Here is a 115,343-nt window from a genome sequence, read left to right as displayed (position 1 = left end):
GCCCATTTACCTTGACTTAAGTCCTTAATATTAAGTGTATCTGAAAAGGGTCTTATACATAGGTTTATCAGTTTCTTTACATGTTCGATGATCAATGGCTCATATAAGGTTTTTTTACTCAAAATATCTTGTAGCTCTAATTTCAACGCAATACTTATAAGATTTTTTTATTCCTCAGTTATAAGAGGATTCGCATCGGAACCAGAATTAAGTAGAGCATCTCCTTTACCTTTGGTGGAAGAAGCAAATGCATCCAAGTTAGCATGTTTCTGCTCATCTATTACAGTAATATTAATGTTTTTTTCTTCTTCATTTTTACTCTTAGAAATAGCCTCTATAGTTGTAGAAAGATTTGCATCGGAAGCAGAATTAGATAGAGCATCTTCTTTATCTTTGAAAGAAGCAAATATATCAAAGATTTTACGTTTCTGTTCATCTATGAGAGCAATATTAGCATTTTTTTCTTCCACAGTTTTATAATCAGCAACAGAAATTATATAAGATAAAGCATTTTCTAGTTCATTTTTAATTTCAGGTGTTAACTTACCTTTACTACCTCTAAAAATATTAGTGAATTGTTTATATGTAGAATCCACAATATCATTTGCACTATTATCTCTAATTACAACTGAAAATCTAACTTTTTCGGCTAATTCTAATATTTGCCAGTAAATATATGAATTAAGGATTGTTTGAATAGAACCTATCTCTTTACTATAAACCCCTAGACATTCTATAATATTAATGCCACCTTCATCATCAGATATAAAAAAATTATTAACAAGCTTATTACCGTTCTTTATGCCTGGTCTTTCCAGTTCATAAAAATTTATAAGAGGTTGCAAATTTTTATTTTCGATTTCATCCTCGATGTTTTGAGCTTTTGTTTTCTTTAAATATGCATTTACAAAATTTTCATTAAAAATATCTATTTCAGAAATGAGCCGAAATTCTGAATTATCATTAAAATTAGGAGAGATTTTTAATTCTGTTAGCTTATGTTGATTATTATGTTTTATCTCTAATAAAGTTTTTATTCCGATATTAGTTATTGCTTTATTACTTACTAAAGAAAGTTTAGTTATTGTTTTGTTAAGCCTAAACACACCTCAGCTAAAATTTTTATTTGCTCATCATTTATACCGCAATTGTTCAAAAATACTTGCTCTATAGTCTTATTATTCCTTAAATAATTTGCTATATATTGTATATCTTCCGTTATAAAGGGGGTAGTTACTAAAATCCAAAGCGGTTACATGGATAAACTCCACAAGCCCGCTATTTGGTTTTATTAATGTTTCATTAAATATAGAACGAGTGTTATTAGAGAGCCAAGCTATAATATCTTTATATTCATACTTAGATATGAAGCTTGTGTTTGGAGTTAATATATCCTTAATATTACGTAATTTCATTAATATATTACATTCTTCAAGAACAGTTAAGTTTGGAGTGTTTTTTTGTTCCAAAATATTATTAAAATACTCTGTCAAAAAATCATTTATATTTTTTAAACCTTGTTCCTGCTTGGGTACCAAACAGTACATTACCAATCGCATTTACCATCTTTCTCATAACATTACACCTATAAATTATTTATCTTTCCACAAATCAAAATATTTTTGATCTATAAGTTGAATAAATAAATATTAATACTATTTAAAAAATTTTCTGAATAAGTAAATTTATAACAAGGATTTAAAGGTGAATTGGTAAAATTCTGAGGATAAGAAACTTCTATTTTTTATGTTGTAAAAAATTATTACTTCTATTTTAAAATTGAATTAATAGGGGATATTTATATATATTTTGATAGGTAAAATTTGAGGTTATTTTTCTTTTGTAATTTTATCATATTTTTTTAGTTTGATAAGAATGGACTCTAGATTATCCAACTTAATCATACATGGGCCGTCACTTGGAGCGTTATTGGGGTCTTGATGTACTTCCATGTACATACCAGCAATACCTACAGAAGTTGCTGCCTTTGCAAGTAGCTCTACATATTTTCTTTCCCCTCCGGTACTACCTCCTAGCCCTCCAGGCTGCTGAACGGAATGCGTCGCATCAAAAACTACAGGTACATTTAACTCCGCTATTATTGCAAGACTACGCATATCAGATATCAAATTATTATAACCAAAACATGCACCACGCTCTGTAAATAATATATCCTTTACTCCAAAAGCTTCTAGTTTTGTTTGTACATTTTTCATATCCCACGGAGCTAGAAACTGTCCTTTTTTTACTTTTACTATTTTACCTGTTTTTGCTGCAGCTTGCAGCAAGTCGGTTTGTCTACATAAAAATGCCGGAATTTGTAAAATATCTGCTACTTCGGCTGTTTCGGTACATTGACTCTCTGAATGGACATCAGTAACAATAGGGCAATCGAATTCAGATTTTACTTTTGATAAAATTTCTAAACCTTTCTCAATACCAAGTCCTCTAATCCCATTTATGGAAGTTCTATTAGCTTTATCAAAAGAAGATTTATAAATAAATGGAATCTTAAGCTTGCTAGTTAATTTAACAAGTTTTTCTGCCATAAACAACGCATGATCTTTTCCTTCAATCTGACAAGGCCCTGCAATTAGGACAAACGGTAAATCATTTCCTATTTTGATATTGTTAAGTTTTACTACTTTTTGCATAATTCTTAGATTTAATTATTGAGTGAGGCATGGATTAGTATTTCTCTGTTATATCAGGTGCTGATTCATTTTCTATTAAGTCATTGTTAATTATTAGCGTATAATATTTTTCTTTTATTGTCGTTAAATCATAATTACCATGATAATAACCTTCTAGGTTAATAATTTTTTTTAAATAAAAATTTACCTGCTCTGTTTCTAACGGTTCATCTATATTTTTTATAATAGATGACTTAATATTAATTAAATACGCTTTTATTTTTTTAAATTCTTTAATAATTATAAAAATATCATGCGGTTTTGTTATCAAGATTCCTACAAATAAAATTAATAATATTTGCATTAAAGACATATTTATATTAATTTCTTATGTTTATATTTTGGATTAAAAATACTTTCCCCGTTAGTATTCAGCATATATTCATGATAATCTTGATAATTTCCTTCAAACCATGTAGCATTATTTTCTTTATCATATGATATAATGTGAGTGGCTATTCTATCTAAAAACCACCTATCATGACTAATCACTAATACACAACCTGCAAAATCTAAAATAGCATCTTCAAGTGCTCTTAACGTATCAATATCTAAATCATTAGACGGCTCATCTAATAATATAACATTTGCTCCTTCTTTTAGTAATTTTGCCAAATGCACTCTATTACGTTCTCCACCTGAAAGTTGTCCAACTTTTTTTTGTTGACCACTGCCTCTAAAATTAAAAGCTGCACAATAAGCTCTACTTTTAATTATTCTATTACCAAGTTGTAATTCATCTAGACCTTCTGAAATTTCTTCCCATATAGTCTTATTATCATCTAAATGATCCCGTGATTGATCAACATAACCTAATTTTACCGTTTGACCAATTTTAATAGAACCACTATCCGGCGTTATTTTACCTGTAATAATATTAAATAAAGTAGACTTACCTGCTCCATTCGGTCCAATAATTCCTACAATAGCTCCACGTGGAACTTTAAAACTAAAATCTGATAATAATATTTTATTATTAAATTTTTTAGCTATATGTTTTGCTTCAATAACAAGATCACCTAAACGAGGTCCGTTAGGTATAATTATTTGAGTAGGATCGGTTTTTTGTTCTTGTTGTTTATTTAATAACTCTTGATATGCTGTAATACGTGCTTTATTTTTTGATTGTCTAGCTTTTGGAGTTTGACGAATCCATTCCAGTTCACGATTCAATTGTTTTTTTCTATCATCGTCTTCTTTACTTTCTAAAGCTAATTTTTTTTGCTTCTGCTCAAGCCAAGAACTATAATTTGATTCCCACGGTATACAATTTCCACGATCTATTTCTAATATCCATTCTGTAACATTATCTAAAAAATAACGATCATGGGTAATTACTATTACAGTACCTTCATAATGCTTTAAATAATCTTCAAGCCAAGAAACTGATTCTGCATCCAAATGATTTGTAGGTTCATCAAGTAACAACATATCAGGTTTCTCTAAAAGCAATTTACATAAAGCCACTCTTCTTTTTTCTCCACCGGAAATTTTTGTAATATCTGCTTCTTTTGGCGGGCAACGTAAAGCAAGCATTGCGATTTCTATTTCACGTTCTAGATTCCATCCATCACAATTGTCTATTTTTTCTTGTAATTCTGCTTGTTTATCAAAAAGCTTTTGCATTTCTTCATCAGTGATTTCAGCAGCAAATTTATTACTTATATAATTAAATTCATCAACAAGTTTTTTCTTTTCATGAAGGCCTTCTATGATATTATTAAAAACATTTTTACTAGCATCAAGATACGGTTCTTGAGGTAAATATCCTACTTTTATACCAATTTTAGCTGTTGCTTTACCTTCAAACTCTTTATCAATACCTGCCATTATTTTTAATAAAGTCGATTTACCTGCTCCATTTGGGCCTATTATACCGATTTTAGCTTTTGGTAAAAATGATAAATTTGTTTCTTTTAAAATTCGTTTACCATTTATAATTTTGCTTAAACCAACCATTTCATAAACATATTGATATGACATAAATTACTTATTTCCTTATATTATTATTTTACACCGATAAATATATTTACTACTGCATTGTATGAATTATATTGCTCTATGATCATATAATTCAAAATCAGATATTGTAATTTCTATTATTGTTTTTCTCATTTAGATATTTAATTTGCACAATCTTAAGAAATAAAATGCTGTATATATACTTTAATTTTAATAGCTTGAGATTTGTATGTACTTTTATACTTACAATTTATTTCGTTCAAGCTTATTGATAATTTTTTCATATGTATTTTAATTTAATTTTAATAATATCAAGTCTAATTCTTCTAAATCTTTATAATGAAATATTAATTTTCCGCCTAATGGATAATTTTCTATTGTTATTTTTATACCAAATTTTTCTGATAAAGCTTTCACTAATAATGCTAGATCATTATCAGTAGCGTTGTCCTTTAAACAACGCTTTCCTACTTTGTTATTATTGTTAGGAGATTTTGTATACTCATTTTTATACCATTGTCTTACTAGTTCTTCTGTTTGACGTACATTTAAATCATTATTTATAATATGATCGGCTATTACTTCTGCATGTTCATGATTTATTAAACATCGAGCTTGACCCATACTTAGTATATTTTCATTTACTTTATCTTGAATAGACTGCGGCAAATTATTAAGCCTTAACAAATTAGCTATATGACTACGACTTTTACCAAGCCTCTCAGCTAATTTTTCTGCCGTATAATTAAAATTTTCTACTAAATATTTAAAGCCACGAGCTTCTTCCATAACTGTTAAATCAGTTCTTTGTATGTTCTCAATTAACGCTATTTCCATACTCTCTCTAGCATCTAAATTTTTTATAATTACTGGTATCTCTAAAACTTTTGCTAATTTACATGCACGCCAGCGTCGCTCTCCTGCTATAATTTGGAAATTATTATCAACAATAATAGGCTGTAATAAACCATTATTCAATATAGAATCTGCTAATTCTTTTATTTTATCATATTCAAAGTTTTTTCTAGGCTGATTCTCATTTGGTCTTATTTTATCAATATTTATTATTTGTATTATTTCTGATTCTATAGAAATAACTTCTTCTCCAAGTAATGAAGATAATCCTCTTCCTAGTCCTTTATTTTTCGCCATATCTTTCTAAGATTTCTTTTGTAAGTTCTATATATGCAACTGCTCCCGAACATTTATAATCATATATAATAGCCGGTTTTCCATATGAAGGAGCTTCAGATAGTTTAATATTTCTTGGAATAACGGTTTTAAATACTAATTCTCCTAAGCATTTTCTAACATCCTCTTCTACTTGCTCAGTTAAACGATTACGCTTATCATACATTGTAAATAATATACCTGCAATCTTTATCTTAGGATTTAATTTTTTCTCTACAATTTCAATTGTTTTTAGCAAGTGACTTAATCCTTCTAACGAATAAAAATCACATTGCATTGGAATCAGCACTTCATCGCTTGCAACTAAAGCGTTTACCGTTAATAAATTTAATGAAGGAGGGCAATCAATAATTATATAATCATATAATATTTTTATTTCTTCCAATAGCTTCATTAAAATATATTCTCGGTCCTTTAATTTTGTTAAATCTAATTCAGCCGCAGATAGATTAGTGTTTGAAGTAATTATTTCTAAATTTGGTATATCTGTAGAAATTATTGTATCTTTCAATTCTATTAAATTTGTTAATACTTGGTATATAGTATTTTTGCGTTGTTGCTGACTAATTCCAAAACCGGTACTACTATTCCCTTGAGGATCAAGATCTATAACTAAAATTTTTTTATTTACAGCAGCAAAAGCTGTAGCTAAATTTACAGTAGTTGTAGTTTTAGCTACCCCTCCTTTTTGATTAACAATAGCAATTACTTTCATATAATTTTTGTTAAATTACTAACTTCTAGAATTTTCCCTTCTTCACAAGTAATACTTTGATGTATTAAATAATCAAATAACCACCTCTCTTTAGCTTCTACTATTTCAGTTAAATAATTTTTTCCTTTTAATAACAAAAATTTTTCTCGTACTGAAATATTTTTTATACAATTAAATATTGTATTTAAGTTAGAGAAAGCTCTACAAGTTAATATACTGCAATCTATTTCTACTTTTTCTATTCTTTGATTAATTATTTGTATGTTATTATTTGATATCTTTGATGCTTTTTCTAAAAATATACATTTACGTAAATCAGCTTCTATTAAACTTACTTTCGCTACCCCTGCTATAGATAATACTATACCAGGAAAACCAGAACCGCTTCCTATATCAACCAAGTGTATTTCTTTATTACTAATATATTGTATTAATTGTAATGAGTCTACTATATGACGTTGCCAAAAATTATGTATACTATTATCCGATACAAGATTTATTGATTTATTCCATTTTTTAACTAACTTTTGAAAAATTTCTAACTTTTCAATTATTTCATGTGGAACTTCCATCACTATATTTAGTTTTTAAATAAATTATAATAGCCGTAATTGCTGCAGGTGTAATCCCTGGAATTCGACGTGCTACGCCAATAGTAGCAGGTTTATGAGAAGAAAGTTTTTCCTGTATCTCTAATGATATACTTGGTATTTTAAAATAGTCAATATTTTTAGGTATTAACTGTGCCTCTTCACTTTGAAATAAATTAATATCTGCGTGTTGTCTAGTTAAATATGAAGCATATTTTGCTTCAATATAGAGTAATTGCAAAATATTATTATTTTGCGTTTCTTTAAGCATAGGAAAAATTTTAATAGCTTGTTCAACATTAAAATTAGGTATTTTAAATAAGTCTAATACTGTTTTATATGTACCATCCTGTGCAACCTTTATACCCATTTTAGCAAGTTTACTAGTAGTTAAAGACAAGGTATTTAATAATGATTTTGTTTTTTCTATATCTTCACATTTTTTTGTGAATATTTTTTTACGCTCTTCTGATACAACTCCAATATTTATACCTAATCTTGTTAAACGCAAATCAGCATTATCAGCTCTTATAGATAATCTATATTCCGAGCGAGAAGTAAACATACGATAAGGTTCTATAGTACTATATGTTGTTAAATCATCTATCATTACCCCAATATAACTATCTGCTCTTGTTAATATAAACGGCACTTGATTTTTTACTGCTAAAGCAGCATTTATACCGGCTATTATGCCTTGCCCTGCAGCCTCCTCATATCCTGTAGTACCGTTAATTTGCCCAGCAAAATATAGTCCCATTATTTTTTTTGTCTCTAATGTAACACTTATTTCACGTGGATCAACATAGTCATATTCTATAGCATAACCAGGACGTAAAATAGTTGCTTTTTCTAAACCAGGGATTGTTTTGATTAATTTATGTTGTATATCTTCAGGTAAAGAAGTGGAAATACCGTTTGGATAAATCGTATAATCATCTAATCCTTCAGGTTCTAAAAATATACGATGTTCTGATTTTATACTAAATCTGACTATTTTATCTTCAATAGAAGGACAATATCGTGGTCCTATCCCTTCTATTTGCCCTGAATACATTGCAGATTTATCAAGATTCTCACGTATAATATCATGAGTTTCCGAGGTTGTTTTGGTTATAAAACAATTTATCTGAGGAACATTAACAATATTGGTTAATTCAGAAAAAGGACGAGGAGTTTTATCGCCGGACTGTAAAGCTGTTTTACTATAATTAATAGTACGCCCGTCAATTCTTGGTGGTGTACCTGTTTTTAAACGGGCAATCTTAAATCCTACTCTTTTTAATGTGTTTGATAATCCATAAGAAGGTTCTTCATCTACTCTACCGGCAGGAATTTTTGTCGAGCCGATATGAATAAGACCTGATAGAAAAGTACCCGTAGTTAATATAATTTTTTGACAAGGAATTTTACTACCGTTATTTAAAATAACCGCTTCAACTTTAGAAGATTTAATTTCGATGTCTTCCACTTTTCCATATAATATATCTAGATTAGGGTAATTTGTTAATATTTGATACATCGCTTTTTTATAAAGCTTTCTATCAGCTTGTGCCCGAGGTCCCCAAACTGCTGGTCCTCTAGTCTCATTCAGCATTTTATAATGTATACCGGCTTGGTCTATAACATAACCCATTAACCCATCAAGTGCATCAATTTCTTTAACTAATGTACCTTTTGCAATTCCACCGATTGCTGGATTGCAAGACATCTCTCCTAAATTTTCCGGTTTTAACGTAATTAAGAGAGTAGAAATTCCAAGACGTGCAGAAGCTGCCGCTGCTTCCACGCCTGCATGTCCACCGCCTATAACTATTACGTCATATTTTAGCATTAATTATTCTATAATTTCAGATTTGTTAAAGAAAAATTCGATTTCTCTTTTTGCACTATTTTCACTATCTGAACCATGAATACTATTAGCCTCAATTGATTCGCCTAAATCTTTTCTAATAGTTCCTGCTTCAGCTTCAGCAGGATTAGTTGCACCCATAACGGTGCGGTTTAAAGTTATAGCATCTTCTCCCTTAAGAACTTGAAGTACTACTGCTCCTGAAGTAATATATTCAACTAAGCTATTAAAAAACGGTCTTGCTCTATGCTCATCATAAAAACATTCAGCTTCATATTTAGTTAAAAATTTCATTTTCTGAGCTACTATCTTTAAGCCTGCATTTTCCAAATAAGTATTAACTTGTCCTATTTTATTCCTCTTGATAGCATCAGGCTTAATCATTGAAAAAGTATATTGTATTGTCATTTTGTAACCTTTATATAATTATTAAATTTATTTTTTAGCTGAACGATTCCATGTTAAAGCGAATAATCCTCCCCCTAAAAGAGCAGAAATACTGAAAAATATAAATACCCCATTCCAACCGTAATTATCGCTAATCCATCCTACGCCGACTCCCGCAATAGCCGCTCCTAAATAACCAAATAACCCTGATAATCCATTAGCCGTACCGACAGCTTGACGGGTACTGAAATCAGCAGCTGCTATACCTACAAGTAGTTGAGGACCGGATACAAAAAAGCCTATTAAAGAAAGAATTACTATACTTAATAATTCACTTTGAATAGGAATTTTCCAAAATAAGACTAATAATAAGCTAAGCAATACCATACATATGGATGCAACAGGACCTCGACGACCTTGAAATAGTTTATCAGATAAAACACCTGCTATTAATGCCCCTGGGATACCTATCATTTCATATAAACCGATTTGTAAGCCTGCATTTGCAAGACTTATATTACGTAAATCTTTTAAAAATGTTGGAGCCCAATAAATTACTCCGGAACGTATTATATAAACAAACATGTTTGCTAAACAAACATACCATATTAGCTTATTACAAAAGACCATTTTAAGTAATTGGGGAGTTAATAGCTTCTCATAATCTCCTATAGCTTCAGGCGGATATTCTTTATATTCCTCTACGGTAGATAAACCTACTTCTTTTGGAGAATTACGCAGCCTATTATATAAAAAAAGCGATACTATACAAGCAACTACACCGGGAACGAAAAAAGCAGCTCTCCAATCAAATTTATCGATTAAATAACCGCAACTTATCATAGCAAGGGCACCACCTATTTGATTAGAAGTTGCACCCATAGCCCATTTAGTTCCAAGTTCTTTTGAAGCGAACCAGTGAGTAAGCATTTTTGTTGCAGGAGGCCAACCCATAGATTGAAACCAATTACTGGCTATCCATAAAATTCCTATAAGCCATAAAGAATCTGAAAAACCTATTAGAATAGTAATGATCCCGACAAATAAAAGACCCAAAACCATAAATATCCGAGCATTAACTTTATCGCTAATAAACCCGTTACAAGCTTTACTAACTCCATACATAATAGATGAAGCAGTTAATATCCAACCAATTTGTGTTTTAGTAACCCCAAAATATTCTCTTATAGCAGGAGTTGCTATATTAAAATTCTGACGACAAAAATAAAAAGTCGCATAACCTATAATAATAGAATACAAAATCCTTATTCGCCAACTATTATATTTTTTTACATATGGCGATCTTGGAGTTTTAATTTTGGGTTTTGTATTTGTCATATTATAAACTCTCCGACTATAAAAAAAGCAAGTTTCTTAGAAGCTTGCTTTTTTTATAATATTAAATTTTAATAAATTCTATTTTTCGGTTTTATTTACCAAAACTTGATACTCTTTATTTAAACCTTTAACAGCATATATCCATAATATTACTATTACAAAGAATATAGAAGCAAAATAAGGAGTTGCCTCTACAAAACCAAATGCAGGAAATAAAATAAAGAATGTAGATTGAATAATAGCACCGCTTGATTTACCGAATCTTCCTCCGATAACTTCAACAGCAGCTTGTCCTTTTACTCGTAAATCCTTATCAAGCGGGATATATGCCATATTTTTAGTGGCATCAAATAAAGAATATTTTACACCTTTACTTAAAACATTTTGAATCATACCGATCATAACAGCAAGTGCTAAAGGACCTGAAGCAAGAATGCCTGTTAAATGCATAGCAATAACACTATCAAAAAAGATAAATGCAAAAAATGCTGCACCGGTAATTAACATCATTAATGGAGTTATCATAGCTGCAGTTAGCCATGATACTTTTCTTAAAATATTACTACCTATAAGCATGAAAGCAATTGCAACCCAACCCTGATAAAATTGGAACTTACCCATATATATAGTATAAGCCTCTTTCGTCGGATATAATTCTTTTACTTTGGATTTCCAAACACCTTCAACTAAATTTACTGAAACACCATAAGCAATAAGTAACAATGCAATATAACCTACATACTTAGAAGTAAAGATCATTTTAAAACTGTCTATTAATGACATTTTGGCTTTAGCTTTCTTTTCTTTTACTAATGCCGGGTCATAAAGTCTAGGATCAGTTAGAACGTTTTTATTCATCCATCTATATGTTAATATTACCAAAAAGCTACTTGTTATCATTATAACAAATAAAGGCACAAATTTTAGATGTTCTGCAACTATTTGAGTTTTTTCATGCAAGAAATATCCAATAATCACGGATGTTACAGGCAATGCTAAATTAGCAAGTAAACCAAACATTGAGTAAAAACGTTTAGCTTCATCGGTTTTAGTAATTTGGTTAGCAAATTGCCAAAATAATAAACTAAGCATCATTGTTCCCCAAAGCTCTGCCATAGTATAAAAAGATGCAAAACTCCATTTCCCAACTATTCTTATAAACCATTTGAAATTAGGGTAAGCTAAACTTAAAGATTCTATGGTTTCAGGATCAGGATGAACTAAATCAGGGTAGGGGTAAAGAACAAATGCAAATAATGCAAAATACCCTAAGAAAAATGAAGTAATAACATAAAACACGTTTTCTTGCTTTAAAATATCGCAGAGCTTAACATAAATTACCATAGCGATTACGGCAGAAGGTAGTACTATATATGTTTTTAAGAAACTTATTGCTTCTGCCCCTATATCCGTTACTACAAACCCGTCTTTAATTGAACGAAGCGTTGAGTAGTTTAATAAAATACAGAACATCATAAACGCCATAGGAAGAAACTTCTTATTTTCATATCTTTCTATAGGCCAAATTACCTTTCTTAGTTCCGAGAGATAATTATCACTTTTCATAGTACTCATAAATTAAATTTTTCTATTTATTTTGAAGATAAATATTATACTAGAATATGTTAGAAAAGTCAAACCCATTGATTTTTCCTCAAAGGAAATTAAATAAAATATATTGACTCTGAGATGCATAAAAGAAATATGATCAAGAAGAAAATTGTGCAGGGCTTGCTGCACCACAAATAGGCATATCAAAATGTATAATAATATTTGCAGTACATGAAAATGAAGAGTTAAAAAAATGGCGTCCTGATCTTACACGGATACAATGCCTAAAACTATATGGATTAACCCCTCATATAAACCGATAGGTATTGATAAACATCAAGATTACGAAGGGTGTTTTCCTGTTGAAAATGCTACAGGACCAGTAGCAAGATATAAGAAAATTCACTATCACGCATATGATATAAATGGAAATCAAATTCAAGGTATCACAGAAGGATTTTTAACAAGAGTTATTCAGCATGAAATTGATCATCTAAACGGAAAAGTATTTTTAGATTATGTAGCTCCCGAAAAAATCATGAGTAAAGAAGAATATTTAGAAAAACGTAAAAAAGCAATGAAGCAAGGTTAGCGTTCACAGATTTTTCACTATCACCTAGTTCGCTTGACCACGGGGTCCAGAAAAAATAACTTCAGCACTGTTACCCACACTACATGTTTAACAAAATAAACATATAAAAATAAATATCTGCATTGTTGCGTGGATCGAAAAATGCGTTTTATGTCATTCCTGCGTGGCATTGTTGCGTGGACCGGTAAAATCCACTGTGTCACCCCGTGGCTTGACCACGGGGTCCATAAAAACAATTTAAAATACTAATATTATTAGTATTTTAAGCTGGATTCCGTGATCAAGTCGCGGGGGATGACAACGGAAAATCGATCCACGCAACAATGCCTTCCCGCAAAAGCGGGAATCCAGAAAAAAGCGAATTTATTTGAGTTTTTAATATGAAAAATTAAATATATTTGTATCTTTTAGTTACTGGATTCCTGCGAAAGCAGGAATGACATTGTTCCATGCTAAGGCAGCGTAAATTTACTTTATATTATTTGGTATAATAACCTATTGCATCGGATACAGGACGTACCGTATGTTCGCCTAAAGCTTCATCTTCATCGGCCTGTAACATTATTTATAATTTTTCCGTCCATAAATAACGTAGAAGAGCTACCGCCATCTAAATTGATTGCCGATTCACATCCAAGGCTTAGCTATTCTGCAAGCTCTGCTTTAGTTAACCCTATCACTGTATCATTAACAAGATGTTTTTCTAGAATTTTTAAAGCTTCGGGAATTGTTAATTTTTCAAAAGTTATACCTTTTTCTTTTCGTAGAATTGATCTCACTTGTGTAAGTTTAAGGTCTTTTACATGTTGCTTATAAATATGTTCGGCTACAGCTATAACTATAGTACCGTCATTACGCACTCCTAGAGCCGTACGAGCATGAGCCGGATCATTTTGCTTTGGATTATCTATAACATTTTTACCGTTTTGGACCAACAAAGGAATACCGGTTACTACTGAAGTGGTTTTGCTTAAATTTATAGGCTTACCGTCTTTATCGATAAATTCTAAATTTAGCTTTACATTCTCCCCTATTTTTTTACTATCGGTAAACTTATTTCTTATGGAAAGGACAATATAAAGCCTTTTTGTGGAATTTGATTATCACCATGTCCGCTTATTTCCGTAACATAAAATTAGACCTCTTCGGAAACTTTACTTCTAGAGGTAATTTGTACGTCGATCCAGTACTCGAATCCTCACGCACATTTGAGTACGCTGCGGTTCTGCGTTCCGTGTCTCCTTCAAATTCCTCTCTATAAGCGAGTTTCCGAAGAGGTCTATTCTGATCAATCAAAATTTCTTTGTTAGTATATGGCGTTAATGTAGTAGACGTCCAAACAGCATTATAGAAAGTAACATCTTTTGAATTTGAAAAATAATTAACTTGATTTGGAACAATAGATTTATCACCTATTTCTACTGAAATTTTTGCACTAGCCTTGGTAATTTGAATATTGCCCTGATCTATAATTAACAAGCTTTGTAGTTGTTTTCTAAGACTAAATAGCTTGCCGTCAATCATTAAAGTAAGACTTGGTCTGCCATCATCGCTACCGGCGATTTCAAAGAATCCGGTATTAATAGTAGCTATAGCATTAGTGCGTGATGCCATAGCGTCTACTGTTTCTCTACCTATAACCTGATTATGTGCTTTAACTAGTTTTAGCCTAAAATTCTTAGGATCAATAGTTAACACATGAATAACATGCTTATCTTTTTCATAACGATTATAGGTTAAGCCTTTATATTCCTTTGCGTATATTTTAAAACTGATTATTAAAGCAAGAAATAAGTAAACTAATCTGATCATATTGTTTTACTTTTTTTCACAATAAAATTTAACCATAATGCCTCTTTACTTGGAGAGAATCTCTTACTCTTTTCCGTCCATATTTTCACTATCTCCAAAAGCCCGTTAAAATAAGGTTTTATTGTATCTTCATTCATATTGTAAAAATCGCGATCATCACTTTGTATAATATCTGAACCATATCCGTAAGAAGCATAAAAAATTCCCTCTGGCTTTAATGCAGCGTGAATTTTTTTATAAACATTGGTTGTTTCATTATAAGGTACATGAAGGAGAGTTGCTTGAGTCCAAACTCCATCACACAACTCATCAAAATCAATATCTTGAAAAGTTAATTGCCTTACATTAGTTCCAGTTTCTTTTGAGGCTAATTTAACCATTTCGGTTGAACCGTCAAAAGCGGTAACTTGATAGCCTTGACTTAAAAAATATTTTGTATTACGACCAACTCCGCAACCGGCATCTAAAATATGAGCTTTTTCAGGTAAATAGCTAGTAAATGCTTTATAGTTATCAGATAAATCTGCATTGATTATTCTGTTATAAAACTCTTGAGCATTATTATTATTATATTGTATATTTTTCATAATTTTATATATTGTTCCCAACTGTTAGTATATTTATACTCACCCAATAATAAAATACAAATAATTTCTATTATATCTTTTAATTGACTATTAGACTTAAACATGATCTACTTGTTAAGAAGTTCTTGCGTAGATACCGAAGTCGTCATTGCGAGCCGCCATAGGAGTTGTTGCATGATCTCTTATGTCATTCCGTTGATCGCAGGAATCCAGTAAAAAAATGATAAAAACAAAGAAAATTATATAGAAATGTATGTAATTTGCTTAAAAAAACTGGATTCCTGCGATCAACGGAATGACATCGAACGCTTTTTCGAGCCATACAACAAGACCCATAGGCGGGGAGTCAGAAAAATAACTTCAATATTGACACAAAAGTTACATACTTGACAAAATAAACATATAAAAAACTTGTTTTTTATATGTTTTACTGGATTCCCGCGGAAGCGGGAATGACATAAAACGATCCACGCAACAATGCCACTTATTAAGAATAAGGTTTATATGATAAAAAAAATAATATTTGGAATAGCTATTTTACTTAGTACAAGCTGCTTTGCCAATAGTACAACTTCTGACGGCTCAAAAAAAGATGCAGCAAAAACTAACGATGTTACAACACAAAAAATTATAGATGATTTTTCTGCTTACGCCGGTACTATAAAACCGGAAGTACGGGAGGAAATACAAAAATATAGAGTAGAAATAGTCGATATTAATAAGAAGAAACGTGAACTATATAACAGCCTTTCCAAAGAGGCTCAAAATTTTTTAGCAGAGCAACAAAAATATAAACAAAAACTATCTATCTCTAAACTATCGGCAGAAAATGATCCAAAGAATAATACTGTTGATTCTAATGATAATAAGGATAAAGATACAAAATAAATTACTTTTATCAGCGTTGTTGCGTAACTCAAAAATCGTCATTGCAAGCAGTCGTAGACTGTATGGCATCCATAAAAAATAATAAAAAAAATGTTAAATTAACATTTTTTAACTAGATTGCTTCGTCAATTGCTACGGCAATTTCCTCGCAATGACGATTTTGGTATCTCTACAAGCAACACCTTACAATAACAACTTATTTAACTTCATAAATCTGCTCCACTACACCATCAAGACCCATTAAAAAAGTATAAACTTTTAATTGGGGGAATTTTTCTTTTATTATATCACGTGCCTTGTTTAAAATTTCTGCATGTGCTGCCGTTTCTTTTTCCTTGGTATTTAGCTGTTCCTGACCTATAAGTATTTTATAAGCTCCACATTCTCTATGATCAAGAAAAACAATTTGTTTGATGTTATGTAATTCTTGCAAAATCTCGATAGTATCTTCTATTGTTTTTCCCCAATAAGTATATTTGTCGTTAACAAGGGCAAGCGATGCACCGGGCAATGATACTTTATCAAAATTATCTTCTAATCCTAATTGCTTCATTAATTTATCTGTTTCGTCTATTAATCTAAAATCTACACAACTAATTAAAAGAGTAGAAGCTTCATTTAATGTTTTTAAATGTTCATTACTTACTTCTACCTTTACAACTTTCTTATCGGCAATTATATTATTGTTAGCAGCGTAAAGATTTAAACTAGACACCATAATAAACCCTAAAATTACATATTTTACATATATCATAAAATTCTCCTATTTAAAAATATTTCTTACATGCTGTAAAATAAGAATAACCTGTAATAATTGTTAAAAAAGCGGCAATCCATAAAATTATTTCCCCTACTATATCTAAATAAATAATTCCTGAACCTTTTGAGCCTAGTATCAATATCGATAAAGCAAACATTTGTAAAAACGTTTTTACCTTAGCGAGTCTCGATACAGGCACACTAACCTTTACTAGAGCTAAAAATTCCCGAAGGCCGCTAACTAAAAATTCTCGTGCTAAAATTAATAAGCAAGGTATCTCATCTACGTTATCCTTTTTTAGTAGCATTATAATAACGCAACCTACTAGTAGCTTATCTGCTATAGGATCAAACATCTTGCCGAAACTTGTAACTAAATTATATTTCCTTGCAATATAACCGTCAAAAAAATCCGTAATACTAGCTAAAACAAATAATAATGCCCCAAGTTTACGTGCAAGTGAATTATTTATATAAAATGCCAGTATAATAACCGGAATTACCATTATTCGAGCAATAGTTAGATAATTAGGTAAATTTTTATCTATTCTCATTAATTAATTAAATTTATTAATATAATATTGTTGAATTATGGATAGAATATTATTCCAAGACCAATATATTAAAAGTCCCACAGGAAAATTATTAAACATAAATAAAAAAATTAGCGGCATAAATTTCATTACTTGAGCTTGCATCGGATCCACAGGTTCAGGACTCATTTTTTGCTGTAAGAACATAGTAATAGCCATTAAAATAGGCCATGCTCCAATCATTAAAAATGATGGCGGCGAGAACGGTAATAAGCCGAATAAATTAAAAATAGTAGTAGGATCAGGTGCAGATAAGTCTTTAATCCAGCCGTAAAACGGTGCTTGCCGCATTTCAATAGTTACATACAATACTTTATAGATAGAGAAAAATACCGGGATTTGAACAAGTATAGGCAAACAACCCGCTACCGGATTTACTTTTTCTTTTTTATATAAAGCCATAATTTCTTGATTTAAACGTGCCTTATCATCACTGTATAAATTTTTTATCCTATCGATTTCCGGCTGTAAATTTTTCATTTTTTTCATCGAACGATAAGACTTATTGGCTAAAGTAAACATTAATAGCTTAATTATAACCGTAACAATTAATATACTAACACCGAAATTACCGACATAGCCATAGAAAAAATTCATGGCGTAGAAAACCGGTTTGGTAATTATATAAAACCAGCCGAAATCAATAGCTCTATCAAATAATTTAATATCATATTGCTTTTCATATTTATCAAACAAGTCTACTTTTTTTGCTCCTGCAAAAATTCTACTTTTAATGGAAAAATTTTCGCCAGGCTTTATTATTTGTACCGGTGAAATAAAATCTACCTGATATCTTTCAGTCCCTTGCTTAAGAGCATAATTAAAATTCGAGCTGTAATTACTTGATTTATCCGGAATCAAGGAAGATAACCAATATTTATCGGTAATTCCTATCCAGTCAACCTTACTTGCTGCAAATTTTTCACTTTTCTTATCTTTAATATCATCATATGAATATTCTTTAAGATTCTCGTCTATACACCCGATAGGTCCTTGATGTAATATATTCACCGCTTTCTCTATGGCAATATATTTACGGTTTATTAAACCGTAAGATTGCACAGGAAGTTCTTTATCACTATTATTAACGATGGTTTGCTCTATAGTAAATAAATAGTTTTCATCGACAGTAATAGTAACTAAAAATTTAACTCCGTCTTCATTAACCCAAAATAAATTAACGGGTTTTTCAGGGCTTAATATTTCACTATCACTATTCCATATAGTATCGTTGTTAGGGAGTTTTACACTAGATAAATTACTAACTAAACCAATTTCAGCAAAATATGCATTTTCTGTATTAGCCGGTGAAAATAATCTCACTTCAGGACTATTTTTAGATAAATCTTGTTTATATTTCTTTAATATTAAATCGTCAAATCTAAGTCCTTTTAATGAAATAGAACCGGTGAGTGATTCAGATTCTATTTTAATACGCTGTACTTGACTTTCTTCTTGAACAACAATATCAGTTGCAGGTTCGACTAAAGCTTTTAACTGTTGTTTCTTTAAATTTTCTGCTTTCTGCACTGTTATTTGCCGTTGCTGTTTTTTTTGTTCAGGTTTTACAACAAAATATTGCCAACCGAAAATTATACTTAAAGACAGTATAATAGTGGCTATTAAATTAATTATATTATTATTCATTCCTAGGTCTTAAATTTTCATATTTTTAAAGCTTTAAGTTTTAAAGCATTTAGAGAAAATAATCAAGTAGTATATATGCTTCTTTTCTTTCAAAAGTAGTGAATATCCAAGATGAAGGGCGACTTCCATCTTGGATACAAATTTAATTTATTTTTTTATTTTTACTACTTTTTATTTTACTTCAGATATATTATACCACTCCTACATTCTGAAATATTTTTAATTTAAATTCAGGAAGTATAGAAATTAAATGTTCAGAAATATTGTCCTGTATATTTTCATAACCTACTAAATTCACTTCTTTAACGAAGATATATATTTCTATAGGTAACCCATGAATCGTAGGTTCAAGCTGTCTTACTAGAAAAGTAAACCCTTCAGTATAAACTGCCGGATTATTTTTTAGATATTCCTGAATATATAATTTGAATAGTTTAATATTAGTTAAATCTTTCTCTTCTTTATCAAGAGTGATTTTATCTATTACATCCTTTGATATATAAGGAGATTTTTTTAGTTCTTTTAAAATAGTAGCATCACAGAAGTTAATAGTTGCCATATTAATATTAAATACTCTTTTTACCCTTCTTGCTCCTGATTCACTAATTCCTCTATAATTAGTTACGTTAGAATTTAAAATGCTGTAAGTAGGAACTGTAGAAATAGATTGATCAAAATTCCTAATTGTTACTACGGAAATAGTAATTTTTTCAACTGTTCCTTCAATTTCGCCTATACGTACCCAGTCTCCAATATTAATAATTTCTTGAGTAGTTAGTTGCAAGCTTGCAAGTAATCCTAAAACGGTATCTTTGAAAACAAATGTTAAAAGAGCTGCGGCTGCACCTAAGCTTGTTAAGAATGTACTAAGCGAAATATTTAATATATATGAAATAGTTACCATTGCTGCAATAACTATGACAATAATTTTTAATATTTGAAAATATAAGCTAAGCGGTGCATTTTTTGTAACGGCTTTGATCCTATTGTGATACAGCTCTGCAAAAGCATCTATAAGCATTAATAATAAAATCGTCATGGATATACTAGTATATAAGATTACTATAGTATCTTTGATTCCCAGTAATACATGTGCTTTAAAAGAAGTAGGATGGAAAATATTTCCCCAACATACAAAGTAAAGTGCTAATAAAGTGTGTAATAAATAACGAAATATAGAATATTTTTTTAGTATCCTTTCATAATCATCATAATGATGTCTAGTTAAATAATTTTTTACAGGAATAAAAATTAATCTTTTAATTAGAAATATCACCGGTATAAGAGATACTAACATAACAAACAATAATACTAACTCAGTACTTGAGGTATGATATAGATCCATTAAATATTGCATATTTTACCTATCATTATTATTATAAAATATAAATCTTTTTTATTATTACTAAAAATTTTATTTTTATCAATAATTTTAACTCAAAAGAATTTGGTATTGCTAACCAAATATAGATACTGTCATTGCGAAGCCACGAAGCGGCTGTGGCAATCCATAAAAATAATAAAAACCTGGATTGCTTCGTCAATTACTTACGTAATTTTCCGTAGCTCAGACGTTAAATGAATTAAATAACTTATTTATCTATGACATTTCCTAATATCAATCCAATTATTTTCTCTATAGGTCCACTTGCTATCTCTTGGTATTCCCTTTCATATGTAGTAGGAATTTTGCTAGGCTGGTTCTATGCAAATAAAATTATAGAAAAATTTAAGCCTCAAATTATCAAAAAAAATCTAGAAGATTTCATTACTTATGCCGTTATAGGCATAATAGTCGGGGGTAGACTAGGGTTTGTTTTATTATATAATCCTTCTAGATATTTTTCAAATCCAATAGATATCTTAAAAACTTATGAAGGCGGGATGTCTTTCCATGGCGGAGCTTTAGGGGTGATTATTGCTGCTTATTTGTTTTGTCGAAAATATAAAGTTAATTTTTTAAGCCTCACGGATATAATAGCCCCTGTAGTACCTATCGGATTATTTTTAGGTAGAATCGCTAATTTTATTAACGGCGAACTATACGGACGTATTACAAATTCTTCTTTTGGTATGATTTTTCCGAATAGTGATTTGATGCCAAGACATCCTAGTCAGTTATATGAAGCTTTTTTTGAAGGTTTAGTATTATTTTGTATCTTAGCGTATGCAACATTTAAGCACAAAACTCTTAAAAAATGCGGTTTAAACTCAGGACTATTTTTAATATTTTACGCTCTTTTCCGAATCGCTATTGAAATATTTAGAGAACCAGACATACAAATTGGGTTTATTTTAGATAGCTTAACTATGGGACAGATTTTATCTATACCTATGTTACTTTTAGGAAGTTATTTAATATGTCAATCAAATCCAAAATAAGACAATTAATTGATCAAAACGGCTATATTACTTGCGATGTTCTCATGCAGGAGGTGTTAAACTTAAATCCTACTTCCTATTATAAGCAAGTAAAATCGTTGGCTAGCGAAGGTGATTTTGTTACGGCTCCTGAAATTTCGCAGCTATTCGGTGAAGTTATCGGCTTATGGTGTATCAAAGAGTGGCAAAGAATCGGTTGTCCAAAAAGCTTTAGTTTAGTAGAACTTGGGCCAGGTCGAGGTCTATTAATGCGTGATTTACTACGTACTACAAAATTAGTACCGAAATTTTATAAAGCTTTATCAATTGAACTAATAGAAATTAATCAAAACTTTATTGCTCATCAAAAGGCTAATTTACAAGATATTAATTTACCAATTAGTCATCGATCATTTGTAGAAGATATACCCAAAAAACCTACTATAATAATAGCTAATGAATTCTTTGATGCTATGCCGATAAAACAATATGTTAAAGTCAAGGAATTATGGTATGAAAGAATATTTATAGTGCAACCGGTAGATGGAAGAATTAAATACGATAAAATAAGCGTTAATAAGCAATTACAAGAATATCTGCTGCATACTCATATTGAAGCAAAAGACGGAGCAGTACTTGAAGAATCTTATAAATCGATAGAAATTATAAAATTTATAGCTGAACATCTAAAAAAACTAAGCGGCAGCTGCTTAATAATAGATTACGGCTATGATATAGCTCCGAGTAACAGAACTAGATATCAATATAATCCAACATTACAAGCAGTCAAAAATCATAAATATTGTCCCATCCTTGAGAATCTTGGAGAAGCCGATTTATCGGCACATGTGGATTTTTACACATTAAAAACAGTAGCTAAAAATAGCAAAATAAACGTAATAGATACAATATCGCAACGAGATTTTTTAATAGAAAACGGAATCTTATTACGCAAGCAAACATTGCAAGACAAGCTTAACGATGAGCAAGCACAAATAATAGAAAGACAGGTAGAAAGATTAATATCACCGAAACAAATGGGAGAATTATTTAAAGTATTACAGATAACGAATTAATTCATTATTTTCCAATGGGAACATATTTACATATAAATTCAAAAGGACTCTCTTTGGCACAAGGAGTTAGTTTTATTTTATTATTCAAGAAGCCGCTAACATTCAAAATCTTATCCACATCAAACTGATAATCTTTATGCGGTAATTCCCAATTTGTGATATGTTGTAATGCACGAGATTTTGCCTCTTGTTCACTTTCTGCTACAACAAAAATATTTTTATGAAGCTCTGTAAACTGTTTGCTATCATATCCTCCCAAATTAATAAAATATAACTTGGCTTGATTATTATTAGGTTCAAAGTCAACAATTTCAATGCTATATCCATCAGCCCAATTCAGTATACCCCAGGCATCTAAATGCAAACTTTCTAGAGAACCCCACCAACTTTTTTTTCAGTAATCATAAGTATCCTCAATAGTTTCGGCTATGACTAATCTAATATCATGCAATTCTATTAAAGCTCCGCTACAAGAACCTCCTATGTAAATAATAAATAAGTTTTTCATTACACGCTGTGACGTTCTGCAATTAAATTTTTTATTTTACCGATAGCTTTAGCAGGGTTTAAGCCTTTAGGACAGGTTTTAGTACAGTTCATAATCGTGTGGCAACGATAAAGCTTAAACGGGTCTTCTAAAGCTTCAAGACGTTCACCGGTATGATCATCCCTTGAATCGGCAATCCATCTATATGCTTGTAGTAAAATCGCAGGACCTAAATATTTATCACCGTTCCACCAATAGCTAGGACAAGAAGTAGAACAGCAAGCACATAATATACACTCATATAAACCGTCAAGCTTTTCTCGGTCTTTAATCGACTGTAACCTTTCAGAGTTTGAAGGGGTAGGGCTATCGGTTTTGAGCCAAGGTTCTATCGATTCATATTGTGCGTAAAAATGCGACATATCAGGTACTAAGTCTTTCACTACTTTCATATGAGGAAGCGGATAGATTTTGATATCGCCTGATATATCTTCTATTGGTTTTATGCATGCTAAAGTATTTGTACCATCAATATTCATTGCACAACTACCGCAAATTCCTTCTCGACAAGAACGTCTAAATGTTAGAGTCGAATCGATTTCATTTTTGATTTTAATTAAAGCATCTAAAACCATTGGTCCGGTTTTACTTAAGTCTATCTTAAAACTATCGATAGTAGGATTCTCGTCGAGGTCAGGATCATATCTATAAATTTTTATCTTTCTAGGTTTTAGCATTTCCTCGTTTTCTTTATGCTCTCTACCTTTTTTTACTACTGAATTTGACGGTAATCTTAACTCTGCCATTTAAGTACTCTCTTAAAATTTATTTTTAGGACTATACAAAATAATTAGCTAATTCACAATCTTTCATACCATTAATAAAATCTTTGATTTTTAATTTTAGTTGAATGTTATTACCAGGATGTCTAATTGAATCTTTAGGGATTGTTCTACTTAAAGAACCATTACCGCCTTTTCGTTGAATTACAAATATAATTACCTATTATAATATTACCCTTATTTGTAAAAATAATATCATAATTTAGAGTTTTTAGAACATCTTTCATTACATAATATACGCATTAATTTTTCTTCTCTTTGATATAAAACTAATAATTCTCTTGCAGTTTCATTTGAGAATGACCATTTAACCATTTCTTCTGCAATAGGCTAAAAAATTAATAATACCTTTTCTTGTTCTTCAAGTGGAATAAAATTCGATTTAACATTTCTTGATTTGTCAATTATCAAGTTCTGTAGATAATCTAAACAATTTAAGTTAAATGTTTTGCAAAAATTACTTATAGACACTCTTGTAAGTTGATTATAGGCTATTGCCTGCTTATATGCTTTAATACTAACATCTATATTATGACCACAGCTAAAGCTCATTTTAACATCAGATTTTTCTGCATATATTCCTGTACTGATAGCATGGGAACAATTACCTTCTATTTTAAAAACATTTCCAATTTTATCTATTATATCAATATGTTCACTGATACTATTTTTAAAAAGGGTTTCTACATTTTTACTATATATGCATTGCTATTATCCATTAAACTGCTCTTATTGAGTCATATATATTTGCTATTATTTGTGGAATTACTGAATTGCCTATAACCCTTTAATCCATCTGCAACATAATGATCTTGAGAGAAGCCCATTAAATATTTACATTCATTGAGTGATAGTCTTCTTATATTATCATTTATATAATGAAGACCGGTTCTAGCACCGACACCGCCACCAAAAGCCGATAAAGTTATTGAATGACCGAAAGGGCTGTAAATCCTTTCACCTTGACCGCCTTTATTAACTTGACCGATCCTAACTGGCTTTTAATTGCTTTTCAACCGGTGTTTTATCTAAAACAACCTCATCTCTATTAATATATAAACTTTTATCGACATCCTTTTCTAAAATATCACTAAGAAAGATCCTTTCATAAGATTCTTTCGGTTTTACATATTTGAGTATATATTCACTGCTAAAATCTTTTCATAAACAAACAAAATAAACTCTTTCTCTTGCTTGCGGTACTCCAAATAATGAAGCATTTAACACATTTCTATATACTTTATAGCCAATCCCATCTAATTTTTGGTCTATAGTTTCAATTACGCTGCCATTATAATATTCAGAATATTTTTAACATTCTCAAGTAATAATATATAGGGTTTATGATATTGTGCTATTCTGATTATTTCATAAAAGAGTCTACCATTATTATCTCCTATGCTAAGCCTCTTACCTGAAATACTAAAAGATTGGCAAGGAAAACCGGCACATAAAATATCATGTTTAGGGATTTTGGTTTCTGATATTTCCGTAATATTACCGTATGGCTTATCACCGAAATTTCTTTTATATGCTTCTTGTACGTCTTTGTCTATATCAGAAGAAAAAACACATTCAAGACCCTTTATTTCCAAGGCTTTTCTAAAACCACCGATACCGCAAAATAAATCTATAAATTTATACATAAATTATACTATTAAACTTAGGAAGCGGAATTTTCTTTTTTAGCTTTAGTTGTTTTTGTTTTCTCAGGTGATTTTTCTTTATCTATTTTTATAGTAGATGAATCATTAAAAGGAAATTTATTCTCCTCTTCTGAATCTAAAGCTCTACCGCTAAGTAAATTTTTAATTTGCTGACCGGACAATGTCTCATATTCAATTAAAGCATTAGCTAAGGTATGAAGTTGATCTATATGTTTTGTTAAAATATCTTTTGCAAATTCATATCCTTGCGTAATAATTCTTTTAACTTCGGCATCAATTAACTCTGCAGTAGCTTCCGAGGTTTCATTATTAGGTTGTCTACCATACATATCATCACTGCTTGAACCGTGGAATATCGGTCCTATTAAATCGCTTAAACCTGCTTTTGTAACCATCGCTCTTGCAATATTAGTTGCACCTTTTATATCCGACGAAGCTCCTGAGGTAACTTTATTTCTACCGAAAATAATTTCCTCCGCTACTCTTCCCGCCATATAAACTGCTATAGATGATTCCATCTGTTCACGATTCTGAGAATATTCATCAGTTTCAGGAAGTCTTTGCACCATCCCAAGAGCATTACCACGCGGTATAATCGTAGCTTTATGAATAGGCGATGCTGCAGGACAATAAAGCCCGACTAATGCATGTCCTCCTTCATGATATGCAGTCAACCTTTTTTCTTTCTCCGACATTACAATAGAGCGACGTGCGACTCCCATCAGCACTTTATCTTTTGCCTCTTCCATGTCGTGCATATCTACTTCTTTCTTACCAAGCCTTGCAGCAATAAGAGCAGCTTCATTAACTAAATTAGCAAGTTCTGCACCGGAAAAGCCGGGAGTACCTCTAGCAATAATTCGTGCTAATACACTAGTGTTATATTTAATTTTCTTTAAATGTACTTTTAGAATTTGTTCACGACCATTTATATCAGGATTTGCAACGGCAATTTGACGATCAAACCTACCGGGACGTAGTAATGCACGATCAAGAACGTCAGGACGGTTTGTAGCTGCAATGATCACAACTCCCTCGTTTGCTTCAAATCCGTCCATTTCGACTAACATTTGGTTTAAGGTTTGCTCACGTTCATCATTGCCGCCGCCCATACCGACACCTCTATGGCGACCTACCGCATCAATTTCATCGATAAAGATAATACAAGGAGCATTACGTTTACCCTGTTCAAACATGTCACGCACACGGCTTGCACCGACCCCTACAAACATTTCAACAAAATCAGAGCCGGATATGCTAAAAAACGGAACATTAGCCTCACCTGCAATTGCTTTAGCAAGAAGTGTCTTACCGGTTCCAGGAGGACCTATAAGTAAGCAGCCTTTTGGTATTTTACCGCCAAGCTTTTGGAACTTGCTTGGATCTCTTAAAAAATCTACTATTTCAGTTAATTCCTCTTTTGCTTCATCGATACCTGCTACATCTTTAAAGGTAATTTTTGGTCCTTTATCTGATAGCAACCTAGCTTTAGATTTTCCAAATCCCATGACTTTCCCGCCTCCATGCATTTGACGCATGAAAAAAACCCAAACACCTATTAATAAAAGCATAGGAAACCAAGAAATTAAAAAGCCTAAAAAGGTATTCATTCTTGTTTCAAGAGGCACTACTTCAATATTAACATCATTGCTAGTAAGACGATTTACTAAATCAGGATAATCAGGAGCATAAGTGCTAAAAGTAGAGTCGTCATTTGAAGTGCCTTCAATTACTCTACCTTGAATTTTTACCGAATTAACGGTCTTTTCATCAACTCGTGTTAAAAAATCCGAGAAAGTTATATTATTTCTTCCGCCAAGTAAACCGTCAGATTGGAAAACATTAAAAAGTAATATTACAAAAACAAAAAGTGCTGCCCAAGCTAAAATACTCCTACCTTGATTATTCATCGATATAAAACCTAATTAAAATTTATTTACAGATAGCCTCTTAAATACCGGTGCTAGCAAAAATGGGTGAAACGAGATACAAAATTTGGAAAAAAAGATACTTCAAAGTTCCACATGTCGTCATCATAATATGATATATGTGGTATTGCTACAACTTTTTCAAGTATTTTAATGATAGGTAAGGTAAATAAAATTGCATTGTGATTTTTGCAGGATAGATTTTTCAAAGGTTCTAAATCTAATTGTTTCTTTATCATTTTATAATCTTCTAATGATAGATGAGTTACAAAATAATTTGGAGTTTCTTGATTTCTTGTGATGCAAAATCTATTATCCCAAATAATGGATTTATCTAGTAATATTTTACTCTCAGGTAATTTTTTGCCGAATTCCCTATATATAAGTAACTCGTTTTGTATACGCTTAATTACACAGCCATGAAGGGTATTCTTAAAGTTTACCTCTTGAGTAATTAATTTCAAAATAGGTTCTACCGAATAAAAACGAGCTACTCTAGATTGTCCACTAATCATTATCAGTAAAAAATTAATTATTTGTACTTTTACCTCATTTGAAAATTTATCAAATTTAACTAAATCGAGAAAAGCAAAGCCATATTCAAAAATCTTGACTGCTTCAACTATCGCCGATATTAATTCAGGCTTAAACTCGTTTTCTATAAGTTTGTTGGTTTTAAGTTGTTGTGAGATTATTGCGGCTTTAATATAATCTTCTTCTTTAGCTAATTTTTGTCTAATAAGATTCCGCTTATATTTATCTGATAAATTCGATTCATCTTCAAACCATTTTATATTATGGTTGACTAAATACTCTACTAATTCACTTTTTAGAATATTATATAGCGGTCTAATTATTTGTATATTATTATACCAATTGATATTACTGCTACTAAGTCCAAATATACCGCTATTACGCTCTAATCTTAAACAAAAATTTTCTACGTAATCATCCTCATGGTGAGCAGTTAGAAGTACTAATATATCGAGTTCCAGGCATAGATTTGTCATCAAATCATAGCGTCCTTCTCTTGCTCTTTCTTGTAAATTAGAAAAATTATTTTGATGATCAAAAGATAAACTATAATGCTTGCGATTTAGACTATTACTGATATTTTGGATATAATGGGTCTCTTGCTTCGACTGTTCCCGTAAGTTATGATCAACCGATATAACAAATAATTCTATATTATTTTTTTCTGCCCAAATATTAGCAAGATAAAGCAGTGCTACCGAATCGCTCCCACCGGAGACTGCAACCGCTATTTTAGATAAGCCAAAATTACCTATTAGATTATTGATATTATACTCAAATTTTTCATATAGCATGGTTGCAAAATGTTAGTATTGTAAGTTTGACAACGTCATTTCTGCGGAAAGGCTTTGTTATATGGCTCATATCCTTTCATCATTGTGAGAAGAAACTGCAAGTTTCGACGAAGCAATCTCGTGCCAAAATCCTGAGATTGCCACGCTTCTTTCAGTCGCTTGCAATGACGATTTGATATCCACGCGAGAATGACATCGAGCAGGTTTTTCACAAGCCACGCAACAGTACTCTGCTTTCGCAAGGGTAACAAAAAACCACCTAGCTAGATGATTAAGATGATAAAGAAAAATTTATGCTGACTCAGCTAAATCTTCTGAAGTTTCAGTCTTTTGTTCGCGTAAATAATCTTGTGCTTCTGATTCTGATCTTGCAACAATAACCGTAACTATAGAATTAAGCTCCGCATGGAGTCTTATTTCAACTGTATAAATTCCGGTAGATTTAATTTGTTTATCAAGAATAATATTTGAATGAGAGATATTATAAGATACATTTTCAGATAATTTATCGGCTATTTCTTTATTAGTAACCGAACCGAAAAGTTTACCGTCATCTGATGTTTGACGGATAAAAACTAATTTTTGATCTTTAATAAGAGCATTGATTTTTTCTACTTCTTCTCTTATTTGCTTATCTTTTGCTTCAAATTCGTGTTTTTGCTTAACTATTAGCTCTTTATTAGGCTCAGTAGCTCTAATAGCTAATTTTTGCGGTAAAAGATAATTACGACCAAACCCATCTGCTACTTTGAGTATGTCGCTAATTTTACCTAATTTTCTTACGGGTTTTATTAATATAATTTCCATGTATTATGCCTTTATTTAGCTTGAAATACAAAAGGTAATAACGCTAAAATTCTTGCAATTTTAATAGCGTTATTTAGCTTTCTTTGTTTCTTTGCGCAAACATTTGTGATCCTGCTTGGTAGCATTCTACCGCCTTCAGAGACAAATTTTATTAAAAGCTCAGGATTTTTATAATCAATAACAGGTGCATTAGGCACAGAAAGAGGGCATCCTTTACGTCTTCTAAAAAATACTTTTTTAGCAGTTTTATCTCCTACCTTGCGAGTAGCTGTTTCACTAGCATTATTACTTTTTAACATTCTTTAACCTTAATTCTTACAAATTTAATTATTAATCGTTACGTCAATTACCGGAGTATTCTCTGTACTCTGATTTTTTAATATCGGTGAAGGTTCACTACTAATTGAATCTGCTTTAATTGTAAGAAATCTAATGATATTTTCGTTAAGCTTCATTTTTCTTTCTAGTTCTTCTTTTACATTACTAGTAATATCTAGACCTAAAAAATAATAATGCCCTTTTTTGTTATTACCGACTTTGTAAGCTAAAGTTCTTAACCCCCAATATTCTTTTTTTATGATAGTGCCATTATTATCTTTAATAATTTTAGCAAAATCATCAACGATTTTATCTATATCGTTTAATGATACGTCTTGGCGTATAATAAAAACTGATTCATAAAAGCTCATGATATATAAGAATCTCCAACAAACAAACTTTAAAACAAAGCTATTTATAGCAACTAAAACTATTAAATTCAAGTATTATCTTTAAAAAATTATTATTTCTTTGTTTCTTTTTATAAAAAGTTTGCTATAAACCCTAATAAATATAAATTATTATAAAAGTTTTTAATTATTTATCAAATATTAATGGAGATTAATTCAGTATTTGATAAGCTATTACCTGAAGTTTTAATTATAGAAGAAAAAAATGTTAATATTTCTTTAAGTAATGATATCAGAGAGCAGGATTTAATATAATTAGGGTTTCAACTCTAGAAAAAGCATTAACTTATTTTTTTAGTCAGCCGCTTGCTATCATGATTATTAGTACAGAATTACAAGAAAATCCTTTAATAATAAAATAATGTTAGAAAATTTATTAAATTTTCTAAAACGCCCATAATATTCTTATTATCAAACAAGCAATTAAATTTAACAGAAATAGACGATAACGTGCTATTTTTTTATAAGCCTTTCTTATCTGAGCAAATAGTAGGTACTTTAAAAAGTTTATTGAGACATTCCAAATCAGTTTTACAAGATAATATTATTAAATTTAAGAATATAAATATTGATTTAAATACTGAAAAAGTATACAAAGACGGGCTAAATATTCGTCTAGGTCCTACTGAGTTTAAAATTTTACTACTTTTTTTTCAGTTTCCAAATGAAGTATTTTCGCGTCAAGAAATAATAAAATATCTATGGGAAAGTGAAGAGACCTTTAATGAACATCTATGAGATGTTCATATAAATTAGGATTAGAGAGGCCTTAGGGAAAGACAATTTAATTATTAAAACCGTTCATTTTATCGGTTATTGTTTAAATAAGGATAGCGACTAGAATTTTGTTGTCAAAATTTTCTTTGTATTTATGCATTAAGTATGTTAATATCTATTAATTATATTTTATGTATACTATATATAATAAGATTTCGTTGCCGATTTATATATTTTATAACTAAAAACTGTAAATTTTATGTTAAGTAAACTAAATAAGCCTGCTTTATTTGCTTTAATATTTTATCCTATTTTTATTATATCTCTTGTAGTTAAATATTCGTTTGATTATGGGATAGGACTAACTGAAGTTATTTTTATAATTGCTAGTTATTATATTAATAATATTACCGTTGGGATCGGTTTACATAGGTTATGGTCTCATAATGCCTATACAATAAATAAATATGCCGAGTTTGTCTTAGTTATGCTGTCTGCAGGAACATTACAAGGACCGGCTTTATCTTGGGCATCGAATCATTATAAGCATCATAGATATACGGATGAAGATCAAGATCCGCATACTCCATTAAAATTTGACAATAAATTTTTAGGCTTTATGTGGTCTCATATAGGATGGATGCTAGTCGGAAGCGGTAGCTATAAGTCTATTGATCGCATTACTTGGGCTAAGCACGGGAAAAACAGTTTATTAAAATGGCAGCTGAAATATTATTGGCAAATAGCAGCTTTTATGAATATTGTCGTACCTTTATTTATCGGTTACTTAGTCGGCGGTACTATGCAATCGGCATATGCAGGATTTTTATTTATGGGACTCGGTAGATTCCTACAGCAGCAAGCAACATTCTGTGTTAATTCTTTATGCCACTTTGCCGGTAGTAAAAAATATTACAAAGGCACTGCCGGAGATATTTGGTGGATGGCATTATTCTTACTCGGTGAAAATTGGCATAATTACCATCATGCTTTTCCTTCAGATTATCGTAACGGTGCAAAATGGTATCATTTTGACGTTCACAAATGGATAATATTTTTAATGAGTAAAATCGGTTTAGCTTCAGAACTTGAACGTACTACAAAAGTACGTATACAGGCAAAAATGCAAGAAACTTTAAGCTATCTTAGTGAAAAACAAAAGCAAAAATTGACCTTAATGCAAGCTAAAATAGACCATTTATTAGAAAATCTATGCTTAAAAATTAAAGAGCTTGAAGAATCATCTATTACTATTAAAAAACAATTTAAAAAATCTTTTGTAGAAATACAGGAATCTCTTAAAAATTTAGCGGAGCAAGTAAGTTCTGCAACGCAAATAACAGAAAAACCTTCGGAAAAATTACTAAAAATAGTTAATAAAAAAATTATTGATGCCGAACAATCTATTTATAAGCTGTATAACAAATTGAATGCTTTGAAGGTATAGTTTTAACCATTCGGTGTCATTCCCGCGTAGGCGGGAATGACATTGGTATCCACGCGGGCAACACCTTCTCGCAATGACACAAACTATCATTTTTTACTTAACAACACCTCTAATTAGTTTCAATTTGAATGATAAAAATTTTAGGTATAGAATCAAGCTGTGATGATACAGCTGTTTCTATAATCACCGAAAATCGAGAAATCTTATCTAATATAATCATTTCACAAAATACAGAACATGCAGTTTTTGGAGGGGTAGTACCTGAAATTGCTGCACGTTCTCATTTATCGAATCTAGATAAAGCATTAAAAAGCGTTTTAGAAGAAAGCAATACTAAATTAACGGAAATTAGTGCCGTTGCTGCAACTTCCGGTCCAGGTTTAATCGGTGGTGTTATAGTCGGCTCAATGTTTGCAAGATCGCTAAGCAGTGCTTTAAAAAAACCCTTTATTGCAATTAATCATTTAGAAGGTCATGCCTTAACCACAAGATTAACCGATAATATCCCTTATCCTTATTTACTCTTGCTAGCTTCAGGTGGGCATTGCCAATTTGTAGCAGTGTTAGGACTCGGAGAATATAAAATACTAGGATCTACTATAGATGATGCCGTAGGCGAAGCCTTTGACAAGGTAGCAAAAATGCTAAACTTAGCTTTTCCTGGAGGACCTAAAATTGAAAAAAGAGCAAAACTTGGCAATCCTCATAAATATAAATTTCCAAAACCTATAATTAACAACGGTAATTGTAATATGTCATTTTCAGGACTTAAAACTGCCGTACGTACTTTAATAATAAATTTAAAGGAAATTAATGACGCTGTAATTAATGATATAGCGGCAAGTTTTCAATTTACTATAGGAGCAATTCTAGGTAGTAAGGTACAGGATGCTATTAGAGCATATGAACAAATAATAAATAATTGCGATAAGAAAAATATAGTAATTGCCGGCGGTGTTGCTGCTAATAAATATTTACAAGAAATATTAAGTAATAGTGCTAAGACACATGGTTATCGGCTTATTTATCCACCTATCCACTTATGCACCGATAATGCTGCAATGATTGCATATGCAGGACTTGAGCGTTACAATAATAAGCTATTTACTCCTTTGAATGTCTGTCCAAAAGCTAGGTGGAGCTTGGAAGAAATATAATTTTTTAATATTGACACTTCTTAATTTAGTAGTATGATATGTAATTATCTATATAAAAAAGAGGTAAGTTTATGAGCAATAACAATTATGAAAACATATACAAAGCATTTAATTGTTTTTCAGAAGCAACAAATTCTGCCTATTCAGCCGTAAATAATTTTTTAGAATTACCTAATGTATTTAATAAATATCCTGCTGTTATTTCTTTAATTTTTTCTAAAACAGCAAAATTAGACTCTAATATAACCAATATAATTAAAAACGGTGTTATTATATATGAGATATCAACAACCTTAATAGGTGCCGTAAATACTTTTTATAAAGATAAAAAACTAGTCGATAAAATATTAAAAGACGGACAGAATGCTATTAATAAGCTTATTGAAACAACAACCTACTTATCGCCAATAGTTACAGATATTACAAATTCTTACTTAGTTGATCCGCATAAAGAAGAAAAAACACTATTATTTGACTTACAAATTCCTAACTCTACTAGTAGTGATTATTATAAATTTTCAGGAGAAGTAACAAATTTAGCTGAAATTGAAAGTTATTAACTCTAAATTTAGGATAAGATTTAAATCTTATCCTAAATTTTATAAATATAAACCTAGCTCCAGCTGAAGTTTTAGAGCATATTCAAGACTGCATCTCATTATTGGTTATTACAGAAATTTTAGATTTTAACCTTAACCTACTTGCTATTGTTATTTGATCTGTTATTGCTTTATTCTGTTTAACATTCCATTGGCTGCATCTTACTGATAATTATTGCTGGTCTTGTTTTACTTATTGCTCCACCAAGAGAAGAATCAAAAATCACCCACCATACTTCTCACCTCTTTTCATCAAAACTACCCTGAATTAGACCTTCTGCCCAGTCGTGTGCTTCTTTTTCTCTTTGAGTATCTTGAGCTATTTCTTGATAAGAAGCTTTAAGTTGTTCCTTAATTAAATATGTGTAAGATATCATAATTATAAAAATTAATCAACTCATTTTTATCTTCAATTCTTTATCCTTTGCATTTATTTTGACCGTTTTACCGCTACTTATTTCGCCTGCTAAAATCATTTTGGCTAAATTATTTTGTATTTCCCGCTGGATAAGGCGTTTTAAGGGTCTTGCTCCAAAGCTTGGATCATAACCCTTTTCGGCTAAATAATTTAAGGCAGATTCATCAAATTCAAGAGTAATATTTTGTGCTAGTAAAATCTTCTTTAGACTTTCTAATTGAATTTTAACTATATCATGAATATTATTGCGATTTAAACGATGGAATAATATAATTTCATCCAATCTATTTAAAAACTCCGGTTTAAATACTGCTCTTACATACTCCATTACTTGATCCTTAACTTTATATGTATCTTCGTCCTCTTTCTGATTAACAAGAATTTCTGCTCCTAAATTAGAGGTTAAAACTATAATAGTATTTTTAAAATCAACCGTTATACCTTGACTATCGGTTAATCTTCCCTCATCAAGTATTTGCAGCATAATATTAAATATGTCGGGATGGGCTTTTTCAACCTCATCAAATAATATTACCTGATAAGGGCGGCGTCTTACTGCCTCCGTCAACACCCCACCCTGATCATATCCGATATAACCGGGAGGAGCTCCTATCAGGCGAGAAATAGCATGCTTCTCCATATATTCCGACATATCTATACGAAGTATTGCATTACGATCATCAAAAAGAAAACCGGCTAAGGCTTTGGTAAGCTCGGTTTTACCGACTCCGGTTGGTCCTAAGAATAAGAACGAGCCAAGCGGGCGGTTAATATCCTGAATACCTGCACGTGATCTTCTAACCGCATCACTGACCCCTTTAATTGCTTCATCCTGCCCTATTACCGATTCTCGTAATTTCTGTTCCATCACAAGTAGACGCTCACGCTCACTTGACAGCATAGTATCAATCGGGATTCCGGTAATACGAGAGATAATACTTGCTATATCGCTTTCCGATACAATTTCTTTTAACAGCCCTTTATTATCCATACTTTCGGCTTCCTGAATCTTTTTCATAATCTCAGGTATAATTCCGTATTTTAGCTCACTAGCTTTCGCAAGATTAGCATCACGTTCGGCATGTTCAAGCTCATTTCGGCTACGATCCAGCTCTTCTTTGAGCTTTTGTGCTTGCTGTAGTTTAGACTTTTCAGCTTGCCATTTAGCCCCCATATCATAGGATTTAGACTCTAATTTTTCCAACTCTGTGGTTAAATGCTCTATTTTCTTTTTAGAATGCTCGTCATTTTCTTTTTTAAGTGCTGCAAGCTCAATCTTTATCTGAATAATACGGCGATCTAGCTCATCAAGCTCTTCGGGCTTACTGGACAACTCGATTTTCATACGGCTACAAGCTTCATCAATCAAATCAATAGCTTTATCAGGTAAATAACGATCGGTAATATAACGGTTTGATAACGTCGCTGCTGCAACTATTGCACTATCGGAAATTCGTACGGCATGATGTAGCTCATATTTTTCTTTAATTCCTCTAAGTATTGATATAGTATCCTCAACCGTCGGCTCACTCACGTAAACAGGCTGGAAACGGCGAGCAAGTGCTGCATCTTTCTCAATATATTTACGATATTCATCTAAAGTAGTAGCACCGATACAGTGCAGCTCACCACGAGCAAGCATCGGCTTTAGTAAATTCGAGGCATCCATAGCACCGTCGGTTTTTCCCGTACCGACTAATAGATGCAATTCATCGATAAATAAAATAATTTCACCGCTTGATTCTTTGATTTCACCAAGTACTGCTTTAAGACGCTCCTCAAATTCACCTCGATATTTAGCTCCCGCTATTAATGCTCCCATATCAAGCTCAATAATACAGCAGTTCATAAGCGATTCAGGTACGTCCTTACTAAATATGCGTTGTGCAAGCCTCTCTATTATAGCAGTTTTACCGACTCCGGGTTCGCCGATCAATACAGGGTTGTTTTTCATGCGTCGTGATAGTACCTGCACCGTTCTTCTTATTTCTTCATCACGCCCGATTATCGGGTCAAGCTTACCGTTTTCTGCAAGCTCTGTTACGTCTCTGCCGTATTTCTTTAGAGCATCGTAACTATTTTCTGCCGATTCGGTATCTGCTTTTTTGCCTTTACGAAGCTGTAAAATAGCTGCTGCTAGTTTTTTACTATTAATTCCATTATTCGTTAAAATTTTACCGGCTATAGTATTATCATAAGTTAATGCTTCAAATATACGTTCTATGGTTACAAAACTATCCCCGCTGTCTTTAGCAAGGCTGCTCGCTTTTTCCAAAACTTTAAGAGCTTCAGCAGAAGAATAAACTTGTCCACCTCCCTCAACCTGAACTTTTTGGGTTTTATTTAGTTCTAGCTGAACTTGATCTTTTAATAAGTTTATATTACCGTCGGTATTATTAATAAGGGTTTGAATTATACCTGTTTCTTCACTTAAAAGACTAGATAATAAATGCAAAGATAATATTTGCTGATGATCGTTTTTAGCAGCAAGTGATTGGCTACTAGCTATCACTGATTTAGCATGTGCAGTAAATTTATCAATGTTCATGTAAATAATATATTTTAATTATTAAGATTAAAGAATTTTAATAGATTATTTTTATATAATTATTTTAAATTAAAATAACAAGAGATGAAATAATTATAAAATATTAACTTATGACCGTATCATCTCTAAAACAAAATTTTTAATTGATACAACTCAAAGAATTTTTAAAGATATAGTATATTTCAGAAAGGTTCAGACAAGATAAATTTAAATGCGAGCCTGCGAAAGCAGTAGATAAGCTATGTGAGTACAGACGAGTTATACAAAATTCGCTTGTATCAAGCTTTATGAAATACGCTGTACAAAAAGATGGTCTTGTTGCATGGATCGGTTTATGTCATTCCCGCGTAGGCGGGAAGTAAGAAAAAACATATAAAAAACTTATTTTCTAGGTTCCTGCTTTCGCAGGAGTGACATCGGTATCCATGCAACAAGACCCAAAAAGATATAAAAGGACCAAAAATATAAATTACTACAGGGAGAAATAATGTCAGAACTTGCAATTGTAACAGGCGGTACTAGAGGAATAGGTAAAGCTACCGCTTTAGAATTAAAAAATAAGGGTCTTACTGTAGTAGCTAATTTTTTCAGTAATTACGATGCTGCTAAAGAAATGGAAGAAAAATACGGTATAAAAACCAAACGTTGGAATGTAGCAGATTTTGAAGAATATAGAAAAGCAGTAAAGGAAATTGAAGAGGAGTTTAAAACACCGGTAAGTATTCTTATAAATAATGCTGGTATTACCAAAGATAAAATGTTACATAAAATGAGTCATCAAGATTGGAATGACGTCATTAACGTTAATCTCAATTCTTGCTTTAATATGTCTAGTAGCGTAATGGAGCAGATGCGAAACCAAGATTACGGCCGTATAGTAAATATCAGTTCAATTAATGCTCAAGCAGGGCAGGTTGGACAAACTAATTATTGTGCCGCTAAAGCTGCTATTATCAGTTTTACTAAAGCCTTAGCCCGTGAATCTGCTTCTAAAAATATTACCGTTAACTGCATAGCTCCCGGGTATATCGCAACAGAAATGATAGGAGCGGTACCTGAAGACGTACTTGCTAAAATCATTAATAGTATCCCCAAAAAAAAGACTAGGACAGCCTGAAGAAATAGCTAGAGCCGTGGCATTTTTAGTTGATGAAAATGCCGGTTTTATAACAGGCGAGACTATTTCCATCAACGGCGGCCATAATATGATTTAAACAATTAACTTATAATAGATTAGAATATAAAAGAGGAAATAAGACAATTATACTCTAATGGAGTGAAACTTTTTAATGAAAGAGACTATGAAGAAGCACTTAAGATACTTACTTACTTAAAGAACTAGATAAAACTTACATACATCTCTGGTACTATTACGAGGGAATTATTTATTATGCCCAAGGGGAAACTACTAATGATTCAGACAAGAAACAAGCCCTTTACTTTAACGCAGAAATTTCATTTCGACAAGCAGCCCCATATAAATCTAAGCCTAAAGATACCGATTTTTTATTAGGAAGAACTCTTTATAAAGAAGGTAAATTAAAGGAAGCCAGTATTGTATTTGAAAAATATACACCTTGGCCAGAGAATGAGGAAGAATTTCAGGAAATTCTTAGCAGAATAGAACAACAACCTAATAATAGTCTTAGTTTATCACAGCTGTTACCGAGAGAAAATCATTTTTTATCTAATAGTCAATTAATTTATAATAAATATAACAATAACGAAGACCTTGTGAGAAGAGTATCACAACTAGAAGTTATAGTAGATAAACATGAACAAGAAATTGCAAAAATAAAAACAATATTACAATCTGCAAATATCCCACTTACCGCAGATATAAACGAGCAAATTACAAAATTGAAAGGCATTGATCCTAAATTAGAAGACTATTATAAATGTTTTAATGTTGCTTTACATAATGTATGTATTGCTGCTAGTGCCGTAAGTAGCGGCTTAGTAGTTCCTGATTCGGGGCATTTGGAACGTGTGAAAGCCTCTTCTTTTGCGAAATGGGTTTGTTATCTTGGCGACATAGCAGCATCCGGTTTTTTAGGTCCTTTTACCACTGCCTTAATAGCAGTTCTGCATGATGCCGGCGATAATATGTTTAACTCTAAGGAAGAAGCAAAGCTAGTAGATGTACTTACTAAATTTTGTAAAATGATTAATAAACAATCTAATACAACGATACCTATAGGACAAGATCTACAGAAATTAGCTTTATTTTTTACTAATTTAAGGAGTGTGGAAATCGCAAAAATTAATAAACTAGATAAGCAAAGTAGTTTTAATAAATTCAGTAATTTTTTTGAGGCTAAACTACCGATGCAAAATAAATTTTTTCGTTACGATGCTGAGGAAATTGATGGTAATCCTATGGAGAAACAAGCGTTTCAAGATGTTACTTTTTTGATTGGTTATATGTACATAATGCAAAGGAGATATTATAAAGTACTGAACCGTTTTTAAAACAGGTTTTAACTGCTTTAGAAGATGGATTAAACAAATCATGGGATGATATAATAAAAAGTAATCCTCTTAGAACAGAATGTAAACGTACTAAAACGGTAGATAAATTACCTAAAGAACCTTTTACAAAAATAATGGAACGAATAAAAGAGGGAACATGGGAAAATACAGATTTAAATCTTGTCTCAATTAACCCGAAATCATGGTTTTTTTCAGGTTTTCATGGAAAGATGAAGAAAGAGGAATGCAAGAATTTTCTGATCCTAAATATCATGATAAATTATGTACTAGAAGTAAGAACACTAAGACCCCAGATGATTTAACAAATTATTTGTTATTTATATTTCATGAGATATGTAAAGTCGGAAAGGAAACATGCATAGAAGGGTTTTTAGGAAAACATCCTCACATAGTTAACATAGCTGAAGCAACTGCTCCGGAATTATTTGTAAATGAATCGGCTATCAATATTTGTTTTAAAGAGGATATAGCACGTCAAAATGCAACGAAAGCAGCATTACAATTAAAATCATCAGATCAATTTTTTAGAGACTGCTTTATAAAAGTATTTCCTAATTTAGACTATAACAAATATTTTCAAATATTGAATATAGAATATAATCAAGAAGACGGTACAGCATTAATATCCTTCAATTTTAGTAATGCGGATGGTACAAGTACTAATGATGATGTACTACCAACAGGTAATTTAGAAGATAATAACCACTAAATTTTTAAAATGACTAGCATATATCACATTCTTGACCATGTTCCTGCTATTTATAAACAGGATATGGAAATAGAGTATGAGCATTTGGCAATGCAATTAATTAAGTCCGGTAAATTACGGATAGATACCGATGATTGCTGCAATTTTGCAAGATTTACCGAGCCTGCTCTTAATATAAGTTTGATGGTTAGCAAAGAAGAATTAACAAGCCCGCATTTAATCCCTGAAACTACCAAGCTTTTTCAAAATTTATACAGAAACTCTGCTTCAGATCAGAAAATAAAATCAATTTTCGACAACTTAAAAAAGCAAATACAAAAGCTACAGCCGGTTAAGAAAGAAGTAACCGAAATGCTGGCACGTATTTTTGTCCAGTCTGCCCATCCGATCGTAATAAGATGGCTTCTTCTTAACAAGACGGAAGTATTTCTTACCTATTCGCATAATATCGGCGATATGATGGATATGGTTAGCTGGCAACGAGTAGGCGGTAATAGCGGTATGCAAAGCACTAACGGCAAGGACGTAGCTATTTTTGTTTCATGCGGCGGTAATCCTTTTGCTGAAAACAATGAAGATCATCCAACTTACGGCAACGGCTTTGCTGCGGCAGCAAGACTTCAGATTATCACAGCCCAAGAGCTGGGGCATTTTGCCGATATAAAAAGAGATGACAGAGGCAAGCAAACAACTCGCCATTCGGCTAATTTTTCTGGTACTAAAGCTACCGATAAAGTACGAATTGCTAGAAAAAATGACATAATACATTGTCATAATTTGCTACATAAGCTCCTTAAAGCAGGTATGAAAAAGCAATTAGATTATGAAACGAAACTTAAATTTTATAATGCAAATAAAGTTAGCGGCTTAAAAGTTTATGCTATAAAATTCATGATTTTTATATATAAATTTCGGCTTTTAAATTATAGCAGTAGGAATAATCTAATATTTGTAAAAAAATTTAAAACCGACAAATATATGGCCTTAATGATTGATGCTATGTTTAAAGATATGCAAGCTAATTTATCACCGGCAGCTGACGTGTATAAAAATAAAAACCCTGAAATTGAAGAAGCCATAGCATGTATTGAGGCACTCGCTAGAGTACCGCAACAAGCCGTAAAATGGGGATATTTAACTACCAAAGAAACTATGCAAGACCTTTATAAAATATATTATAATGAGGTTATACCTTCTCTGATTACTAGCTATAATGCTGTCACCGGTGAAAATTATAAACGTGATTTTAAAAAACCAAAAAGTAGTTTCTTTTCTAAAATTAATATCTTTAGTAACAAAAAGCTAGTGCTAAAACCGGTTAGGGAGTTATGAGCTATTGCTTTTATAAGAATTTAGTATTATATTGAATATAAAATTATATATAAAAAATGATATGACAAGCTTATCTATTACTCTACCCGATAATATAGCTAAAGCTAGTAATGAAATTGCTAAAAAGCTAGGATTATCTAGAACGGCATTTATTCGTCAAGCCATTATACATGAACTCGATGTTCTTCAGTCTCAATTTGAACAAGACGATATTATAAAAAGCTTTAATGCAATGAAAAAATCTAAAAAATATCTAGAAGAAATGACAGAAATCACTGAAAATTTAAATTCGGAATTACTAGAAGAAAAGGAAAAATGGTGGAGCAAAAAGAAATATTAACACGGGGGGGTATTTATTTAGCTGGACTTGATCCTGCTAAAATAAATGAAATTGGAACAACACGTCCCATAATAATACTAAATTCACAAACAATATTAGATTCCATCCCTCCTATAATTTTTATTTGTCCTCTTAGTAGCCAATCGCAACCGGAATTTAGTAATCTTCATTTTGAATTAGATGTACGAGATAATTTAGAGGTAAAAAGTTATGCACTAATAGAACATTGTAGATCAGTAAGCATAACAAGAATTATCTATCCAAGACTAGCACAAGCTACTTCTTATGAAGTAAATCGTATTTTACTTATTCTACAACAATTGGTTGATGTATAAAACAAAGGATAAGATTTAAAATCTTATCCTTGATTGATATTAGAACAATATCTTTAACTTTAATGAACCTTGATGGCGAGTATATTTGCTGCGTAGATTACAGTTATACGTTGCAAGTAGCTCAATATTCTTATGAGCTGTAAGTAAACTTGCACCTACATTATAGCCGACTTGCGGCGTGCTACTACTTGTAGTATTCTCAAAGTAATTATCTGCCCAAATAAATCTAGCTTTTACCTTAGATTGCTTATTATTAAAGTTGTTTTCTACGGAAGCATGCAGTCCCAGTACTATTTGAGTATCGTTTGATAATCTCTTAGGAGCGGTTAATTTTATACCTGTAATCCCTGTAGTTAAGTTACCGGACTTACCTGCAACATACATATTATTCACACCTGTACCGGTTTCGGTATAAGCATTATCTTTTATATGTATTATATCTAATGCCGATATTAGGCATTAAATTTATACCGTCCATGACAGAGAATTGATAACCGACATTACCCTCAAAACCGTAAGCTTTGCTTGTATATTTACCGCTAGCTGTTTTATAGCTATTAGGTCCGACCGGTCTTAAGTCTTTTTTGTTGATTTTACTGTTACTTGCTGAAAATATTTCTTGTAATATAAGGCCATTACTAAATTGTTGTTGACCGTATATGGAAATAATATCGCTTTCTGCCGATAATTTATCACCGGTGCTTGAACCTTTAAACTTAAAGTCAGAGTTCATACGGCTATATGCAATACCGACAAGATTATTTTCCCCGATATAAAGATCACCACCGATAGTACCGCTGGATACCATGCCTTTATAGCTAGGATTACCTTTATATGCGTCTTGATTACTTGAACTGAAAGTACCGGCAACCCATAATCCTTTTTTAGTAATTATAGGGTTTTCTTCATCACCTGCAGCAACAGCTATCATACTACCGCCTGATAGGTGATTATTAACGTTAGAAGTTACCGCTTCAGCCGTAACATTTGCTACACTAACCGATCTTGTTCCTTGCTCGGTTAAATGCTCTACTACTTTTTTTGCATTATCAGGTGCAACTTGAGCTAAGTTTGCTACGAATAATAAAGATTGTTCTTGTTTTGTTTTACTCACTACAACAGTATCATCATTAACTACTTTAGCCACTTCTTTAAGCTCAGCTTTATTATTTACTAATTCCTTAGCAAGTTCTACTGCATGTTTTTCAGGATTTTTCATAACAAGTGCAGATTTTTCTCTGATCACTTCTTTTTGTGCTTCCGCTACAAAAGTATTTTCCGTATGGACAACGATAGTATTATTGATTGCCTCAGCTAATTTTTGCGGTTCAGGTTTTTTAACATATTCCTCGGCTACTCTTATTTCGTTAGCTTGACGTTGCTGATACTCCGCTTGCAGTCTTTGCTCTTCTATTCTTCTATTATTTTCTTCGACTATTGCTCTTTCGTTAGCTTCACGCTGAGCTTGAGCCTGCATCGCTTGTGTTTGTGCATTAACTCTTGCTTGCTGCTGTGCTACTTTCTTGAACCGCTGCTTGCCCTGCCTGTTGCACTTGTAACCCAGCCCTAAAGTTCATAGTTCCTGTAGCCGGATTATAAATTGTGTCCTTCAGGAATAAATGCACCGCCACTGACCCTAAAAATAGATAATGCTGATACTGCATCTGCAGGGTGAACACCGTTAACATTAATTATAATATTTGTACCGGCTATTACGTTAGGGAGATTATTTTGAAAAAATACACTATATCCTCCAGTTACATTAATATGTAATATTACCGGAAAATTCTACATCACCGTTAAGAATTAAGTCATGTCTAAGGTCAAATGTTGAACCGTTAATTTTAGCATTTCCGTCGATTGTAACAGGATTAGCGTGAACATTATAAGTTCCCGTATCAAAGTTAATTTGGGTAGCATAAATATTTTTATGTAGGTTACGAACATGATTACTCGTAAATGTTAACTTCTCAATCCTCTTATTTACTGCACCGACTTTATAAATATTAGGAGTATTTACAAAAGTTACTTCACCATGGTTAGCTTTACTAGTAGTAATGTTACCGATTAAATCTTTATTAAATTTTACTTTGCCGCGATTCGTAAATTCTAAATTACCAGTATGTATTAAATTAGTTCTATTCCCTCTATTATCCTGATTCCACTTGGTCATATCAAGTTTTTCTTCAAATATAACATCATTACTTGCTACTGTAGTCTTCTTTGCATATACATCATTTTTGAATTCAGCTTTATTTTCATTTCCAATTTTTATCTCGGCAACTCTAAAATCCTGTAAGTCGACATTCTGACGAAAAATTACTGCGTTTTTTCCTTTTACTTCAACTATACCATGATCATCTCCCGGATTATTGGCAGCAACTCCAGACCATATATCTAAAGCTTGTTTAGAAGAATCTATAATTAATTTTGAATTTTATCCTAGAGTAATATCATTAGCATAAATATTAGATTTTAAGGTAGCTGTTTTATTATTTTCTATCTGTAATGCAGAAATACTAAAAAGATTCATTCCATCGTGACCGATAGGTTTTGTAAAAACTACATTATTGCCTGCTACAGTTAGCCTTCCTCTCTGTATACCGTTAGAGTATATTCTATTATCAACTGTAATATTATTATTTTCAAAAACTAACTCAATCGACGCACCGCCAAATCGAATTGCACCGACAACACTAATATCATTTCCCTTAATAACTAATTTACTATCCTCAACTAATGCTCCTTTGTTTGCTACCTGATGGTGAAGTAGTATATCCACTTTTACATTCTTATTACCACCATATCCTAGGGGAACTCTTAAAGCATTTTGAACTGCTGCTTGAGTTTCATTATTATTAACATTAACTATATTATTAATACTAACTTGACGAGTTAGATTATTAGTCTGAATTATAAGCCCCCATGAAGTATAACCGTAAAGATTAATATTACCTATATTGATATCAGTATCAAAATTAAGACGCTGATTATTCTCCGTTAAAATAATATTATCACCGTTTTGTGGATTATAATGAGCTCCATTATGCTGCCAATCATTCCCATCTCGTGTGTAAACAGTCGGCCTTGCAGCAACAATATCCACCGCAAAGCCTTCTGCACTTGCAAGTAGTCCAATGCTACTGGTTGCTAGTAAAAATTTAGTAAAAAGTTTTTTTCTTATTAGTCATAATTTCCCCTATAACTTATTGTTTTTAATGATTTTACCACTTAACTTATCGGTCATTATACACTATTTATTTACGATTGAGTGATTTATAAAATTTAAGGGGAATAGGCTGGTTTAATGAAAGGGGAGGGTATTTGTTTGGTGTATCTGATGTTATTCCTGCATGGATACCGAGTCGTCATTGCGAGCAGCCATAGGCTGCGTGGCAATCCAAAAAAATAATAAAAAAATTCTGATTTACAGAATTTTTTACTGGATTGCTTCGTCAATTACTTATGTAATTTCCTCGCAATGACATTAAAATAACACTTTACTCATCATCTATATTAGAAAGCTCATCTTGTAATTCTTGAGAAAATACATCCTCATCATCGTTAGAATCATTTGATTTCTTAAGGGAGTTTTTGAAATTATTTAGGTCTTTATTTTCAAATATTTCAATAGATTTTAAAATCTTGTTTGGAATTATAACTATAATATTTTTACTTAATTCATCTAAATAATCAGTGGTGACGGAAACTTTCAGCACTCCTCCATATTTGCTCTGTTTGCTACTTACCACAAAATCTTTTAAAGATTTACTTTTAAAATAGTTTTCAGAAGTAAAGATCATTGTTATAAAAAATAGTACTACCGAGATAGTAGTACCTACGGCAAATCCCGCTAATAGCCCTAAGAATCTGTCAATAAAACCGTTTCTCATAAACGAAATTATAGCAAGAAATTTATAAACTATAAAAACACATAAAATTAAAGAAATAACATAAGATATAACACCGGCAATAATTATTCTTATAACCTCATTATCCATATATTTCCCGATTAGTTCAGAAATATATGGATATAAGAAATATCCTAACATTATAGAAGTAATAAAACCGAGTATTCTAGTTGAAAACCCGATTATGCCTTGATATAAGCCGAAAAATGAGAAAAGAGTAATAATAGCAAAAATAGTAATATCAAAAAATGTGATCATTATTGTTAACTTCTATTGAATAATTAGATTTAAATCTTATATATTAATTATATAATTAAAGTTTTATTTATGGGCGATAAAATTTTTCATAACTTATCTGGTAAAACACTCGTTGCTACACCGCATGTAATTACAAAAGGTATTTACCATAAATCCTTAATTTATATGTTATCACACACGGAAGAAGGAGCAATAGGATTAATATTTAACCGCTTAGTAAATCATATAGATTTAAAATCGTTTTTTAAAATAAAAAATGATGAAATAACAACCCCTGTTATGGTTCCTATATATCTTGGCGGACCCGTAGAACATGAAAAAGGGTTTTTTCTTCATTCTAGCGATTATAATAAAAATTTGTTATTGGATTTCCATAATGATTTAGCAGTAAGCTCTAATTTAGAAATTTCAGAGGATATAGCTTTCGGTAAAGGACCTAAAAATAGCTTATTCATTGTCGGTTATACAGCATGGAAACCAGGGCAACTTGAAGAAGAATTGGAGAAAAATCTATGGCTGGTTATGGATTGTAATAAAGAATTTATTTTTGCCGATAATCCTGAAAGTAAATGGCATAATGCATTAAAACACTTAGGCATTGATGAAATACATTTCTCATCACAAATAGGGAATGCTTAGATAACGTCATTAGGCATGGCTCATGTGTCATCCCTACGAAAGCAGGAATCCAGTAATCTTTAATGTCATCCCGCAACTTGATTGTGGGATCTCAGGATACAGCCTGTAACATAAGATCCCGTGGTCAAGCCACGGGATGACACAGAAAAGTACTGGATTCCCGCCTCTGTAGGAATGACATTTTTATTTAACCATTTTTCGGTAAGCCTAAGCAATAATGCTTTAACAATTTTCCCTGGCTGCTAATTAAATACACAAAGTTAGAATGTTATAATTCATGTTCGTTTGTTTTTATATCAAATATTTTGGATGTATAGAAGACCTTAAATTGGTCTGCTAATTGTTCAATATCTTGTACTCCCCCCGTTAAACCTATAAAATTAACATCTATTTTTTCTAAATATTTTTTTAATACCTCACTTGTATCATGCTCAGGATCTAGAGTAATAAAATCTTCTCTTTCTTCAAAATCTCAATAATATCTTCTACTTTTTTTAGCGCTTGATTGTCATATAAGGAATAGGTAGTACCAAAATAAATCAAACTTAAATGACCTTGCAAATGGGTACTATCAAATTTCTTTCCTTCTTGATCTATAAGAGTAAACTTAATTTTAAGCGAATCGTCCATATTACTAGTTTTTGCACCGATCTTAAGCTTAGACGGAGTTAATGAAGAATAAAATAAACATAAAATATTATGTCCGTAATCATACTAGGGCTATAAAAATTTTTATAGATATACATTTGGTTTTTATTATTTCTCATAACCTAAGTAATTATTAATATTTATTTATAATAAAACTTATTCTTATCATATATGCAATAAAAATCATCTTTCAGTATATTAAATATCGTAATATCTAAATTGTGATATTTTTATCATATACATATTTTTTAGTTAAAAAATTAATTAATTTTTTAACTAAGTTGAAATTTTTTGAGTTAATCTTAAAGTTAAGATTATTAAATAAAAAAACAACTGATGAGGATGATTAATATGTTAGATCGGTCAAAAATGACTAAAACACAACAACAGCAAGAAACGGAAAAATCTGTTTTTGAAATATTAGAACCTGTTAAGCTGATAAATGAATATGAGCAGAAATATGCACCTATTATTAATCAAAGTAATAAAGCTATAGTCACCCTAGGACCAAATAAAGAAGATTTAAACATTCTAACTGAATTTTTTAAAGATAAACAATTAGAAGTTAAGAGTGATCAATTTGGAAATTTTGAATTTATTGGAACAAGCAGACATGATGATAAAATAGACATCTTTAATGTTCCTGCAAATAAAAATCAACCGAATTTAATGATTTATAACAGTAATTATTTAAATAACAACCATTCATTTGCCCAGTCAATTCTTAATACATTTTTTTTACAAAAGATTTTAGATACTAAACCAACCAAATTTATTTTAGTAATAAAAGATATTGCCATACAAAACGCTCAATCTCTTGATACTCAAAATAAGATAAAAGAGCTTACTAATATATTATGGGAATTTACTAATTTATTTGAAGCCATAGATACAGGTAATAATATATCCGTAATTTTTACCGACACAATAAATGAGAAAACTCAGGTTCAAGTATCTAATATTTTTAATGAAGCTCTTAAAGAAAAAAGCTTTAGTGAAAAACAAAAATCTATTATTGCTAAATTAGCATCCAATTCATATTTTTTCCCTAAGCCTAGTAATAAGCCAAAATACGGAAAAATATTAAAGATTCTATATGATAAAGATTATATCACACTTAATAAAAGTAATAAAATAACTATCAATGACCGTAATTCAGAAGAGATTTTAAGTGCTACAAAGTTGATTAATCTAGAAATAAAGTCTAATATAGATGCACTTAAAACAGAAATAGATAAAATATGGGATAAAGAAAAAAATACAATATTTGATCCGTCTAAAAATCAAAAATTAGTACCACTAATAAAAATTCTAAAAGATTCTCAAACTAGGGATAATAAAGACAAGAGTACAGAAAGTTTTCTCAAGGTTAGTGATGAATTATATTCTATTTTACAAATTTCAAAACCGGAAAGTGGTTTAGATTCTCTTATAAATTATTTGAAATATTTTTCCAATATCAATAATTTTCAAGAGAATTCAAATTTAATTAATTCTTCAGAGTGGTTTGATAATTTATTTAGCGAGGTAGCAAGCTATAATATAAATGGAGAATTATTAGTAGCTTTCATAGCAATGATAGAGAGTACTAAAGATTCGTTTCTTAAAAAATTAAATGAAACTGTTCAGAATTTTTATAATAACATAAAAACTAACAAAACTTTAGATACTACAGAAGTTAATGATATATTTAAGCTAAGAGAATTTTTAACAAGAATTAAAACTAACTTAAAATCAAATTTAATAAATTTATCTCTGAATTTATCTATAGATAAAAATATTACTAATTTACAAAACTTAATAAATCCCATCAATGAAGAAGATGCTAAATCGCTATGGGAATATATTACCGGTTCTATAACAGAAATTATTAAAGATGAAGATATAAATATAGTAATCTATAATAAGCTACTTAATTCTAAAATACTTCCGCAACAAGAGATAGATACTTATAACAAGTTAGAGACATTATTAAAAGATGCTTATGACAATATGTCTAAAAAACATAAGGAAGAACAGTTTTGTAAGCGTCAATTAGCTGAAATTTATTGCCAAAAGCCAAAATCTCCATAATAACGCCGAATCAATCAATAGAGTTATATAAAAAAGCTGCCGAACTTGGTTCTGTTAAAGCAAATATAGAACTCGGAACTATAGAACTCGGTAAGAAGAATTATTCTGAAGCTATCAAATATTTACACTTAACTCCCGATGTAACCGACGTATCAAAAGCTTTTAAAAGCTTAATCAGTACTAAAAAATCAGAAATAATAAGCAAAATACAACAGGGTAGTACCAAAGATGTAATAAAATTATCTTTAGTATTAACTGAAGCATATTTAGAGCAAGCTACATATTGTAAGGACTATGGTATGCCAATAACAAAAGCACAAAAATTAACAAGAAAAACATTTTTCGATATTATAACAGCAACAATAACCATAGATGAATATAACAATAATATAACATTACATAACCTTTATAAATGTCTAAGTACTTTATACTCCTCTCTTGATACTCAGCTTAAATTTAATAAGATAGCCGTAACATATAAAGATTTTGCACTAAAATTTAATAATACGGTAAAAGATGAGACCTCATATCTACTTAGTCTTAAGGATATACCTAGCGATTATAATGAAGATTCTAGCAATATGTTAGGTGCTTATTATAATTCCTCAGAGTATCCTCAATGAGAAAAATTTAATATCTCTTAATACAATTTTTATAGACAAGCAGAAATGTAGTGCTAGTATAAAAATAGCTATATTTAACGATGAATTAGATTATGACAAATAATCAATTTTCCGAAGATACCAAAAAAATCGCCGATCAAATAAAAGATGCATTAATGGGTATTAGTGACGATCTTGTACTTGAGAGTAAAGAGGTAGAGGAAATTTTTGAAGAATTAAGCCAAAATGAAGAGTTTGAGTATGAGATAGAGCGAATACTTGCTATCTTAAATGAACAAACTATGGATTTGACTCAACTGCAAAGCCGGATTATCTTATTAATCCGTAAGTATTTAGGTAAAACTAAAAACTTAAAGCTTAAAATGCGTAAAATGGATGAGAAGCTCATTAACAAGAATGTTGCCGAAGTCAGTAATTATTTAATGCATCAGCATTCTAAAATAGTTAGAGATGCTAATAAAAACCTTGCAAACCCAAAAGATAAATTGCAAGGTTTAACCAAACAAGCTAGAATAAACTTAAAACGTTTATTAAAAAGCTTTGCCGTTTATCAAATTTATATGTTTATGAACCCAAAAAGAATAGCAGGCGAAACGAAGCTAATGAACTTCGCCTATAATATGATCAGAGGAGGAATGAAACTCGCTAAAAAATATGAAGGCGGCAAGGAAAAAGACATTAAATCATATTCACCTAAACTTATTAAAAAACTTGGAAAAGCTCATGCCGGCTTTAAAAAAAGCGGCGGTATATCAATTTAACTATTATATCTTTTTATAAAGAGCTTATACTAAACTAACATTAATACTATGATAGGTATCAAGCTTTCAACTTAAATTATTCATGTAAACTTAATATTTCGGAACTAATAACTTGGGTACATCTGGCTGCAGTACTCAAGAAGAACATCACGCTCAACCTGTAAAAATTAACATAAAACTCCTTCTTTCAACTCCTCCGCTTGTGCTACTGTAACGGATAATATAAACGATACTATTTGTTATGCAGAAATCGTACGGCTAGTACAAAAACTTTCTCAAGAAAATCACTTTAATCTTATCGAGTATTTAGCCGCACAAATATATGATATTATTTATCAAAATTTTCTCGAATCTAAATTAGAAAAGATTTTTCTAAACGTAATCGTTACTAAATTAAAATCACCGGTTTCAGGAGTGCATGGCGGAGTTTCTTTTTCTTATTCAGGAAAGGATACACTATGATTTATATTTCTATAGGAGTAATTTAGGTAATAGACTTTTAAATATTAAAAAAGCTCTAAATTTACTAAAAAGCTGTGATTTTATATTGCTTAGGCAATCTATTATTTTTGAAACACAAGTTATTCTACCACCTAATGCAGATAAAGCTTGGGATAAATCATATTTAAATATGGTAGTGCAGGGCAAAAGTACTTTAACGCCTAGTAAACTTCTAATTGAGCTTAAAAAGATTGAAAAACCACTAGGTCGAGCAAGCTCTTACGATAAATGGTCTCCAAGAGTTATTGACTTAGATATCCTACTTTGGAATAACTACTATATAGATTTACCTGATTTAAAAATACCGCATCTTGAATTATTAAACAGACCGTTTCTTATTCATCTAATTGCAGGTTTAAGCTTGGAATATCGTTACTCATGCCCCATTAATAATTTTTACAACAATAAAACCTTTGCAGAAATAGCACATTTAATTGAAAATCAAAGAGTTATACGCTCTCTTGTTTTAAATCCTCAATTTGTCGGTATTTTAAACATTACTCCTGATTCTTTTTCTGATGGAGGATTGAATTTTCATAAAGAAGATGCCGTTAGAAATTTTGTACGCTTGATAAATGAAGGTGCTATAATAATTGAGTTTGGATCACAATCAACACGTCCTTCTGCTTTAATTATTAATGAAGATGAAGAATATGCAAGACTTGAGAATGTTCTTGAAGAACTTAGGGAAGTTATAGTCAGTATTGATAGTTTCACTCCTGAAGTAATTAAACGTGTTTTAAAAAAATACCCTATTTCCTATATCAACTTGGTTAAAAATAATCTAGATGATTATACATTACGATTAATTGCCGATTATAATTGTAAAATTATTACTATGCATTCATTAACCGTTCCACCGCAAAAACAAAAATGTCTTGATTTCGATAAATCTCTGCTTGCTAGCTTAAATATATGGGCAGAGCAAGAAATAACAAAATTAGAAAAATGTGGATTTGATAGAAAAAATATCATTCTTGATCCTGGAATTGGTGTTGGAAAATCCGTTTATCAAAATTTATATATATTATAACATATTAAAGAATTTAAAAATCTAGGATGTGAGATATTGGTAGGACACTCGCGAAAATCTTATATTTCTGCTTTTTATAATTCCAAAGCATCGGAAAGAGATTTAAAAACAATAGCAATATCAAAATATTTAACAGAACATGGAGCCGATTATTTACGAGTGCATAATGTTATAGAGCATCAAAGATTTTTTGTAGCAGACCATATGATTAAATATTCGTCTTATGAAAAATAGAAAAATCATCGGTATAATGGCATGTGACCCACAAGGGGTGATAGGTAATAAAGGTCAGATGCCTTGGTCTTATCCTAAGGAGTTTGAATATTTTTATCAGACGGTAAAAAATAATATTATAGTCATGGGATGAAAAACCTTTGACTCTATACCTACAAAGATTTTAAAAAATTGTATTTATATTGTTTTTTCAAGAAATACACCATCGCAATCTTATAATAATAGATATCTTTCCAAACTTCGCTTCTAGAGGTAATTTAGACGTCGATCCGGTACTCTCGCATCCTCACGTATGTCTCTATATTATGCTGTGGTTCTGCGTTCCGTGTCTCCTTTAAATTACCTCTAGAAGCGAAGTTTGGAAAGATATCTATTATATTTTTTATTAAATCTTTAGATGATTTTTGGCAGATAACAAAACTTTTTACTGATAAGAAAATTTTTATAGTTGGAGGGGCAGAAATAGCGACTCTTTTCCTAGAGCAAAATCTTATTGATAAATTTTTACTTACAAAAATAAATAAAAATTATGATGGAGATACTTTTTTTCCTCTTAATCTTTTAGCAGAATGGCATTCTGTAATAATAGATAAAACAAATAATTATCAGATTTATAAATTTACTAAAAGGAGGTAAGATGAAATTTTTAGAACAGTTTAATATAAATCTTGAACAATATAACCTTTTAAATCACCCATTTTATCAATTGTGGAATATGGGAAAACTTACTCATTCTACTTTACAAATTTATGCAAAAGAATATTATCATCATGTTACAGCTTTCCCACGTTATATAAGTGCAATACATTCCAAATGTAGTGATATACAAGCTAAGCAAATATTACTTGGTAATCTTATAGAAGAAGAACAAGGTGAAGAAAATCACTCGGAACTATGGAAACGTTTTGCTGAAGGACTTAGATGTTTAAGAAACAAGCTCACTTCAGAACCTAAATTAGACTCAACTCAAAAACTTGTTCAAGGTTATTTTAAATTAACAGAGAAATCTTTTTCTATAGGTCTTGGAGCACTTTATGCTTATGAACGTCAGACTCCTGAAGTATCTGACTCTAAAATTCAAGGGTTGCAAAAATTTTATGGAATTTCAGATTACAGAACTTTACAATTTTTCATTGTTCATAGTAAAGTTGATCAATGGCATGCACAAGAATGTGCAAATTTGATTAATAATTTAAGCTCAAAAGAACAAAAATTAGCATATCAAGGAGCAATAAAAGGTGCAAAACTACTATGGCAGTTTCTAGACGGTATAAATGCAACGTATCAATAATTTAACTATTATTCTTTCATAAAATGAAAAATATCTTCCTATATTCCTTAAGTCTTGAGAATTATCGTAATTTTAAAAATCTTGAACTAAAAACAGATAATACCCCAATAATTTTAATAGGTGAAAACGGTAGCGGTAAAACTAATATTTTAGAAGCTATATCGCTATTTTATCCAGGAAGAGGACTGAGATCAGCGAAACTTGCTGATATATGCAAAACTTCAGAAGATCATTGTACCGTAAAAGCTCTATTGCATAGTAAGCTAGGACTTGCAGAGTTCAGTACCGAGTTCAAACGTAGTTCTAATAGAAGGATAACTGAGTATAACGAAAGTAAAATAGCCAATAATGAGTTAAGTAAATTCACTAGCATGGTATGGCTGACTCCGCAAATGGAAGGAATCTTTACCAGCAGCAGTACCAATAGAAGAAAATTTCTTGATCGGATAGTTTATAATTTTGATCCAAAGCATGCAGAGTTAGTTAGTAAATATGAATATTACATGCATGAGAGAAATAAAATTCTAGCAGAAGATATAAGAGATGATAATTGGCTTAAAATTATTGAAGAAAAGATGGCTGATATTTCTAACCATATTGCTAATAATCGCTTAAAAACCTTAGAATTTATGCAGCAAGCAATAGATGACCTTGAAAATGAATTTCCAAAAGCCGATTTATCGATTGACGGCATTGTTGAACAAAAAATATTAGACGGCGAAGAAAATATTGTTAGTTTTATTACTGCAGAACTTTATCAAACAAGAAGCAAAGATAAACTACTTGGTCACACTAGTTTTGGAGTTCATAAAAGCGACTTTTTAGTAAAGCATCAAAAGAAAAATATCTTAGCTAAATTCTGTTCTACAGGTGAACAGAAAGCTATATTAATTGCGATAATCCTTGCTGAAATGAATTATGCTATAAAGCTAACTAAAATAGCACCGATTTTACTTTTAGATGAGGTCTTTGTGCATCTAGATGATAAAAGACGTCAATATTTAATCGAATTTTTTACCGGCTTAAATATACAGCTATGGGTTACCGCTACCGATCTAGAGGGAATAGAAAATTTTACAACTAAAGCACAATTGATTAAATTACCTGTCATACCGTGATTTGATTGGTTTTATTGCATGACTCGAGCAACCCGTTTGATGTCATCCCATGGCTTGACCACGGGATCCATAAAAACAACTAAAAATATTAGTAATTCTAATATTTTTTCTGGATTCCCGCCTACGCGGGAATGACATCAAGAGTACTTTCCGATCCACGTAATAATGCTTTTGCAGAAATGACATCGAGAGCATTTTCTGATCCATACACAGTAAAGCACTATCCTAATCAGCTTCACAAGAATAATTTACAACATCCTCCTTGATTTTTATCGCACCTCTTAAAAAACCAAAATAACTATTATTATTTTTCATAAAATAAAATTACACTCACTTACATATTATATGAGCATTAGTTAAATTTAAAGTTTTTTGTATATAAAATATATTGCTTAATCTTTTGAAACTGCTTAAAATTATATTTTTAATTTATGTAAATACTATGACAAAACAAGCTAATAAAATATCCTATGATGAAGTACCTTATTCTCCATTTACTTTCAGTTATACCTCCCCACCGTATTTAAGAACTATCGCTAAGCTATTTGGACTAAACCCTCCGCCTCTTGAAACTGCTAAAGTACTTGATATCGGTTGTGGAGTCGGTGTTAATATGCTTAACTTTGCTGAAACATATCCTAAATCACAATCTCTTGGTATTGACTTATCCAAAATACAAATAGAATTAGGTAAAAAAATTACCAGTGATTTGAAAATAAAAAATGCCGAGCTAAAGGCATTATCTATATTGGACCTTGATGAGTCATACGGTAAGTTTGATTACATAGTTTGTCACGGCGTATATTCATGGGTACCTGAAGAAGTACAAAATAAAATATTAGAGATTTGCAATAAACTGCTAAATCCAAGCGGCATAGCTTTTGTAAGTTATAATACGCTCCCAGGCTGGAATATGCAGAGAACAATACGTGAAATGATGATGTTCCATTCAGAGCTATTTAATACTAGCTACGATAAATTACAGCAAGCTAGATTACTTTTAAAGTTTATCAATGACTCATTAGAAAGCTCCACAACGCCTTATTCTAATTTCTTACGAGATGAAACAAAATTATTATCTGCATATACTGATTCATACGTACTACATGAATATTTAGGCGAAATTAATACAGGTACATATTTTCATCAATTCGTAGAAAAAGCTCAAAAAAATCATCTAAATTACTTAGGTGATACGTCACTTACTGCAATGTTTATCGGTAATTTACCTACTAAGGCAGCAGAAAAGCTACAAGCTGTTAATGATATTGTTCGTACTGAGCAATATATGGATTTTATCACTAATAGAAAGTTCCGCTCGACATTATTATGTCATCAAAACATGCCTATAAACAGAAAAATTGAATTTAACAATTTAAAAGAGTTTTACACTACCCTTAATATTAGACCGGTAACTCTAGAAAAAGATGTTGATTTAACTAACGAACAGGAAAATGTTAGCTTCTATTACGAAAATTTACCTGATCCTTTTATTTCAACCACTTCACCGATCATGAAAGCTATTTTATATGTATATGCTGAAAATATTAGCAATCCGATAAGCTTAGAACAAGTAGCAAAAGAAGCTTTAAAAAAGCTTGGTAAATATCAATTACAAGATTTCTTAGCAGCATTAGAACAACATTTTATCAAATTCCTTTTTCAAGGTTATCTAAAAATATTTGAGACCAAACCGCATATTATAGCAACTATCACTGACAAACCTAAAACTAGCGAATTTGCAAGATACCAAGCAAAACAAGCACATTTTAATAATGTAACTAACGTGTTTAGTGTCACTAATAGACTTAACGATATGGTAGGTATACCGATACATGAAAAATATATTTTAGAAATGTTAGACGGTATGCATAATATTGATGATATTAAGAAAGGCGTTCTTGAAAAAATTAATTCAAAACTTTTAACTGCTCGTGACGATAAAGGACAGGAAGTAACAGATCCAAAATTGTTAAAAGAATTTGTTGACTATGTAGTTACTGCATCCCTTGAGAAATTCCGGATGAACTATCTGTTAGTAGGGTAATTTAGTGTGGCTTTGTGGGCATTGTTGCGTGGATCAGCTTTTCCGTTATTGCAAGTAGTCATAGACTGTAGCCAATCCATAAAAAATATACTCCGAGTAAATGAAGAGTAGCTATACGAAGTTCAACTTGAAAAAGAGCAAGGAATCTGTAAGCCGAGGAGCAGAGCGTACAAAAGTACGTGAGCATCCGAGGACTTACAAAGACGACGCAGCCAATTTTTCAAGTTGAACTTCGTATAGCTATGCTACTAATTTTTCACGCAATACTTCAACTAACTTATTAATTGCTTCGGTTGGGTGGATATTTTCAAGGATAGCAAGTTCGCCTGCAAGTCTATTTAAAGCTGATTCATAGAGTATTCTTTCACTATAAGAACGATCATTATCAACATTTTTATGCAAGTCCCGTAATACTTCAGCAATAGCTATAACATTACCTGAGTTAATTTTACCTTCATATTCTTGAGCTCTTCTACTCCACATCCTATTTCCTTGCTTTGGTTTACCTTGAAGAGTTGAATATATGACATCTAAATCTTTTCTGCTTGCAACCGCTCTAAGACCAACAACCGCAGCTCTACTAACAGGCACTTTTAATGTCATTTTATCCTGCGAAAAGGAAATTACATATACTTTAATTTCAGTACCTGCAATAGTATGATATTCTATGTTTGTTATTTCACCAACTCCATGTGCAGGATAGACAATTCTCTGCCCTATTTTAAACTCGGATTTTTGTTCGGTTTTATGTTCGGATTGTGTTGTATTTGCCATTATTAATTCCTCCATAGTGGTTTTAGTGCCTAAGAACTTAATGTTAGACTATTATTTTCTATAGCATAGCACATTTTGCTCCTATTATAAAGTAGATATTTTTATTGAAATAAAATTGATATGATCTTATTGTAGATAATACAAATAGTTAAAGGAATAAATATGCGAAGTATTTTTATTGTGCTAGTATTTTTATTATTTTTGAGTAGCTGTTCAGAAGAAAAAGCACAAGATAAGAACCATGAGGAAAAACAAATAATAGAGCAAGAAACTCTGCAAAATAACGAAACTTCTAAAGAAACGAATCAGGAAGCCGTAAATTCTGAAAATGCAGCTGAATTGATAGTTCCTGCTAATGACAATAATCAGACTGATGAAGTATCAACGCCGGATTCACAAGAACAAAAAAATCCTGAAATAAAACCTGTTAAAGTCACTTTTAAAGTTGATGATAATGATATGGTTCTCGGTAACAAAAAATCAAATGTTATAGTAGTCGAGTATTTTTCTCCTACCTGTCCGCATTGTGCTTATTATCATCAAACAATTTTTCCGGAACTTAAGAAAAAATATATCGATACTAATAAAATTGCATATGTGGTTCGTGAATTTATTGCTACAAAACAAGATTTAGACGCTGCAATTTTAGCCCGCTGCAAGGGCGATACAAATAGTTTTATACAGTTTCATAATATCATATTACAACAACAAGATAAATGGGCATATAGCAATAAATACAGAGAATTATTAACTGATATAGGTCAGCTTGGCGGTGTTCCTCCGGAAGAATATAAGCAATGTTTAAATAGTGATAAAATTACTGAAACGCTAATTGCTAATACTAACTTTGTAGCAAAAACACCAAAATTTATAGGCACTCCTTCTTTCTTTGTTAACGGAGTACAAACCGGAAATTATAGTATAGATAATATTTCCACAGCAGTAGATAAAGCTTTAGAGGAGCAGAAAGAAAAAATGAAATGAGCTTGTAATTATAATATCGGCAGTAGATCATCATTGCGAGCGACTGAAAGGAGCGTGGCAATCCAGAAAAATAATAAATTTAACTGGATTGCTTCGTCAAAATTTTCAATTTTTCCTCGCAATGGCGGGGAAATAAATTAATGAATACGGAAAAACTAAAAGATATCAAAGCAAGAATTAAAGACTTAAAAACTCCTAAGTTTTCTAATCCTAAAATTCGGCAAGAAATTAGCTCGTTTTCTATAGCTATAGATTTAGTTTCAGGTACAATGGTAGGTGTTGTGATCGGAATATTTACGGATAAGTTTTTTAATTCTAAACCTTTATTTCTTATTATATTTACAATAATAGGAATGATTGCCGGCTTGAACATTATAAGGCAAAAAGTAAACAATAAAAAGTAAGAAAATGACTCATAGTCCCTTAGCACAATTTGATATCAAAAAATTGATAGAAATCAAAATGTTCGGTTTTGATGTCAGCTTTACTAATTCGAGTATCTATATGTTACTTGCTAGCATCTTAGCTCTAACTTATTTTTACTTAGCTTTTTATAACCGAAAATTAGTACCTTCTAGATTACAAGTAAGTGCTGAAATAGTTTATAATCTTGTAGCTGATATGTTAAATCAGAATATAGGAGTAAAAGGACGTAAATTTATTCCATTAGTTTTTAGTTTATTTATTTTCATTTTATTCTGTAATTTACTTGGTATGACACCTTATAGCTTTACTGCTACTAGTCATATTATCGTTACTTTTGCCTTGGCAATTTTAGTATTTTTAACGGTAACTATAGTCGGTTTCGTAAAACACGGCTTACGTTTTTTAACTCTTTTTTTACCGCACGGTACTCCTTTATGGTTGGCACCGTTAATGATAGTAATTGAACTATTTACATATTTAGCAAGACCGGTTAGTTTATCATTGCGACTTGCCGCTAATATGATGGCGGGGCATGTTTTATTAAAAGTAATAGCTGGTTTTACTATTTCATTAATGATTTACTTGAAATTTCTACCAATCCCTCTTATGGTGATATTAATTGGGTTTGAAATTTTTGTTGCAATACTTCAAGCTTATATTTTTACTATTTTATCTTGTATGTATCTTAATGATGCTATTAATTTACACTAATTGTTATTTTGATTAATTAAAAGTTAGGTTTTTTATGGACATGGTTTCTTTAAAATTTATTGGTATAGGGCTTATGGCTATCGGCATGTACGGTGCGGCTCTAGGCGTTAGTAATATATTTAGCTCTCTACTTAGTTCAATAGCACGAAACCCTTCAGCTGCAGAAAACTTACAAAGAATGGCTCTGATCGGTGCAGGTCTTGCTGAAGCAATGGGACTTTTTTCCTTTGTAATTGCTATGTTACTTATTTTTTCTTAAAATTCATTTTTAAATAAGATGCCTCAATTTGATATTGCTACCTATTATTCGCAAATTTTTTGGCTTATCGTTACTTTTGGCTTATTATATATCTTTGTTTACAAATTTATTACTCCAAAAGCCGAAGAAATTTTTAATAATAGACAGATAAATATTCAAGATAATATTACGCAAGCCGATACACTGACCCTAGAAGCAGAAAAGCTAAATAAATATTATAATGAGGAAGTAGCAAAAACAAATACCGAAATAGATAGACTAAAAAAAGAAAAAATAGACTCTTTAGAATCAGAATTTTTAATTAAAAAAAAGAATCTAGAGCAAAATTTAAAAAACTCTATAAATCAAAATATTGAAGATATAAATTTAGCTGCTAAGCAATTTAGAACTAATAAAAGCGAAGCAATCATAAAACTTGCCGTTAATATTATTGAAAAAATAGCTGGAACTAAAGCAGATATAGATTTACTAAAAAAAATAAAATAATGAATTTCCTAGATGAGAGCTTCTGGCTTGCCGTTAGTTTTGTAATTTTTGTATATTTAATTTATAGACCGGCAAAAAAAGCCATTTTAAATTCTTTAGATGCTAAGATTTTAGAAGTACAAGAAAAAGTTCTAAAAGCTGAAAAGTTAAAAGAAGATGCTGCTTTGCTTTTTGAACAAACCAACTCACAAATAAAGAAATTAGAAACTTTATGCTCTCAAATGATAGAAGAAAGCAATGAAGTTACAAAAAAAATCATTCAAGAAAAAACTAAAGAAATTGAAGAATTTTTAGAGCATAAAAAATCTGATGCTATACAGTTAATTCAAAACCAAAAATTAACTGCAAGTAAGGAATTACAAGATGAATTTTGTGATGAAGTGATAAAACTTGTATCCGAATATTTTCAATCAGCTAAATTTTCAGAAAGCAATATTGCTAAAAATTTAATGGATAAATCTAATTTTCCTCGTGATGAGGATAAAGCTACATAACAACTATCTAGCATTTCTTTAAGATCCCTTTATCATTGACACATAATCGTAATATTGAGCCGTCAATAAAATATGCAGGATGCTTGTTTGTTAATTCAGGATCGGCTCTAGCGAATTCTTTTACACAAGCGAAGTTTTTGCTAGGGCTGTTAATCACTCCTAAGCAAATTGCTTCAAAACTGTACTAGTTAGGAGTTGATCTGACAGTATTGAGTAATCAGGCAGCTTGATAAGTTAAGGTCAAGTTGTCTGATATTGTCTCTATATTATCAATATTTTTATTAATTGCAATATAAAGAGAATCTTTAAAAGTTTGCATTGGCGTTTTACCGTAACAATGTTTACCTGAATGAGTTCTTTCATTATTATAACCTACAAGCCAGTTATCTATATCAGTTTGTAGCTCTTCTAATGTAGAATAAAACTTTTTGCGGAATAAAATGTGATAACATTCTTCTTGCATAGTTGTGTGGAATCGTTCACATATCCCATTAGTTTGAGGACTATAGGCTTTAGTTTTAGAATGATCTATATTTTCAATACCAAGATATAACTGATAAGCATGATGCTCAGGCTTGCCACAATACTCCGTTCCTCTATCTGTTAATATCCGAACCAGAGGAATATTATAGCTTTCAAAAAATGGTATAACCCTATCGTTAAGATGGTCTGCACTCGTTATAGCTGTTTTTTCTGTATAAAGTTTACAAATAGCAATAGAATAAGTATCAACGAAAGTTTGCTGATAAATACGTCCTATACCTTTTATATTCCCTACATAATAGGTATCTTGAGAACCAAGATAACCGGGATGTAAACTCTCAATCTCACCGCTTGCTTCACGTTTGTTTTTTACTTTTTCAAGAGCTGTTAACTGTATATCATTTAGAATAATACCGTCGCTTGCTACCTTATTTTCTAAAGCTTTTAAGCGTTTCTTAAAATTTTCTAAATCATGACGAAGCCAAACTGATCTTACGCCTCCTCCTGAAATAATTATTCCTTTCTTGCGTAGCTCATTAGCTGTACGTTCTTGACCATAAGCGGGATATTCAACTGTAATATTAACTATAGCATCTTCAACACTTGCTGGTACTCGGTTCTTTAAACAAGGCTTTCTTCTGCTCATCTCATATAGCGCTTCTTCTCCACCTTGTTCATGAAGCTCTTTATAGCGGTAAAATGTATCTCGGCTATAACCCATTACTTTACATGCTTGCGATACGTTACCTAGTTGTTCTGCTAGTTGTAATAAACCAATTCTTGGCTTTATTATTTTTTGTTGGTATATTGTCATCTGACAGTCTCCTTTTTTTAGAGGTTGTTAAATTTTTGCCGGGTACGAGTATATCTTTTTTTTCGTACCCAACAACTTCTTACTGTCAGATCAACTCCTAACTAGTACAAAACATAACATTTTAGCTACTTCTATATTCTTAACATTTGCTAAAACTCTTAGTTGTTTTGCTAAATATTTATCGCCTAAATAGCCTTTCACACCCCAATTTCCTAAGATTGAGAACTTACTATTCCATTTATCTTTAGCAGCATTAATATATATTTATTTAAAACTCTTTTTTGTATTTTTTGTTTAATTTGTAATGTAACTTCCTCAAAATCGCTTCTCTGTAATATCAACTCCCTAGTTTCGTTATTTTTTATAAACTCCGGAGCCATTGTTTTAAGATAACTTCTTATAAATTTAGCATTAGGATGTTCTAAGCCTAAAGTTTGTACATACATTAAATAAGCTTGTTTACAAAGCTCTATCGCTTTATTTGTATCTTCTGATTTTTTATAAGATAATGCAATTGAACTAAAAGAACTAGCAATACAAGGATGATTACCTTGATATAATCTTTGATATAATCTTTAGTGCTTCTTCTTTATTCAGTCCTTGAGAGATATCGCCTAATTGTCCATAAACCAAACCAATATTATTAAGAGAGTCAGCAATATCAGGGTGATTACCTTGATGTAATTCTTGAAACATATTTAAGGCTTCTTCATAATATTTTAGTGCTTTTGTAGTATTACCTAATTTATCATATACTACTCCGACATTATTAAAGGAGCTAGCAATATAGATGTGATTGTTTTGATATAACGATTGCACTATTTCTAAAGCTTTTTTGGAATATTTTAATGAATCTGTAAATTTACATAGTACACATTCGTTATATTTCCCTATTTTTTGAGATAAGTTTGCTTTTATAAGCTTATAGATTTTAGTATCATCATTTAATATTTTTATTATATGTGGATAAAGTAATTTAGCATTTTCCCAGTCTCCGTTTGGAACAGCTTAAATAAGGAAATAAATTATCTAATACTTCTACTAATTTTATATAAATCTCTTTTTCATCTATCGCATGTTCTTTATATTTATTTATATATTGCTTTGTTATAGATTACATTAATCTATGTAATTGTAAGCCGGCTTGTGTCCATTTCGGTATGTTAAATTCATTATCGATAATGCTTCCAACCTTTTTATAGGTGCCTGTAACTTTTCTTCATCTATTAGAAATAATTCTTTGAAAATCTCTATGCTGATAAAATCAGGGTCTAAATGTGTCGAATATTGTAATATCTGCCAAGCTAAAGGTGATTTTTCTAATAATTGTAGTAATAAAATGGTTTCTATGTGATCATCTTTGCTATTTTTAAAGTAATTTTACTTTAAGTAGTTTATTTTCTTTTACATGCGCTACTGCTTTAGATAACCTATAAGGTGATGCAGCATCTTTACTACCAAACTCTTCTACTAATTTATAAATATCTTGATTATTTAATCTATTTCCTAAAGATTGTTCTAAATATAATCTTGCTTCTTTTTTGCTAAAAGGCTCTAACTCAACATTTAAATCCTTATGTAATTTTAAATCACCATGTAAATTTTTATCTTTAGTAGTAATTATCACTTGTGCTTTATCTTTAGATATATTCATTATACCGTTAAGATAAGGCTCAATATCTTTATATTTTTCGACATTATCAAAAATAAATAATGTAAATGGCTTTAAATTAGCAATCTTTTTATTAACTAAACTTATTACTGATTCTTCTGTTTCATCTTTAATATTAATTCCTAATTCCTCAGCTAGTTTTTGGTATGTTTCAAGGACTTTGTCTGCAGAGTCAGCATTAATAAAACGTACTATTTTATTTTCTTTGCTTCATCTCTTTGTTTACCACCATAATCTATAGCTAGCGTAGTTTTACCTGTTCCAGCGAAAGCACTAATTATTACACATTGCTCTTTACTTAAAATATTACCTATTTCTTGAAATACTTTTTCACGAGTAATAATATTATGAACTGATAAAAGAGGTAAATTACTAATTATATTTTTATCATTTTTAATAAAAATATAATTGTTACTAGATTCTAATACTTCTTTTGCTTCTTCACTAACTTCAATTAACCTTAAAATTTGCTCTTTTATTGTTTTTAACTGTTGTTTAACTAAACTCGATATTTCTTGTGCATCTATCTTTAGATTATTTAACTGGCTTAAATAGTAATCGCTGCTTCCTTTATTATCTGTGTTTGCTAGATAGACAAATTTACTTCTTCTATACGATAATGATCTTTGTAAGAAAGTTCAAATTTTCCCTCAAGGGTTATGATCTCTTTTGATGGGTATTCCTTGTGCGGCATTATTTTCTAAATGCTTATAAACCTCTAAAAATTGTCCGGTTGCAATATTATCGCTTATAAGCTGATCGATTACCTCTAAGAAGCTTCCAAATGTCGTTGCAGTAGCATTTTTATATATTAAATTGTTTGTTAAAGTTTTAACCATATTATTGCCGGATATAAAATCAAGTGCCTTATTTATTAGCTATTATCTTTGGGCTGATATTCTATGCAAGGCCAATCTAATATCTGTTCATATTTTACCGGCTTACCGGTTTTTGGGTCAAAAGCATCTAGCATTGGATCAAGTAAATAACCGGATAATAATAATATGCCTTCTAACAAGGGAGTATAGTTTTTAATTAGCGGTATGTTTTATTTAATATATTTATTATCTTGCCTGTATGCTTTGGAATAATTTTAGGAAATAACCTATATGCTTTATTAATATGCGGATTACAGACATTTACAAAATTCGGAGCTGATAAATAAGTTGTTATATTTAAATTTTTCACGTCAAAGGTAGTTTCATGACTATGCATCTGCGGCTGAAGATTTTCTGTAGCTAAACCCGGGCTATCGAATGTGATTGCCTTTGCTTTTGGATAATGAAAATCTCTATGAGCAAAATATAAACTAAGCTCTGCAAGCCATGCACCTAAAGAATAACCAGTAAAAGATAAATTATAATTATGCTTTTCAGCATATTTGGTAATCTCCTTTGTAGCTTCATATGCTGCCTGCTTGCTGTGCTACTATCTGCCCACCTAAAATACTTTTAAAATGAGCCTTAAGAGGTGAATTAGTTTTAAGCAAATCTAATTTTTCAAATGTAGTACCTCGATAGGTAAGTACCATTTGTTTTATTTTTTCGTTTACATATGCTACTGCGTAATATCTACCTATTTTAGGCTCGTTAAATATTTTCCAGTCTTTTAATTGTTCATTTCAGATTTTTACCTTTTCATTATTTTCTTTTTCTTCTGCAAACTTTACAATATCATTTTCCGTAGAATCCATATAAGCATGCAAACTAAATAAACCATGCACAAAGTCGGTAGGGTGGTGCTTATAGTTTTGATTATTTAAGATAATTTTACTTTCGATCTTTTGTACAAGATCACTAGAAGCATTAGGCATCTTGCCCTAGCTTACATTACCGATAAAATTATTATTTCGGATTTTAGCAGCTATTTCCTCTAACTGCGGAAGCATTAAATGTAGACTGCTAAAATCTAGATGAACAAATGAAGGGACATTTTTTTCTAGACACGCTATAATTGTTTGATAGTCACTTATAGTTTGAGAATAGTTAACCGGATTTTTTGAAGAAAACACATCTGCTTTCATAAATATACTTCATAAAATTTTATTCTTTATTGGTTGTATTATATAGCTCTAATTGAACTGAATTTTGCGTTTTTAACCAAATTTTTTGAAGCATTATAAATTAAAAGTTATTACTTTCAATTATTATTTTTATTCTGAATTTAAAATTAGATTATCTGAGATCATGAGTTTATAGGAAAATATAAAATGGTGAGAGACATGGTACATTATTAGAACCTTAAACCAGTATAGATTAGACCTGATTAGGGCTTTTGTTAAGCCCCGTTATGCCTTAATATCGGCTTAATTAAGCGAATATTACTTAATTCCATCATAATTATCTAAAGGGTGTAGGGGGGGGTCAGTTGCCTCTGTTCTTACTTACTTAATCCTACATCATACCCCATGCTTAGTAATCCGGCTAATATAATAATACGCTGTTATTATTATTAATTGCTTCTTGAAGTAAATTAGAACTTAACTTATTGTTTAATTCAACTGTTTCTTGTGATACAATTTTTTTATCTAAATACTCGTCTACTTTTAAGAGCTATCTTTTACTTTCATTATTAAACTGCTTCATTGCTTCTATTGTTTGTTGTACTTCTACCTTATCTTTAAAATTCAGTAATTTGCTTGATATATTATTTATTTGGCTTTGCATTACTGCTTTAATCAAATTATGACAAAATACAATAGTTATTTCCTATAACTTCAATTATTTCTAAAAGTTCATCGTTATACCCTATTTCTATAGAATATGGTTTAAGAAAACTTAAAACATATAATATTATTTCAGCCGGTAAGTGTGATATATGAACTTCACCTTTTGCAAGCTCAGTATCAGGTGTTATTACTTTACAGACTCCTGCTATAGCTAAAGTATTTTCTGCAACCAATTTTGTTGCAGTTGATAATAAAGAAAAGATGTTACATCTTCATATTCGTTTAAATGATCTATTAACAGCTCTTTATCAGCAATTTGATAAAATTTTAAAGCTATTAGGTTTTGAATATTTAAACTTATATTCTTGTCTTCGGTAGAAAAATCATTAATTAAAAATAACAATAATTTTTTTACAAATTCTCTATTTAAGCAAAGAATTTCCTGTATTTCTTCCGGTTCTTCCGTGTATATGAACCTAACCATTGATTTAGTATAAGAGTAGTAAGAGAATAATTAGTTTGTAGGGTTTCTATAAAAAAATTTATCCCTCCTAGACTAATACTGCTTCTTTCAAGACTAAGATAAGTTAAAGTATTATTTGTTTTTAATGCTTCCGCAAGAAATTCTGCTCCTTTATCACCTATAGCTCACTCATTGCCCCAATGACAATCGCTACCAAGGTCACAAGGTATGTAAGAGATTTATTTACCTTTAACCCTTCAGCTATTGCTTTAGCTCCTATAACACCTATTTTATTATCGTTAAGACTAAGATACTTTAATGTATCATTAAATTCTAAAGCTTTCCAATCGGCTCAATTGCTCTAGGTTGTAAATAACCATTGCTGCTTAAATCAAGTGAAATAAGCTTAGAGTTTTGTTGTAAAAATTCTGCAATTAATTTTAATCCATCACTTTGTATAAAAGCATTCTCTAGAATAAGGCAAGTAAGCGTAGAACTAATTTCGCTATCAAAAGTTAGTATATTAAGAATAAATTTTATCGTATCAATATCGACACCCTTATATCTAATCTTTAAAACAGTATTATCTTTTTCTAAATTTTTAGCTTCTCTAGAAAATCCTTTTTGTTCTAGAAGCTTTATTAGCTTTTTCATATTTATTAAATTCTATAAATTTTAATATTTTGTTAAAAAAATAACTGAAATATGGATAAACTATAATAAGTAGTTTTAAGAATGCAATAGAAATTTAATTAGAAGTATAAATAAATGAATTGAGATTGCTTTAAGAAGTATACGAAGTTAGTTTTTTTGATAATATTTTAAAATTTAGTATTTAAAAGAGTTTAATATAAAAATTAAAACAAAAGGAACATATATGATTTTTAGAGAAACTTGAAAATGGCTAAAAAGCTGAGAGGGACGTGGTGACCCCTACGGGACTCGAACCCGTGTTCCCACCGTGAAAGGGTGGTGTCCTAACCACTAGACGAAGGGGCCTTAATTTTAAAAGTAGGCAATATAGACATATTAGTCATACCGTGGCTACGACCACGGCATGACAGTAAGTTAGAAGTTTTATACAACACCTTTGCAAATATTGCAAGTATAAAAATTATAGGTTTACCTTAAGCTTAACACTACCTTGATGACTTCTATAATGTTTATTTAGATAATAATTATAATCCAAAGCAATAGTAGTATTTTTGATACTGCCTATAATACCCGTTCCTAAATTATAGGATGTTTTCGGTTGTTTCGGTATTACATAATTTTGCTTAAATTCAGTATCAAATATTTTAACGACTCTATTTATTCTTTGGGTTTTCTCTTTAAAATTATGTTCTACCGCTCCTTGGAATATTAGCCCTAAATTATTAAATTTTAGAACATCTTTTAAAGGTACTGTGACTTTAGTACCGATAACTCCGGACAATATATTATTCTCTTTCATTGTAAGAGCTATTTCTTGTATGTTAATACCGGTTTCATTATATACCCCATCTCGTGACTTCCCGTATCTTAAACCAACATTTGGGATAATAACGAGCTTGTTCTGCAAAAGATAATTATAATTCAGTAATGCTTCCGCATTATAACTATGATTGCGATGTTTTACATTACTTCTAATTTTAGTATCACCATATGAATAAGTTGTCTTATCTTTAATAAAGTTTTTAGAAGCAGATACTAAAGCTTGTAGTGCAAAATTCTTCGGTAATTCTTTTTGTCCGTAAATAGAAACCACATGACTATTAATAAGTTCTTTATCATTATTTTTACTATTTTTAAATTTAAATACTGAATGAACATTACTATAAGCTATACCTACAATATTATTGTCGATTTCAACGTCAAACCCAATAGTAGCACCTTTGTTAGTACCTCTATAACCGGTCATATTGTCAACACGTCCATGATTATTAGTACCGTACATACCACGCATCCACAAACCTCTTTTTATACGATCTTCTTCATCACCGGCTCCTACTGCTACCATATTATTAGACATATTCATAGATGCATCTAATCTGTTACGAATCATATTATTTACAATAGTATTAACAACTTTCGCTTGATTTAAAGTAGGAGCATTTTCTGAAATTTGCATTTGCATTTCTTGTTTTGCTTCCTGTTCAAGAGGAATAGCCGTATCAACTTCCGTCATTTTAAGGTTACCCCCATCGGAATCGGATAATTGCTCTATTGTTTCTTCTTCCGCTTCAAACCCTGAATCATAACTTTCTTCATCTCCGCTACCATCGCCTAATGCTAAACATTCCTTTTCTCTACTGTCGCTTAATGCTAATGCACACTCATTACTTGATACAGGTAATAAAGATAATTCTCTACTTACGTCTGTTACTTCTGTGTCTTCTTGTTCTTCATCTCCTGCAGGTAAGGTAGATTCTGATTTACCATCTGACACTAACATTTCTTGTAACAATAACTGAGCAAGAATATCTTCAGCTTCTTCGCTTGTATACTTCTCTAGAAGTAACGAAGAAATTTTTTCATCATACTCTTGTAATCGTGCATTTATTGCTAAAAGCATTTTTTCTGACTGCGGTTGTTGTATCTCCGGAATACTTCCACTTACATTACTTTTCCTCGATGAGTCATTTTTAGCAACCGTTGTATTTTGTGTTGGCGTTATTAAATCAAGAGTTTCTATAGTTAACATATCATGTTGTTGCTGATTCTCAGGTTCTATCAGCGGCAAATCCTCGTAGGCTCTATTGCTATTCTGGTTTGAACCAAACCCCACATCTGAAGTTCTGCTTACAAAGCCTGAATCCATACTTTTAGGGTCTGCCACTTCTTGATTCAGCATATAAGTTTGCGGCTGAGCTTTTATTGGCACTAAGTACCCACCATACTCGTCCAGCTGTTCATCTAACATTTTCTGAACCCCATGACTTAATGGTATTATTGGCTGTGCTTTTGACGGCTGCTTAGGAATAGTAGCAGTAGAAGAAGTTGTTGACTGAGTAGAAACTAATACCTCTAGCTTTTCTATATCTACAGCTTTATCCACTACCGTTTTCATAGCTTTTTCTTGCTTTTTTATTTCCGATAATTGTTTTTGTGCTGCTTGTCTTTGCTTTTTATCTTTTAGATCTTTGTATTCTGCACTATTTCTTTTTACTTCATTTGCTTCTGCTCTCTTTTTATCAACTACAGCTTGTCTAGCAGCAGTGACTTTCTGCTGTTGAGTAAGCACATCTAGCTGTTGCTGCTGATTTAAGAATACCCCAGCTGGCGGTATCTCCGTAACCGGGGCTTTTCCTTGAGGTTTTGTTAAAACTACCTTATTTACTGAAATATCTATTTTTTTAGATAACCTATCTACTTCATTGTTTTTACTTATTAACTCTTTTTCAAGTTTCTTTATTTTGTCTTTATTTTTACCTATTTTTATTTTATCTTGCTTTTGAGTGCTTTTTAACCTTGCTCCTTTGCTAAGATTATCTAACTCCTTATTTTGGTCAGATAGTATTTTTATTTTTTTTTCTATCTCTTCAGCTTTTGACTTTAGTGCTTCTGTTGTTTTTTGTGATGAAGTTAGCTGCTTATGCAACCTCTGCCATGGTTTTTTATTTTTTTTGCCTTGGGTATTTTTAATTGTTGATTCTACTTCAGCTAACTTGATTCCTATCGTCTCATTAACTCGTGATATATTACTTACCATTCCTGTTGTAACTTCAATACTGCTTTTTTTTATAGGCAACGGTACAGATGTGATCGGTCTCGGAGGAACTGTTGGTGTACTAAGTTGTACTGTCTGTTGTGGCTCGCTGCTAAACGATAGTTTTTGTACTACCTTTGAGTTTGTATTTGGTGGTGTATTAGCTCCTACACTATCATTTGGTTTAGAATCTGGAGTAGGCTGATATGGAGTCGCTAGTGTTGATGGAGTACCAGGTGCCGTAGTATAATGTTCCGGTGACGTCAGGGTAGTACTTGGTGTATTAGGTGCAGTGACCAAGCTACTTGAAGCTAGGCTAACAGTAGGCGAAGACGCTGTTATTATAATCTCTGGTTTTTGAGGCGTTTGCTCTGTCGGTCCAGGAATATAAGTATTTTGACTTTGTTCTGTTTTTTCACCACCTACAATTGTCTTGCTTCTAGTAGGTGGTTGTACTTTTCTTGCTTTTCCGACCTCAGACCTACTTTGTGCTATCTTTTTATAATGATCCTCTATAGGAATATCTTTTAATGGATTAGATGGCTTAGATTGGCTAGATATTTCCATTTCTCTTATTTCAGATGGAGTATATGTGTTTATTTCCGGTCCCCGTACAATTACTGTTCCTATCTGCTGTGGGGTATTTGTCGTATCTTTGTTTCCGTTTAATTGTGATAAGTTATTCAACAATTTATTACTGAGGTCGATACGAAATACTTCTTTACTCATCGCCATACCCTCAAAAGGTATTGCGATTATTGCTCCTACTGAAATAGAGGCAAGTAGAGAATATTTTAAAAATCTTGATTTTTTTAGTAAATTTTGTTCTGTTAACTTATTCATCATAAATATCTCAATTTAAATTAAAATTTTTATATACATAATGTTGGGAATTATAATAAGTAAGTTAATAAAGGATAATAAGTAAGTTAATAAAAAGCAATATGAAAGTTAATTTATTTTAATAATTAGTGTCTGGGCTTATGTCATTTTTGCAGAAGTGAGAATCTAGAAAAAAATTTAAAAAATATTAGGATTATAGGAGTTTTTAAATTAACTTTGGAAGCAGAATATAATAATTTAAATATTTGGTATTTTGTTAGTTTTATTTACGGTATTATTGTTTATTTTTCGCTTGATTTTGAGCTTTCATTTACAACAATTTTTTTCATTTTTTGTGTTTGCCTAATATTAACCTTTACTAGAAATTCTAATATATTTTTACAGTTTATTTACTGGATGATTATTGCTTTTATTTTTGGCATATTTATCTCTAAATATCGTGTGACAAATTTACATAGCGAAATGCTTTATAAACCTATCATCACTAAAATTAGCGGTAAATATAGAATCGATAAAACCGACTATTATAGGAGGACAAGTAGTATTAAATAACATCAAGATCGAAAAAATTAATCGTAATTTACAAAAAGTTAAAATTAGTATACCGAGGAAATATATATACTCTGGTGAAATGCAGAGTGATTATATGAAGATCAACTTGGAAAAGAGCAAGGAGTCTGTAAGCCGAGGAGCGGAGCGTACAGAAGTACGTGAGCATCCGAGGACTTACAAAGACGACGCAGCCAATTTTCCAAGTTGATCGAGTATAAAGGAAATTAGGGTAAATGACAGAATTACTTTGCTTGCTAAGCTCTATAAGCCGCAAAATAGTATATTACCAGGCGGTTATGATTTCGGGTTTTATGCTTATTTATCGAATATTGGAGCAAACGGCTATGCGATGTCTGAGCCGCAAATTATAGAACGTAACAAAATAAATTTTGATAGTTTTATTTATAAAATATGCATTCATATTTATAATAATTTAATAGAAAAATTAGGAAAAGATAAAGGGAATTTTGCAGCTGCGATATTACTCGGCGAGACGAAAGGTTTAAACAGACAAATCATGCAGGATATGAGGCAAAACAGTATATCACACGTGCTTTGCGTTTCAGGTTTGCATCTATCTTTAGTAGTCATGATTGTTTTCCTTACTACAAGATTTTTATTAAATCTCTCAAATTATTTGGCATATAATTTCAATATAAAATTAATCTCTGCTTATTGTTCGCTAGTAGGTAGCTTTGGTTATTTAGAGCTAAGCGGTATGCAAATTGCAGCAACTAGAGCTTTTATTACTGCTGCAATCTTTATTTACGGTATTATTATCGGACGATCTTGCTTTCCCCTACGTTCTCTTGCAATTGCGGCTTTTATAATATTATTGTTAAATCCCGAATATATTTTTCATCCAAGTTTCCAATTATCTTTTATCGCTGTATTATCGCTTGTTGCCGGTTATGAATTTTATTTAAAGAATTCATGGTTACTTGGAGAAAAGAAAGGCATTTTTGGGGCAGTAAAATTTTATACAGCCTCAAATATTTATTCAAGCTTCTTAGCAAGTATCATAACGGCACCTGTAGTAATTAATCAATTCTTTATATTTTCTACTTACTCAGTACCGGCTAACCTCATTGTCGCTCCGATAACGTCATTTTTTCTTATGCCGCTTGCTTTGTTATCTCTGCCTTTTACCATGATCGGGTTTGACAACTATATCCTAAAGCTTATGGGGTTCTTTATTGATATAATAATAAAATCATCCGCCTATTTTAATAGTTTACCAGCTGCTGTATGGTATTTCGGTCATATTACCAATTTCAGCATATTACTCTTTTTATTCGGCTTTGTTTGGATTTGTATATGGAAAACCTCGTGGCGTTTACTTGGTCTTGCAATCATGGCAATATCTTTTATATTTATGTTCTACTCCCCAAAACCGGAATTAATATTTGACGCAAATCACATGGCGGTAGGCGTTAAAGATAGAGAAAATAAGCTAGCAACCTACACCGATAAAATGCCTGCTTTCAATAGAACTTACAGGACTAATTGGTTTGGACAAAAAGATAGTATGGTGTTACCTTTAGAGAATAATATTTTTTTAACTCACTACGGATAAAAAATTGTCATTAACAAAAATAATCATTGTGAGAAAGCCGAAATTCATATTAATCTCAATTACAAAGCTAAATACCGCGGGAGCTTAATAACAATTAATAAAGATTTAAAAAAAAAAGCCCTATTATACTTATCTTTTGCAATAAAAAGGAATGTACAGTAAAACCAAACCATGCGAATTATACATAAAACTTTAAAAATCCCTTCAAAAGGATATAGAAAAATTTTGAGTCTCTTAAATGAAAAAGGACAAGCAAGACTTATCGGCGGCTGCGTGCGAGATGTGTTACTTGAGAAAGATAGCTATGATATCGATATAGCTACTACTCTAGTGCCAAGTGAAGTAACAAATATTTTATCTAGAGCTAAAATAAAAACTATTCCGACCGGTTTAAAATTCGGCACGATTACGGCTATTTTAAATAATGAAAAATTTGAAATTACGACTCTTAGAAAAGATATTGAATGTAACGGCAGACATGCCAAAGTAGTATTCACAAATGATTTTGCCGAAGATGCTGCAAGACGAGATTTTACTATTAATGCTTTAAGCTATTGTCCCTTTAAGAACGAGATATATGATTACTTTGAAGGGTTTAAGGATTTGCAGCAGGAAAAGGTCGTATTTATAGGGGAAGCTCTAGATAGAATTAAAGAAGATTATTTGCGAATCCTACGCTTTTTCCGGTTTTCTAGCTATTATGCGAATCAGCTTGATGATGGAGGGTTTAAAGCATGTAAAGCTTTAAAAGACGGCTTAAAAACTTTATCACGAGAGCGAATAAAAAGTGAAATGGATAAAATTATCGTTTCAAAAAGAGTAGCACAAATTTTAGAAGCTATGTTTGAAATAGGAATATTAGAACTAATATTCTCTATCCAAAATTATGAAATAAAATTTTTTGAGCAAGCTAAAGAATTAGAATTAGCCACTAACTATGCTTTATTACTATATAATTTAAAAAACATAAATTCAAAACTTTTTCTCGATTGGAAATTCTCAAAACATGAGGCAGTGCAAATATTATCAATAACGAACTTTCTGAATGAAGCTAAATTTAACATAAAGAAAATTTGGTTTGAAAAGAAGAACTATAAGGAATATTTATTAGCAGCTAGCATAATCGGTAAATTAAACCATTCACAAGCAAAAGAATTTATCCTTAAATATGATGCGTTATTACGTCCGAAATTCCAAGTAAACGGTAATGACTTATTAAATATGAATATAGAAAAAAAAGAGATAGGTGTAAAATTAGAATATCTAAAAAATTTTTGGATAGAGCAGGATTTCAAGCCTAGTAAATCAGAGTTATTGAAGAAATTATGAGAGCTAGTATATTAAATCGTCATTGCGAGCGACTAAAGGCATTGTTGCGTAGATACCGAGTCGTCATTGCGAGCGGCTGTAAGGAGTGTGGCAATCCAGAAAAAATAATAAAAAAATTCTGTGAATCAGAATTTTTTACTGGATTGCTTCGTCAATTACTTTGTAATTTTCCTCGCAATGACGGAAAGACTGGTTTGACATGCATAGCATTATTATGTCTTACATTCTTCAGCTTCACTAGCTATGCTAAGCCTAAAATAGTTGTAAGTATCACGCCAATCGGTAGTATTGTTTCAATGCTTGTTAAAGATAAAGCAGATATAGAAAGTTTAGCTATTAGTAGCGACTGCCCTCATCATTATAATTTAAAACCTAGTGATTTAGTAAAAGTCAAAAATGCCGATATTGCAATTTATATTAATGAACAATTTGACGGTTTTGCCGAGAAATTAATTAGTAATCATAGTAAAAACATTATAAAAATCAGTGATATTAAATCTTTAACCACTATAAAAGATAATTGGCATATTTGGCTTGATCTTAATAATGCTGCGATTTTACTACAAGAATTTGCACAAAAATTTAGTGAAAAATTTCCTGAGCTACAAGAAGATATTAATAATAACCTTTCAACAGCACTTAAAGAATTAAACAAGCTACAAGAAATCAAAAATAATGAACTTGCAACGATAAAAGACGTAATTTTATTAAGTGACAGTAGCGAGTATTTTCTTCTTAATACTAATATTAAAACTGCAAAATTATATAGCGAAAGTCAAAAAAGCCTCCGATATATAAGCAAGCTAGAAGATTTAATTAAAGAGTCTAATAACAAATGTCTTGTTTTAAGTAACGAACAAAATTCACGACTATATAACAAATTAAACGCTAAAATAATAATATTAAATAGCGAAAACTGGAATGTGAAAGATATCGATTCAAACACTTTTCAGAACCAATATTTACAAATGATTGATCAAGTTAAAAAATGTTTATAAAATTAAATAACGAAGAAGAGACAAAGAATCTTGCAAAACTCTTTGCACAACGCTTAAAACCAAATGATATAGTTTTATTTAACAGTGACCTTGGAGCAGGTAAAACATTTTTTTGTCGTGAAATTATTAAACATTTTTGCGGTGAAAATACAATCATTATAAGCCCGACTTTTAACTTACTGCAAACATATAAAGCTCCTAATTTCACTATTTATCATTATGATCTTTATCGTCTTAAATCACCTGAAGAAATTTATGAACTTGGGCTTGAAGAGGCATTAAACGGCAATTTAATTTTAATAGAATGGTCTGAGATCATTAAGCACTTACTTACTCCGCCTTTAATCGAAGTAAACCTAGAAGTATTAGATGAAAACAAACGTTTGTGTAGTATTATAACAAATCATAAAGAAAATTCACAAGAATCTTCCCTTATTGATTTTTTATAAAATTCTCCACTATTCGGTACAAAGCTTGATATTCGAAGAGATAAAAGCCCTACTAGAAAAATTGAATTATAAATTCGGCAGTAAAAACGCCTTTTCAATAGGAAGTAATTTTAGTTTTGGTAGCATTGGCATAATTAAATCTATTCCGGCTTTTTCGTTACTATTACCGTGTACTAATATAAAAAAACCATCTTGAACTTTTTCACCTTTAGCAAGCCATGCATTGCTGCCAAGCGGGATAAATCCAAAATCTTTTAGTTTTTCTATTAATGTTTGATCAGAAACTAATCCAGGGAAACGAAAGAAAGGCGATGGAGCAATATTATAACTTACCAATATTTTTCCTGCTTCTAATACTTCATTTTCAAAATCATCTTTATTGGAAAGAAGAAAATTATCTTCAAGAGGTTTATCTTTAAAGTAAGGATGGCTAAATGAATGATTAACCCATATTATTTGTAGATAACCGTTTTCTTGTTGCTTTATTAGCCATAAAAACTCCTCTTGATGTTTATTAATCCATAATCCTGAAACACATATAGCAATCGGAATAGGTTTATTTAGTTTGATTGATAATTCTAAAAGAATGTTAAAAAACTCTTTCTCAAAGCTTTTGGAAGAAGGACACATATCAATCGTAAGAAATTGTCCTTTTACTTTATACATGCTACTCGTAGTACCGTAATTTTGCTGTGTATAAGGTGCAGAGCTATATTTATCTAAAGTTTAATATACGGAGTTTTATTTAATTTTTTCAGAAGATTTTCTTCTTCTATTTTATTCGTAGGTAAAATTACCAGCTCTTGTAGAACTAGCTCAGTTTTAAAAGAATTCGGATCTACTAAAACGAAATATGATTTCTCATTATTTAAATAAGAATGAATAGCGATTTTTATTTTTTTATTTTCAGCAATTACAGGCAACAATACCGGTTTATAATCAATTATGATTGCTGCTTTTTCACTTGCATAGCTTAAATTAAAAAATAATATTATAAAAATAAAACTTACAATTCTTTTCATTTATTCATCTCCATAACGCTCGTATAAAATTCCGCAATTTTCTCTTTTACCGTTGCGGGATCGTTCATCAAATTAACGGCACCTCTAAACTCTGCCGAATTCGGTAAACCGCTACTATACCAACCAATATGCTTACGAGCAATAGGTACGCCCACGGATTCGCCGTAATAATCAAGTATTGCATCATAATGCTCGGTTACGATATCTAGCTGTTTTGCTATAGAGGGAGCAGGTTTTTCTTCACCTGTTTTAAGATAATGATCAATTTGTGAAATAAGCCAAGGTTTGCCATATGCTCCTCTACCGACCATAATACCGTCCGCACCCGATCTTTGCAGAGCTTCTTTTGCTTTGGTAAAATTAGTGATGTCACCGTTAGCAATAACCGGAATTTTTACTGCTTCTTTAACTAATCGTATAAAATCCCAATCGGCACTACCGGAATAAAACTGACATCTAGTTCTACCGTGAACGGTAACCATCTGAACACCTGAGCCTTCAGCAATTTTGGCTAAAGTCGGAGCGTTTTTCGTGTGATCATCCCAGCCCATACGCATTTTAACGGTTACCGGAACTTTTACCGCTTTAACGGTAGCTTCAAAAATCTTAGCTGCCAGCTGCTCATCTCTCATTAGAGCCGAACCTGAATAACCGCCTACTACTTTTTTCGCTGGACAGCCAAAATTAAGATCGATAATTTTCGCCCCCATATCCTCATTCATTTTAGCAGCTTCAGCTATTACATTCGGCTCACAGCCTGCTAGCTGTATGCAAGCACTTGTTGCATCATCACGCATAATGGCACTTTTTTGTAGTGACTGCCTAGATTCCACAATCATTGCCCTACTTGCTACCATTTCAGAAACTACAAGCCCTGTACCGAATCTTTTCACCAATCTTCTAAATTCCAAATCCGTAACACCTGACATTGGAGCAAGAATTATATTTGAAGAAAGTTCAATATTGCCGATTTTGATCATAAAAACCGTTATAAAAATAAACGCTCATAATATCATAATTAAGTATTTTTGTCTAATATTACTAATTAAGAATAGACAAAAGCCGATTAATCTATTATAAGCTTAAGTTCATACTCCTAATAAATGAATAGTAGATAGACGAAGTTTAATTTGGAAAAGAGCAAGGAGTCTGTAAGCCGAGGAGCGGAGCGTATAATAATACGTGAGCATCTGAGGACTTACAAAGACGACGTAGCCAATTTTTCAAATTAAACGAGTATATACGGCCACGTAGCTCAGTCGGTAGAGCAAAGGACTGAAAATCCTTGTGTCGTTGGTTCAATTCCAACCGTGGCCACCATTCTTTATTTCTATTCCAATTTATAAACACCTCAAACAGCGAACACATTATAAACTAAGGACTTTTTGCTTTCCAAAAAAAAAGTTAGATAATGTTGAATCTTTCTAGTGATTCTTCTTTAAATCAATCTCAATTCATTTATTTATACTTCTAATTAAATTTCTATTGCATTCTTAAAACTACTTATTATAGTTTATCCATATTTCAGTTATTTTTTTAACAAAATATTAAAATTTATAGAATTTAATAAGGATGGAAATATGAAGCACAACAACCAGGGTTGCACGATCCTAAAAAATAATGAACTCGTCAATAATTTTTTTATTACTTTTCTTGATACACGACCTCAAACAATAAATGATGACATAGCTAAATTAATTGCAACAAAAATAAAAAATATTAACACAATTACTAGTATTAATTTTTCTGGAAGTCAAATAAGTTATAAAGAGATTAAAATTATCATAGAAGCTTTAAAGTCAAATAAAAAGTTAGAAGCAATTGATTTTTTAGTTGTAATAATTTAAATGATCAAAAAACGGTCTTATTAGCTGAAATCTTACAAGCAAATACTATAATTTATTTTAATCTAGGGAACAACAATATAGAAATTACAGGATTAAACACAATTATCGAAAACTTAAAGTTACATAATAATCCCATTTCACATTTAGATTTGCATAACAATAATATAGCTAATGATGGAGCAAAGTTAATAGCTGAATTTTTAAAAAATAATAAAGCTTTAAATTATCTTGATATTTCATTAAATAAGATAAATGTTTATGGAGTAAAACCAATTATTGAAGCTTTAGAAGAAAACATTACTATTACTGGTAAATTTGGAGCAAAATAATATGAACGAACAAGATAAAACCTTAAGTAATGCTATGATTAACAAGTATTTAGAACGAAATAAAGAGTTAGTAACCGAATATGGTAGTGTTCAAAGTTTAGTGGATGCTATAAATGTTAGAATACCTAATGATACCACAATAAATACTTATGATAAATCTATACTTACAAATACACTAAACATTATATCACAAAAAATCAAATTTCTTATTTGCAAATCCCATATATATATATAGACATAACAACTAATATGCAACAACGCTTAGCAGATCATAAGCTTTTAAAATTAAAGATTATAAGTATAGAAGAACAGCTTGACGAATTAATAGAGAACCAACATCAAGATATGATAAAGTGCCGAGAATAATTGAACGAAATAAATCAAGAGATGCTTTTAAAAGTTGTTTGTCGATTATAAGTATAATTTTTCGGTATGGTAATTTGAATAAATTTCTGATTAATTTGTAGTAAGAATATGATGTGTAAGGTTTTTGAGCTAAAATAAGTTCTATTCTTAATTCCCTATTCATGCCATTCGGATAAATTTCACGTAATAAGTCTTTGTCTTTAATAATAAAATCTAGATACGGCTCAATAATGGCTATTCTTTTCTGCTACTGTTTTAGTGTTCATAACGGCTTAGTTCTCCTGATTAAACTTAAATTGCTCAAGTTTCAACCACCGAAGAGAAATAAACTCTTGGTGGTCTATGTATTTAATAAGTGTTTAGAATAATGCATAATTCTAGATACTGTAAGGAGGTAACGATGGTGGTCAGGTTATTAATTTAATTATAATTAATGAACCGTGCCCCGGTGTGTTACTCCTTACTTCATTTGGTTCCAAACAAATCAATAGAGCAAGGGGTTATTCACGATCAACCATTAAGATCAAGTGAATAACCCCCTTGCTCGTACATGGGACAGGAGAGAAAAACATAACAAAGCATATCTTTATAGGTATCGATGTATCTGAAGATACTTTAGACGTCTGGTTACACCCATTGAATAAATATAAAGTTTTTAATAATGATCAAAAAGGCATTAATGAGCTAGCCGAATATATAGCAGGTTATAGTATTGCTAAAATTGTAATTGAAGCTACCGGTGGGCTTGAATATAAAGCGGCAAACACCTTATAAAAAGCAGGATATTTGGTGTCAGTAGTTAATCCTTATTTTACATCAGCATTTAGAACTATGAGAGGTAAGTTTACAAAAACTGATACCATCGATGCACAAATGTTAGCATTATTTGCAGAAAAAATTAACCCTGAATCTAGAAAAGTAGCGAATGAGATAGAAAAAGAATTAAAAGAACTTACAGCTAGACGTAACCAATTAATTACTATGATAGTATCTGAACGCAATCGCTTACGTAGAGTTACTAATCAAAAAATAATTAATAGTATAAATAATGTTATTGATTTACTTAATAGCCAAAAGGAATAAGTAGAAAAGCTTATATTACATCTTATTTTAAATCTAGAAAGTTACAAAGAAATATATAATTTACTCATTACTATCCCAGGTATTGGCTCGATTATAGCAATAACCTTAATTACAGAATTACCGGAGCTTGGTAATTTAAATTGTAAACAAATAGCTTCTTTAGTAGGAGTAGCACCTCACTGTAAGGAAAGTGGCAAAACAAGATTTAAAGCAAAAACTAAAGGTGGTAGAAAAACGGTACGGGCAGCATTATATATGGCAGCTGTTATGTCTGTAAGATGTAATTCTGCAGTTAAACCTTTTTATAAAAGACTTGTAGAAAAAGGAAAGGCCAAACAATTAGCTCTTACTGCTGTAATGCGAAAGATAATAATAATTATCAATAACATTGTTAAAAACAAACGACCTTGGCAGGAACAATATAAACAAATTATCTTGACTTCTTAAACATAAATCACCAGGGCGTTAGTAACACTGTATAGAACAACAGCTATGATAGGCTTTAAGCTTAAAGTTATACCCTAAGCCCTGAACATACCCTATCATCCCCCCCGATCAAAAGAGTCAAGGATTACATCAGTTTTGTGAGAAATGCTCTCACTTTTGGCAGAGGTTTCGACACCCTGAAACAGCACTTTGCTATTTCAAGTATCGTTTTATATATAACTTTCAAAAAGTCAATATGATTATTGATTTCAAAAATTTTTTCATTGTTTCATGGCTGCTATGTCATTCCTAGCTCAGCATTGTTGCGTAGATTGAAAAACGCATTCGGTGTCATACCGTGGCTTGACCACGGTATCCAAAAAAAAACAATTAAAAATACTAATAATGTTAGTATTTTTAACTGGATCCCGCGACTTGATCGTGGGATGACAACTGAAAAACCGATCCACGTAATAATACCTTGCGAGCGACTGAAAGGGGCGTGGCAATCTAGAAAATAATTAAAAAAAAATGCTAGAAATTAGCATTTTTTCTGGATTGCTTCGTCAATTATTTCATAATTTCCTCGCAATGACGATATCAATCTTTATTTTGCAATACCTTTTATGCTACCTGTAAATTTTGTTGCATAATAAAAGTATCGCTTATTACTGTCACTTGATGGAGCAAATCGTACACTAGCCTCACCATTCTCTAGTTTTCAGATCTCTACAAAAGTTGAGAGCGACGGACTCAGCATAAAGTCAAGCTTTTCAGGTTTTAATGTTAGGTTAACAAATACTAAATTTACTAAATTACATTTTTCGGCAATATTTGACGGCATTGGAAGCCAGTTCTACTAAGGAAATAAGTTCTTTTTTGCTGCAAAAAAGAACTAAAATAGATTAATTTTTCGCACACAAGAACTTAATAGTAGTGGATTTTTAAAAATTGTCTACTATTCATAGTAGACAATTTCCTACCTTTTATATTCAACTTTCTAATGGATCGATTTTACTTCTGTCGCCCCGTGATTTGTACTAGCTCCAATTAAAAATTCTAGTATTTTTAAGTTATTTTTTAGATACTGTGATCAAACCACGGTATGACATCGAATGCGTTTCTTGATCCATACAACAAGATTAAAGCAAATAGCAGATTACTCATTTGCGTTGTTATACTATAAGGCTATCATCAGAATCGTTTACTCCTAACCCTGCAAAGACTATATTATCCACTCCCTTCACATATTCACAAGTTGCAGAATAACCTGAATTTATTAATGCTTCTTTTTGTTCAGATGTGATATTAAAATCTAAAGCTGATATATTATTATCATCAATAAAAACTGTTCTCTCATGATTCTGAAAACAGGGTATCAAGTCAGAGCTTGTGAAAGCTTCAGCTAATGCATATAGTTGATCGGCAACAGTAGTAGTATTCACAAATGGTTTAGGTTCTCTATACCATTCTGATAAGCGTTTAATATTTCTTTATTAATTGGTTTAAACCCAAGAGTTTTATAGTTTTTATTTTCTGTTCTAGGGAGGCTTCATGCTGCACTTTTATCATCAAACACCTCAACTTGGGTAATTGTTCGTAACTCCACCATCAACATACGTTGAAACTACTCCCTGATCAGTTTTTTGTACGGGCTGAAAATATATAGGAAAAGCCCCTGAAGCGTGTACGAATTTTACGACTTTCTCATCAGGAGCATTTTCATAAGATAGAACTTCCGGAAATTGAGTGCTGAGATTAGTACACACTACGTATAAATCTATATTTGTTTTTTGACTATCATGTAGCTGTTTAAAAGTAATATCGGGGTCAAATCCCTTATCTTTTAATAATTGCCCTAAAAATTCTTCTAGATATTTCTCAGAATTTAGCCCTCCTGTTGTTATCAAGTCCCAAACTTGTACCCACCATTTAGCATTATCTGAAAATTTATTAAAATCAATTTTCTTAAGTACATCTTCAATTTCTTCCGGTTGATATCCTAGTGCTATGCATAAAGCAGCTATTGCACCATCAGAAGTTTCGACTACTTTTTGGATATTTTTTAAACAATCTTTTTCTTTTAATGCCTTTAGAGCCCCTGCATACGCTATGACTTTTACTCCACCACCTGCAAAGGCTAAGTTGTTTATTTCTAACATTTTCAATACCTTGATTTAGTTAATATTAATAAAAATTAATATTTGTGGCTTTTATAAACTATATATTAATATTTATCTATTTTTTTACTGGATCTTGCAATCAAGTAGGCATTGTTGCATGATCTCTATGTCATTTCTATGTGACAGGAAGCTAGTAAAAACATATTTTATTAAGAGCTTATCTGTAAACTTATTTTATATTGATAATTAAAGGGCTTTTACTCTTTAAATCTTAATATTACTTGTAAATTTTGTTGCTTATTAAAAGTATCGCTTATATACTGTTGCTTGATGAAGCAAAGCATATATATGGTAAGTAGTAATTTTTATAAAAATCTAGGACCACGAAAACTAATGGCAATTATAGATTTTTTACACGATATTATAGAACCTCCTAAGATTCATGAAGATATAACTATTCATGATATTAAAATTCTGCAGGAAGCATCTTCAAACGATATTAGCTTTTTAAGCAATCCTAAATACTCCGAATTTTTAAAAACTACCAAAGCTGCTGCTTGTATAGTGCCAAAAAATTTTACGGGAGAAGCAAATCCAAATACTCTTTTAATACATGCCGAGAATTCATATTTTGCTTACGGCAAATTAATAGATTTTTTCTATGCTCCTATTAAATCATACCCTGCTAAAATAATGAAATCCGCTATTGTTGCAGATTCGGCGACTATCGGAAAAAATTGTTATATAGGTCACAATGTAGTTATTGAAGACGATGTTATTATAGGTGATAATAGTATTATAGAAGCCGGAAGTTTTATAGGTAGAGGCGTAAATATCGGCAAAAACGCTAGAATAGAACAACATGTTTCAATAAATTATGCAATTATAGGCGACGACGTCGTAATACTCGCAGGTGCAAAAATCGGACAAGACGGGTTTGGGTTTTCTACCGAAAAAGGCGTACATCATAAAATATTTCATATAGGAATAGTTAAGATCGGCAATAATGTTGAAATCGGTGCGAACACTACTATTGATAGAGGATCACTTCAAGATACCGTTATAGAAGATCTATGCCGCATAGATAACTTAGTACAAACAGGACATAGCGTAAAAATAGGTAAAGGCTCTATTATCGTAGCACAGGCAGGTATAGCAGGTAGTAGCACAATTGGCAAATATTGTGCATTTGGAGGACAAGTAGGAATCGCCGGGCATCTAAATATAGGCGACGGGGTACAAGTAGCAGCACAAGGCGGTGTAGCACAAAATATAGAGGCAGGTAAAATTGTCGGCGGCAGCCCTGCAGTTCCTATCATGGACTGGCATAGACAATCTATTATTATGAAACAATTACTAAAGACCTCTAATAGCAAATTAAAAAAGTAGTTTGCTATTGAAAAGGGCTTTGTTATATGGATCAATTTTTTTATTGTCATCCCGTGGCTTGACCATGGGATGACAATGTGGAAATTTTCCTATCCATGCAACAATAAAAATATAGTTATTCGCATTAAAGAAGAGACCTAAATAAATGATCATAGATATTACCGAAATCATGGATTTGATACCTCATCGCTATCCATTTTTATTAGTAGATAGAGTACTTAAAATCGATCCTAACAAATCAATAACAGGTATTAAAAACGTTACCGTTAACGAATCACAATTTACAGGACATTTTCCGGCAAGACCTGTTATGCCCGGCGTTCTAATGGTTGAGGCTATGGCACAATTAGCTGCTATATTAGTTGCTAAATCTTTAGGTTCTACTAAGAATAAAGAAGTGTTTTTAATGGCTATCGAAAATGCAAAATTTCGTAGAATTGTTCAGCCGGGGGATACTATGCATATCCACGCTGTTATTGATCAGCAAAGAGCTAACGTATGGAAATTTTCAAGTACGGTTACGGTCGAAAGCGAAATAGCCGCAGAAAGTAAATTTACTGCAATAATTAAAGATAAAGCATAGGAAAAAGTAGTGGCAAACAATATCCATACTACGGCTATAATTGCAGAAGGTGCAAAGCTCGGTAAAAATACAAAAATCGGTCCATACTGTATTATAGGTGCTGAAGTAGTACTTCATGATAATGTAGAGCTAAAATCTCATGTGGTAATTGAAGGGATTACTGAAATCGGTGAAAACACAGTTATTTATCCTTTTGCATCAATCGGTCAACCTCCACAAATATTAAAATATGCTAATGAAAGATCAAACACAATAATCGGCTCTAATAATACTATTAGAGAATATGTTACGGTGCAAGCAGGAAGCCAAGGCGGCGGAATGGTGACAAGAGTAGGAAATAATAATTTATTTATGGTCGGCGTTCATATCGGTCATGATTGTAAAATCGGCAATAACATAGTATTTGCTAATTATGTAAGCCTAGCAGGTCATATTGAGGTAGGTGATTACGCAATAATCGGCGGGCTGTCTGCCGTACATCAATATGCTAGAATCGGTGAATATTCGATGATCGGCGGGCTATCGCCGGTTGGAGCAGACGTAATACCGTTTGGGCTTGTAAGCAGCAAACGTGCGGTGCTTGAGGGTTTAAATCTAATCGGTATGAATAGAAAAGGGTTTGATAAAGCAGAGTCTTTAAGTGCTTTAAAAGCTATCGAAGAAATCTTCTCAGGTAAAGGTAATTTTGCTGAGCGTATAAAACAAGTTGCCGAGAAATATAACAATAATTCTATAGTAATGCAAATCATCGATTTTCTTAATCAAGATAGTAGTAGAGCATTTTGTCGCTTTGAGAAGTAAATTTATTTAACTAGCAATGTGTACACTTTGTGTTACAATTAAATATTATAAGCATGGTTATTTTAATTTATTAAAAGGGATAAAAAGTATTATGACTAGTATACGTTTAGAAATAAATTTTAAGTAAAAAACTTGAAAGAGCAGTTCATGATTTACACTGTAGCAAAAGCTGGATAATTAGTGAAGCAATACGTATATATCTTAAACAACTAGAAAATTCAGACCTAACCAAAGAAGCTAAACGTCAATCCTTATTAGCTAGTAAAGAAAACAATCCTGATGCCGATTTATGGTTAAAACACAATGAAGAAAGTTGGTTAGATGAATGGAAATAATAGAAATTAAAAAAGGATATATTATTGCTTGTGTAATATCTGGAGATTATGGTAAACCTCGCCCCGCTGTTGTTGTTCAATCTCATTTACATAAAAATCATCCCAGTATAACAGTTTGCCCTCTAACAACGGATTTAATAGGTGCCCCAACTTTTCGCCCGTTATTGACTCCTACAGAGCTAAATGGTCTTAATTTAGAATCTCATATTATGGTTGATAAAATTAGTGCTATAAGAAGTGATAAAATTCAAAAAAAAATTGATGAATTGTCACCTGAACAACTAGAAGAGTTAATTGAAGCTATTAAATCATGGATGAATTAGCCACTAATTTTCTCATTTTTTCTTGTAAAGAATTTTGGCGTAAACGAGTTTTCAAGCTCTTAAAATCAACTATTTCTGCATTTTGATTTTGCTGGCTACATGCAAAAATATATTTCTGCTCTCCTTTAACTTTTTGGATACATTGTCCGCAAATCCCTTTCATCATACATTGCATCGATGAATTAACGCTAACTATTAGCTCCGTATTTTCACCGAATATTTCATTTTTTAGACTTTGCAATTCTTCTATTATTTCAGGAGAAGCATTAATTATTACTCTATCCACAGAAGTTAATTCACAGTTTTTTATATCAGGATAGGTAACAAATATAACTTCATTATTATTTTCTTTTAGAACTTTTAATAAGCCTACATTACCGGCTTCGGAATCAACAATAACTATTTTTTTATTTTGAGGTATTTCCATCGGTGAGCCTGTCGGTCCCATTAAAACCACTTTCTCATTTTCAGATAATGTTTTACATAAGCTAGTGGATTTACCGACTTCAAAAACTATGAAGCTAATTAAACCTTTTTCTACATCGATATTTGTAGGATTTAAGGCTACCGGCTCTATTAACTTAGCAGCATCTTCAGAATAATTTTGTAAGCGAAAGAACTGTCCGAACTTAAAATTTTTAGCAGCAAGCGGTGAGTGAATTATAAGCTCAAAAGTTTTATCATCTAGAATATTTATTTTATTAACCCTAGAAGTTAGCAAATAATCAAGCTGCGTACAAAAATCTTTATAACTACCTTTAAAGCTAGGGTTATTATTTATAAGTCTTTTGTTAATAGCGTCGTACCCTTCTTTGGTACTAGCAAGAGCTTTCACTACACTACCCAAATATTTAGGATTACAATCACCAAAATAGCTGTATTTATTCTCATCAAATTGAGTGTTATTTTCAATACCGATTGCCATAATCACGGTTTTGGCCTTGACGTCATTGCGAGGAAATGCGTAGCATTGACGCGGCAATCTTGTTAAGCCAAACTCCTGAGATTGCCACGCAGCCTTTGACTGCTCGCAATGACGATTCTCAAACTCCACAGATTCCACATGACCGTATTTGTCTAGATTAATCCTTAAAGGCTGCATATTTTCTTTAAAATCAACACCAAGTGCTAATGCATATATTAGCTCCTCGTGATTTAATTTATACGCCGGTGAATCTTGCAATCTTCCACGATAATAAACAGTAGCACCCCCAAGCTTATTAAAAATCTTTCTTAATTCTTCATTACTCTTAGCTTCTTTAAACAATTTTGCATGAGCAATAAATTCTTCAGCTATTCCTTTATCTTCCTCCACTAAATCTTTTTCTATATAATCTTCGGCAAATTTCTCTACTTGCTTTTTATAGTAATATAAACTTTCCGTTGCTGCATCTAAGGCAGTAAGACCACCGCCTATTACCGCAATCGGCATCCTAATTAGCATGTTAGTATTAGAATTTTCTAAAAATGCTCCCCCGCTTTGCAAAGTCATTAAGAAATCGGAAGCCGTTTTTACGCCTTTAGCTTCAAAATTTTCTATATCCAAAACTTTCGGCTGATCTGCTCCAATGCAAAAAGCTATATGGTCAAAACCTAAATCGAAAGCTTGTTCTTTCGTTATATTAAAATCTAAAGCCACTCCGTCATAATATTTGAAATTGTTATTTCTCTCTAATATTAGCCGCAATATATCAAGATTGTTTTTATCCCAGCGAACAGTTATACCGTATTCTGCTACCCCTCCAAATCCTCTTGGCATTCTTTCCGATAATAAATTTTTATATTCATGCCAAAATTTTATAGGCTTATGAACGTCAAAAGGTAGGGGAGTAATTTTAAGACCATCAATAGCCGTGACATTGTGACCTGACCGTAATAAATAATAGCTAAGACTAAAACCTGCAGGACCAAGGCCGGTAACTAAAATATTATAATTAGTAGGTTCTTTTGGCAGCGGTGTATAAATATTAAGCGGATTCCAACGGGTAAGAAGTAAATATATCTCTAAACCATAAGGTAATTTAAGCGTTTCTTCTAAAATATTTGATTCTATTAAAGGAATATTTACCGGATCTTGCTTTTGGTAAATACAAGCTTTTGAGCAATCATTACAAATCCTATGACCCGTTGCCGCAACCATCGGATTATCAATAACGATAATAGCAAGAGCACTTAGGTTAAAGCCTTGTGCCTTAACATAGTTCATTTCGGAAATCTTCTGCTTTAAGGGACAGCCGGTTGTCATCCCGTGGCTTGACCATGGGATCTTGTATCGCAGATTGTGTTCTGAGATCCCGCGATCAAGTTGCGGGATGACATTAATTCCCCTAGAACAGCTATCCTTATCCTGCTTATGGCAATAAATACAATAATGAGAATGGTTTAGAGCTTCATCTAGATTTAAAAAAGAATCTGTATAGTCAAAATCTACTCTCTCATTTTTTTGATATTTTAATATTTTTTTATCGTCTATTAGGTTTTCTTTATCTAGTTTTTGGGGGATTGTGAATAAGATGTCATCTGCCCCTGTTATCCTGTGAGCTTGTAGCGGGATCCAGTCTTTTTTAAATTCTTTCTGGATTCCGCGGTCAAGCCGCGGAATGACACCATCACAGGAATAAACCCTACACGCTGCATATTGTGCTGCTATGTCTAATTCTGTAGCAAAACTTTCTTCTGCCTGTTGCCATATAATTATTTGTTTGGCAAATTCTCTAGAAGTAAAATTCGCACCTATTAAATCAGTTAGCTTTAAATATATCTCTTCAAAATTAATATTTCTTATTTTTTCCGGTGGATATTTTTTTACGGCAATACGCTGAATAAATTTTCTTTTACATTCATAAATAATATCAAAATCTTTATGCTTTAATCTTGATATAGTTACTTCTTTTGAAATACAAAATAACTCTGCTAAAAAATCGTCTAAATGAGAGGAGATTTTTAATAAAAATTCGGAATAATCTTGTGGAATAATAGAGAAAGGTATTGATCTAAATAATATTAAATCTTTATGCAGAGATTTATTGGCTTTAAAGAGATAATCTAAAAATATTTGATCTAATTTTTTAAGCCCGGTTAAATCTAATTCATTAAAATCTAGATTAAAACCAAGTTTCATAAGTAATAAATAACTCTTTTAGAAAATTGTCTGTAAATTAAATAACTGATATAAACAGTAATAAATGCCACTATAATAGACTTAACTATCAGCATCATATCCGGTAATGTTCCGTCAATCACCAACGCTTGTACGGGTCTTATAACTAAAAAGAATGGATTAAATTCAAAATATATTTTTTTAGACTCCGGAATTAGCGAATATGGATAAACTATCGGTATACTCCAATAAATAACTCCGAGAATAACATTTAATATTTGCGGAATATCTCGAATATACGGTGTTAAAAATGCTACTGCGATAGAACTGCTAATCACGCATATTATTAAGGGTAAAATTAATATCGGCATAAATATTATTTGCCAAGAAAATTTTTCCGGAAATAATAAAATAAAAGCAAAATACATTGCCGAAAATGAGCAAATTAAAGTATATAATTGCCCTAAACTATCCGCAACAGGAAAAAAAGTCTTAGAAATTCTAACTTTTTTTATTATTTGATCACGTGTAACTAAAGAACTTGAACAAATCGTTAGGCTGCTTACTATAAAACTCCATAAAGGAATACCGCCGATTAAGTTCATTACCATAAATTCTCTCGGTTGTCTTAATAAAAAACCGAAAAAATATGAAATTACCATTATGTGAATAAAAGGCTGAATTAAACTCCATAAAGAACCCAAAAAAGAATCTTTGTTTTGCCTAATTATAGAAGCTTTAACCAGTAATGCTATTGCTTGCCAGTATTTTTTAGAAAAAAAATACTTTATCATTTATGAATTTCCTTGTTGTTGGTTATAGATTTTAAATATTTCTGATGGACTACCATCACCTATAATATTACCGTCTCTTAATAAAATACATCTATCGCAATTATCTTTTATAATTTCTTCTTGATGGCTTACTATTATTGAAATAGGAGTATTTTTAAATTTATTCTTCATTAAATTAAGAGATTTTTCTATAAAATAGCTATCGCCTGCCGCAAAAACTTCATCAAGTAATAGAATCTGCGGATTTTGGAATATCGATACGGAAAAAGCAAGCCGTGATAACATACCTGAACTATAAATTTTTATCGGTAGATCAATCTTACTACCGAGTTCCGAAAAATCTATAATTTCTTTTTCAATTTTTTTGCTATATTTATCCAGCATATTATTATATAGCATTAACATTTTTATATTTTCACGACCTGTCTGCTCCTGTTCAAAACCGACTCCCATATCTATAATTGCCGCAATATCTCCATGAACTCTGACTGTACCAGATTTTAACGGATATATTCCAGCGATTAACTTTAGAAGTGAACTTTTTCCCGAACCGTTACTTCCTATAAAAGCTATTTTTTCTCCCTCATAACAAGAAAAATTAATATTGTTTAATATGGGTATATTTGGAGAGAGAGAGACTCCTTTTTTCAAGAAGAAATGCTTTAAACCTTGAGCTCTTTTATGAGTATCTATGCCTTCTACATAACCATCGGTTATCTCTATAAATACTTTTGAATGGCTAAGTGACATAAAATAAATATTAAATAGATTTATTAATCCAATCTAAAAGAGAATTTTTTTGTTGCAAACCTATTTTAGTATCTTTTTGTTCACCGTTTTTAAATAACATTATCGTTGGAATACTACGAATACTGTGTTCTGAAGGAGTGTTAGGATTTTCATCAATATTCATTTTAAGTACCTTTACTTTGCCTTTTAATTCTTTACTGATTTCATCTATTATCGGTGTTAACATTTTGCATGGTCCACACCATTCTGCCCAAAAATCAACCAGTACCGGTAAATCCGATTCTAATACTTCCTTTTTAAAAGAGCTATCCGTTACGTTATTTGCCATAATTTCTCCTTGTTATTACTACTATCGGTAAATGAAGAGTGGTTATACTTAGTCAATTTCAAAAATTGGCATCGTCGTCTAGCAAGTTCTGTGGTACTCACGTATTAAGTATACGCTCCGTTCCTCGCCTTACAGACTCCTTGCTCTTTTTGAAATTGACCAAGTATAAAATAAAATTATAAAGTACAGGCTTCTACTTGTAAATAATGAAAATCTTTTTATTTATTATATTTATTTTTTCTATTATAATATATCCGCATTATTAAAGCTGCTGTTTCCTCTATTGATCTAGTCGACACGTCAATTACCGGCCAATTTCTTTGATCACAAATTTTTCTAACTTCTAAGCATTCTTTTTGTACTATATTAAAATCTGTATAGCTTTTATTCTCGTTAATTTGTAATAAATTTAATCTAGCTTCTCTTATCTCTATTAATCTATTTGGATTAATGACGAGTCCTACTACTAATTGATCTATATCTTTTTCTATAAAATCAGGAAAAGGGCAATTATAAACATAAGGAATATTGGCAGCTTTTAGACCGTTATACGCTAAAAATACGGAAGTCGGTGTCTTGGAAGTTCTAGAAGGACCTATTAATATTATATCAGCCTCCGACAACTCATTAAGCATTTGCCCGTCATCATGTCTTATGGCATAATCTATGGCATTAAGTGTATCAAAATAAGTTTTATCGAATTTATAATTGTAATTCTGTTCTTTTTCTATTTCAATACCTGAAAAAACAGACATTTCTTTAATAATTTTACCTATTACGGAAATACATGGAATTTTTAATTCATAGCAAAATTTCGTTAAAGCTTTTCGGAGTTCTTGATCGGCAATCGTGTATAATACTATCCCATGTTTAGATTCTATTTTACTTAATACTTCATTTAGCAATTCCAAATTTCTAATCATTGGCCAATGATATAATTTTGGTTTTACGGAAATAAATTGTGCAAGAGCAGAATTTGCTGCATATTTTGTAGTTTGCACGGAAGAGTCTGAAACCAAGTGAATAATTAGCTTTGTCATACTTTACACATGTAATTGTGGATAAATTTTTTAATAACTTGTTATTTTTCCTATTAAAATCTATTAAAAATTTCCTCAAATCCTTATTAAATCAAGTAAATCTAGTGTATTTTCTTTTAAATAAATAGTTTGTGGATAAAATTGTGAATAAATATCATTTTTCTTTGAAAAAATAGTCTTTTCTAAGCTATAAATGAATTTTACACTTAATTATCCACTTGTATAAATTCATTACAAACTTATGTGAATTATAATTAAAAATACCTATATTTTTAAGAAAATTTTAATGAAAATTTTGTTGATAACTCTGTTCAAAACATTTAATCTACATAATTCTATTTACATAAACAACAAATAATAAATATATTTATCAATTTAATATTTTTAGTAATTGCATGAAGCAACCTTTAAATCCGTTAAAAGGAAATAGTAATAAAATACCTATTTGGTTTATGCGTCAAGCAGGTAGATATTTACCGGAATATAAAAAAGTAAGAGAAACAACAAAAAATTTTCTAGATTTTTGTTATGATGTTAACAAAGCAACGGAAGTAACCTTACAACCAATAAAACGTTATGGATTTGATGCAGCTATTATTTTTTCCGATATATTAGTTTTACCTCATGCTCTCGGATGGGAAGTGGATTTTAAAGAAAATATAGGACCTATATTAAAGCAATTCAAATCACAAGAAGATTTTAAATATCTGCAAAGCAATCCGAATAATAAATTAGAAAAGGTTTATGAAATAATAAAAAAAGTAAAAAAAGAATTGCCATCCACCACTTCTTTAATAGGATTTGCAGGTAGTCCTTGGACAGTGATGAGTTACATGCTAGAAGGAAAAGGAAAACAGGATTTTAAAACGAGCAAAAAATTTATATATGAAAATAAAATACTTGCTAAAGAATTATTAAATTTTATTATGGAAAAAACAGCTGGTCATCTTATAAATCAAGCAAAATCGGGAGCAGATGTTTTAAAGCTTTTTGATTCATGGTCAGGAGTACTTGCAGAAGAGGAGTTTACTGAATTTGTAATAGAGCCGACAAAAAAGATCATACTAAAAGTAAAAGAAGTTTTTCCAAAAACTCCTATAATTGCTTTTCCTAAAGGAGCGGGATTATTATATGAAAAATTTATAAAAGAAGTACCGATAGATATTTTAGCCGCAGATCAAATGATCCCTCTTGAAAAAATGAAAGAGTGGAGTGATAAAGTAATAGTACAAGGTAATTTAGATCCGGTTGTATTATTAACTAATAAAGAAATTATTAAAGAAAAAGCTTACAAAATTCTTCAGGAAATGAAAGGAAAGAATTTCATCTTTAATTTAGGACATGGTATTTTGCCTGAAACACCTCCGGAAAATGTAGAATTTTTGACAGAATATGTTAGGTTATATGAAGAAAAGAATAGCAATAGTACTTTTTAACCTAGGGGGGCCTGATAGCCTTGAATCCGTAAAACCTTTTTTATTTAATCTATTCTATGACAGAGCTATAATTAATCTACCAAATCCTTTGCGTTATATTATCGCTAAAATAATTTCTATTACTAGAGAGAGAAAATCTCAAAAAATTTATTCTTTAATCGGTGGTAAATCTTCTTTACTTCAGGAAACAGAGGAGCAGAAATTAGCACTAACCGAAAAGCTAAAGCAACTCATAAAAGAAGATTTCGCTATTTTTATAAATATGAGATATTCAGCACCGTTTGCTAAAGAAGTAATAGGTCAAATAAAAAAATATAATCCAAGCGAAATAATATTATTGCCTCTATATCCTCAATTTTCAAGTACTACGACAGGATCATCGGTTAAAAATTTTTTACAAAATCTTGATATTGATATTCCAATTAAAACAACTTGCTGTTATCCTCTAGAAGAAGATTTTATAAAAGCCCATGTTTCATTAATTAAGGAAAAACTATACGATAAAAATTTTCGTATATTATTTTCTGCTCACGGGTTACCCAAAAAAATAATAAAAGCAGGCGATCCTTATAGTTTTCAGATAAAAGAAACAGTAAAAGCAATAGTCAAAGAATTAAATATAAAAGATCTAGATTATAAAATAACTTATCAAAGTAGAGTAGGACCTATAGAATGGTTAAAACCGAATACAGAAGACGAAATAGAGCTAGCAGGAAAGTTAAAAAAAGACATAATTATCGTACCTATATCCTTTGTATCCGAGCATGTTGAGACACTAGTAGAACTTGATATTGAATATAAATTAATCACAGATAAATATGAAATTCAATATACCCGAATTCCGACACTTGGAACAAATAAAATTTTTATTAATGGTTTGACAAATATATTGCTACGATTTATTAATAAGGTTGATACTAATTTAGTTACAAGTAGCTCCAGTACAAGAATATGTCCAAACGAATTTGCTAAATGTTTGTGTAAATTAAAGAATTAATAAGGAAAATAATGGCAAGTTACTATCTGTGGTTTAAGTCGATCCATCTGATATCTGCTATATGTTGGATGGCAGGACTTCTTTACTTACCTAGAATATATGTTTACCATACCAAAGCTAAAATAGGTAGTAAGCTAGATAGTATTTTACAAGTAATGGAGCTAAAGTTACTCAGATTCATTATGAATCCGGCAATGATTAGCACATTTATTTTTGGTTTAATAAATGCTCATATTTACGGGTTTGTTGCTCTTAATACTTGGTTTCACGTTAAAATGTTTGCAGTGTTAGTTTTAGTGATATTTCACGGTTTACTTGCAAGATGGCGAAAAGATTTTGTAAACGGTAAGAATGTCCATTCAGAAAAATTTTATCGCATAGTTAATGAGATTCCGGCTATTTGCATGATTGTTGCAGTGACTATGGTTATAGTGAAACCGTTTGACTAGTATTTATTCTGTCATACCATGGCTTGACCATGATATCCATAAATACAACTTAAAATACTAAAATTTAGTATTTTAAATTAGATCCCGCTGCAAGCTCGCGGGATGATACCGAAAAAACCGATCCATGCGGGCAATACCTTCCTGTGAGAGGAAAGCGGGAATGACATAAATAAAGCAATGCCTGCTCATCTATACTTTAGCAATACCAAATATTGCTTCTAGTTCTGCTAAGCGTTTCTCTATTGCATTGATATCTCTCTTTTTCAAAGGTCTTTCTAGCAACTCTGCTATCTCAACTTTTAGGATTTCTAAATTTCCTTTTGAAGTAAACTCTGCTACGAGTTCAGGTAGGCTCTTGTTAGTTTGGTTGGACATGCAGTTGCTCCCGATTAATTAAACTTAAGTTACTCAAGTTTTAACCACCGAAGAGAGGTAAATCTTTGGTGGTTGGGGGCATTCAAAGAAACCATAAACGACAGTTTATAATAGCTTTTAGGTATAAAATTTATTTAAAGTATCTTATAACTTATGAAAAATAATGTTGTCCCTATTTCCAAAAAAACCTTATAATTTGCAGTAACAAATAGCAATAAAAAAGTCAATTAAACTTTACTTCAGGTGGCAGTGACATTAATATTGCCTCAACATTCCCGTCAGTCATTAAGCCGAATTTAGTACCGCGGTCATATAGCAAATTAAATTCTACATATCTACCTCGCCTTATAAGTTGGTATTCTTTCTGCTCAGCTGTCCAAGGTAAAAATAACTTACTTCTAACGATTTCAGGATATACTGACAACAAAGCCTTACCTACATCCTGTGTAAAGGCAAAATCCTGTTCAAAATTACCGCTATTTAAGTAATCATAGAATATTCCGCCTACTCCTCTCGGCTCTTTTCTATGCTTTAGATAAAAATATTCGTCACATTGCTTTTTGAATTTAGGATAATAGCTAGAATCATACTTATCGCACACTTCTTTAAAAGCTGCATGAAACTTTACAGTTTCATTTTCTTCCGGATAAAAAGGTGTTAAATCGCCACCGCCGCCAAACCAACTTTTAGAAGTTTCTATATAACGAGTATTAAAATGCATAGCGGGAATTAGCGGTGATTTAAGATGTGCGACTAATGAAATGCCTGTTGCAAAGAATTCCCCGTCTAGCTCTGCTCCTGGAATTCCGCTGCGGAATTCGGGAGAAAATTCACCAAATACGGTAGATATATTAACCCCGACTTTTTCAAATACTTCTCCTTTCATGAGAGACATAACACCGCCACCACCACCGTTACGTTGCCAGCTTAAGCGTACAAACTTAGCCGATTTTAAACCTTTTATCTGTGCATATTCTTCTTCGATTTTTTCAAATTCTTTGCACAATAAATCACGTAAATTAGTAAACCAACTACTTGTTATTTCTTTATTTTCTATGTTCATAATTATTAAGCAACGATTTAATTACTTTCCTCATCATATACATAATCACTAAAAATACGGCAGCAATGATCATGATATAAAAAGCCGGAGCATAAAATAAGCCTGTATGCTCTACAAGCCAACGTGAAATAATAGGTGAAGTTCCACCGAATATCGCTATTGCAAAATTGTAGCTGAAAGCAACACCGGTAAATCTTTGTTCTACCGTAAATAAGGATATAACGAATATATAAGCCGTACCTGCTATACTTCCTGCGAGCATACCAAGCATTGTAAGAGCTATAATTTGTTGCCACATCTCTTCTGCTGACATAAGTAACATGGTCGGTAAAATCAATATCAAGATAGCAACACCAACAAGCATTGCCATTTTAAATTTTCCGATAATATCGGCAGTACCGCCGGCAAGCGGCATCGCTATCATCGCAATAAACGAACTATACGCTAAATATGATAAAGCAATAGTATTACTAAGATGCATTACATTATAATAGAAAACATTTATATATGTTTTTACTAAATACATAACGCTGCTAGCGATAGCACCTATACACATAGTTAAAAACATCGATCTCCAAGCAGTTCTAATTACATTGGAAAAAGGTGCCTTAAGAACTTGTTTCTTTTTCTCAAGCATTTTAAAAATCGGTGTTTCCGATACACGCAATCGCAAGTAAAATCCGGCAAGACCCATAAATCCGCCAAGCAGAAAAGCAAAACGCCAAGCAAAATCTATATGAGAAAAATAACGTTCGATTATAATACCGATAAATGTTGCGATTAACGTACCGGCAATATTTGAGCCGTGAACCAAACCTGCCGTAAAACCGGGTCTTAAATTTTGACGATGTTCAAGAATAAAAATAGCCGCTCCCGTTCCTTCACCGCTAATACATAAACCTTGAATAAGCCGCATTATAACTAGAGTTATAGGGGCATAAATCCCAATACTTGCATATGAGGGTATGAGACCCATAATAAAGGTCGGAATAGTCATACCTAGCATCGAGATTATTAAAGCGATACGTCTCCCATATCTATCACCGATATAACCGAATAATATGCCTCCTATCGGTCTTGTCAGAAAGCCGACCGCAAATACTCCAAGGCTTAGAAGAATTCTAATGAATTCTGATTCGCCTGGAAAAAAAACTTGTCCGATAATCAGTGAAAAAACTGAATATACAGTAAAATCATAATATTCGAGTACATTACCTGAAATAGCAGATAAAAAAATGAACTTAGACCTATTCATCGAGCTTAAAATAACTTAATTACTAATTAGTTATTATAGACAAGTTACATCATTTATTAAAGTGTAAAGTGTTAGAGGCTATCTGTAAATATAATTTATTTAAACTAATTGAGATAAGAAAGTCTTGGCAGGAACGATTACAGGATAATTATAACTGAAGCAATCAATCTCTTTATATTCCATATTAAATACTACTTGAAAGGCAAAAGGGCAATTTAAAAGTTCTTAAAAATATTTTAAATTTGAGTTTAATTCTTGATTTGAAGAAGTTTTAGCTTCAACTAACCTGTACTAGTTAGGAGTTGATCTGACAGTAAGAAGTTGTTGGGTACAAAAAAAAAGATATACTCGTACCCGGCAAAAATTTAACAACCTCTAAAAAAAGGAGACTGTCAGATGACAATATACCAACAAAAAATAATAAAGCCAAGAATTGGTTTATTACAACTAGCAGAACAACTAGGTAACGTATCGCAAGCATGTAAAGTAATGGGTTATAGCCGAGATACATTTTACCGCTATAAAGAGCTTCATGAACAAGGTGGAGAAGAAGCGCTATATGAGATGAGCAGAAGAAAGCCTTGTTTAAAGAACCGAGTACCAGCAAGTGTTGAAGATGCTATAGTTAATATTACAGTTGAATATCCCGCTTATGGTCAAGAACGTACAGCTAATGAGCTACGCAAGAAAGGAATAATTATTTCAGGAGGAGGCGTAAGATCAGTTTGGCTTCGTCATGATTTAGAAAATTTTAAGAAACGCTTAAAAGCTTTAGAAAATAAGGTAGCAAGCGACGGTATTATTCTAAATGATATACAGTTAACAGCTCTTGAAAAAGTAAAAAACAAACGTGAAGCAAGCGGTGAGATTGAGAGTTTACATCCCGGTTATCTTGGTTCTCAAGATACCTATTATGTAGGGAATATAAAAGGTATAGGACGTATTTATCAGCAAACTTTCGTTGATACTTATTCTATTGCTATTTGTAAACTTTATACAGAAAAAACAGCTATAACGAGTGCAGACCATCTTAACGATAGGGTTATACCATTTTTTGAAAGCTATAATATTCCTCTGGTTCGGATATTAACAGATAGAGGAACGGAGTATTGTGGCAAGCCTGAGCATCATGCTTATCAGTTATATCTTGGTATTGAAAATATAGATCATTCTAAAACTAAAGCCTATAGTCCTCAAACTAATGGGATATGTGAACGATTCCACACAACTATGCAAGAAGAATGTTATCACATTTTATTCCGCAAAAAGTTTTATTCTACATTAGAAGAGCTACAAACTGATATAGATAACTGGCTTGTAGGTTATAATAATGAAAGAACTCATTCAGGTAAACATTGTTACGGTAAAACGCCAATGCAAACTTTTAAAGATTCTCTTTATATTGCAATTAATAAAAATATTGATAATATAGAGACAATATCAGACAACTTGACCTTAACTTATCAAGCTGCCTGATTACTCAATACTGTCAGATCAACTCCTAACTAGTACAACTAACATCCATGGTTTGTTATTTTTTGTTACTAAAAAATCTACTTCTTTCTTTTGTCTATCTCTAATAAAATATAATTCATATTCACCAAATCCTAAATCACTCCAAAAATGACAGAACTTTAATAAATGATTTGTAATAAAATTTTCATATCTTCTATAAGCGACCAGTCCCATAGATATATTTTCGGCTCTTTTATTAAACTTCTAGGGATATTATTTGACCATGGATAAATACGATAACTATAAAAAAACGACTCAAATGACTCAAGCCATCTTGTAATGGTTGGAATTGATACTTTAATTTTATTTGCAAGAGAACTATAAGATGCTTGCCCTCCTATAGAGGAAGTCAAAAAACTTCCTAAGACTTCCATTTGAGATAATTCTTGGATTTGTGTTAACTCTCTAATATCTTCCTTAAAAAGCTGAGTATTTTTAGTTTTCTTCCATCTATGCCAAAATGTGGAAGATCCCTTAATATAAGGATCAGGAAAACCACCAAACTTAAACAAGGATTCAAATTGTTCTTCAGATATTTTTTTTGGTAGATTTATTTCTTTGGTTAGACTACTAAAGTTTTCTATTACTTCAGAAACTGATAAAGGATGCATACGATATGGGAAATATCTACCCATCATACTGTGTCCCCACCTTTTTTATAAACTCTTAGTTTTAAGCTACCTGTAACTATAATGTGAGCTTGTTTTCCATAAATATCATAAAACCCTTTTAAAAAAGTTTGCCAGTTTGAGAATTTATGTAACTCATCAAAAATCACAATAGGATTATTTTGATCCGGAATATGTAGACCTATAAAATCTGCTATTGTTGTTGTTCCTTTTAAAATTAGCAAACGTGCTTTTTCTTCATCCCAATTTTAAGTAGTAGTTTTTATCTATTACTTATTTTAGCTAAAGTAGTTTTATCGATTTGACGGGCTCCTTCTATAAAAATTATTTGCCTATTTTCTTGCAAGTGATTTTTTATTACTAATTCATAAATCCTTTTCATATATTTATAATGGTCAAGTACTTATAACCTAGTTATCTATCTAGTGGGAACTACCGGAATTCCTACTTTTGTAAGTTTAGCACCACCTTTTGGCTTTTTAATTCCTGCAAATTTCTTTTCTTCTTGTTATTTTCATAGTTTTTCTCCTATTTTTGCAGCTTCTCTACTACCTTTAAGAACACTTCTTGCGGGCTTTATGTTAAGATTCATAATACCTTTTGAAGTCTTAATATCTTCATCTTTATCAAAATATTTTATGTCTGTAGCACCGCTTAAATGGTAAACCCCGCTACCTTTTTGTATAAACTGATTTTGTAAAGCTTTACCTTCTAAATCTAAGAATTTACCATTTTTTTCAATAGCAAATACTTTTCCATCTTTTTGAAGAATAGTTTCATCAAGCTTAATATTCTCATCTAATACTAACTTTTCCAAAATCACCTACTTCCCCAACTTTTGTACCACTAAGATCATATGCGTAAAGTTTTTCTTCATGGAAATCTAAGCTGTTTAAAAAGTTCTCTATGGAATTCTTATCATTAGTAAAATTACCTAATTCATAGGTGCCTATAATTTTCTCTTCTTTACTTACTACTTTTTCCATATATTTTTCTTCTTTAATAACTTTTTTGGTACTTTTAATAATTCCAAGATAGGCTAGAGCTTTTTTAAACTTACCCAAATTACGCTTTACCTCAACTTCTACGGGTCTAGAAAATTCTTTTTCTTTTACTTCTTCAACTTTTCCTATAACTAATTGCCCATCTATGGGTCTGCCCAGTTCATCTTTAAAATGAATTAATGTGGCATTTTTTACTCTATTTAATTCAGTTTCTTCAGTTTGAAAATATACATGTTTTTTTCTGGCATAAATTCCTCCTTGGATAAATTTTAGTTTATTTCAAGTGTAAAGGAGTAAATTAAATTTTTGCAAGAAGTTTTTATTGTTAGTTATTTCTCAATAAACTAACAAATATTAAGAATTAAAAACTACTGTGCCGTTCAGCCGCCATCTATCAAGAGTCCACTACCTGTTATTGATGATGCTTTTTCGTCACATAAAAATATTACTAAGTTTGCTATTTCATCAGCTTCTACAAATTTTTTCGTAGCTTGAGATTTAAGGATTACATCCCTTAACGCTGATTCTTCACTGATATGTCTAGCTTTAGCAGTATCTGCTATTTGATTCCTTACTAATGGTGTGTTGACGTAACCAGGGCAAATAGCATTAACTGTAATATTATTCTCAGCCACTTCTAAAGCAACGGTTTTGGTAAGCCCAAGGATGCCATGCTTCGCTGCTACATATGCCGACTTAATAAGGTGATGCGACATATGCATGAGCGGAAGCGATGTTAACAATCCGCCCAAAGCCGTTTTTTTTCATAATCGGTATTGCGTATTTTGTAGTGTAGAAAGAGGTTATTAGATCTATATACAAAATTTGCTCCCATTTATCTTCAGGAAATTCATCGATAGGAGCAACATGCTGAATACCTGCGTTATTTACTAATATATCTATTTTACCGAATTCTTTTATTATGCTCTCAAACATAGAATGAATTTCTTCAGGTTTTGCCAAATTTATTCCTTGATAAAATACGCTACTTGCACCAAGTTCTTTCAATTCTGCTGAAATTTTGGTTACTTCATCTTCTTTTGCAAAACCGTTAATAACCTATTTTAGACTCAAGTTTTGCAAAATGTTTTGCTATCTCAAGCCCGATACCGCTAGTAGAACCGGTAATAACTGCTACTTTGTCTTTCATTTTTACCTCCTTATAAAATATGCACTGTCATACCGTAGCTTGACCACGGGATGACATAGTTAATCAAGTATTATTTGTCTTTTATTTAAAAGTAACTTATATTAGATTTCACTTAAAGAAATAATGTATAAATCTATGGAAATTGTTAATAGCGTTGATGCATCTGTATCTTGCCAGGGCAAAGAACCTCCATATGACCATCCAAAGGTTTATTTAGAGATAGATAAAGAAAAAAAGGAAGTTATCTGCCCATATTGTAGTAAGAAATTTAAATTAGTAACAAAATGACTATCAAGTTTCTTTCAGAAAGTACTATCAACCAAATTGCTGCCGGTGAGGTTATAGAAAGACCTGCATCGGTGGTAAAAGAGCTAGTTGAAAACGCCGTAGATGCCGGTAGTACTAAAATAGATATTATTTTAGAACGTGCCGGTAAAAATCTAATCATTATTTCCGATGACGGTATCGGTATGACTGATAAGGAGTTAGAAATTGCCGTTGAACGTCATACAACTTCTAAGCTTGATGAAAGTGACTTTCTAAACATTCATACTTTTGGTTTTCGTGGTGAAGCATTACCTTCGATTGCTGCTATTAGTAAAATGCTAATTACTTCTAAGAAGCGAGAGGCTGACAAAGCATTTCAGATTAAATTAATCAGTGGCAATGAAAAACAAGTTACTGTTTCTGTCCATAATGAAGGTACTAAAATAGAGATACGTGATTTATTTTTTGCAACACCTGCACGTTTAAAATTTCTTAGAGCCGATAAAACAGAGCTTGCAGCAACTGTAGATGTGGTTAAGAAAATCGCTCTAGCACATCCTAAAATTTCTTTTAGTTTAACACATGACGGCAAGAATTTATTAAAACTAAAGGGAAAAAATAAAGATGCAGAAACTAACCTAAAACAGCGTATAATTGATGTAATAGGTGATGATTTTATAAAAAACGCCGCTTATATAGATTTCAAAACTCCTGATTTCTCTATTTGCGGCTATACTAGTATCCCGACATATAATAGAGCTTCAAGTGAAGATCAGTTTTTATTTATTAATAATAGACCGGTAAAAGATAAATTATTACAGGTAGCTTTAAGGGTAGCATATCAAGATTATTTAGCTCGTGATCGTTATCCGCTATGTGCTATATTTTTACAAATCGATCCGCAGCTTGTTGACGTTAACGTACATCCGGCAAAAGCAGAGGTAAGATTTCATGACCCAAATTATGTACGAAACTTATTAATAGAAGCGATTAAAAATGCTTTAACAAATAAAAGCCATGTTACTTCTACTACTATTGCCTCTGATGCTCTTGAACTATTTAAAAATCCTTTAGTTAACACACAACCACCGATAAACAAAGCTATAAATGTTAATAGTAAATCGGCGGATTATAGACCTGCTATGCCGTCTAGCTTTAAGACTACACCAAATACTGCTTGTCAGAAGTTAATCGATACATTACCGCATGCTAAAATAGAACAAGAAGTAGAAAACCGTATAGAACATGAACAGCAAACCCGTAAACAATATAAACTTGGGGCAGCTAAAGCACAACTTCATACGACTTATATTATTTCACAAACCGAAGATAGTATAGTGATTACCGACCAGCATGCAGCACATGAACGTTTAGGATATGAAAAAATAAAGGATTACATTAAAACGGAAGAGTTAATCAAACAGCGTTTACTTATCCCTGAGATAGTAGAACTGCCAAATGAAAGAAAAGCAGATTGTTTATATGAACATAGAGAAAAACTATATAAACTTGGTTTAACTCTAGAAAAATTCGGCGAGAAATCTATTATAGTAACTGAAATTCCAAATATCCTTGGAGACGTAAACGTACAAAAGTTAATTCAGGATCTCGCTGATCATTTATCGGATTTTGGTGAGAATATAGCTTTGACAGAGTTAATAGAGCATGTGACGGAAACTTATGCTTGTCATTACTCTATTAGAGCGGGACGAAAATTATCGGCAGATGAAATGAATGCCTTACTGCGTCAAATGGAAAATACGCCGTTTTCAGGTCAATGTAATCACGGCAGACCTACTTATATTGAGTTGAAGCTTAAGGATATCGAACGCTTATTTGGACGGTAACTCGTTCAAGCGTTCGGTGTCATACCGTGGCTTGACCACGGTATCCAGAAAAACAATTTAAAATACTAAATAATTTAGTATTTTTACTGGATCCCGCGATCAAGTCGTGGGATGACAAAAGTAAAATCGATCCATATAATAAGTATGTAGAGTATTTTACTTGACTATTTTTCAATTTCGTTTTATTCTGCTTTTCTTAGAATAATAAAATAATATCTTGATTTAAGGTGTCAGCTAATGGCAAAGAAAAATAAAAATATTTTGGTAAGGCTAGTAAGTACTGCCGGCACAGGTGTTTTTTGGGTAAAAAAACGTAATCCGAAGACCCAAACCGAGAAGCTTTCTTTTCGTAAGTATGATAAGGTAGTTAGAAAACATGTTCTTTTTAAAGAAGAAAAAATAAAATAATTGTAAGTAATATATGGCAGTAAAAATTCGTTTAGCTAGAGGTGGTGCTAAAAAGCGTCCTTTTTACCGTGTAGTAGTAGCTAACGCAACAGCACCTCGTGATGGTGACTTTTTAGAAAAAGTTGGAACTTATAATCCAATGCTTGCTTCAGATAATAGTGGGCGTGTGGTTTTAAAAAAAGATCGTATAGAATATTGGCTTGGCACCGGTGCTAAACCAACTGAGCGAGTCGCAAAATTTATTGAGCAAGCGGATGTTACTCTTCCTGAGAAAGTTAAAAAGGAAATGGAAGTTAAAGCAAAAAACCGCAAAGCTAGACCAAGTAAAAAGGAAGCTAAAGAAGCTTAGTTTATAGTGTACTTTCGTCATTGCGAGCAGGCATTGACTGTGTGGATCAATTCCACACCCCTGTCATCCCGCGACTTGATCGTGGGATCTAGTAAATTTGACTATTATAAGTTATTTTTCTAGATACCATGGTCAAGCCACGGTATGACAACATACATATCTCTTCTCTATAATCATATTAATATGCCGGATTAGCTCAGTGGTAGAGCAACCGCCTTGTAAGCGGTAGGTCATCAGTTCAAATCCGATATCCGGCACCATCAAAATTTTTCTTATCATACTGGGGGGCTATCCTTGTGTTATACAGACGCTTAGTATGTTATTCTTAGCTAAAAGCGACTTTATTGCATGGTTCGGAAAGCCTGCTCTATGTCATTCCCGCGGAAGCGGGAATGACATAGAAGCCATACAACAACAACCCTGCGAAAGCAAGAATGATATAGAAAAAAACATACAATAGTGACATCCTTTAAAATTTTTATCTATGATAGTAATCGATAAAACATCTTATAGAGCTATGGGATTTGATAAACGTATTAAATTCCTAGTGCTACATTATACACAGTGTGATTTTAAACAGTCTTTAGATTTTCTAACCGGTGAAAAGTTAAGTAGCCATTATTTAATAAACGATGAAAACCCTGAACATATATTTCAATTAGTAGAAGAGTATGATAGAGCATGGCATGCCGGAGTAAGTTACTGGCAAGGTCATGAGCGTATTAATGATACATCAATCGGTATTGAAATCGTAAATCCTGCTTTTGAAGTAAATGCAAAAAATAACGATATAATTTGGCTGCCTTATTCAAAGCCGCAAATTAATAGTGTTATAAGTCTGTGTAAACAGATTATTGCTAGATATGATATTAAACCTACTAGAGTGGTTGGGCATTCTGATATTGCTCCAGGTAGAAAACAGGACCCGGGTCCGCTATTTCCTTGGAAACTATTATATGATAACGGTATAGGAGCATGGTATGATTACCGGAGTTTTAACGATCTATTGTCACAAGTCGATATAACCGATATTAAAGCAGTTCAACAAAAATTTATTACATACGGTTATAAACTTGAGGCTACCGGAATTTTAGACTCTAAAATGAAAGATGTTATAATTTCATTTCAAATGCATTTTCGTCCTAGTAATTTTTCCGGTGATTTGGATATTGAAACAATAGCAATTTTAGATGCATTAATATTGAAATATAAATCCGAGTTAAGCAGCTAATATGCCACAATTTATAACTATATCGAATCTTATAGATTATCGGGTTACTTTGAAATTAATGGAAGATTACGTTAACAAAGTAATTAGTGATAATGAGCCGGAAATTGTTTATTTAGTCGAACATTCTGAAGTATATACTGCCGGTACTAATTATAAACAAGAAGAATTATTAAATTACGGTGATATTCCGGTAATTTACACAGGACGTGGCGGTAAATTTACTTTTCATGGACCGGGTCAGCGTGTTATTTATCCAATTCTTAATTTAGCCTTACCAAATCGTCACAAAGATTTAAAGCTATATATAAAAATGCTTGAAGAATGGATTATAAATAGCTTAAATTATTTTGGAATTAAAGCATATATTATTAAAGATAAAGTAGGAATTTGGGTAAAAGTAAGGAAAGATGAATTTGCTAAAATTGCTGCAATAGGTGTTAGAGTAAGAAAATGGGTTACATATCACGGTGTAGCTATAAATATTTCAACAGATTTAAGTAAGTTTAGTGGGATTATTCCTTGTGGACTTGAAAATTCTTTAGTAACATCTTTAAATCAGTTAGGAATTCATATTGAAATGTCTGAATTTGATAAAATTATTCAAACTGAATTTAATAAAATATTTAAATGATCAGAAAATTTTTACTCACAATTTTAGCAATTTTTGCTCTTTGGATCGGTGGTTTTGGTTATTATTTATATTTAATAAATTCTTATAAGCTTAATAGTAATACCACTAATGCAATAATAGTATTTGCAGGAGGAAGACATAAAATTGAAATCGGTATTGCAATGCTTAAGGTAGGCTATGCCCCTATATTATTTATTACCGGTATAGAATCTGCAGGGCAATTAAAAAATTTGCTAAAAGAACATAGCGTAATAGAACAGCAAGTAATACTTGCTCCGAATAAAATAATGTCTGAAGAAGATAATATTAAGAAAGCGGTCGATTTTATCGTAACTTACAATCTTACTTCAATAATTTTAGTAGAGCATAATTATAATATGCCTTTTATGCTAAATAAGCTTGAAAAAGCGATTCCTTCTTCTAATAATATCTATATAGTACCATATCCTGTTTTTTCCAAACAAAAATATGATGTATTATTAAAATCCTATCATCGTTATTTAATGAGTATACTCGTTTAATTTGAAAAATTGGTTACAGCTTCAGCCATTAATATTGTGACACTAAATTTTGCAAAATTCGCTTATACTCACGTATTAATATACGCTCTGCTCCTCGCCTTGTGGATTCCTTGCTCTTTTCCAAATTAAACTTCGTCTACCGACTCTTCATTTACTGAAGTACTTAGATCCTTTACTCTTTTCTAGTACAATATTTTAGAACGACTATGCCAAATAATGCAGAAATTAAAGAGCTATTATTGCAGCTCTCATAGAGTTTGAAGGATAACTACTCTCAAACGTAATACTACCTATAAATAAACTTAGGGTAAATCCAATTCCTCCAAGTATAGCTATAGAATAAAATTTTAACCATGAAGTATCACTTGGTAAATTACAGAGTTTAAATTTTACAAATGGATATGAAAATAGCATAATACCTAATTGCTTACCTACAAATAAACCAAATATTATCCCATAAATTAAAGCAAGTATTGAGTTGGAACAAGTGCCTTTAAATACAAAATATTCTAAAAGGATACCGGAATTCATAAATACAAAAAGCGGTAAAATAAAGTAATTTATAAAAGGACGAGTTAAGTTTTCAAGTTTTTTAAAAGAAGTGTTAAATTCTCCTTCTATATTAACAGGTATAAAAAGTGTTATAATGGCTCCGCATAAAGTACCGTGAATACCTGACCCCACCATACTAATCCATAATAATAAACCTACAATTATATAATAAAATAAGGCTAGTATAATTGACACAAAAGCATCGTCAACTAATGAAAAACCTATAATAAAAGCTCGTAATTCTAAAGATATATGTCGGCTGAAAAAAGATAAAATACCAAGGACAAAAGCAGTATCAGTTGCTATAGGAATAGCCTATCCTTTTATTAATTCGGGTTTATCATAATTAAAAAACATGTATACTAAGGCAGGAACTACCACACCTCCAAGGGCTGCCGCAGCAGGTAATATTAGTTTTTTTATTTTTATATTCACCTTCTACTAGGTGAAATTTCATCTCTAAACCTATTAATAAAAAGAAGAAAGTCATGAGACCGTCATTAACTAACTCTATAAAAGTTGTTTGTAAACTTACATTTCCTATTGTTAAAGAAAATTTACTGTAGATAAAAGAAGAATAATATTTTCCTAGCAAAATATTATTGCTGACAACTATTGCTAAAGTAAAAGCAATAATTAATAATATACCGGCAAAAGTACCTGATTTAATTAATTCTCTTAACTGATTATTTATACTCATGATTTTAATATTAGTTATAACAAGCTCATAATAATAAGTTATTTAAATTCATTAAGAAAGTCAAAAATCTATATAAATCCATAGCAATAATTTATTTTTTAGTGAGATAAAAAGTTGTTTTTTGTACTTTTATAAGCTTGTATAATAAGTGTAAGAAGATATAAAAATAATATATTATGTACATTAACTACTTAAAAGATTTAATTGGTTTTAAGTCTGTAACTCCTGAGAGCGATGGGGCTATTGAGTATATTGATGATTTACTTAAACAACACGGCTTTAAGACCGAAATAAAAATATTTGGCGATTCTAAAAGCGAGCAAGTCACTAACCTTTATGCTGTTTTCGGTAGCAATGAGCCTAATATTTGCTTTGTTGGGCATGTAGATGTAGTGCCGGCAGGCAATCATGAGCTTTGGCATAATTCAAATCCTTTTAAGGCTAACGAGCAAGACGGTAAGATATACGGCAGGGGCGTAGTTGATATGAAAGGGGCTATAGCATGCTTTCTAGCTGCCGGTTTAGATTTTATAAAAAATAATACCGATTTTAAAGGTTCCGTTAGTTTCTTGCTTACTAGTGATGAAGAGGGAAAAGCAAAGCATGGTACTAAAGAAATGCTGCAATATATTTATGATCAAGGGTATAAGATGGATTTTGCTATTGTCGGTGAACCCACTTGTGAAAAAGAAATAGGCGATATAATTAAGATCGGCAGAAGAGGAAGTATTAACTTTAAATTAAATATAGAAGGCTTAGCAGGGCATGTAGCTTATCCTCATAAGGCAAATAATCCGTTGCCTTGCTTAATAAGAATATTGAACGAGTTAACAAATATAAAACTTGATGAAGGTACTGAATTTTTTCAAAGTTCAAATCTTGAAGTGACGAATATCGATGTCAGTAATAATACTTTAAATGTAATTCCGACAAGTACGGAAGCATTTTTCAATATACGTTTTAATAATTTACATAATGCAGAAACTTTAAGACAATTAATAGAGCAAATTGTTAAACGATATTGCAAAGAATATAAAGTAGACTATAAGATAGAATATAATAGTTCTGCTGGAAGTTTTATTCAAAACCCTAACGATAAAATAAAACAATTTGCCAAAGTAGTAGAGCAGACGCTTAAAATAAAGCCCGAATTCTCTACAAGTGGAGGTACGTCGGATGCAAGATTCGTTAAAAATTATTGCTCCTTGGTAGAGTTCGGTTTATTATCCGAAACAGCACATAAAATAAACGAATACACCAAAATTAGCGATTTACAAAAATTATACGATGTGTATTATAATTTTTTGATGGAAATACTGACTAATAAATAGTTGTTCCTGCTATAGGGTGTTGTATGGATCGGTTTTTTAGCTGTCATACCATGGCTTGACCACGGTATCTAGAAAAAAATTAAAAAAGACTGGATCCCGCGACTTGATCGCGGGATGACAACCGATTTATCAATCCATACAACAATTCTTTTGCAGGAATGACATTACCATACGCGGATGTGATGAAACTGGTAGACATGCAAGATTTAGGTTCTTGTGCCGCGAGGCGTGGGGGTTCAAGTCCCTTCATCCGTACCACTTAAATTTTCTCATAAAAAATAACATAAAATTTTTATGCAGCAATTTAGTATTTATCAAACAAGCGATGAATTACTTCTAAAATCGATATTGCTTCTGATAGAAAAATGCTATCACTCTGATCTTAAAAGCGTGATATTAACTGCAGATGCAGATCAACAAGAAATGCTCAATAAAAATCTTTGGACTTATTCACGTAAGCAATTTATACCTCATGGTAGTAAACTTGATCCGCAGCCTGAAAAACAGCCGGTTTATATTACCGATGAGTTACAAAATCCTAATAATGCTAGTGTGCTTGTTATTATTTCGCCTATAGATATAGGAAAAATTTTACAAGCAAAAGAGTATATAAGAGTTTTCAAAAGGATAATTATAATAACCGATTTACCGGAAGATTTAAAAGAATTAACAGTTAAAATAAATAAATTTACCGGGCAGGAAAACAAAATCGATTGTTTTACTCAAAATCCTCGTGGAACTTGGAATAAAGTAGTCTAATAAATTTATATTCTTTTACGTACAAATAAATATAATCCGATTGTTAAAGCAGTAACCAAATTGGAATAACAAGCAAAAATAAAATCTAGATTTTTTGAAGCAAAATTTTGCAATATAAAATGAATTGAAGTAACTAGCAATACTGTTAAGGCAGAAAATAATACCGGCATAAAAATTGTTTTTTTGCTATAAGGATATCTCAAAAAAACTGCAAGTGCTAAAAAAGGTAATACAAAATTATATAAAGGCCAAATTATTCTTTGATGTGCTTCAGCAATTAATTTAATTTTTTTAGTAATAGCTAAATCATGAGGAGGAGCAAGTAATTCGTTTATATAATATTCGTTTGCTTCTTTATTATGTTTAGTTCTTTGCGATACTGAAGGGTTATCATTTTGCAGTTTTATCATTAAAGAATCGAAAGTTAACTGAGTTAAATTACCGTTTACGTCATATTCTTGTCTTATGCCTTTATTAAGTTCAAAAATCGGGCTATTATCATATATATTAAGAGTACCTGAACCTGCAAATACTACTGATGGGTTATCAGCGTTGCGATTATCAAATATTATTACGCCGTTCATAATATTTCCTGCTGATTTTTTATCTATAAAAACAGTGATATCTTTCATTACTTTATTAAAAGTTTTCTCTTCAATCATACTTGATATATAATTATTCTTTATAAAGCTTAAACGTGATTTTAAGTTTATATGAGATAATGGCAGGATAGTAGAAGATATATAATAAGCAAGTAGCATAACTATTAATGCGACATATAAAGCAGGCAATGCCAGCTGCAAATTATTAACTCCCGAAGCTTGTAATATAATTAATTGTCGCTCGACTTTTAAATTATTATATATATAGATCACAGCAATAACCGTTATTACCGGTAACAGAATAAATAATAAAGTAGGCAGTACTAAAACTATTAAACTGAAGAAGTCCATAACTTTTATACCTTTATCAAATAAATATAAAAGTTTTAATATTTGCGTTATCCATACTATACTAGTCACTGAAAAAGTAACGACTATAAGCAGCGGAAGAATATTTTTTATAAAGTATTTTCTGTATAGTAGCATATATATCTGTTCTAAATTTGTCATCCCACGGGTCAAGCCGCAGGATCCATAAAAACAATAAAAAACACTTTTTACTGGATCCTGCGGCTTGACCGTGGGATGACAATAGTAAGAATTAAACCCCCAACCTTTCTTATTATATTATTTGCAAAGATTCGATAAATTAATTTACCTATCAGTATTGTTATAAATGCAATAGCAATGCCGTAGATTATATCGCTTGGGTAATGCATGGCAAGGCTTATGCGAGATAAAGACACGAGCATAATAACACAAATCATTAAGATTTTTAATGGTAATTTTATATAATTCCAGGCAAAATACGTTACCAAAACGCTAAGAGCCGCATGGCTGCTTGGAAAGCTTGAAAAGCATCTTTCGTTTGCAGTATTTATTACGGTCATGAAACTATCCACAGGAAGACTGCAATAAGGGCGAGGGAAATTAACTGAAAATTTAAGAGCGGTAAAAATTAAACCGAATACCCCGTATATTATATCGATTTCAACTAACTTATTATAACCGTGCCAAAATTTATTTTGCCGCTTCTTATCATTTTTGGTTTTCTTTAATTGAATATAAAAATATATACAGTATAAAATATATATTAAGGCGAAATTAGCGATATTAAAACAAAACGAAATTATTTTTAAACAATAAGGTATAAAGCCGATATTAGTAATGTTATTCAAAAATAAGAATATTTCTTGATTTAAGCCGCAAAAATTATAAAAAACTTCAAACATCATTTTAAATATTTATGTTACAAGTAACAATACTTGGGTGTGGAGCATCTATAGGCGTACCGGTGATCGGGTGCGATTGCAGTACTTGCACATCTCCTTCAAAGTACAATAAAAGGACTAGATCAGCAATATATATTAACGATGAAAATAGTCAAATATTAGTTGATTTCGGTTTTGATATTAGAAATCAACTATTACGAGAAAAGATAAATAAGCTCGATTGTGCTATATTAACACATTATCATTCCGATCACGTTAACGGCATCGATGATTTACGGGTATTTACTTTTATGCAAGATAAGCCATTCGAAATCTATACGGATCACGATAGTACGGCAAAGCTCCATACAAAATTTGATTATCTATTTAATAATAAATTATTTAAGCTTGGGCGACTGCTCACAACTCAATCTGTTAGTTTTTTTGATAAGATGAACATTAATACTATCGAAATCCAATTTTTTAGACAGCATCACGGTCCTATAGATAGCTTGGGCTTACGTATAGGTGATTTTGTTTATTCGCCCGATGTAATCGATTTTCCGCCTGAATCAGAAAAATTTTTAAAAGATATAAAAATATGGATATTAGATTGTATGGATTATAAATCAAATCCGAATCATGCAGGGCTTAATAAAGTTCTAGAATGGCGTGAAAAATATAAACCTGAGCAGATATTATTAACCAATATGAGACACACAATAGATTATCATGAGATTACGAAAATACTTCCAAGTAATGTTAAGCCGCTTTATGACGGTTATAAATTTACGGTTTAGTTTATGATTATTTTAGAAAAAGTTTGTAAGCGTTACAGCAAGAATTACGCAATTAAGAATATTGATTTAAGTTTTACTACCAAGGAAATTACTGTAATAATCGGTCCTTCGGGAAGTGGTAAAACTACTGTGCTTAGAATTTTAAATAATTTAGAAGAACCAAGTAGTGGTACTTTTTTGGTAGACGGGAAGAAGCTATTACCTAAAGATAGGAGAAAGCTTCGTTTAAAAGTCGGTATGGTTTTTCAAAATTTTAATCTCTTTCCGCATTTAACGGTAGGAGAAAACCTAATCTATACGCCGGTAAATGTTTTAAATTTGCCAAAAGAACAAGCAATTT

The 115,343-nt window shown here is 31.3% G+C and carries 130 protein-coding genes, 4 tRNA genes and 11 pseudogenes (1 of these 145 only partly in view); 67 read left to right on the top strand and 78 right to left on the bottom strand.

The annotated features are described in order from the left end of the window. Positions 1–167: 167 nt before the first annotated feature. The 12 genes from AB1146_RS03245 to tlc1 form a co-directional block, all read right to left on the bottom strand. Positions 168–1,106 carry a hypothetical protein gene (locus tag AB1146_RS03245; RefSeq protein WP_010420502.1) on the bottom strand — a complete coding sequence of 313 codons (939 nt, stop codon included), beginning with the start codon at positions 1,104–1,106 and terminating at the stop codon, positions 168–170. 72 nt (positions 1,107–1,178) lie between these two features. After that, positions 1,179–1,493: a hypothetical protein gene (locus tag AB1146_RS03240; RefSeq protein ID WP_232203643.1), complete on the bottom strand. Its 315-nt coding sequence runs from the start codon at positions 1,491–1,493 to the stop codon at positions 1,179–1,181. A 336-nt stretch (positions 1,494–1,829) separates the two neighbouring features. Next, positions 1,830–2,654, bottom strand: a complete 825-nt coding sequence (kdsA, locus tag AB1146_RS03235; RefSeq protein WP_010420504.1) for a 3-deoxy-8-phosphooctulonate synthase — start codon at positions 2,652–2,654, stop codon at positions 1,830–1,832. Positions 2,655–2,688: 34 nt separating this feature from the next. Continuing rightward, the gene (locus AB1146_RS03230; RefSeq protein WP_010420505.1) at positions 2,689–3,006 is read right to left on the bottom strand and encodes a DUF2672 domain-containing protein; all 318 of its coding nucleotides are present in this window, start codon (positions 3,004–3,006) and stop codon (positions 2,689–2,691) included. Between the two features lie 2 nt (positions 3,007–3,008). After that, complete coding sequence (ettA, locus tag AB1146_RS03225) at positions 3,009–4,676, bottom strand: energy-dependent translational throttle protein EttA (protein ID WP_010420506.1); 1,668 nt, start codon at positions 4,674–4,676, stop codon at positions 3,009–3,011. Positions 4,677–4,946: 270 nt separating this feature from the next. Then, entirely contained in the window at positions 4,947–5,807 is an 861-nt protein-coding gene (locus tag AB1146_RS03220) for a ParB/RepB/Spo0J family partition protein (protein ID WP_010420507.1), read from the bottom strand. Continuing rightward, positions 5,794–6,561, bottom strand: a complete 768-nt coding sequence (locus AB1146_RS03215; RefSeq protein ID WP_010420510.1) for a ParA family protein — start codon at positions 6,559–6,561, stop codon at positions 5,794–5,796. The genes AB1146_RS03220 and AB1146_RS03215 overlap by 14 nt, the downstream gene beginning before the upstream one ends. After that, positions 6,558–7,133: a 16S rRNA (guanine(527)-N(7))-methyltransferase RsmG gene (gene rsmG / locus AB1146_RS03210; RefSeq protein WP_156790198.1), complete on the bottom strand. Its 576-nt coding sequence runs from the start codon at positions 7,131–7,133 to the stop codon at positions 6,558–6,560. The genes AB1146_RS03215 and rsmG overlap by 4 nt, the downstream gene beginning before the upstream one ends. After that, positions 7,117–8,985, bottom strand: coding sequence for a tRNA uridine-5-carboxymethylaminomethyl(34) synthesis enzyme MnmG (gene mnmG, locus AB1146_RS03205; protein WP_355404282.1), 1,869 nt, complete (start codon positions 8,983–8,985; stop codon positions 7,117–7,119). Before mnmG ends, rsmG begins: the two co-directional genes overlap by 17 nt. A 3-nt stretch (positions 8,986–8,988) precedes the next feature. Beyond that, positions 8,989–9,411, bottom strand: coding sequence for a nucleoside-diphosphate kinase (gene ndk, locus AB1146_RS03200; protein WP_010420526.1), 423 nt, complete (start codon positions 9,409–9,411; stop codon positions 8,989–8,991). Between the two features lie 27 nt (positions 9,412–9,438). Further along, positions 9,439–10,728, bottom strand: a complete 1,290-nt coding sequence (locus tag AB1146_RS03195) for an MFS transporter (protein ID WP_010420534.1) — start codon at positions 10,726–10,728, stop codon at positions 9,439–9,441. Between the two features lie 78 nt (positions 10,729–10,806). Next, complete coding sequence (gene tlc1, locus AB1146_RS03190) at positions 10,807–12,303, bottom strand: ATP/ADP exchange transporter Tlc1 (protein ID WP_010420545.1); 1,497 nt, start codon at positions 12,301–12,303, stop codon at positions 10,807–10,809. A gap of 122 nt (positions 12,304–12,425) precedes the next feature. On the opposite strand from tlc1, the pseudogene AB1146_RS03185 reads away from it, so the two are divergent. Beyond that, positions 12,426–12,871 (top strand): annotated as a pseudogene (locus AB1146_RS03185) (peptide deformylase); the annotation flags it as partial. Between the two features lie 545 nt (positions 12,872–13,416). Here the strand turns inward: AB1146_RS03185 and AB1146_RS08505 are convergent. From AB1146_RS08505 to AB1146_RS03170, 4 genes are all read right to left on the bottom strand, one after another. Beyond that, the gene (locus tag AB1146_RS08505) at positions 13,417–13,491 is read right to left on the bottom strand and encodes a hypothetical protein (RefSeq protein ID WP_410525671.1); all 75 of its coding nucleotides are present in this window, start codon (positions 13,489–13,491) and stop codon (positions 13,417–13,419) included. A gap of 24 nt (positions 13,492–13,515) precedes the next feature. After that, positions 13,516–13,806, bottom strand: coding sequence for a phosphodiester glycosidase family protein (locus AB1146_RS03180; RefSeq protein ID WP_332252569.1), 291 nt, complete (start codon positions 13,804–13,806; stop codon positions 13,516–13,518). A gap of 181 nt (positions 13,807–13,987) precedes the next feature. Next, positions 13,988–14,683, bottom strand: coding sequence for a palindromic element RPE1 domain-containing protein (locus tag AB1146_RS03175; RefSeq protein WP_051125484.1), 696 nt, complete (start codon positions 14,681–14,683; stop codon positions 13,988–13,990). Then, complete coding sequence (locus AB1146_RS03170; RefSeq protein WP_010420568.1) at positions 14,680–15,270, bottom strand: class I SAM-dependent methyltransferase; 591 nt, start codon at positions 15,268–15,270, stop codon at positions 14,680–14,682. The genes AB1146_RS03175 and AB1146_RS03170 overlap by 4 nt, the downstream gene beginning before the upstream one ends. A gap of 504 nt (positions 15,271–15,774) precedes the next feature. Between AB1146_RS03170 and AB1146_RS03165 the strand changes: the two genes are divergently transcribed. Then, positions 15,775–16,158 carry a hypothetical protein gene (locus AB1146_RS03165; protein ID WP_010420569.1) on the top strand — a complete coding sequence of 128 codons (384 nt, stop codon included), beginning with the start codon at positions 15,775–15,777 and terminating at the stop codon, positions 16,156–16,158. A gap of 196 nt (positions 16,159–16,354) precedes the next feature. Here AB1146_RS03165 and AB1146_RS03160 read toward each other — a convergent pair whose 3' ends face one another. The 4 genes from AB1146_RS03160 to AB1146_RS03145 all read right to left on the bottom strand — a co-directional run bounded on the left by AB1146_RS03160 (position 16,355) and on the right by AB1146_RS03145 (position 20,514). Continuing rightward, positions 16,355–16,912 carry a carbonic anhydrase gene (locus AB1146_RS03160; protein ID WP_029374717.1) on the bottom strand — a complete coding sequence of 186 codons (558 nt, stop codon included), beginning with the start codon at positions 16,910–16,912 and terminating at the stop codon, positions 16,355–16,357. A 13-nt stretch (positions 16,913–16,925) separates the two neighbouring features. Further along, positions 16,926–17,471: a CDP-diacylglycerol--glycerol-3-phosphate 3-phosphatidyltransferase gene (gene pgsA / locus AB1146_RS03155; protein WP_010420581.1), complete on the bottom strand. Its 546-nt coding sequence runs from the start codon at positions 17,469–17,471 to the stop codon at positions 16,926–16,928. Between the two features lie 3 nt (positions 17,472–17,474). Further along, positions 17,475–19,157 carry a membrane protein insertase YidC gene (gene yidC / locus AB1146_RS03150; protein ID WP_010420589.1) on the bottom strand — a complete coding sequence of 561 codons (1,683 nt, stop codon included), beginning with the start codon at positions 19,155–19,157 and terminating at the stop codon, positions 17,475–17,477. A gap of 190 nt (positions 19,158–19,347) precedes the next feature. Then, the gene (locus AB1146_RS03145) at positions 19,348–20,514 is read right to left on the bottom strand and encodes a mechanosensitive ion channel family protein (protein ID WP_010420591.1); all 1,167 of its coding nucleotides are present in this window, start codon (positions 20,512–20,514) and stop codon (positions 19,348–19,350) included. Positions 20,515–20,759: 245 nt separating this feature from the next. Here AB1146_RS03145 and lgt point away from each other — a divergent pair, with 245 nt between their 5' ends. Together lgt and AB1146_RS03135 are read left to right on the top strand one after the other, a co-directional pair. Further along, positions 20,760–21,539: a prolipoprotein diacylglyceryl transferase gene (lgt, locus tag AB1146_RS03140; RefSeq protein ID WP_010420593.1), complete on the top strand. Its 780-nt coding sequence runs from the start codon at positions 20,760–20,762 to the stop codon at positions 21,537–21,539. Next, positions 21,518–22,594, top strand: a complete 1,077-nt coding sequence (locus AB1146_RS03135) for a class I SAM-dependent methyltransferase (protein WP_010420595.1) — start codon at positions 21,518–21,520, stop codon at positions 22,592–22,594. The genes lgt and AB1146_RS03135 overlap by 22 nt, the downstream gene beginning before the upstream one ends. A gap of 4 nt (positions 22,595–22,598) precedes the next feature. On the opposite strand, the gene AB1146_RS03130 is transcribed toward AB1146_RS03135, so the two are convergent. From AB1146_RS03130 to rpsF, 11 genes are all read right to left on the bottom strand, one after another. After that, entirely contained in the window at positions 22,599–22,958 is a 360-nt protein-coding gene (locus AB1146_RS03130; RefSeq protein WP_355404271.1) for a hypothetical protein, read from the bottom strand. 30 nt (positions 22,959–22,988) lie between these two features. Then, positions 22,989–23,102: a DUF1543 domain-containing protein gene (locus AB1146_RS03125; RefSeq protein WP_010420599.1), complete on the bottom strand. Its 114-nt coding sequence runs from the start codon at positions 23,100–23,102 to the stop codon at positions 22,989–22,991. Further along, entirely contained in the window at positions 23,102–23,887 is a 786-nt protein-coding gene (locus tag AB1146_RS03120; RefSeq protein WP_010420601.1) for a succinate dehydrogenase iron-sulfur subunit, read from the bottom strand. Before AB1146_RS03120 ends, AB1146_RS03125 begins: the two co-directional genes overlap by 1 nt. Positions 23,888–24,253: 366 nt before the next feature. After that, positions 24,254–24,475, bottom strand: coding sequence for a hypothetical protein (locus tag AB1146_RS03115; protein WP_010420603.1), 222 nt, complete (start codon positions 24,473–24,475; stop codon positions 24,254–24,256). Positions 24,476–25,084: 609 nt separating this feature from the next. Beyond that, the gene (locus AB1146_RS03110) at positions 25,085–25,174 is read right to left on the bottom strand and encodes a DNA cytosine methyltransferase (protein WP_269572130.1); all 90 of its coding nucleotides are present in this window, start codon (positions 25,172–25,174) and stop codon (positions 25,085–25,087) included. 29 nt (positions 25,175–25,203) lie between these two features. Continuing rightward, entirely contained in the window at positions 25,204–25,569 is a 366-nt protein-coding gene (locus AB1146_RS03105) for a DNA cytosine methyltransferase (protein WP_010420606.1), read from the bottom strand. A gap of 17 nt (positions 25,570–25,586) precedes the next feature. Continuing rightward, entirely contained in the window at positions 25,587–27,500 is a 1,914-nt protein-coding gene (ftsH, locus tag AB1146_RS03100) for an ATP-dependent zinc metalloprotease FtsH (protein WP_010420608.1), read from the bottom strand. Between the two features lie 53 nt (positions 27,501–27,553). Continuing rightward, the gene (gene tilS / locus AB1146_RS03095; RefSeq protein WP_010420611.1) at positions 27,554–28,846 is read right to left on the bottom strand and encodes a tRNA lysidine(34) synthetase TilS; all 1,293 of its coding nucleotides are present in this window, start codon (positions 28,844–28,846) and stop codon (positions 27,554–27,556) included. 291 nt (positions 28,847–29,137) lie between these two features. After that, positions 29,138–29,653 (bottom strand): 50S ribosomal protein L9, encoded by a 516-nt coding sequence (rplI, locus tag AB1146_RS03090; RefSeq protein WP_010420617.1) that lies wholly within the window; start codon positions 29,651–29,653, stop codon positions 29,138–29,140. Between the two features lie 11 nt (positions 29,654–29,664). Next, positions 29,665–29,952 (bottom strand): 30S ribosomal protein S18, encoded by a 288-nt coding sequence (gene rpsR, locus AB1146_RS03085; RefSeq protein WP_010420625.1) that lies wholly within the window; start codon positions 29,950–29,952, stop codon positions 29,665–29,667. 24 nt (positions 29,953–29,976) lie between these two features. Beyond that, positions 29,977–30,342: a 30S ribosomal protein S6 gene (rpsF, locus tag AB1146_RS03080; RefSeq protein ID WP_010420627.1), complete on the bottom strand. Its 366-nt coding sequence runs from the start codon at positions 30,340–30,342 to the stop codon at positions 29,977–29,979. A 489-nt stretch (positions 30,343–30,831) separates the two neighbouring features. Here rpsF and AB1146_RS03075 point away from each other — a divergent pair, with 489 nt between their 5' ends. The 4 genes from AB1146_RS03075 to AB1146_RS03060 all read left to right on the top strand — a co-directional run bounded on the left by AB1146_RS03075 (position 30,832) and on the right by AB1146_RS03060 (position 34,262). Further along, positions 30,832–31,119 carry a winged helix-turn-helix domain-containing protein gene (locus AB1146_RS03075; RefSeq protein WP_010420631.1) on the top strand — a complete coding sequence of 96 codons (288 nt, stop codon included), beginning with the start codon at positions 30,832–30,834 and terminating at the stop codon, positions 31,117–31,119. Between the two features lie 238 nt (positions 31,120–31,357). Continuing rightward, entirely contained in the window at positions 31,358–32,545 is a 1,188-nt protein-coding gene (locus AB1146_RS03070; protein ID WP_010420633.1) for an acyl-CoA desaturase, read from the top strand. A 128-nt stretch (positions 32,546–32,673) separates the two neighbouring features. Continuing rightward, a complete protein-coding gene (tsaD, locus tag AB1146_RS03065; RefSeq protein ID WP_010420636.1) occupies positions 32,674–33,702 on the top strand; it encodes a tRNA (adenosine(37)-N6)-threonylcarbamoyltransferase complex transferase subunit TsaD in 1,029 nt (342 codons plus the stop codon). Positions 33,703–33,773: 71 nt separating this feature from the next. Continuing rightward, positions 33,774–34,262 (top strand): DUF5424 family protein, encoded by a 489-nt coding sequence (locus tag AB1146_RS03060; protein ID WP_010420639.1) that lies wholly within the window; start codon positions 33,774–33,776, stop codon positions 34,260–34,262. Between the two features lie 278 nt (positions 34,263–34,540). Here the strand turns inward: AB1146_RS03060 and AB1146_RS03055 are convergent, their stop codons facing one another. Beyond that, positions 34,541–34,678, bottom strand: a complete 138-nt coding sequence (locus tag AB1146_RS03055) for a hypothetical protein (protein ID WP_010420643.1) — start codon at positions 34,676–34,678, stop codon at positions 34,541–34,543. A 15-nt stretch (positions 34,679–34,693) separates the two neighbouring features. Continuing rightward, complete coding sequence (clpB, locus tag AB1146_RS03050) at positions 34,694–37,267, bottom strand: ATP-dependent chaperone ClpB (RefSeq protein WP_010420645.1); 2,574 nt, start codon at positions 37,265–37,267, stop codon at positions 34,694–34,696. 487 nt (positions 37,268–37,754) lie between these two features. Between clpB and AB1146_RS03040 the strand changes: the two are divergent. From AB1146_RS03040 to AB1146_RS03015, 6 genes and pseudogenes are all read left to right on the top strand, one after another. Next, a pseudogene (locus tag AB1146_RS03040) lies at positions 37,755–38,481 on the top strand (SDR family oxidoreductase). A gap of 520 nt (positions 38,482–39,001) precedes the next feature. Then, the gene (locus AB1146_RS03035) at positions 39,002–39,739 is read left to right on the top strand and encodes a hypothetical protein (protein ID WP_010420650.1); all 738 of its coding nucleotides are present in this window, start codon (positions 39,002–39,004) and stop codon (positions 39,737–39,739) included. 244 nt (positions 39,740–39,983) lie between these two features. Further along, positions 39,984–40,469, top strand: a complete 486-nt coding sequence (locus AB1146_RS03030; RefSeq protein WP_156790158.1) for a hypothetical protein — start codon at positions 39,984–39,986, stop codon at positions 40,467–40,469. 9 nt (positions 40,470–40,478) lie between these two features. After that, on the top strand, positions 40,479–41,801 hold the full coding sequence (locus AB1146_RS03025; protein WP_010420656.1) for a DUF2748 family protein: 1,323 nt from the start codon (positions 40,479–40,481) through the stop codon (positions 41,799–41,801). A gap of 61 nt (positions 41,802–41,862) precedes the next feature. Then, on the top strand, positions 41,863–42,141 hold the full coding sequence (locus AB1146_RS03020; protein ID WP_040611349.1) for a ribbon-helix-helix domain-containing protein: 279 nt from the start codon (positions 41,863–41,865) through the stop codon (positions 42,139–42,141). After that, positions 42,117–42,476 carry a type II toxin-antitoxin system PemK/MazF family toxin gene (locus tag AB1146_RS03015; RefSeq protein WP_010420663.1) on the top strand — a complete coding sequence of 120 codons (360 nt, stop codon included), beginning with the start codon at positions 42,117–42,119 and terminating at the stop codon, positions 42,474–42,476. Before AB1146_RS03020 ends, AB1146_RS03015 begins: the two co-directional genes overlap by 25 nt. Before the next feature lie 39 nt (positions 42,477–42,515). Here AB1146_RS03015 and AB1146_RS03010 read toward each other — a convergent pair whose 3' ends face one another. The 5 genes from AB1146_RS03010 to AB1146_RS02990 all read right to left on the bottom strand — a co-directional run bounded on the left by AB1146_RS03010 (position 42,516) and on the right by AB1146_RS02990 (position 46,645). Then, positions 42,516–42,860, bottom strand: a complete 345-nt coding sequence (locus AB1146_RS03010; RefSeq protein ID WP_010420666.1) for a cell surface protein — start codon at positions 42,858–42,860, stop codon at positions 42,516–42,518. Positions 42,861–42,894: 34 nt separating this feature from the next. Then, complete coding sequence (locus AB1146_RS03005; protein WP_010420669.1) at positions 42,895–43,953, bottom strand: autotransporter domain-containing protein; 1,059 nt, start codon at positions 43,951–43,953, stop codon at positions 42,895–42,897. A 285-nt stretch (positions 43,954–44,238) separates the two neighbouring features. Next, positions 44,239–44,649: a hypothetical protein gene (locus AB1146_RS03000; protein WP_010420672.1), complete on the bottom strand. Its 411-nt coding sequence runs from the start codon at positions 44,647–44,649 to the stop codon at positions 44,239–44,241. A 264-nt stretch (positions 44,650–44,913) separates the two neighbouring features. Then, positions 44,914–45,582, bottom strand: coding sequence for a hypothetical protein (locus tag AB1146_RS02995; RefSeq protein ID WP_010420675.1), 669 nt, complete (start codon positions 45,580–45,582; stop codon positions 44,914–44,916). A 394-nt stretch (positions 45,583–45,976) separates the two neighbouring features. Beyond that, the gene (locus AB1146_RS02990) at positions 45,977–46,645 is read right to left on the bottom strand and encodes a CvpA family protein (protein WP_010420678.1); all 669 of its coding nucleotides are present in this window, start codon (positions 46,643–46,645) and stop codon (positions 45,977–45,979) included. 69 nt (positions 46,646–46,714) lie between these two features. Here AB1146_RS02990 and AB1146_RS02985 point away from each other — a divergent pair, with 69 nt between their 5' ends. Further along, entirely contained in the window at positions 46,715–47,284 is a 570-nt protein-coding gene (locus AB1146_RS02985) for a YqgE/AlgH family protein (RefSeq protein WP_010420684.1), read from the top strand. A 187-nt stretch (positions 47,285–47,471) separates the two neighbouring features. On the opposite strand, the pseudogene AB1146_RS02980 reads toward AB1146_RS02985, so the two are convergent. Beyond that, positions 47,472–48,051, bottom strand: a pseudogene (locus AB1146_RS02980) (SCO family protein). A gap of 232 nt (positions 48,052–48,283) precedes the next feature. Here AB1146_RS02980 and AB1146_RS02975 point away from each other — a divergent pair. The 6 genes and pseudogenes from AB1146_RS02975 to AB1146_RS02950 all read left to right on the top strand — a co-directional run. Then, complete coding sequence (locus AB1146_RS02975; protein WP_051125485.1) at positions 48,284–50,005, top strand: hypothetical protein; 1,722 nt, start codon at positions 48,284–48,286, stop codon at positions 50,003–50,005. Further along, complete coding sequence (locus AB1146_RS02970; RefSeq protein WP_051125486.1) at positions 49,981–50,628, top strand: hypothetical protein; 648 nt, start codon at positions 49,981–49,983, stop codon at positions 50,626–50,628. The genes AB1146_RS02975 and AB1146_RS02970 overlap by 25 nt, the downstream gene beginning before the upstream one ends. A gap of 92 nt (positions 50,629–50,720) precedes the next feature. Further along, complete coding sequence (locus AB1146_RS02965; RefSeq protein ID WP_010420690.1) at positions 50,721–51,389, top strand: DUF5394 family protein; 669 nt, start codon at positions 50,721–50,723, stop codon at positions 51,387–51,389. 222 nt (positions 51,390–51,611) lie between these two features. Next, positions 51,612–51,851 carry a dihydroneopterin aldolase gene (locus AB1146_RS02960; RefSeq protein WP_355404404.1) on the top strand — a complete coding sequence of 80 codons (240 nt, stop codon included), beginning with the start codon at positions 51,612–51,614 and terminating at the stop codon, positions 51,849–51,851. Then, positions 51,808–53,157 (top strand): annotated as a pseudogene (gene folP, locus AB1146_RS02955) (dihydropteroate synthase). Before AB1146_RS02960 ends, folP begins: the two are co-directional and overlap by 44 nt. Further along, positions 53,147–53,380: pseudogene (locus AB1146_RS02950) on the top strand (dihydrofolate reductase); the annotation flags it as partial. The pseudogenes folP and AB1146_RS02950, both read left to right, overlap by 11 nt. Here AB1146_RS02950 and AB1146_RS02945 read toward each other — a convergent pair. Further along, positions 53,378–53,496 (bottom strand): annotated as a pseudogene (locus AB1146_RS02945) (palindromic element RPE1 domain-containing protein); the annotation flags it as partial. The pseudogenes AB1146_RS02950 and AB1146_RS02945 overlap by 3 nt on opposite strands. A gap of 36 nt (positions 53,497–53,532) precedes the next feature. On the opposite strand from AB1146_RS02945, the pseudogene AB1146_RS02940 reads away from it, so the two are divergent. The 4 genes and pseudogenes from AB1146_RS02940 to AB1146_RS02920 form a co-directional block, all read left to right on the top strand. Next, positions 53,533–53,793: pseudogene (locus AB1146_RS02940) on the top strand (dihydrofolate reductase); the annotation flags it as partial. A gap of 1 nt (position 53,794) precedes the next feature. After that, entirely contained in the window at positions 53,795–54,448 is a 654-nt protein-coding gene (locus AB1146_RS02935) for a CADD family putative folate metabolism protein (RefSeq protein WP_010420703.1), read from the top strand. Between the two features lie 23 nt (positions 54,449–54,471). Next, positions 54,472–55,566 carry a DNA replication/repair protein RecF gene (recF, locus tag AB1146_RS02930; RefSeq protein ID WP_010420705.1) on the top strand — a complete coding sequence of 365 codons (1,095 nt, stop codon included), beginning with the start codon at positions 54,472–54,474 and terminating at the stop codon, positions 55,564–55,566. 442 nt (positions 55,567–56,008) lie between these two features. Then, positions 56,009–57,613, top strand: coding sequence for a methyltransferase regulatory domain-containing protein (locus tag AB1146_RS02920; protein ID WP_010420707.1), 1,605 nt, complete (start codon positions 56,009–56,011; stop codon positions 57,611–57,613). Positions 57,614–57,853: 240 nt separating this feature from the next. On the opposite strand, the gene AB1146_RS02910 is transcribed toward AB1146_RS02920, so the two are convergent. Next, positions 57,854–58,387, bottom strand: coding sequence for a CarD family transcriptional regulator (locus tag AB1146_RS02910; protein WP_010420713.1), 534 nt, complete (start codon positions 58,385–58,387; stop codon positions 57,854–57,856). Between the two features lie 162 nt (positions 58,388–58,549). On the opposite strand from AB1146_RS02910, the gene AB1146_RS02905 reads away from it, so the two are divergent. From AB1146_RS02905 to AB1146_RS02880, 6 genes are all read left to right on the top strand, one after another. Beyond that, entirely contained in the window at positions 58,550–59,371 is an 822-nt protein-coding gene (locus AB1146_RS02905; protein ID WP_010420716.1) for a DsbA family protein, read from the top strand. Between the two features lie 140 nt (positions 59,372–59,511). Next, positions 59,512–59,775, top strand: coding sequence for an AtpZ/AtpI family protein (locus AB1146_RS02900; RefSeq protein WP_010420721.1), 264 nt, complete (start codon positions 59,512–59,514; stop codon positions 59,773–59,775). A 4-nt stretch (positions 59,776–59,779) separates the two neighbouring features. Further along, on the top strand, positions 59,780–60,508 hold the full coding sequence (locus AB1146_RS02895; protein WP_010420724.1) for a F0F1 ATP synthase subunit A: 729 nt from the start codon (positions 59,780–59,782) through the stop codon (positions 60,506–60,508). Positions 60,509–60,542: 34 nt separating this feature from the next. Further along, positions 60,543–60,767, top strand: a complete 225-nt coding sequence (locus AB1146_RS02890; RefSeq protein ID WP_010420727.1) for a F0F1 ATP synthase subunit C — start codon at positions 60,543–60,545, stop codon at positions 60,765–60,767. A gap of 18 nt (positions 60,768–60,785) precedes the next feature. After that, positions 60,786–61,253, top strand: coding sequence for an ATP F0F1 synthase subunit B' (locus tag AB1146_RS02885; protein ID WP_355404248.1), 468 nt, complete (start codon positions 60,786–60,788; stop codon positions 61,251–61,253). After that, positions 61,253–61,747, top strand: a complete 495-nt coding sequence (locus AB1146_RS02880) for a F0F1 ATP synthase subunit B (RefSeq protein ID WP_010420732.1) — start codon at positions 61,253–61,255, stop codon at positions 61,745–61,747. The genes AB1146_RS02885 and AB1146_RS02880 overlap by 1 nt, the downstream gene beginning before the upstream one ends. A 217-nt stretch (positions 61,748–61,964) precedes the next feature. Here AB1146_RS02880 and AB1146_RS02875 read toward each other — a convergent pair whose 3' ends face one another. From AB1146_RS02875 to AB1146_RS02800, 16 genes and pseudogenes are all read right to left on the bottom strand, one after another. Next, positions 61,965–63,044: an IS481 family transposase gene (locus AB1146_RS02875; protein ID WP_010420735.1), complete on the bottom strand. Its 1,080-nt coding sequence runs from the start codon at positions 63,042–63,044 to the stop codon at positions 61,965–61,967. Between the two features lie 212 nt (positions 63,045–63,256). Next, entirely contained in the window at positions 63,257–63,490 is a 234-nt protein-coding gene (locus AB1146_RS02870; protein ID WP_029374719.1) for a hypothetical protein, read from the bottom strand. 100 nt (positions 63,491–63,590) lie between these two features. Further along, positions 63,591–63,863, bottom strand: a complete 273-nt coding sequence (locus tag AB1146_RS02865; protein WP_029374720.1) for a tetratricopeptide repeat protein — start codon at positions 63,861–63,863, stop codon at positions 63,591–63,593. A gap of 550 nt (positions 63,864–64,413) precedes the next feature. Further along, positions 64,414–64,698 (bottom strand): hypothetical protein, encoded by a 285-nt coding sequence (locus tag AB1146_RS02860; RefSeq protein ID WP_010420740.1) that lies wholly within the window; start codon positions 64,696–64,698, stop codon positions 64,414–64,416. Positions 64,699–65,366: 668 nt separating this feature from the next. Continuing rightward, entirely contained in the window at positions 65,367–65,555 is a 189-nt protein-coding gene (locus AB1146_RS02855) for a hypothetical protein (protein WP_029374722.1), read from the bottom strand. Positions 65,556–65,590: 35 nt separating this feature from the next. Next, the gene (locus AB1146_RS02850; protein WP_156790160.1) at positions 65,591–65,734 is read right to left on the bottom strand and encodes a hypothetical protein; all 144 of its coding nucleotides are present in this window, start codon (positions 65,732–65,734) and stop codon (positions 65,591–65,593) included. 17 nt (positions 65,735–65,751) lie between these two features. After that, positions 65,752–66,105 carry a lipase family protein gene (locus AB1146_RS02845; RefSeq protein WP_232203725.1) on the bottom strand — a complete coding sequence of 118 codons (354 nt, stop codon included), beginning with the start codon at positions 66,103–66,105 and terminating at the stop codon, positions 65,752–65,754. A 13-nt stretch (positions 66,106–66,118) separates the two neighbouring features. After that, positions 66,119–66,247 (bottom strand): hypothetical protein, encoded by a 129-nt coding sequence (locus tag AB1146_RS02840; protein ID WP_010420743.1) that lies wholly within the window; start codon positions 66,245–66,247, stop codon positions 66,119–66,121. A gap of 90 nt (positions 66,248–66,337) precedes the next feature. Then, entirely contained in the window at positions 66,338–66,529 is a 192-nt protein-coding gene (locus tag AB1146_RS02835) for a hypothetical protein (RefSeq protein WP_040611254.1), read from the bottom strand. A 6-nt stretch (positions 66,530–66,535) separates the two neighbouring features. Next, positions 66,536–66,739, bottom strand: a complete 204-nt coding sequence (locus AB1146_RS02830) for a hypothetical protein (RefSeq protein ID WP_029374723.1) — start codon at positions 66,737–66,739, stop codon at positions 66,536–66,538. 659 nt (positions 66,740–67,398) lie between these two features. Continuing rightward, positions 67,399–67,617, bottom strand: coding sequence for an F-box protein (locus AB1146_RS02825; protein WP_010420745.1), 219 nt, complete (start codon positions 67,615–67,617; stop codon positions 67,399–67,401). Beyond that, positions 67,596–67,868 (bottom strand): hypothetical protein, encoded by a 273-nt coding sequence (locus tag AB1146_RS02820; protein ID WP_010420747.1) that lies wholly within the window; start codon positions 67,866–67,868, stop codon positions 67,596–67,598. The genes AB1146_RS02825 and AB1146_RS02820 overlap by 22 nt, the downstream gene beginning before the upstream one ends. A 157-nt stretch (positions 67,869–68,025) precedes the next feature. After that, positions 68,026–68,169: pseudogene (locus tag AB1146_RS02815) on the bottom strand (leucine-rich repeat domain-containing protein); the annotation flags it as partial. An 11-nt stretch (positions 68,170–68,180) separates the two neighbouring features. Continuing rightward, positions 68,181–68,501 carry a hypothetical protein gene (locus AB1146_RS02810; protein WP_010420750.1) on the bottom strand — a complete coding sequence of 107 codons (321 nt, stop codon included), beginning with the start codon at positions 68,499–68,501 and terminating at the stop codon, positions 68,181–68,183. A gap of 270 nt (positions 68,502–68,771) precedes the next feature. Next, positions 68,772–68,846 (bottom strand) — tRNA-Glu (locus tag AB1146_RS02805). Positions 68,847–68,961: 115 nt separating this feature from the next. Beyond that, entirely contained in the window at positions 68,962–72,378 is a 3,417-nt protein-coding gene (locus tag AB1146_RS02800) for an autotransporter outer membrane beta-barrel domain-containing protein (RefSeq protein ID WP_010420752.1), read from the bottom strand. 216 nt (positions 72,379–72,594) lie between these two features. Between AB1146_RS02800 and AB1146_RS02795 the strand changes: the two genes are divergently transcribed. The 5 genes from AB1146_RS02795 to tsaE all read left to right on the top strand — a co-directional run bounded on the left by AB1146_RS02795 (position 72,595) and on the right by tsaE (position 77,282). Beyond that, positions 72,595–72,930, top strand: a complete 336-nt coding sequence (locus AB1146_RS02795; RefSeq protein ID WP_010420753.1) for a hypothetical protein — start codon at positions 72,595–72,597, stop codon at positions 72,928–72,930. A gap of 526 nt (positions 72,931–73,456) precedes the next feature. Continuing rightward, positions 73,457–74,506, top strand: a complete 1,050-nt coding sequence (locus tag AB1146_RS02785) for a ComEC/Rec2 family competence protein (RefSeq protein WP_332252593.1) — start codon at positions 73,457–73,459, stop codon at positions 74,504–74,506. Between the two features lie 171 nt (positions 74,507–74,677). After that, positions 74,678–75,835, top strand: coding sequence for a CCA tRNA nucleotidyltransferase (locus AB1146_RS02780; RefSeq protein WP_010420756.1), 1,158 nt, complete (start codon positions 74,678–74,680; stop codon positions 75,833–75,835). 194 nt (positions 75,836–76,029) lie between these two features. After that, positions 76,030–76,833, top strand: a complete 804-nt coding sequence (locus AB1146_RS02775) for a metal ABC transporter solute-binding protein, Zn/Mn family (RefSeq protein WP_410525672.1) — start codon at positions 76,030–76,032, stop codon at positions 76,831–76,833. Further along, positions 76,824–77,282, top strand: coding sequence for a tRNA (adenosine(37)-N6)-threonylcarbamoyltransferase complex ATPase subunit type 1 TsaE (gene tsaE / locus AB1146_RS02770; protein ID WP_010420758.1), 459 nt, complete (start codon positions 76,824–76,826; stop codon positions 77,280–77,282). Before AB1146_RS02775 ends, tsaE begins: the two co-directional genes overlap by 10 nt. Before the next feature lie 66 nt (positions 77,283–77,348). Here tsaE and AB1146_RS02765 read toward each other — a convergent pair. Together AB1146_RS02765 and dusB are read right to left on the bottom strand one after the other, a co-directional pair. Next, positions 77,349–78,304 (bottom strand): annotated as a pseudogene (locus AB1146_RS02765) (polysaccharide deacetylase family protein). Next, the gene (gene dusB / locus AB1146_RS02760) at positions 78,301–79,284 is read right to left on the bottom strand and encodes a tRNA dihydrouridine synthase DusB (protein WP_010420763.1); all 984 of its coding nucleotides are present in this window, start codon (positions 79,282–79,284) and stop codon (positions 78,301–78,303) included. The pseudogene AB1146_RS02765 and the gene dusB overlap by 4 nt, the downstream one beginning before the upstream one ends. Positions 79,285–79,434: 150 nt before the next feature. Between dusB and AB1146_RS02755 the strand changes: the two genes are divergently transcribed. The 9 genes from AB1146_RS02755 to AB1146_RS08500 all read left to right on the top strand — a co-directional run bounded on the left by AB1146_RS02755 (position 79,435) and on the right by AB1146_RS08500 (position 82,876). Beyond that, on the top strand, positions 79,435–79,536 hold the full coding sequence (locus AB1146_RS02755) for a palindromic element RPE5 domain-containing protein (RefSeq protein ID WP_010420765.1): 102 nt from the start codon (positions 79,435–79,437) through the stop codon (positions 79,534–79,536). A 12-nt stretch (positions 79,537–79,548) separates the two neighbouring features. Next, positions 79,549–79,624 (top strand) — tRNA-Phe (locus AB1146_RS02750). A gap of 260 nt (positions 79,625–79,884) precedes the next feature. Beyond that, a complete protein-coding gene (locus tag AB1146_RS02745) occupies positions 79,885–80,151 on the top strand; it encodes a hypothetical protein (protein WP_010420766.1) in 267 nt (88 codons plus the stop codon). Positions 80,152–80,300: 149 nt separating this feature from the next. Further along, on the top strand, positions 80,301–80,480 hold the full coding sequence (locus tag AB1146_RS02740) for a hypothetical protein (protein ID WP_010420769.1): 180 nt from the start codon (positions 80,301–80,303) through the stop codon (positions 80,478–80,480). Between the two features lies 1 nt (position 80,481). Then, positions 80,482–80,715, top strand: coding sequence for a hypothetical protein (locus AB1146_RS02735; protein ID WP_010420773.1), 234 nt, complete (start codon positions 80,482–80,484; stop codon positions 80,713–80,715). Between the two features lie 671 nt (positions 80,716–81,386). Next, the gene (locus tag AB1146_RS02730; RefSeq protein ID WP_010420447.1) at positions 81,387–81,620 is read left to right on the top strand and encodes an IS110 family transposase; all 234 of its coding nucleotides are present in this window, start codon (positions 81,387–81,389) and stop codon (positions 81,618–81,620) included. A 15-nt stretch (positions 81,621–81,635) separates the two neighbouring features. Then, the gene (locus tag AB1146_RS02725; RefSeq protein WP_010420449.1) at positions 81,636–81,929 is read left to right on the top strand and encodes an IS110 family transposase; all 294 of its coding nucleotides are present in this window, start codon (positions 81,636–81,638) and stop codon (positions 81,927–81,929) included. A 12-nt stretch (positions 81,930–81,941) separates the two neighbouring features. Beyond that, the gene (locus tag AB1146_RS02720; protein ID WP_083831759.1) at positions 81,942–82,376 is read left to right on the top strand and encodes a transposase; all 435 of its coding nucleotides are present in this window, start codon (positions 81,942–81,944) and stop codon (positions 82,374–82,376) included. Between the two features lie 242 nt (positions 82,377–82,618). After that, positions 82,619–82,876, top strand: a complete 258-nt coding sequence (locus AB1146_RS08500; RefSeq protein ID WP_410526286.1) for a hypothetical protein — start codon at positions 82,619–82,621, stop codon at positions 82,874–82,876. 654 nt (positions 82,877–83,530) lie between these two features. On the opposite strand, the gene AB1146_RS02705 is transcribed toward AB1146_RS08500, so the two are convergent. Both AB1146_RS02705 and AB1146_RS02700 read right to left on the bottom strand, forming a co-directional pair. Continuing rightward, positions 83,531–83,800 carry a hypothetical protein gene (locus tag AB1146_RS02705; protein WP_029374725.1) on the bottom strand — a complete coding sequence of 90 codons (270 nt, stop codon included), beginning with the start codon at positions 83,798–83,800 and terminating at the stop codon, positions 83,531–83,533. Between the two features lie 135 nt (positions 83,801–83,935). Beyond that, positions 83,936–84,517, bottom strand: coding sequence for a patatin-like phospholipase family protein (locus AB1146_RS02700; protein ID WP_232203646.1), 582 nt, complete (start codon positions 84,515–84,517; stop codon positions 83,936–83,938). A 309-nt stretch (positions 84,518–84,826) separates the two neighbouring features. Here AB1146_RS02700 and lpxD point away from each other — a divergent pair, with 309 nt between their 5' ends. From lpxD to AB1146_RS02675, 5 genes and pseudogenes are all read left to right on the top strand, one after another. Further along, complete coding sequence (gene lpxD / locus AB1146_RS02695) at positions 84,827–85,867, top strand: UDP-3-O-(3-hydroxymyristoyl)glucosamine N-acyltransferase (protein ID WP_010420777.1); 1,041 nt, start codon at positions 84,827–84,829, stop codon at positions 85,865–85,867. Between the two features lie 145 nt (positions 85,868–86,012). Next, a complete protein-coding gene (gene fabZ / locus AB1146_RS02690; RefSeq protein WP_010420780.1) occupies positions 86,013–86,450 on the top strand; it encodes a 3-hydroxyacyl-ACP dehydratase FabZ in 438 nt (145 codons plus the stop codon). Between the two features lie 9 nt (positions 86,451–86,459). Then, positions 86,460–87,251 carry an acyl-ACP--UDP-N-acetylglucosamine O-acyltransferase gene (gene lpxA / locus AB1146_RS02685; RefSeq protein WP_010420782.1) on the top strand — a complete coding sequence of 264 codons (792 nt, stop codon included), beginning with the start codon at positions 86,460–86,462 and terminating at the stop codon, positions 87,249–87,251. A gap of 91 nt (positions 87,252–87,342) precedes the next feature. Continuing rightward, a pseudogene (locus tag AB1146_RS02680) lies at positions 87,343–87,586 on the top strand (CopG family ribbon-helix-helix protein). After that, entirely contained in the window at positions 87,577–87,909 is a 333-nt protein-coding gene (locus AB1146_RS02675; protein ID WP_355404234.1) for a type II toxin-antitoxin system PemK/MazF family toxin, read from the top strand. Before AB1146_RS02680 ends, AB1146_RS02675 begins: the two are co-directional and overlap by 10 nt. Here AB1146_RS02675 and AB1146_RS02670 read toward each other — a convergent pair. The 5 genes from AB1146_RS02670 to AB1146_RS02650 form a co-directional block, all read right to left on the bottom strand. Beyond that, positions 87,890–91,030 (bottom strand): FAD-dependent oxidoreductase, encoded by a 3,141-nt coding sequence (locus AB1146_RS02670; RefSeq protein WP_010420787.1) that lies wholly within the window; start codon positions 91,028–91,030, stop codon positions 87,890–87,892. The two genes, AB1146_RS02675 and AB1146_RS02670, sit on opposite strands and share 20 nt — an antisense overlap. Further along, complete coding sequence (locus tag AB1146_RS02665; RefSeq protein ID WP_010420789.1) at positions 91,027–91,803, bottom strand: ABC transporter permease; 777 nt, start codon at positions 91,801–91,803, stop codon at positions 91,027–91,029. Before AB1146_RS02665 ends, AB1146_RS02670 begins: the two co-directional genes overlap by 4 nt. Further along, a complete protein-coding gene (locus tag AB1146_RS02660) occupies positions 91,804–92,553 on the bottom strand; it encodes an ABC transporter ATP-binding protein (RefSeq protein WP_010420791.1) in 750 nt (249 codons plus the stop codon). It lies immediately after the preceding gene. Positions 92,554–92,563: 10 nt separating this feature from the next. Beyond that, the gene (gene trxA / locus AB1146_RS02655) at positions 92,564–92,881 is read right to left on the bottom strand and encodes a thioredoxin (RefSeq protein WP_010420792.1); all 318 of its coding nucleotides are present in this window, start codon (positions 92,879–92,881) and stop codon (positions 92,564–92,566) included. 218 nt (positions 92,882–93,099) lie between these two features. After that, the gene (locus AB1146_RS02650) at positions 93,100–93,921 is read right to left on the bottom strand and encodes a pyruvate, water dikinase regulatory protein (RefSeq protein WP_010420793.1); all 822 of its coding nucleotides are present in this window, start codon (positions 93,919–93,921) and stop codon (positions 93,100–93,102) included. Between the two features lie 395 nt (positions 93,922–94,316). On the opposite strand from AB1146_RS02650, the gene hemE reads away from it, so the two are divergent. Genes hemE through hemJ form a run of 3 tightly spaced genes read left to right on the top strand, consistent with a single transcriptional unit; the run spans position 94,317 to position 96,803 of the window. Then, positions 94,317–95,357 carry a uroporphyrinogen decarboxylase gene (gene hemE / locus AB1146_RS02645; protein ID WP_010420795.1) on the top strand — a complete coding sequence of 347 codons (1,041 nt, stop codon included), beginning with the start codon at positions 94,317–94,319 and terminating at the stop codon, positions 95,355–95,357. Next, positions 95,314–96,354 carry a ferrochelatase gene (gene hemH, locus AB1146_RS02640; RefSeq protein WP_010420797.1) on the top strand — a complete coding sequence of 347 codons (1,041 nt, stop codon included), beginning with the start codon at positions 95,314–95,316 and terminating at the stop codon, positions 96,352–96,354. The genes hemE and hemH overlap by 44 nt, the downstream gene beginning before the upstream one ends. An 11-nt stretch (positions 96,355–96,365) precedes the next feature. After that, the gene (gene hemJ / locus AB1146_RS02635) at positions 96,366–96,803 is read left to right on the top strand and encodes a protoporphyrinogen oxidase HemJ (protein WP_010420799.1); all 438 of its coding nucleotides are present in this window, start codon (positions 96,366–96,368) and stop codon (positions 96,801–96,803) included. 189 nt (positions 96,804–96,992) lie between these two features. On the opposite strand, the gene AB1146_RS02630 is transcribed toward hemJ, so the two are convergent. The 3 genes from AB1146_RS02630 to AB1146_RS02620 all read right to left on the bottom strand — a co-directional run bounded on the left by AB1146_RS02630 (position 96,993) and on the right by AB1146_RS02620 (position 99,496). Further along, a complete protein-coding gene (locus AB1146_RS02630; protein ID WP_010420801.1) occupies positions 96,993–97,178 on the bottom strand; it encodes a hypothetical protein in 186 nt (61 codons plus the stop codon). Between the two features lie 223 nt (positions 97,179–97,401). Next, positions 97,402–98,241: an oxygen-dependent coproporphyrinogen oxidase gene (gene hemF / locus AB1146_RS02625; protein WP_010420803.1), complete on the bottom strand. Its 840-nt coding sequence runs from the start codon at positions 98,239–98,241 to the stop codon at positions 97,402–97,404. Next, the gene (locus AB1146_RS02620) at positions 98,225–99,496 is read right to left on the bottom strand and encodes an MFS transporter (RefSeq protein ID WP_010420806.1); all 1,272 of its coding nucleotides are present in this window, start codon (positions 99,494–99,496) and stop codon (positions 98,225–98,227) included. The genes hemF and AB1146_RS02620 overlap by 17 nt, the downstream gene beginning before the upstream one ends. Positions 99,497–99,892: 396 nt before the next feature. On the opposite strand from AB1146_RS02620, the gene AB1146_RS02615 reads away from it, so the two are divergent. Beyond that, positions 99,893–100,972: an IS481 family transposase gene (locus tag AB1146_RS02615; RefSeq protein WP_010420735.1), complete on the top strand. Its 1,080-nt coding sequence runs from the start codon at positions 99,893–99,895 to the stop codon at positions 100,970–100,972. Between the two features lie 158 nt (positions 100,973–101,130). Here the strand turns inward: AB1146_RS02615 and AB1146_RS02605 are convergent, their stop codons facing one another. From AB1146_RS02605 to AB1146_RS02580, 6 genes are all read right to left on the bottom strand, one after another. Further along, positions 101,131–101,649, bottom strand: a complete 519-nt coding sequence (locus tag AB1146_RS02605; RefSeq protein ID WP_156790162.1) for a DUF4143 domain-containing protein — start codon at positions 101,647–101,649, stop codon at positions 101,131–101,133. Next, on the bottom strand, positions 101,646–101,864 hold the full coding sequence (locus AB1146_RS02600; RefSeq protein ID WP_051125488.1) for an AAA family ATPase: 219 nt from the start codon (positions 101,862–101,864) through the stop codon (positions 101,646–101,648). Before AB1146_RS02600 ends, AB1146_RS02605 begins: the two co-directional genes overlap by 4 nt. Positions 101,865–102,154: 290 nt before the next feature. Then, complete coding sequence (locus AB1146_RS02595; RefSeq protein ID WP_010420811.1) at positions 102,155–102,457, bottom strand: hypothetical protein; 303 nt, start codon at positions 102,455–102,457, stop codon at positions 102,155–102,157. Then, a complete protein-coding gene (locus AB1146_RS02590) occupies positions 102,435–102,704 on the bottom strand; it encodes a hypothetical protein (protein ID WP_010420815.1) in 270 nt (89 codons plus the stop codon). The genes AB1146_RS02595 and AB1146_RS02590 overlap by 23 nt, the downstream gene beginning before the upstream one ends. 320 nt (positions 102,705–103,024) lie before the next feature. Continuing rightward, positions 103,025–103,360 (bottom strand): SDR family oxidoreductase, encoded by a 336-nt coding sequence (locus tag AB1146_RS02585; protein ID WP_029374726.1) that lies wholly within the window; start codon positions 103,358–103,360, stop codon positions 103,025–103,027. Next, positions 103,341–103,652 (bottom strand): SDR family NAD(P)-dependent oxidoreductase, encoded by a 312-nt coding sequence (locus tag AB1146_RS02580; RefSeq protein WP_269572109.1) that lies wholly within the window; start codon positions 103,650–103,652, stop codon positions 103,341–103,343. The genes AB1146_RS02585 and AB1146_RS02580 overlap by 20 nt, the downstream gene beginning before the upstream one ends. Positions 103,653–103,917: 265 nt before the next feature. Here AB1146_RS02580 and AB1146_RS02575 point away from each other — a divergent pair, with 265 nt between their 5' ends. The 8 genes from AB1146_RS02575 (at position 103,918) to AB1146_RS02530 (ending at position 109,048) form a co-directional block, all read left to right on the top strand. Continuing rightward, positions 103,918–104,082, top strand: a complete 165-nt coding sequence (locus AB1146_RS02575) for a zinc-finger domain-containing protein (RefSeq protein WP_008579257.1) — start codon at positions 103,918–103,920, stop codon at positions 104,080–104,082. Continuing rightward, entirely contained in the window at positions 104,079–105,908 is a 1,830-nt protein-coding gene (gene mutL / locus AB1146_RS02570) for a DNA mismatch repair endonuclease MutL (protein ID WP_010420835.1), read from the top strand. The genes AB1146_RS02575 and mutL overlap by 4 nt, the downstream gene beginning before the upstream one ends. Positions 105,909–106,145: 237 nt before the next feature. Then, complete coding sequence (gene rpmG, locus AB1146_RS02560; protein ID WP_010420838.1) at positions 106,146–106,316, top strand: 50S ribosomal protein L33; 171 nt, start codon at positions 106,146–106,148, stop codon at positions 106,314–106,316. A 13-nt stretch (positions 106,317–106,329) separates the two neighbouring features. Next, entirely contained in the window at positions 106,330–106,665 is a 336-nt protein-coding gene (gene rpsP / locus AB1146_RS02555; protein WP_010420842.1) for a 30S ribosomal protein S16, read from the top strand. A 185-nt stretch (positions 106,666–106,850) separates the two neighbouring features. Further along, positions 106,851–106,925, top strand: a tRNA-Thr gene (locus tag AB1146_RS02545). Between the two features lie 224 nt (positions 106,926–107,149). Beyond that, a complete protein-coding gene (locus AB1146_RS02540) occupies positions 107,150–107,896 on the top strand; it encodes an N-acetylmuramoyl-L-alanine amidase (RefSeq protein ID WP_010420845.1) in 747 nt (248 codons plus the stop codon). Between the two features lies 1 nt (position 107,897). Continuing rightward, the gene (lipB, locus tag AB1146_RS02535; RefSeq protein ID WP_010420848.1) at positions 107,898–108,527 is read left to right on the top strand and encodes a lipoyl(octanoyl) transferase LipB; all 630 of its coding nucleotides are present in this window, start codon (positions 107,898–107,900) and stop codon (positions 108,525–108,527) included. Beyond that, the gene (locus AB1146_RS02530) at positions 108,524–109,048 is read left to right on the top strand and encodes a YdcF family protein (RefSeq protein WP_010420851.1); all 525 of its coding nucleotides are present in this window, start codon (positions 108,524–108,526) and stop codon (positions 109,046–109,048) included. Before lipB ends, AB1146_RS02530 begins: the two co-directional genes overlap by 4 nt. A gap of 225 nt (positions 109,049–109,273) precedes the next feature. Here the strand turns inward: AB1146_RS02530 and AB1146_RS02520 are convergent. Continuing rightward, positions 109,274–110,300: pseudogene (locus tag AB1146_RS02520) on the bottom strand (Na+/H+ antiporter NhaA). Between the two features lie 176 nt (positions 110,301–110,476). Here AB1146_RS02520 and dapE point away from each other — a divergent pair. The 3 genes from dapE (at position 110,477) to AB1146_RS02500 (ending at position 112,390) form a co-directional block, all read left to right on the top strand. Next, the gene (dapE, locus tag AB1146_RS02515; RefSeq protein WP_010420854.1) at positions 110,477–111,631 is read left to right on the top strand and encodes a succinyl-diaminopimelate desuccinylase; all 1,155 of its coding nucleotides are present in this window, start codon (positions 110,477–110,479) and stop codon (positions 111,629–111,631) included. Between the two features lie 173 nt (positions 111,632–111,804). Further along, positions 111,805–111,889 (top strand) — tRNA-Leu (locus AB1146_RS02505). A 36-nt stretch (positions 111,890–111,925) separates the two neighbouring features. Next, positions 111,926–112,390, top strand: coding sequence for a DNA polymerase III subunit chi (locus AB1146_RS02500; RefSeq protein ID WP_010420858.1), 465 nt, complete (start codon positions 111,926–111,928; stop codon positions 112,388–112,390). Positions 112,391–112,395: 5 nt separating this feature from the next. On the opposite strand, the gene AB1146_RS02495 is transcribed toward AB1146_RS02500, so the two are convergent. Both AB1146_RS02495 and AB1146_RS02490 read right to left on the bottom strand, forming a co-directional pair. After that, the gene (locus AB1146_RS02495) at positions 112,396–113,478 is read right to left on the bottom strand and encodes an LptF/LptG family permease (RefSeq protein WP_010420861.1); all 1,083 of its coding nucleotides are present in this window, start codon (positions 113,476–113,478) and stop codon (positions 112,396–112,398) included. A 71-nt stretch (positions 113,479–113,549) separates the two neighbouring features. Continuing rightward, on the bottom strand, positions 113,550–114,224 hold the full coding sequence (locus tag AB1146_RS02490; RefSeq protein WP_051125489.1) for a phosphatase PAP2 family protein: 675 nt from the start codon (positions 114,222–114,224) through the stop codon (positions 113,550–113,552). A 14-nt stretch (positions 114,225–114,238) separates the two neighbouring features. Between AB1146_RS02490 and AB1146_RS02485 the strand changes: the two genes are divergently transcribed. Beyond that, positions 114,239–115,003 carry an MBL fold metallo-hydrolase gene (locus AB1146_RS02485; protein WP_010420865.1) on the top strand — a complete coding sequence of 255 codons (765 nt, stop codon included), beginning with the start codon at positions 114,239–114,241 and terminating at the stop codon, positions 115,001–115,003. Positions 115,004–115,006: 3 nt separating this feature from the next. Continuing rightward, a protein-coding gene (locus tag AB1146_RS02480; protein WP_010420868.1) for an amino acid ABC transporter ATP-binding protein crosses the window boundary here: on the top strand, positions 115,007–115,343 show its beginning. It continues 386 nt past the right edge of the window; 337 of the gene's 723 nt are visible here — the first part of the coding sequence; the start codon lies at positions 115,007–115,009; the stop codon falls past the right edge of the window.

The sequence above is a fragment of the Rickettsia helvetica genome (assembly GCF_963970025.1).
Classification (GTDB): domain Bacteria; phylum Pseudomonadota; class Alphaproteobacteria; order Rickettsiales; family Rickettsiaceae; genus Rickettsia; species Rickettsia helvetica.
The sequence above is the reverse complement of the archived record's forward strand: the minus strand, read 5'-3'. Positions and strand labels throughout refer to the sequence as shown.

Excerpts from the sequence above, each read along its gene's own strand:
- AB1146_RS03005 (WP_010420669.1), bottom strand. The coding sequence starts at position 43,953 with ATGCAGGCTCAAGCTCAGCGTGAAGCTAACGAAAGAGCAATAGTCGAA.
- ndk (WP_010420526.1), bottom strand. The coding sequence starts at position 9,411 with ATGACAATACAATATACTTTTTCAATGATTAAGCCTGATGCTATCAAG.
- tilS (WP_010420611.1), bottom strand. The coding sequence starts at position 28,846 with ATGCTATATGAAAAATTTGAGTATAATATCAATAATCTAATAGGTAAT.
- AB1146_RS02530 (WP_010420851.1), top strand. The coding sequence starts at position 108,524 with ATGATCAGAAAATTTTTACTCACAATTTTAGCAATTTTTGCTCTTTGG.
- AB1146_RS03120 (WP_010420601.1), bottom strand. The coding sequence starts at position 23,887 with ATGGCAGAGTTAAGATTACCGTCAAATTCAGTAGTAAAAAAAGGTAGA.
- hemH (WP_010420797.1), top strand. The coding sequence starts at position 95,314 with ATGTTAGGTTATATGAAGAAAAGAATAGCAATAGTACTTTTTAACCTA.
- AB1146_RS03000 (WP_010420672.1), bottom strand. The coding sequence starts at position 44,649 with ATGACCAAGTGGAATCAGGATAATAGAGGGAATAGAACTAATTTAATA.
- AB1146_RS02875 (WP_010420735.1), bottom strand. The coding sequence starts at position 63,044 with ATGACAATATACCAACAAAAAATAATAAAGCCAAGAATTGGTTTATTA.
- AB1146_RS03105 (WP_010420606.1), bottom strand. The coding sequence starts at position 25,569 with ATGTATAAATTTATAGATTTATTTTGCGGTATCGGTGGTTTTAGAAAA.
- AB1146_RS02985 (WP_010420684.1), top strand. The coding sequence starts at position 46,715 with ATGGGCGATAAAATTTTTCATAACTTATCTGGTAAAACACTCGTTGCT.
- AB1146_RS02860 (WP_010420740.1), bottom strand. The coding sequence starts at position 64,698 with ATGAATATATCTAAAGATAAAGCACAAGTGATAATTACTACTAAAGAT.
- AB1146_RS02810 (WP_010420750.1), bottom strand. The coding sequence starts at position 68,501 with ATGAAAAAGCTAATAAAGCTTCTAGAACAAAAAGGATTTTCTAGAGAA.
- AB1146_RS03170 (WP_010420568.1), bottom strand. The coding sequence starts at position 15,270 with ATGAAAAATATACAATATAATAATAATAATGCTCAAGAGTTTTATAAC.
- AB1146_RS02630 (WP_010420801.1), bottom strand. The coding sequence starts at position 97,178 with ATGTCCAACCAAACTAACAAGAGCCTACCTGAACTCGTAGCAGAGTTT.
- AB1146_RS02485 (WP_010420865.1), top strand. The coding sequence starts at position 114,239 with ATGTTACAAGTAACAATACTTGGGTGTGGAGCATCTATAGGCGTACCG.
- AB1146_RS02870 (WP_029374719.1), bottom strand. The coding sequence starts at position 63,490 with ATGTATGTACAAACTTTAGGCTTAGAACATCCTAATGCTAAATTTATA.
- AB1146_RS03160 (WP_029374717.1), bottom strand. The coding sequence starts at position 16,912 with ATGATATATGTAAAATATGTAATTTTAGGGTTTATTATGGTGTCTAGT.
- AB1146_RS03115 (WP_010420603.1), bottom strand. The coding sequence starts at position 24,475 with ATGAGCTTTAGCTGTGGTCATAATATAGATGTTAGTATTAAAGCATAT.
- AB1146_RS02990 (WP_010420678.1), bottom strand. The coding sequence starts at position 46,645 with ATGATCACATTTTTTGATATTACTATTTTTGCTATTATTACTCTTTTC.
- lpxD (WP_010420777.1), top strand. The coding sequence starts at position 84,827 with ATGGTAAGTAGTAATTTTTATAAAAATCTAGGACCACGAAAACTAATG.
- hemJ (WP_010420799.1), top strand. The coding sequence starts at position 96,366 with ATGGCAAGTTACTATCTGTGGTTTAAGTCGATCCATCTGATATCTGCT.
- AB1146_RS03055 (WP_010420643.1), bottom strand. The coding sequence starts at position 34,678 with ATGATATCTTACACATATTTAATTAAGGAACAACTTAAAGCTTCTTAT.
- AB1146_RS02540 (WP_010420845.1), top strand. The coding sequence starts at position 107,150 with ATGATAGTAATCGATAAAACATCTTATAGAGCTATGGGATTTGATAAA.
- AB1146_RS02735 (WP_010420773.1), top strand. The coding sequence starts at position 80,482 with ATGAACGAACAAGATAAAACCTTAAGTAATGCTATGATTAACAAGTAT.
- AB1146_RS03135 (WP_010420595.1), top strand. The coding sequence starts at position 21,518 with ATGTCAATCAAATCCAAAATAAGACAATTAATTGATCAAAACGGCTAT.
- AB1146_RS02830 (WP_029374723.1), bottom strand. The coding sequence starts at position 66,739 with ATGAAAGCAGATGTGTTTTCTTCAAAAAATCCGGTTAACTATTCTCAA.
- AB1146_RS02800 (WP_010420752.1), bottom strand. The coding sequence starts at position 72,378 with ATGAATAAGTTAACAGAACAAAATTTACTAAAAAAATCAAGATTTTTA.
- AB1146_RS03070 (WP_010420633.1), top strand. The coding sequence starts at position 31,358 with ATGTTAAGTAAACTAAATAAGCCTGCTTTATTTGCTTTAATATTTTAT.
- rsmG (WP_156790198.1), bottom strand. The coding sequence starts at position 7,133 with ATGGAAGTTCCACATGAAATAATTGAAAAGTTAGAAATTTTTCAAAAG.
- AB1146_RS02585 (WP_029374726.1), bottom strand. The coding sequence starts at position 103,360 with ATGTCGCATCACCTTATTAAGTCGGCATATGTAGCAGCGAAGCATGGC.
- AB1146_RS02855 (WP_029374722.1), bottom strand. The coding sequence starts at position 65,555 with ATGGTTAAAACTTTAACAAACAATTTAATATATAAAAATGCTACTGCA.
- hemF (WP_010420803.1), bottom strand. The coding sequence starts at position 98,241 with ATGAACATAGAAAATAAAGAAATAACAAGTAGTTGGTTTACTAATTTA.
- rpsF (WP_010420627.1), bottom strand. The coding sequence starts at position 30,342 with ATGAGCTTTTATGAATCAGTTTTTATTATACGCCAAGACGTATCATTA.
- AB1146_RS02885 (WP_355404248.1), top strand. The coding sequence starts at position 60,786 with ATGCCTCAATTTGATATTGCTACCTATTATTCGCAAATTTTTTGGCTT.
- lgt (WP_010420593.1), top strand. The coding sequence starts at position 20,760 with ATGACATTTCCTAATATCAATCCAATTATTTTCTCTATAGGTCCACTT.
- dapE (WP_010420854.1), top strand. The coding sequence starts at position 110,477 with ATGTACATTAACTACTTAAAAGATTTAATTGGTTTTAAGTCTGTAACT.
- AB1146_RS02620 (WP_010420806.1), bottom strand. The coding sequence starts at position 99,496 with ATGAATAGGTCTAAGTTCATTTTTTTATCTGCTATTTCAGGTAATGTA.
- AB1146_RS02665 (WP_010420789.1), bottom strand. The coding sequence starts at position 91,803 with ATGATAAAGTATTTTTTTTCTAAAAAATACTGGCAAGCAATAGCATTA.
- AB1146_RS03220 (WP_010420507.1), bottom strand. The coding sequence starts at position 5,807 with ATGGCGAAAAATAAAGGACTAGGAAGAGGATTATCTTCATTACTTGGA.
- AB1146_RS02975 (WP_051125485.1), top strand. The coding sequence starts at position 48,284 with ATGTTAGATCGGTCAAAAATGACTAAAACACAACAACAGCAAGAAACG.
- AB1146_RS03020 (WP_040611349.1), top strand. The coding sequence starts at position 41,863 with ATGACAAGCTTATCTATTACTCTACCCGATAATATAGCTAAAGCTAGT.
- tsaE (WP_010420758.1), top strand. The coding sequence starts at position 76,824 with ATGTTTATAAAATTAAATAACGAAGAAGAGACAAAGAATCTTGCAAAA.
- AB1146_RS03145 (WP_010420591.1), bottom strand. The coding sequence starts at position 20,514 with ATGCAATATTTAATGGATCTATATCATACCTCAAGTACTGAGTTAGTA.
- AB1146_RS02840 (WP_010420743.1), bottom strand. The coding sequence starts at position 66,247 with ATGGTACTTACCTATCGAGGTACTACATTTGAAAAATTAGATTTGCTT.
- AB1146_RS02835 (WP_040611254.1), bottom strand. The coding sequence starts at position 66,529 with ATGCCTAATGCTTCTAGTGATCTTGTACAAAAGATCGAAAGTAAAATT.
- AB1146_RS02700 (WP_232203646.1), bottom strand. The coding sequence starts at position 84,517 with ATGTTAGAAATAAACAACTTAGCCTTTGCAGGTGGTGGAGTAAAAGTC.
- AB1146_RS03030 (WP_156790158.1), top strand. The coding sequence starts at position 39,984 with ATGCAAGAATTTTCTGATCCTAAATATCATGATAAATTATGTACTAGA.
- kdsA (WP_010420504.1), bottom strand. The coding sequence starts at position 2,654 with ATGCAAAAAGTAGTAAAACTTAACAATATCAAAATAGGAAATGATTTA.
- AB1146_RS03060 (WP_010420639.1), top strand. The coding sequence starts at position 33,774 with ATGAGCAATAACAATTATGAAAACATATACAAAGCATTTAATTGTTTT.
- hemE (WP_010420795.1), top strand. The coding sequence starts at position 94,317 with ATGAAGCAACCTTTAAATCCGTTAAAAGGAAATAGTAATAAAATACCT.
- AB1146_RS02675 (WP_355404234.1), top strand. The coding sequence starts at position 87,577 with ATGGAAATAATAGAAATTAAAAAAGGATATATTATTGCTTGTGTAATA.
- AB1146_RS02745 (WP_010420766.1), top strand. The coding sequence starts at position 79,885 with ATGAAGCACAACAACCAGGGTTGCACGATCCTAAAAAATAATGAACTC.
- yidC (WP_010420589.1), bottom strand. The coding sequence starts at position 19,157 with ATGAATAATAATATAATTAATTTAATAGCCACTATTATACTGTCTTTA.
- rplI (WP_010420617.1), bottom strand. The coding sequence starts at position 29,653 with ATGGAAATTATATTAATAAAACCCGTAAGAAAATTAGGTAAAATTAGC.
- AB1146_RS03125 (WP_010420599.1), bottom strand. The coding sequence starts at position 23,102 with ATGAAAAACTTATTTATTATTTACATAGGAGGTTCTTGTAGCGGAGCT.
- lipB (WP_010420848.1), top strand. The coding sequence starts at position 107,898 with ATGCCACAATTTATAACTATATCGAATCTTATAGATTATCGGGTTACT.
- AB1146_RS02615 (WP_010420735.1), top strand. The coding sequence starts at position 99,893 with ATGACAATATACCAACAAAAAATAATAAAGCCAAGAATTGGTTTATTA.
- AB1146_RS02780 (WP_010420756.1), top strand. The coding sequence starts at position 74,678 with ATGCGAATTATACATAAAACTTTAAAAATCCCTTCAAAAGGATATAGA.
- tsaD (WP_010420636.1), top strand. The coding sequence starts at position 32,674 with ATGATAAAAATTTTAGGTATAGAATCAAGCTGTGATGATACAGCTGTT.
- AB1146_RS02910 (WP_010420713.1), bottom strand. The coding sequence starts at position 58,387 with ATGGCAAATACAACACAATCCGAACATAAAACCGAACAAAAATCCGAG.
- AB1146_RS02575 (WP_008579257.1), top strand. The coding sequence starts at position 103,918 with ATGTATAAATCTATGGAAATTGTTAATAGCGTTGATGCATCTGTATCT.
- AB1146_RS02785 (WP_332252593.1), top strand. The coding sequence starts at position 73,457 with ATGAGGCAAAACAGTATATCACACGTGCTTTGCGTTTCAGGTTTGCAT.
- AB1146_RS02495 (WP_010420861.1), bottom strand. The coding sequence starts at position 113,478 with ATGCTACTATACAGAAAATACTTTATAAAAAATATTCTTCCGCTGCTT.
- rpsP (WP_010420842.1), top strand. The coding sequence starts at position 106,330 with ATGGCAGTAAAAATTCGTTTAGCTAGAGGTGGTGCTAAAAAGCGTCCT.
- AB1146_RS02500 (WP_010420858.1), top strand. The coding sequence starts at position 111,926 with ATGCAGCAATTTAGTATTTATCAAACAAGCGATGAATTACTTCTAAAA.
- rpmG (WP_010420838.1), top strand. The coding sequence starts at position 106,146 with ATGGCAAAGAAAAATAAAAATATTTTGGTAAGGCTAGTAAGTACTGCC.
- AB1146_RS02670 (WP_010420787.1), bottom strand. The coding sequence starts at position 91,030 with ATGAAACTTGGTTTTAATCTAGATTTTAATGAATTAGATTTAACCGGG.
- ettA (WP_010420506.1), bottom strand. The coding sequence starts at position 4,676 with ATGTCATATCAATATGTTTATGAAATGGTTGGTTTAAGCAAAATTATA.
- AB1146_RS02920 (WP_010420707.1), top strand. The coding sequence starts at position 56,009 with ATGACAAAACAAGCTAATAAAATATCCTATGATGAAGTACCTTATTCT.
- ftsH (WP_010420608.1), bottom strand. The coding sequence starts at position 27,500 with ATGAATAATCAAGGTAGGAGTATTTTAGCTTGGGCAGCACTTTTTGTT.
- AB1146_RS02605 (WP_156790162.1), bottom strand. The coding sequence starts at position 101,649 with ATGATGGGTAGATATTTCCCATATCGTATGCATCCTTTATCAGTTTCT.
- pgsA (WP_010420581.1), bottom strand. The coding sequence starts at position 17,471 with ATGAGAATAGATAAAAATTTACCTAATTATCTAACTATTGCTCGAATA.
- AB1146_RS03195 (WP_010420534.1), bottom strand. The coding sequence starts at position 10,728 with ATGACAAATACAAAACCCAAAATTAAAACTCCAAGATCGCCATATGTA.
- fabZ (WP_010420780.1), top strand. The coding sequence starts at position 86,013 with ATGATCATAGATATTACCGAAATCATGGATTTGATACCTCATCGCTAT.
- AB1146_RS02820 (WP_010420747.1), bottom strand. The coding sequence starts at position 67,868 with ATGGTTAGGTTCATATACACGGAAGAACCGGAAGAAATACAGGAAATT.
- recF (WP_010420705.1), top strand. The coding sequence starts at position 54,472 with ATGAAAAATATCTTCCTATATTCCTTAAGTCTTGAGAATTATCGTAAT.
- tlc1 (WP_010420545.1), bottom strand. The coding sequence starts at position 12,303 with ATGAGTACTATGAAAAGTGATAATTATCTCTCGGAACTAAGAAAGGTA.
- AB1146_RS02650 (WP_010420793.1), bottom strand. The coding sequence starts at position 93,921 with ATGACAAAGCTAATTATTCACTTGGTTTCAGACTCTTCCGTGCAAACT.
- AB1146_RS03215 (WP_010420510.1), bottom strand. The coding sequence starts at position 6,561 with ATGAAAGTAATTGCTATTGTTAATCAAAAAGGAGGGGTAGCTAAAACT.
- AB1146_RS03025 (WP_010420656.1), top strand. The coding sequence starts at position 40,479 with ATGACTAGCATATATCACATTCTTGACCATGTTCCTGCTATTTATAAA.
- AB1146_RS02935 (WP_010420703.1), top strand. The coding sequence starts at position 53,795 with ATGAAATTTTTAGAACAGTTTAATATAAATCTTGAACAATATAACCTT.
- AB1146_RS02965 (WP_010420690.1), top strand. The coding sequence starts at position 50,721 with ATGACAAATAATCAATTTTCCGAAGATACCAAAAAAATCGCCGATCAA.
- AB1146_RS02490 (WP_051125489.1), bottom strand. The coding sequence starts at position 114,224 with ATGTTTGAAGTTTTTTATAATTTTTGCGGCTTAAATCAAGAAATATTC.
- AB1146_RS03175 (WP_051125484.1), bottom strand. The coding sequence starts at position 14,683 with ATGATCAGATTAGTTTACTTATTTCTTGCTTTAATAATCAGTTTTAAA.
- AB1146_RS03165 (WP_010420569.1), top strand. The coding sequence starts at position 15,775 with ATGATAAAAAAAATAATATTTGGAATAGCTATTTTACTTAGTACAAGC.
- mutL (WP_010420835.1), top strand. The coding sequence starts at position 104,079 with ATGACTATCAAGTTTCTTTCAGAAAGTACTATCAACCAAATTGCTGCC.
- mnmG (WP_355404282.1), bottom strand. The coding sequence starts at position 8,985 with ATGCTAAAATATGACGTAATAGTTATAGGCGGTGGACATGCAGGCGTG.
- AB1146_RS02900 (WP_010420721.1), top strand. The coding sequence starts at position 59,512 with ATGAATACGGAAAAACTAAAAGATATCAAAGCAAGAATTAAAGACTTA.
- AB1146_RS02880 (WP_010420732.1), top strand. The coding sequence starts at position 61,253 with ATGAATTTCCTAGATGAGAGCTTCTGGCTTGCCGTTAGTTTTGTAATT.
- AB1146_RS03010 (WP_010420666.1), bottom strand. The coding sequence starts at position 42,860 with ATGTATGTTGCAGGTAAGTCCGGTAACTTAACTACAGGGATTACAGGT.
- AB1146_RS02890 (WP_010420727.1), top strand. The coding sequence starts at position 60,543 with ATGGACATGGTTTCTTTAAAATTTATTGGTATAGGGCTTATGGCTATC.
- trxA (WP_010420792.1), bottom strand. The coding sequence starts at position 92,881 with ATGGCAAATAACGTAACGGATAGCTCTTTTAAAAAGGAAGTATTAGAA.
- dusB (WP_010420763.1), bottom strand. The coding sequence starts at position 79,284 with ATGATCAAAATCGGCAATATTGAACTTTCTTCAAATATAATTCTTGCT.
- AB1146_RS02905 (WP_010420716.1), top strand. The coding sequence starts at position 58,550 with ATGCGAAGTATTTTTATTGTGCTAGTATTTTTATTATTTTTGAGTAGC.
- AB1146_RS03015 (WP_010420663.1), top strand. The coding sequence starts at position 42,117 with ATGGTGGAGCAAAAAGAAATATTAACACGGGGGGGTATTTATTTAGCT.
- AB1146_RS03230 (WP_010420505.1), bottom strand. The coding sequence starts at position 3,006 with ATGTCTTTAATGCAAATATTATTAATTTTATTTGTAGGAATCTTGATA.
- rpsR (WP_010420625.1), bottom strand. The coding sequence starts at position 29,952 with ATGTTAAAAAGTAATAATGCTAGTGAAACAGCTACTCGCAAGGTAGGA.
- AB1146_RS02895 (WP_010420724.1), top strand. The coding sequence starts at position 59,780 with ATGACTCATAGTCCCTTAGCACAATTTGATATCAAAAAATTGATAGAA.
- AB1146_RS02660 (WP_010420791.1), bottom strand. The coding sequence starts at position 92,553 with ATGTCACTTAGCCATTCAAAAGTATTTATAGAGATAACCGATGGTTAT.
- clpB (WP_010420645.1), bottom strand. The coding sequence starts at position 37,267 with ATGAACATTGATAAATTTACTGCACATGCTAAATCAGTGATAGCTAGT.